The organism is Haloarchaeobius salinus, assembly GCF_024464185.1.
GTDB classification, from domain to species: Archaea; Halobacteriota; Halobacteria; order Halobacteriales; family Natrialbaceae; genus Haloarchaeobius; species Haloarchaeobius salinus.
Map to the genome: position 1 here is coordinate 168,399 of NZ_JANHAU010000005.1, position 104,510 is coordinate 272,908.

General features: G+C 67.6%; 108 protein-coding genes and 1 pseudogene (1 of these 109 only partly in view). 49 read left to right on the plus strand and 60 right to left on the minus strand.

The window, feature by feature from the left end; genetic code table 11:
• From NO345_RS16050 to NO345_RS16070, 5 genes are all read right to left on the minus strand, one after another.
• Positions 1-1,328, minus strand: the 5' portion of a protein-coding gene (locus NO345_RS16050; RefSeq protein ID WP_256300879.1) for a thiamine pyrophosphate-binding protein. Its footprint begins 361 nt before the window's first position; only the first 1,328 of its 1,689 coding nucleotides appear in the window; it begins with the start codon at positions 1,326-1,328; its stop codon lies beyond the left edge, outside the window.
• A gap of 185 nt (positions 1,329-1,513) precedes the next feature.
• Positions 1,514-2,875, minus strand: coding sequence for an NAD-dependent succinate-semialdehyde dehydrogenase (locus tag NO345_RS16055; RefSeq protein ID WP_256300881.1), 1,362 nt, complete (start codon positions 2,873-2,875; stop codon positions 1,514-1,516).
• A gap of 175 nt (positions 2,876-3,050) precedes the next feature.
• Positions 3,051-3,503, minus strand: coding sequence for an SDR family NAD(P)-dependent oxidoreductase (locus tag NO345_RS16060; protein WP_256300883.1), 453 nt, complete (start codon positions 3,501-3,503; stop codon positions 3,051-3,053).
• A gap of 256 nt (positions 3,504-3,759) precedes the next feature.
• Complete coding sequence (locus NO345_RS16065; protein ID WP_256300885.1) at positions 3,760-4,257, minus strand: NUDIX hydrolase; 498 nt, start codon at positions 4,255-4,257, stop codon at positions 3,760-3,762.
• Positions 4,258-4,768: 511 nt separating this feature from the next.
• Positions 4,769-6,205 (minus strand): amidase, encoded by a 1,437-nt coding sequence (locus NO345_RS16070; protein WP_256300887.1) that lies wholly within the window; start codon positions 6,203-6,205, stop codon positions 4,769-4,771.
• 105 nt (positions 6,206-6,310) lie between these two features.
• Here NO345_RS16070 and NO345_RS16075 point away from each other — a divergent pair, with 105 nt between their 5' ends.
• Complete coding sequence (locus NO345_RS16075; protein WP_256300889.1) at positions 6,311-7,033, plus strand: profilin-fold protein; 723 nt, start codon at positions 6,311-6,313, stop codon at positions 7,031-7,033.
• A 66-nt stretch (positions 7,034-7,099) separates the two neighbouring features.
• Positions 7,100-7,702, plus strand: coding sequence for a class I SAM-dependent methyltransferase (locus NO345_RS16080; protein ID WP_256300891.1), 603 nt, complete (start codon positions 7,100-7,102; stop codon positions 7,700-7,702).
• 71 nt (positions 7,703-7,773) lie between these two features.
• On the opposite strand, the gene NO345_RS16085 is transcribed toward NO345_RS16080, so the two are convergent.
• The 11 genes from NO345_RS16085 to NO345_RS16135 all read right to left on the minus strand — a co-directional run bounded on the left by NO345_RS16085 (position 7,774) and on the right by NO345_RS16135 (position 19,486).
• Positions 7,774-9,186 (minus strand): FAD-binding oxidoreductase, encoded by a 1,413-nt coding sequence (locus NO345_RS16085; RefSeq protein WP_256300892.1) that lies wholly within the window; start codon positions 9,184-9,186, stop codon positions 7,774-7,776.
• Between the two features lie 313 nt (positions 9,187-9,499).
• Positions 9,500-10,099: a DUF5789 family protein gene (locus NO345_RS16090; RefSeq protein WP_256300894.1), complete on the minus strand. Its 600-nt coding sequence runs from the start codon at positions 10,097-10,099 to the stop codon at positions 9,500-9,502.
• A 127-nt stretch (positions 10,100-10,226) separates the two neighbouring features.
• Entirely contained in the window at positions 10,227-12,620 is a 2,394-nt protein-coding gene (locus NO345_RS16095) for a DEAD/DEAH box helicase (RefSeq protein WP_256300896.1), read from the minus strand.
• Between the two features lie 6 nt (positions 12,621-12,626).
• Positions 12,627-14,039, minus strand: coding sequence for a ribonuclease H-like domain-containing protein (locus NO345_RS16100; RefSeq protein ID WP_256300898.1), 1,413 nt, complete (start codon positions 14,037-14,039; stop codon positions 12,627-12,629).
• A 140-nt stretch (positions 14,040-14,179) separates the two neighbouring features.
• A complete protein-coding gene (locus NO345_RS16105; RefSeq protein WP_256300900.1) occupies positions 14,180-14,869 on the minus strand; it encodes an urease accessory protein UreF in 690 nt (229 codons plus the stop codon).
• Positions 14,866-15,429 (minus strand): urease accessory protein UreE, encoded by a 564-nt coding sequence (locus NO345_RS16110; protein WP_256300901.1) that lies wholly within the window; start codon positions 15,427-15,429, stop codon positions 14,866-14,868. Before NO345_RS16110 ends, NO345_RS16105 begins: the two co-directional genes overlap by 4 nt.
• Positions 15,429-16,349, minus strand: a complete 921-nt coding sequence (ureD, locus tag NO345_RS16115) for an urease accessory protein UreD (RefSeq protein ID WP_256300903.1) — start codon at positions 16,347-16,349, stop codon at positions 15,429-15,431. The genes NO345_RS16110 and ureD overlap by 1 nt, the downstream gene beginning before the upstream one ends.
• Entirely contained in the window at positions 16,349-16,972 is a 624-nt protein-coding gene (ureG, locus tag NO345_RS16120; RefSeq protein WP_256300905.1) for an urease accessory protein UreG, read from the minus strand. The genes ureD and ureG overlap by 1 nt, the downstream gene beginning before the upstream one ends.
• On the minus strand, positions 16,969-17,349 hold the full coding sequence (locus NO345_RS16125; protein ID WP_256300907.1) for an urease subunit gamma: 381 nt from the start codon (positions 17,347-17,349) through the stop codon (positions 16,969-16,971). The genes ureG and NO345_RS16125 overlap by 4 nt, the downstream gene beginning before the upstream one ends.
• Complete coding sequence (ureC, locus tag NO345_RS16130; protein ID WP_256300908.1) at positions 17,346-19,052, minus strand: urease subunit alpha; 1,707 nt, start codon at positions 19,050-19,052, stop codon at positions 17,346-17,348. Before ureC ends, NO345_RS16125 begins: the two co-directional genes overlap by 4 nt.
• Positions 19,049-19,486, minus strand: a complete 438-nt coding sequence (locus tag NO345_RS16135) for an urease subunit beta (protein ID WP_256300910.1) — start codon at positions 19,484-19,486, stop codon at positions 19,049-19,051. Before NO345_RS16135 ends, ureC begins: the two co-directional genes overlap by 4 nt.
• A gap of 209 nt (positions 19,487-19,695) precedes the next feature.
• On the opposite strand from NO345_RS16135, the gene NO345_RS16140 reads away from it, so the two are divergent.
• On the plus strand, positions 19,696-20,412 hold the full coding sequence (locus tag NO345_RS16140) for a hypothetical protein (RefSeq protein ID WP_256300911.1): 717 nt from the start codon (positions 19,696-19,698) through the stop codon (positions 20,410-20,412).
• Positions 20,413-20,423: 11 nt separating this feature from the next.
• Here the strand turns inward: NO345_RS16140 and NO345_RS16145 are convergent, their stop codons facing one another.
• Positions 20,424-20,744 (minus strand): DUF6788 family protein, encoded by a 321-nt coding sequence (locus tag NO345_RS16145; RefSeq protein ID WP_256300912.1) that lies wholly within the window; start codon positions 20,742-20,744, stop codon positions 20,424-20,426.
• A gap of 131 nt (positions 20,745-20,875) precedes the next feature.
• Here NO345_RS16145 and NO345_RS16150 point away from each other — a divergent pair, with 131 nt between their 5' ends.
• The gene (locus NO345_RS16150) at positions 20,876-21,862 is read left to right on the plus strand and encodes an MBL fold metallo-hydrolase (protein WP_256300914.1); all 987 of its coding nucleotides are present in this window, start codon (positions 20,876-20,878) and stop codon (positions 21,860-21,862) included.
• 173 nt (positions 21,863-22,035) lie between these two features.
• Here NO345_RS16150 and NO345_RS16155 read toward each other — a convergent pair whose 3' ends face one another.
• On the minus strand, positions 22,036-22,839 hold the full coding sequence (locus tag NO345_RS16155) for a DUF4097 family beta strand repeat-containing protein (protein WP_256300916.1): 804 nt from the start codon (positions 22,837-22,839) through the stop codon (positions 22,036-22,038).
• Positions 22,840-23,028: 189 nt separating this feature from the next.
• On the opposite strand from NO345_RS16155, the gene NO345_RS16160 reads away from it, so the two are divergent.
• Positions 23,029-23,403 carry a winged helix-turn-helix transcriptional regulator gene (locus NO345_RS16160; RefSeq protein ID WP_256300918.1) on the plus strand — a complete coding sequence of 125 codons (375 nt, stop codon included), beginning with the start codon at positions 23,029-23,031 and terminating at the stop codon, positions 23,401-23,403.
• Between the two features lie 57 nt (positions 23,404-23,460).
• Here NO345_RS16160 and NO345_RS16165 read toward each other — a convergent pair whose 3' ends face one another.
• Positions 23,461-24,891 (minus strand): FAD-dependent oxidoreductase, encoded by a 1,431-nt coding sequence (locus NO345_RS16165; protein WP_256300920.1) that lies wholly within the window; start codon positions 24,889-24,891, stop codon positions 23,461-23,463.
• A gap of 128 nt (positions 24,892-25,019) precedes the next feature.
• Here NO345_RS16165 and NO345_RS16170 point away from each other — a divergent pair, with 128 nt between their 5' ends.
• Complete coding sequence (locus tag NO345_RS16170) at positions 25,020-25,709, plus strand: haloacid dehalogenase type II (protein ID WP_256300921.1); 690 nt, start codon at positions 25,020-25,022, stop codon at positions 25,707-25,709.
• A 162-nt stretch (positions 25,710-25,871) separates the two neighbouring features.
• Here NO345_RS16170 and NO345_RS16175 read toward each other — a convergent pair whose 3' ends face one another.
• The 4 genes from NO345_RS16175 to NO345_RS19995 form a co-directional block, all read right to left on the minus strand.
• Entirely contained in the window at positions 25,872-26,768 is an 897-nt protein-coding gene (locus tag NO345_RS16175; protein WP_256300923.1) for a universal stress protein, read from the minus strand.
• A gap of 222 nt (positions 26,769-26,990) precedes the next feature.
• Positions 26,991-28,514 carry a Cdc6/Cdc18 family protein gene (locus NO345_RS16180; RefSeq protein WP_256300925.1) on the minus strand — a complete coding sequence of 508 codons (1,524 nt, stop codon included), beginning with the start codon at positions 28,512-28,514 and terminating at the stop codon, positions 26,991-26,993.
• A 1,601-nt stretch (positions 28,515-30,115) separates the two neighbouring features.
• The gene (locus tag NO345_RS16185; protein ID WP_256300927.1) at positions 30,116-30,613 is read right to left on the minus strand and encodes an HTH domain-containing protein; all 498 of its coding nucleotides are present in this window, start codon (positions 30,611-30,613) and stop codon (positions 30,116-30,118) included.
• 348 nt (positions 30,614-30,961) lie between these two features.
• Positions 30,962-31,144: a DUF7837 family putative zinc-binding protein gene (locus NO345_RS19995; protein ID WP_438266776.1), complete on the minus strand. Its 183-nt coding sequence runs from the start codon at positions 31,142-31,144 to the stop codon at positions 30,962-30,964.
• A 198-nt stretch (positions 31,145-31,342) separates the two neighbouring features.
• Between NO345_RS19995 and NO345_RS16190 the strand changes: the two genes are divergently transcribed.
• The gene (locus tag NO345_RS16190) at positions 31,343-31,714 is read left to right on the plus strand and encodes a hypothetical protein (RefSeq protein ID WP_256300929.1); all 372 of its coding nucleotides are present in this window, start codon (positions 31,343-31,345) and stop codon (positions 31,712-31,714) included.
• Between the two features lie 21 nt (positions 31,715-31,735).
• Here the strand turns inward: NO345_RS16190 and NO345_RS16195 are convergent, their stop codons facing one another.
• Together NO345_RS16195 and NO345_RS16200 are read right to left on the minus strand one after the other, a co-directional pair.
• On the minus strand, positions 31,736-32,740 hold the full coding sequence (locus NO345_RS16195; RefSeq protein ID WP_256300931.1) for a lipid II:glycine glycyltransferase FemX: 1,005 nt from the start codon (positions 32,738-32,740) through the stop codon (positions 31,736-31,738).
• Positions 32,737-34,377, minus strand: coding sequence for an alkaline phosphatase family protein (locus NO345_RS16200; protein ID WP_256300933.1), 1,641 nt, complete (start codon positions 34,375-34,377; stop codon positions 32,737-32,739). Before NO345_RS16200 ends, NO345_RS16195 begins: the two co-directional genes overlap by 4 nt.
• Before the next feature lie 549 nt (positions 34,378-34,926).
• Between NO345_RS16200 and NO345_RS16205 the strand changes: the two genes are divergently transcribed.
• The 5 genes from NO345_RS16205 to NO345_RS16225 all read left to right on the plus strand — a co-directional run bounded on the left by NO345_RS16205 (position 34,927) and on the right by NO345_RS16225 (position 39,464).
• On the plus strand, positions 34,927-37,254 hold the full coding sequence (locus NO345_RS16205) for a hypothetical protein (protein ID WP_256300934.1): 2,328 nt from the start codon (positions 34,927-34,929) through the stop codon (positions 37,252-37,254).
• A 1-nt stretch (position 37,255) separates the two neighbouring features.
• Positions 37,256-37,387: a hypothetical protein gene (locus NO345_RS16210; protein ID WP_256300936.1), complete on the plus strand. Its 132-nt coding sequence runs from the start codon at positions 37,256-37,258 to the stop codon at positions 37,385-37,387.
• Positions 37,384-37,593 carry a hypothetical protein gene (locus NO345_RS16215; RefSeq protein ID WP_256300938.1) on the plus strand — a complete coding sequence of 70 codons (210 nt, stop codon included), beginning with the start codon at positions 37,384-37,386 and terminating at the stop codon, positions 37,591-37,593. Before NO345_RS16210 ends, NO345_RS16215 begins: the two co-directional genes overlap by 4 nt.
• A 230-nt stretch (positions 37,594-37,823) precedes the next feature.
• A complete protein-coding gene (locus tag NO345_RS16220; RefSeq protein ID WP_256300940.1) occupies positions 37,824-38,660 on the plus strand; it encodes a beta-keto acid cleavage family enzyme in 837 nt (278 codons plus the stop codon).
• Positions 38,661-38,756: 96 nt separating this feature from the next.
• Positions 38,757-39,464, plus strand: coding sequence for a helix-turn-helix domain-containing protein (locus NO345_RS16225; protein ID WP_256300942.1), 708 nt, complete (start codon positions 38,757-38,759; stop codon positions 39,462-39,464).
• Positions 39,465-39,480: 16 nt separating this feature from the next.
• On the opposite strand, the gene NO345_RS16230 is transcribed toward NO345_RS16225, so the two are convergent.
• A complete protein-coding gene (locus tag NO345_RS16230) occupies positions 39,481-39,702 on the minus strand; it encodes a HalOD1 output domain-containing protein (protein ID WP_256300943.1) in 222 nt (73 codons plus the stop codon).
• A gap of 367 nt (positions 39,703-40,069) precedes the next feature.
• Positions 40,070-41,134 carry a GNAT family N-acetyltransferase gene (locus NO345_RS19875; RefSeq protein ID WP_256300945.1) on the minus strand — a complete coding sequence of 355 codons (1,065 nt, stop codon included), beginning with the start codon at positions 41,132-41,134 and terminating at the stop codon, positions 40,070-40,072.
• 250 nt (positions 41,135-41,384) lie between these two features.
• Between NO345_RS19875 and NO345_RS16240 the strand changes: the two genes are divergently transcribed.
• Positions 41,385-41,633, plus strand: a complete 249-nt coding sequence (locus NO345_RS16240; protein WP_256300947.1) for a hypothetical protein — start codon at positions 41,385-41,387, stop codon at positions 41,631-41,633.
• A complete protein-coding gene (locus tag NO345_RS16245; protein ID WP_256300949.1) occupies positions 41,633-42,751 on the plus strand; it encodes a GNAT family N-acetyltransferase in 1,119 nt (372 codons plus the stop codon). The genes NO345_RS16240 and NO345_RS16245 overlap by 1 nt, the downstream gene beginning before the upstream one ends.
• Here NO345_RS16245 and NO345_RS16250 read toward each other — a convergent pair.
• Entirely contained in the window at positions 42,743-43,711 is a 969-nt protein-coding gene (locus NO345_RS16250; protein ID WP_256300951.1) for a polysaccharide deacetylase family protein, read from the minus strand. The two genes, NO345_RS16245 and NO345_RS16250, sit on opposite strands and share 9 nt — an antisense overlap.
• Positions 43,712-44,071: 360 nt before the next feature.
• Between NO345_RS16250 and NO345_RS16255 the strand changes: the two genes are divergently transcribed.
• Genes NO345_RS16255 through NO345_RS16300 form a run of 10 tightly spaced genes read left to right on the plus strand, consistent with a single transcriptional unit; the run spans position 44,072 to position 54,321 of the window.
• A complete protein-coding gene (locus NO345_RS16255) occupies positions 44,072-44,665 on the plus strand; it encodes an acyltransferase (RefSeq protein ID WP_256300952.1) in 594 nt (197 codons plus the stop codon).
• Positions 44,662-45,738: a DegT/DnrJ/EryC1/StrS family aminotransferase gene (locus tag NO345_RS16260; RefSeq protein WP_256300954.1), complete on the plus strand. Its 1,077-nt coding sequence runs from the start codon at positions 44,662-44,664 to the stop codon at positions 45,736-45,738. Before NO345_RS16255 ends, NO345_RS16260 begins: the two co-directional genes overlap by 4 nt.
• Complete coding sequence (locus NO345_RS16265; protein ID WP_256300956.1) at positions 45,731-46,696, plus strand: Gfo/Idh/MocA family oxidoreductase; 966 nt, start codon at positions 45,731-45,733, stop codon at positions 46,694-46,696. The genes NO345_RS16260 and NO345_RS16265 overlap by 8 nt, the downstream gene beginning before the upstream one ends.
• A complete protein-coding gene (locus NO345_RS16270; protein WP_256300957.1) occupies positions 46,693-48,045 on the plus strand; it encodes a nucleotide sugar dehydrogenase in 1,353 nt (450 codons plus the stop codon). The genes NO345_RS16265 and NO345_RS16270 overlap by 4 nt, the downstream gene beginning before the upstream one ends.
• A 5-nt stretch (positions 48,046-48,050) precedes the next feature.
• Positions 48,051-48,830 (plus strand): polysaccharide deacetylase family protein, encoded by a 780-nt coding sequence (locus tag NO345_RS16275; protein WP_256300959.1) that lies wholly within the window; start codon positions 48,051-48,053, stop codon positions 48,828-48,830.
• The gene (locus NO345_RS16280; protein WP_256300961.1) at positions 48,827-50,395 is read left to right on the plus strand and encodes an alkaline phosphatase family protein; all 1,569 of its coding nucleotides are present in this window, start codon (positions 48,827-48,829) and stop codon (positions 50,393-50,395) included. Before NO345_RS16275 ends, NO345_RS16280 begins: the two co-directional genes overlap by 4 nt.
• 6 nt (positions 50,396-50,401) lie before the next feature.
• Entirely contained in the window at positions 50,402-51,439 is a 1,038-nt protein-coding gene (locus NO345_RS16285; protein ID WP_256300963.1) for a DUF354 domain-containing protein, read from the plus strand.
• Positions 51,436-52,353, plus strand: a complete 918-nt coding sequence (locus NO345_RS16290; RefSeq protein ID WP_256300965.1) for a polysaccharide deacetylase family protein — start codon at positions 51,436-51,438, stop codon at positions 52,351-52,353. Before NO345_RS16285 ends, NO345_RS16290 begins: the two co-directional genes overlap by 4 nt.
• 34 nt (positions 52,354-52,387) lie before the next feature.
• Positions 52,388-53,392 (plus strand): GNAT family N-acetyltransferase, encoded by a 1,005-nt coding sequence (locus tag NO345_RS16295; protein ID WP_256300967.1) that lies wholly within the window; start codon positions 52,388-52,390, stop codon positions 53,390-53,392.
• A complete protein-coding gene (locus NO345_RS16300) occupies positions 53,389-54,321 on the plus strand; it encodes a glycosyltransferase family 4 protein (RefSeq protein ID WP_256300969.1) in 933 nt (310 codons plus the stop codon). Before NO345_RS16295 ends, NO345_RS16300 begins: the two co-directional genes overlap by 4 nt.
• A 24-nt stretch (positions 54,322-54,345) precedes the next feature.
• Here the strand turns inward: NO345_RS16300 and NO345_RS16305 are convergent, their stop codons facing one another.
• A complete protein-coding gene (locus NO345_RS16305) occupies positions 54,346-55,104 on the minus strand; it encodes a sugar phosphate nucleotidyltransferase (protein ID WP_256300971.1) in 759 nt (252 codons plus the stop codon).
• A 143-nt stretch (positions 55,105-55,247) separates the two neighbouring features.
• Between NO345_RS16305 and NO345_RS16310 the strand changes: the two genes are divergently transcribed.
• Positions 55,248-55,724, plus strand: a complete 477-nt coding sequence (locus NO345_RS16310; RefSeq protein ID WP_256300973.1) for an acyltransferase — start codon at positions 55,248-55,250, stop codon at positions 55,722-55,724.
• Positions 55,725-55,772: 48 nt separating this feature from the next.
• On the opposite strand, the gene NO345_RS19880 is transcribed toward NO345_RS16310, so the two are convergent.
• Complete coding sequence (locus tag NO345_RS19880; protein WP_256300975.1) at positions 55,773-56,816, minus strand: Gfo/Idh/MocA family protein; 1,044 nt, start codon at positions 56,814-56,816, stop codon at positions 55,773-55,775.
• On the minus strand, positions 56,813-57,925 hold the full coding sequence (locus tag NO345_RS16320; protein WP_256300977.1) for a DegT/DnrJ/EryC1/StrS family aminotransferase: 1,113 nt from the start codon (positions 57,923-57,925) through the stop codon (positions 56,813-56,815). Before NO345_RS16320 ends, NO345_RS19880 begins: the two co-directional genes overlap by 4 nt.
• A 332-nt stretch (positions 57,926-58,257) precedes the next feature.
• Here NO345_RS16320 and NO345_RS16325 point away from each other — a divergent pair, with 332 nt between their 5' ends.
• Together NO345_RS16325 and NO345_RS16330 are read left to right on the plus strand one after the other, a co-directional pair.
• Positions 58,258-60,165 (plus strand): hypothetical protein, encoded by a 1,908-nt coding sequence (locus tag NO345_RS16325; protein WP_256300979.1) that lies wholly within the window; start codon positions 58,258-58,260, stop codon positions 60,163-60,165.
• Between the two features lies 1 nt (position 60,166).
• Complete coding sequence (locus NO345_RS16330) at positions 60,167-61,642, plus strand: flippase (RefSeq protein ID WP_438266777.1); 1,476 nt, start codon at positions 60,167-60,169, stop codon at positions 61,640-61,642.
• Positions 61,643-61,665: 23 nt separating this feature from the next.
• On the opposite strand, the gene NO345_RS16335 is transcribed toward NO345_RS16330, so the two are convergent.
• Positions 61,666-61,968: a DUF5789 family protein gene (locus tag NO345_RS16335; protein WP_256300983.1), complete on the minus strand. Its 303-nt coding sequence runs from the start codon at positions 61,966-61,968 to the stop codon at positions 61,666-61,668.
• Between the two features lie 149 nt (positions 61,969-62,117).
• Here NO345_RS16335 and NO345_RS16340 point away from each other — a divergent pair, with 149 nt between their 5' ends.
• A complete protein-coding gene (locus NO345_RS16340) occupies positions 62,118-63,095 on the plus strand; it encodes an NAD-dependent epimerase/dehydratase family protein (RefSeq protein ID WP_256300985.1) in 978 nt (325 codons plus the stop codon).
• Positions 63,096-63,107: 12 nt separating this feature from the next.
• On the opposite strand, the gene NO345_RS16345 is transcribed toward NO345_RS16340, so the two are convergent.
• From NO345_RS16345 to NO345_RS16360, 4 genes are all read right to left on the minus strand, one after another.
• The gene (locus NO345_RS16345) at positions 63,108-63,902 is read right to left on the minus strand and encodes a hypothetical protein (protein ID WP_256300987.1); all 795 of its coding nucleotides are present in this window, start codon (positions 63,900-63,902) and stop codon (positions 63,108-63,110) included.
• A 314-nt stretch (positions 63,903-64,216) separates the two neighbouring features.
• Positions 64,217-65,326, minus strand: coding sequence for a Gfo/Idh/MocA family protein (locus NO345_RS16350; RefSeq protein WP_256300989.1), 1,110 nt, complete (start codon positions 65,324-65,326; stop codon positions 64,217-64,219).
• A 98-nt stretch (positions 65,327-65,424) separates the two neighbouring features.
• On the minus strand, positions 65,425-66,015 hold the full coding sequence (locus NO345_RS16355; protein WP_256300991.1) for a metal-dependent hydrolase: 591 nt from the start codon (positions 66,013-66,015) through the stop codon (positions 65,425-65,427).
• 2 nt (positions 66,016-66,017) lie between these two features.
• On the minus strand, positions 66,018-67,085 hold the full coding sequence (locus NO345_RS16360; protein ID WP_256300993.1) for a DUF1616 domain-containing protein: 1,068 nt from the start codon (positions 67,083-67,085) through the stop codon (positions 66,018-66,020).
• A 191-nt stretch (positions 67,086-67,276) separates the two neighbouring features.
• On the opposite strand from NO345_RS16360, the gene NO345_RS16365 reads away from it, so the two are divergent.
• Positions 67,277-67,807: a flavin reductase family protein gene (locus NO345_RS16365; protein ID WP_256300995.1), complete on the plus strand. Its 531-nt coding sequence runs from the start codon at positions 67,277-67,279 to the stop codon at positions 67,805-67,807.
• 51 nt (positions 67,808-67,858) lie between these two features.
• On the opposite strand, the gene NO345_RS16370 is transcribed toward NO345_RS16365, so the two are convergent.
• Together NO345_RS16370 and NO345_RS16375 are read right to left on the minus strand one after the other, a co-directional pair.
• On the minus strand, positions 67,859-69,217 hold the full coding sequence (locus NO345_RS16370) for an MBL fold metallo-hydrolase (RefSeq protein ID WP_256300997.1): 1,359 nt from the start codon (positions 69,215-69,217) through the stop codon (positions 67,859-67,861).
• Positions 69,218-69,316: 99 nt separating this feature from the next.
• Positions 69,317-70,933, minus strand: coding sequence for a CARDB domain-containing protein (locus NO345_RS16375; protein ID WP_256300999.1), 1,617 nt, complete (start codon positions 70,931-70,933; stop codon positions 69,317-69,319).
• 271 nt (positions 70,934-71,204) lie between these two features.
• On the opposite strand from NO345_RS16375, the gene NO345_RS16380 reads away from it, so the two are divergent.
• The 5 genes from NO345_RS16380 to NO345_RS16400 all read left to right on the plus strand — a co-directional run bounded on the left by NO345_RS16380 (position 71,205) and on the right by NO345_RS16400 (position 76,306).
• Complete coding sequence (locus NO345_RS16380) at positions 71,205-72,164, plus strand: glycosyltransferase family 2 protein (RefSeq protein ID WP_256301001.1); 960 nt, start codon at positions 71,205-71,207, stop codon at positions 72,162-72,164.
• 122 nt (positions 72,165-72,286) lie between these two features.
• On the plus strand, positions 72,287-72,574 hold the full coding sequence (locus NO345_RS16385; RefSeq protein WP_256301003.1) for a HalOD1 output domain-containing protein: 288 nt from the start codon (positions 72,287-72,289) through the stop codon (positions 72,572-72,574).
• 384 nt (positions 72,575-72,958) lie between these two features.
• Positions 72,959-73,486, plus strand: coding sequence for a DUF7344 domain-containing protein (locus NO345_RS16390; RefSeq protein WP_256301005.1), 528 nt, complete (start codon positions 72,959-72,961; stop codon positions 73,484-73,486).
• 300 nt (positions 73,487-73,786) lie between these two features.
• Entirely contained in the window at positions 73,787-75,601 is a 1,815-nt protein-coding gene (glmS, locus tag NO345_RS16395; protein WP_256301007.1) for a glutamine--fructose-6-phosphate transaminase (isomerizing), read from the plus strand.
• Between the two features lie 147 nt (positions 75,602-75,748).
• Complete coding sequence (locus NO345_RS16400; RefSeq protein WP_256301008.1) at positions 75,749-76,306, plus strand: DUF7344 domain-containing protein; 558 nt, start codon at positions 75,749-75,751, stop codon at positions 76,304-76,306.
• 33 nt (positions 76,307-76,339) lie between these two features.
• Here NO345_RS16400 and NO345_RS16405 read toward each other — a convergent pair whose 3' ends face one another.
• Positions 76,340-76,519 (minus strand): DUF7563 family protein, encoded by a 180-nt coding sequence (locus NO345_RS16405; RefSeq protein WP_256301009.1) that lies wholly within the window; start codon positions 76,517-76,519, stop codon positions 76,340-76,342.
• On the opposite strand from NO345_RS16405, the gene NO345_RS16410 reads away from it, so the two are divergent.
• Complete coding sequence (locus NO345_RS16410) at positions 76,518-76,859, plus strand: winged helix-turn-helix domain-containing protein (protein ID WP_303647059.1); 342 nt, start codon at positions 76,518-76,520, stop codon at positions 76,857-76,859. The two genes, NO345_RS16405 and NO345_RS16410, sit on opposite strands and share 2 nt — an antisense overlap.
• Position 76,860: 1 nt before the next feature.
• On the opposite strand, the gene NO345_RS16415 is transcribed toward NO345_RS16410, so the two are convergent.
• The gene (locus NO345_RS16415; RefSeq protein WP_256301011.1) at positions 76,861-76,983 is read right to left on the minus strand and encodes a hypothetical protein; all 123 of its coding nucleotides are present in this window, start codon (positions 76,981-76,983) and stop codon (positions 76,861-76,863) included.
• Positions 76,984-77,229: 246 nt separating this feature from the next.
• On the opposite strand from NO345_RS16415, the gene NO345_RS16420 reads away from it, so the two are divergent.
• From NO345_RS16420 to NO345_RS16435, 4 genes are read left to right on the plus strand one after another with little or no spacing between them, the layout of a single operon-like run.
• Entirely contained in the window at positions 77,230-78,108 is an 879-nt protein-coding gene (locus tag NO345_RS16420) for a DUF4129 domain-containing protein (protein ID WP_256301013.1), read from the plus strand.
• Entirely contained in the window at positions 78,105-78,764 is a 660-nt protein-coding gene (locus NO345_RS16425) for a DUF7269 family protein (protein ID WP_256301015.1), read from the plus strand. Before NO345_RS16420 ends, NO345_RS16425 begins: the two co-directional genes overlap by 4 nt.
• The gene (locus NO345_RS16430) at positions 78,761-80,020 is read left to right on the plus strand and encodes a DUF58 domain-containing protein (RefSeq protein ID WP_256301017.1); all 1,260 of its coding nucleotides are present in this window, start codon (positions 78,761-78,763) and stop codon (positions 80,018-80,020) included. The genes NO345_RS16425 and NO345_RS16430 overlap by 4 nt, the downstream gene beginning before the upstream one ends.
• The gene (locus tag NO345_RS16435; RefSeq protein WP_256301019.1) at positions 80,017-80,712 is read left to right on the plus strand and encodes a DUF7519 family protein; all 696 of its coding nucleotides are present in this window, start codon (positions 80,017-80,019) and stop codon (positions 80,710-80,712) included. Before NO345_RS16430 ends, NO345_RS16435 begins: the two co-directional genes overlap by 4 nt.
• A gap of 14 nt (positions 80,713-80,726) precedes the next feature.
• Here NO345_RS16435 and NO345_RS16440 read toward each other — a convergent pair whose 3' ends face one another.
• On the minus strand, positions 80,727-81,704 hold the full coding sequence (locus NO345_RS16440; RefSeq protein WP_256301021.1) for an AAA family ATPase: 978 nt from the start codon (positions 81,702-81,704) through the stop codon (positions 80,727-80,729).
• 200 nt (positions 81,705-81,904) lie between these two features.
• On the opposite strand from NO345_RS16440, the gene NO345_RS16445 reads away from it, so the two are divergent.
• Entirely contained in the window at positions 81,905-82,651 is a 747-nt protein-coding gene (locus NO345_RS16445; protein ID WP_256301023.1) for a hypothetical protein, read from the plus strand.
• Between the two features lie 69 nt (positions 82,652-82,720).
• On the opposite strand, the gene NO345_RS16450 is transcribed toward NO345_RS16445, so the two are convergent.
• On the minus strand, positions 82,721-82,960 hold the full coding sequence (locus NO345_RS16450) for a DUF8593 domain-containing protein (RefSeq protein WP_256301025.1): 240 nt from the start codon (positions 82,958-82,960) through the stop codon (positions 82,721-82,723).
• A gap of 253 nt (positions 82,961-83,213) precedes the next feature.
• Here NO345_RS16450 and NO345_RS16455 point away from each other — a divergent pair, with 253 nt between their 5' ends.
• A complete protein-coding gene (locus NO345_RS16455) occupies positions 83,214-83,564 on the plus strand; it encodes a DUF7344 domain-containing protein (RefSeq protein ID WP_256301027.1) in 351 nt (116 codons plus the stop codon).
• A 15-nt stretch (positions 83,565-83,579) separates the two neighbouring features.
• Here NO345_RS16455 and NO345_RS16460 read toward each other — a convergent pair whose 3' ends face one another.
• The 6 genes from NO345_RS16460 to NO345_RS16485 form a co-directional block, all read right to left on the minus strand.
• Positions 83,580-85,754, minus strand: a complete 2,175-nt coding sequence (locus tag NO345_RS16460) for a CDC48 family AAA ATPase (protein ID WP_256301029.1) — start codon at positions 85,752-85,754, stop codon at positions 83,580-83,582.
• 111 nt (positions 85,755-85,865) lie between these two features.
• Positions 85,866-86,093 (minus strand): universal stress protein, encoded by a 228-nt coding sequence (locus NO345_RS16465; RefSeq protein WP_256301031.1) that lies wholly within the window; start codon positions 86,091-86,093, stop codon positions 85,866-85,868.
• Between the two features lie 49 nt (positions 86,094-86,142).
• The gene (locus tag NO345_RS16470; RefSeq protein WP_256301033.1) at positions 86,143-87,330 is read right to left on the minus strand and encodes a sugar phosphate nucleotidyltransferase; all 1,188 of its coding nucleotides are present in this window, start codon (positions 87,328-87,330) and stop codon (positions 86,143-86,145) included.
• 83 nt (positions 87,331-87,413) lie between these two features.
• A complete protein-coding gene (locus NO345_RS16475; protein ID WP_256301035.1) occupies positions 87,414-87,548 on the minus strand; it encodes a DUF7563 family protein in 135 nt (44 codons plus the stop codon).
• A 2-nt stretch (positions 87,549-87,550) separates the two neighbouring features.
• Entirely contained in the window at positions 87,551-87,796 is a 246-nt protein-coding gene (locus tag NO345_RS16480; RefSeq protein ID WP_256301037.1) for a helix-turn-helix domain-containing protein, read from the minus strand.
• A gap of 204 nt (positions 87,797-88,000) precedes the next feature.
• Positions 88,001-88,315, minus strand: coding sequence for a HalOD1 output domain-containing protein (locus tag NO345_RS16485; protein ID WP_256301039.1), 315 nt, complete (start codon positions 88,313-88,315; stop codon positions 88,001-88,003).
• A 319-nt stretch (positions 88,316-88,634) separates the two neighbouring features.
• Here NO345_RS16485 and NO345_RS16490 point away from each other — a divergent pair, with 319 nt between their 5' ends.
• The gene (locus NO345_RS16490; RefSeq protein WP_256301040.1) at positions 88,635-89,804 is read left to right on the plus strand and encodes a PKD domain-containing protein; all 1,170 of its coding nucleotides are present in this window, start codon (positions 88,635-88,637) and stop codon (positions 89,802-89,804) included.
• 84 nt (positions 89,805-89,888) lie between these two features.
• Here NO345_RS16490 and NO345_RS16495 read toward each other — a convergent pair whose 3' ends face one another.
• A complete protein-coding gene (locus NO345_RS16495) occupies positions 89,889-90,179 on the minus strand; it encodes a HalOD1 output domain-containing protein (RefSeq protein WP_256301041.1) in 291 nt (96 codons plus the stop codon).
• A gap of 268 nt (positions 90,180-90,447) precedes the next feature.
• Positions 90,448-90,894: a universal stress protein gene (locus tag NO345_RS16500; protein WP_256301043.1), complete on the minus strand. Its 447-nt coding sequence runs from the start codon at positions 90,892-90,894 to the stop codon at positions 90,448-90,450.
• A 140-nt stretch (positions 90,895-91,034) separates the two neighbouring features.
• Here NO345_RS16500 and NO345_RS16505 point away from each other — a divergent pair, with 140 nt between their 5' ends.
• A complete protein-coding gene (locus tag NO345_RS16505) occupies positions 91,035-92,105 on the plus strand; it encodes a hemolysin family protein (protein ID WP_256301044.1) in 1,071 nt (356 codons plus the stop codon).
• Positions 92,106-92,109: 4 nt separating this feature from the next.
• Here NO345_RS16505 and NO345_RS16510 read toward each other — a convergent pair whose 3' ends face one another.
• Positions 92,110-93,879, minus strand: a complete 1,770-nt coding sequence (locus tag NO345_RS16510; RefSeq protein ID WP_256301045.1) for an alkaline phosphatase D family protein — start codon at positions 93,877-93,879, stop codon at positions 92,110-92,112.
• Positions 93,880-93,957: 78 nt separating this feature from the next.
• Complete coding sequence (locus NO345_RS16515) at positions 93,958-94,602, minus strand: DUF998 domain-containing protein (protein ID WP_256301047.1); 645 nt, start codon at positions 94,600-94,602, stop codon at positions 93,958-93,960.
• Positions 94,603-95,138: 536 nt separating this feature from the next.
• On the opposite strand from NO345_RS16515, the gene NO345_RS16520 reads away from it, so the two are divergent.
• The 3 genes from NO345_RS16520 to NO345_RS19885 all read left to right on the plus strand — a co-directional run bounded on the left by NO345_RS16520 (position 95,139) and on the right by NO345_RS19885 (position 96,280).
• Positions 95,139-95,543: a Fic/DOC family N-terminal domain-containing protein gene (locus tag NO345_RS16520; RefSeq protein WP_256301049.1), complete on the plus strand. Its 405-nt coding sequence runs from the start codon at positions 95,139-95,141 to the stop codon at positions 95,541-95,543.
• Positions 95,544-95,566: 23 nt separating this feature from the next.
• Entirely contained in the window at positions 95,567-95,839 is a 273-nt protein-coding gene (locus tag NO345_RS16525; protein ID WP_256301071.1) for a Fic family protein, read from the plus strand.
• Between the two features lie 93 nt (positions 95,840-95,932).
• On the plus strand, positions 95,933-96,280 hold the full coding sequence (locus NO345_RS19885; protein ID WP_256301051.1) for a helix-turn-helix domain-containing protein: 348 nt from the start codon (positions 95,933-95,935) through the stop codon (positions 96,278-96,280).
• Positions 96,281-96,316: 36 nt separating this feature from the next.
• On the opposite strand, the gene NO345_RS16535 is transcribed toward NO345_RS19885, so the two are convergent.
• Positions 96,317-97,552 carry a tyrosine-type recombinase/integrase gene (locus NO345_RS16535; protein WP_256301053.1) on the minus strand — a complete coding sequence of 412 codons (1,236 nt, stop codon included), beginning with the start codon at positions 97,550-97,552 and terminating at the stop codon, positions 96,317-96,319.
• Between the two features lie 189 nt (positions 97,553-97,741).
• Here NO345_RS16535 and NO345_RS16540 point away from each other — a divergent pair, with 189 nt between their 5' ends.
• Positions 97,742-98,809 carry a zinc-binding dehydrogenase gene (locus NO345_RS16540; protein WP_256301055.1) on the plus strand — a complete coding sequence of 356 codons (1,068 nt, stop codon included), beginning with the start codon at positions 97,742-97,744 and terminating at the stop codon, positions 98,807-98,809.
• 14 nt (positions 98,810-98,823) lie between these two features.
• Here NO345_RS16540 and NO345_RS16545 read toward each other — a convergent pair whose 3' ends face one another.
• On the minus strand, positions 98,824-99,285 hold the full coding sequence (locus NO345_RS16545; protein ID WP_256301057.1) for a pyridoxamine 5'-phosphate oxidase family protein: 462 nt from the start codon (positions 99,283-99,285) through the stop codon (positions 98,824-98,826).
• 200 nt (positions 99,286-99,485) lie between these two features.
• Here NO345_RS16545 and NO345_RS16550 point away from each other — a divergent pair, with 200 nt between their 5' ends.
• Positions 99,486-99,650, plus strand: coding sequence for a hypothetical protein (locus tag NO345_RS16550; protein WP_256301059.1), 165 nt, complete (start codon positions 99,486-99,488; stop codon positions 99,648-99,650).
• A gap of 189 nt (positions 99,651-99,839) precedes the next feature.
• Here the strand turns inward: NO345_RS16550 and NO345_RS16555 are convergent, their stop codons facing one another.
• From NO345_RS16555 to NO345_RS16570, 4 genes are all read right to left on the minus strand, one after another.
• Positions 99,840-100,607, minus strand: coding sequence for a proteasome assembly chaperone family protein (locus NO345_RS16555; RefSeq protein WP_256301061.1), 768 nt, complete (start codon positions 100,605-100,607; stop codon positions 99,840-99,842).
• Positions 100,608-100,630: 23 nt separating this feature from the next.
• The gene (locus NO345_RS16560) at positions 100,631-100,771 is read right to left on the minus strand and encodes a phage terminase large subunit family protein (protein WP_256301062.1); all 141 of its coding nucleotides are present in this window, start codon (positions 100,769-100,771) and stop codon (positions 100,631-100,633) included.
• 142 nt (positions 100,772-100,913) lie between these two features.
• Positions 100,914-101,834 (minus strand): DUF5995 family protein, encoded by a 921-nt coding sequence (locus NO345_RS16565; protein ID WP_256301063.1) that lies wholly within the window; start codon positions 101,832-101,834, stop codon positions 100,914-100,916.
• Positions 101,835-101,984: 150 nt separating this feature from the next.
• The gene (locus NO345_RS16570; RefSeq protein ID WP_089735669.1) at positions 101,985-102,191 is read right to left on the minus strand and encodes a cold-shock protein; all 207 of its coding nucleotides are present in this window, start codon (positions 102,189-102,191) and stop codon (positions 101,985-101,987) included.
• Between the two features lie 180 nt (positions 102,192-102,371).
• Here NO345_RS16570 and NO345_RS16575 point away from each other — a divergent pair, with 180 nt between their 5' ends.
• Positions 102,372-102,635, plus strand: coding sequence for a DUF7571 family protein (locus tag NO345_RS16575; RefSeq protein ID WP_256301073.1), 264 nt, complete (start codon positions 102,372-102,374; stop codon positions 102,633-102,635).
• 254 nt (positions 102,636-102,889) lie between these two features.
• On the opposite strand, the gene NO345_RS16580 is transcribed toward NO345_RS16575, so the two are convergent.
• Positions 102,890-104,329 (minus strand): AAA family ATPase, encoded by a 1,440-nt coding sequence (locus tag NO345_RS16580; RefSeq protein ID WP_256301065.1) that lies wholly within the window; start codon positions 104,327-104,329, stop codon positions 102,890-102,892.
• Positions 104,330-104,394: 65 nt separating this feature from the next.
• Positions 104,395-104,510: pseudogene (locus tag NO345_RS16585) on the minus strand (IS6 family transposase); the annotation flags it as partial.

Sequence of the window (104,510 nt, forward strand, 5' to 3'; positions counted from 1 at the left end):
ACGTCCTTGTCGGTCGTGATTGCGGCCGAGACCCCGGCGGGCCCTGCCCAGCCCATCCCGCCGACGCCGCCGCTGCCGAAGTACGTCCGGACTGCGGGCGTCTGCAGGTAGTTGAGCAGCCAGAACCGGTTGTTGCCCGAGTCGGCCGTGACGATGGTGTCCTCGTCGACGATCCGGTCGATTGCGGCGACCGCGCGCTGTGGCATGATGGGGGTGTCGTCGGAGTCGCACTCCGGGACCGAGAAGTCCTCGCGCGCCTCGGCGGCGCGCTCTTTCGCCCAGCCGGTGCCGCCGCCGGAGGCGACGGCGAGCGACGCCAGACTCTTGCCGGCGTCCCCGATGAGGCCCACGTCGGCCGGGTACACCCAGCCGGCGTTCCGGGTGTCGATGTCGGCGTGGATGATCGTCTGCTCGTCGGGACGGATGAACGAGGCGGCCTGCCAGTTGGTGTCCATCGGGTTCATCCGACAGCCCACGACCAGCAGCGTATCCGCCTCGCTCACGACCTGGTTCGCGCCCTCGTGGCCGAACGAGCCGATGACGCCCGCTGCGCGCTCGTGTGTCTCCGGGATCGTCGACTTGCCGAGATACGAGGTGACGACGACCGCATCGTAGGCCTCCGCCACGACCTGCAGTTCGTCGTAGCACTGCGAGGCGTGCACGCCGTTGCCCGCGACGATGACGGGACGGTCGGCGTTCGAGAGGGCGTCCGCCGCCTCGCGCACGTCGGCGTCCGTCGGCGCGGACTGCCAGTTCCGCGTCTGCCGCTCGGGCGACCAGACGGGTGGGACGTCGTCCTCGGGGACCTCGCTGGTGACGGCGTCGCCGTCCAGTATGACCGCAGTCGGGCCGGGCCGGCCGGCAGTGGCGTGCTTGAACGAGAGCTGCAGGCTCCGCAGTGTCTCGTTCGGCGTCCGCGGGAACCACCACTCCTTGGTGATGCCGTCGAGGATCTTCGGGAGGGAGAACCCGCCGTAGTCACCGCGGGCCTGCTGGTACGGTGCGAGCGTGGAGTAGTCGCCGCGCTCGCTGGCCTCCGTGATGGCGACCATCGGCGAGGAGCCGAGACTCGCCTCCATCTGTCCGATGGCACCGATGCTCCCGACCCACGGCCCCTGCCCGGTGAAGACGCCGGGTTCCTGGTGGTAGCGGCCGTAGAACTCGGCCATCACGCTCGCCTCGCGTTCGTCGCGTGGCCGGACGACCTCGATGTCCGAGTCGACGAGCGCTTCGAGGAGCTCGATGGCCCGGCCGCCGGGGTAGCCGAAGAGGTACTCTACGTCGAGATCTTCCAGCGTCTGCACGATCTGGTGGCTTACTGTCGTCATGTCGATGGGCTCCGCCCGGACACCCGGTGGAGCCGCTCGACGGGCCCGGCACGACCGCACCGCTGGCTGGACCGCGGACTGTCGACCGGCTCGACCGGATGTTCGGCAGTGACTGCGCTTTCCGGGGCGTCCGTCTTGGTTCTATCGGTGGCGGTCACGTGGTGCCACGGGGACGCCTCGAACCCTCACTGGACCCAGAGCGTCTTCCGGTTGACGAACTCGCGGATGCCCTGCTTCGAGAGTTCGCGCCCGTAGCCGGAGGCCTTGATGCCGCCGAACGGAACGCGCGGGTCGGACTTCACGAGTTCGTTGACGAAGACAGCACCCGTCTCGAGCTGGCGACCGATGCGTTCGCCCCGGTCGCGGTCCTGCGTCCAGACGCTGGCTCCGAGACCGAAGCGAGAGTCGTTCGCGAGTTCGACCGCGCCCTGCTCGTCGTCGACCCGGAAGACGGTCGCGACGGGGCCGAACGTCTCCTCGCACGCCGCAGGCGCACTCCGGGGCACGTCGGTGAGCACGGTGGGCGCGTAGTAGTGGCCCTGTCTCTCGAGCGGTTCGCCCCCGAGTTCGAGCGCCGCACCGGCCTCGACACTCTCCTCGACCTGCTCGTGGAGTTCGTCGACGAACGTCGCCTTCGCCAGCGGACCGATGTCGGTCTCGTCGGCCGACGGGTCCCCGACGGTGAGCTCCGCGGCGGCGCTCGTGAACCGGTCGACGAACTCGTCGTACACCTCGTCGACGACGACGAAGCGCTTCGCCGCGATGCACGACTGGCCGGTGTTCATGAAGCGGGCGGTCACGGCCGTCTCGACGGCGGCATCCAGGTCGGCGTCGTCGAGGACGACGTAGGGCCCGCTCCCGCCGAGTTCGAGGACGGTCTTCTTCAGGTGGTAGCCGGCGGTCTCGGCGACCTTGCGGCCGGCGTACTCGCTGCCGGTGAGCGTGGCGGCCCGGACCCGGTCGTCGGCGAGGACCCGTTCGACGTCCCCCGAGCCGACCAGCAGCGTCGTGAACACCCCCTCCGGATAGCCCGCTGACTCGAATATCTCCTCTATTGCGAGGGCACACCCGGGGACGTTCGACGCGTGCTTGAGTAGACCGACGTTACCGGCGGTGAGGGTCGGCGCGGCGAACCGGAACACCTGCCAGAACGGGTAGTTCCACGGCATCACGGCGAGGACGGCACCGAGCGGCTCGTAGACGACCTTCGTGTTCGCCTCGGGGACCGTCGCGAGCCGGTCGTCGGCGAGGTGCGCGCCGGCGTGTTCGGCGTAGTAGTCACACACCCAGGCGCACTTCTCGACCTCGCTTCTGGACTCAGAGATCGGTTTCCCCATCTCGGTCGTGATGAGCTGGGCGTACTCCTCGACGTTCTCGCGGAGGACGCTCGCCACGTCGGCGAGCATCGTCTGTCGCTCCTCGATGGGGCGGGCACGCCAGTCGTCGTATGCCGTGGTCGCCCGTTCGAGGGCGTCGTCGATCTCTTCGTCAGAGTCCGAGTCGTACTCGCGGACGGGTCGCTCCGTCGCCGGGTTCTGGCTCTGCATGTTCGGCAGGTTTCGGGGACCGCCAGTTAGGTGTTTCTCCAGAGGCAGCCCCCGGGGGACGAGCTGTCGTGGGAAGAGATGGCGTGCACGAACCGTGAGCCGTCGACGGCTCGTTTGCGGAATGGAGACGTGTCTACCACGATGCGGGAGTCCGATGACGACCTCTACCGGGAGCTCAAAGCCAACGAGGAGACCCACGCCATCGGCGACTGCGTCTCGCCCGCCGCATCGCCTCGGCGGCTGCCTTCGACCCGAGGAAGGTACCCATGACGTTGACGTCCATCACCGCGTCGAACTCCCCTTCGGTGAGCTCGGTTATCGGTCCGCTTTCGAGGATACCTGTATTGTTGACCATAATGTCGAATCCACCGAGTTCCTCGGCGCGGTCGATGGCTGCCACGACGTCCCCCCACCGTGTCACGTCACAGCCGAGGAACTCGGATTCGACGCCGTCCTCGGACGCGATCAGTTCGTGGGTCGGAACACCGCCCTCACGCGGGTCCTCGCGGACGTCGGCGACGACGACGACGTTCGCCCCGAACTCCGCAAGTCGGATCGCGATTGCCCGCCCGTTCCCGCTTGCACCGCCCGTTACAACCGCCGTTCTTCCGTCGAGTAGTTCTGCCACGGACCACTGGTCAGGAAACGCGAATATATCACTTTGGCCGCGACAGCAGTGCCGAAGCCGAGCGGGCCGCCCAGGGTATCTCGAGCGAACACCAGGAAATATATTCTCGGTGTCATTGCAGCAGTATTCCCGAATTATGACTGTTTAGGATGACGTCACAGGTCGCTCGTGAGGCTGCGATGACAGGATGTTCGACACGTCTCCAGCCGACCCTCGTCACCCACTCGGTCGCGGAGGGAAGCACGGGGACCTGCCGTCAGCGGGTGAGGCGTGCGATGATGGTCTCGAACGGGTCGATGGTACCGCTCGGGGGGTGTGCAGGGTCGATCCACTCGCAGGCGATGACATCTTCACTACCGTTCGGTGTCGGCTGGTCGGCGAGGGTCGTCTCGAACACGGTGTAGAGCGTCGTCGTATCGGGGCGGGTCGTATGCTGATACTGGCACCGGGCGACGATAGCACCGGGAGTACACCCGCAGGCGATCTCCTCGCGGAGCTCCCGCGCGAGGCACTCTCGGGCCGTCTCGCCATGTTCCAGACCGCCGCCGGGTAGCGTCCAGAACGTCGAGCCGTCGTCTCGTTGCTCGCGGACGAGGAGGACGCGATCCCGCGACGTGACCAGTGCCTTCGCGCCGAATCGCAACGTTCGAGCCGTGGCCGCCGACACCTGACTCGGGGTCGGACGTTGGACCAGCCCGTCGCTCTCCAGGGTGGACTCGTCCAACTCCTCCCAGGGAGGTGGTGCATCGCTCATTCTTGCCGCGAATGCGTGGATTCGGCTTTGCTATTGATTCCTTACGGCGGGAGACCGAGGACTACACAGGCCATACTGCAGACGCCGCGGGGCTAGCTGTTTCGTCGCTGTACGGGAGTACGCACGTGCTAGCACGGGTCGAACGCCACCGGGTCCCCGAAATCACTGCTTTGGCGGGAGTATCTGTGCCACCTTCACCGAGAGTTCTCCACTTCGATTCGGGAGATCGTTGCTTTCGTTCGCTCCAGCTGACCGGAGGGTGAACGACGTCGGGCGACAAGCTTCGGAACCCGTGGGTCCGATGACCCCGGCGGGCTGTGTGGGAGAGAGCGGAACGGGAACACCAACTGGCTCGGTGACAACGCCGCCAACGTCGACGGTGACCGCGACGGCCAGCCGACGTTGGCCGCGATAATCGACAGCAGTAGCCTTGTTCACCGAACGTGTTCAATAGTTGTGTTCACTGATGAACGGTCGTCCTGTCAGGGAGTCAGGCTCCTTCACTGCCCCCTCAGAGCGCTTCGACGGCACCCGCCACACTGAGCGCGGTCGCCTCGTCGTTCCAGTCCGTGACCACCTGGAGCCCCACGGGCTTGCCGCCGACCGCGCCGCAGGGGACCGAGACGGCCGGGGTGCCGCTGCAGTTGAACGGGGCCGTGTTCTCGACCGCCCTGAGGAGGCCGTCCATCCCCTCGAGTTCGCCGAACTGGGGCGCGGGGATCGGCGTCGTCGGCATGACGAGCGCGTCGTACTCCGCGAGCGCATCGGCGACGGTTCGGGTGAACTGCCGTTGCATCCCCTTCGCCGCGACGTACTCGGCCCCATCGCCGTCGGCCACGACACCGTTCGTGACGAGCAGGCCCATGACGTCCTCCCCGAACTCGCCCCGCTCGTTCGCTGCGGCCAACGCCTCCCTGAGAGCCTCCGTCGTGCCGGTGCCCGTCGAGTACGAGGCACCGTTCGCCCCGACGAAGGCCGCGAACTCGAGGCCGGCGATGGCTCCGACGGCCGGTCCCATCGTCGCGTAGCCCGCCAGCGAGGTCTCCTCGGCGGTCGCGCCTGCCTCGGCCAGCTCATCCACCGTCTCCGAGACCCGCGCGGCGACGGCGTCCTCGCTGGTCGCCATCGCCTCCGCCACGACACCGATGTCGAGCCCGTCGACACCCGCGTCGACCGCATCGACGTAGCCGGTCGGCTCGGGCGTCCCGCGCGTCGACGGGTCGGCCACGTCCGGGCCCGCGATTGTCTCGAGGACCCGTGCTGCGGTCCGTACGTCACCGGCGAGTGGCCCGACGTGGTCCAGCGAGTGCGAGAGGTCGACGACGCCGAAGCGGGAGACGCGCTGGTGTGTCGGTTTGACGCCGACGACCCCACAGAACGAGGCCGGGATTCGGACGGACCCGCCGGTGTCGGTCCCCAGCGCGGCATCGACGTACCCGGCCGCGACGGCCGCCCCACTGCCGCTCGAGGAGCCACCGGGGACACAGCCGTCGACGGCCGGGTTGCCCGTCCGACCGTGCGCACACGTCTCGCCGGTGATGTAGAACGCGAACTCGTCCATGTTCGTCGTCCCGAGGAGCGTCGCCCCGTCGTCGACGAGACGGTCCACGACGGTCGCATTGTGCGGGGGTTCGTACTCGAGACCCGGTGAGCCACACGTCGAGGGGACCCCGGCCACGACGACGTTCTCCTTGACTGCGACGTCGAGGTCCGACAGCCGCCCGTCACCGTCGCCGAGTTCGAACCGGTAGCGGAAGGCGTTGTACTCGTCGTCGCCGGGGGTCGGATCGACGTGGTTCTCACTCGCCAAGTGCTCGGCTGCGAGGCCGCCGTACTGTGTGGACAGGTCCTGGGTGGCCTCGAGAAACGCCGCGACGGTCTCGTCGTCGGGGGCGAGGCCGTGCCGCCTGACGACCGCCTCGACGTCGCTTCGATCAATCGATGACATGCATACTGGGACGGCTTGGCACAGAAAATAGCTAGGGTTCGAGGAACCCCGGTCCACGACGACCGACACCAGACCAGTTATCTGCCTCCGAAGACTGGTCGGAGTGTGACAGACTGGCCCCCACGCGAGCCCGCGGACCCGACCGACGCCATCGAACACCGGGACGAACTGGTCGCCGCGGTCCGCGACCACGCCGGCGGCATCGCCTACCAGCTCGCCCGGCTCCAGGGCGGCGACTACGGCCGCGAATCGTTCACCACCGACGCCGGCGAGTGGACCGTGAAGTACGAGGGCGGCGACCTCGAGTTCCTGCTGTTCGAGCCCAAACGCGGCGACGACGTGTACGTCATCTCGACGAAGCAGCCGCCGGAGCCCGGCCCGCTGGCGACCGCGATGGCGGACTACGACGCGTTCGTCGCCGCGTTCGACCGGTACGTCGAGGAACGAAGCGGCGTCCTCGACGGCGTCTCGACCGAGTTCCCCGACGTGGCGAGCACCGACACCGTCGTCGCGGAGCGCGACCGCGTCACCGACCGCATCAGGGAGGTCTGTGACACCATCGCCGCCGAGCTCCGCCGGTACGAGGGCGGCGACTACGGCACGTTCACCGAGCGGGTCGACGGGGACCGATGGGAGCTGAAGTGGGACGAGGACGGCACGTCGTACCTCCGTGTGGGTGGCTCCGGCGGCCTCTACCTGCTCTCGCAGTACGACCAGCCGTCGGCGGCCGACGTGCGGGAGTACGCACCGCGGTTCGCCGGCTTCGTCGACGCCTACAACGAGTTCGTCGCGGACCTGGAGTCGGACCTCGGCACCGTCGAACTGTAGGGGGGTCGAGAGATCGGCTGATGGTCGTGTCGGCAGAGTTTTACGGCCGGCTCGCCGCTACCGAACGTGGATTCCAACGACGTCCGACGCGAGTGGGCGGACCGGTCCGGCGAGTACTCGCCGCGCTACTACGCCCACCGCGGGTCGGACGAGGCGACCGAGTTGCTGGCCGAGACGCTCACAGAGCGCGTCGGCCGTGACGCGAGCGTGCTGGAGCTCGGCTGCAGCTCCGGCCGTCACCTCGCCGCGCTGGCGGATGCAGGCTTCACGGATCTCACGGGCATCGACGTCAACGCGGATGCGCTCGACGTGCTGGCGGAGACGTACGAGGAACTGGCAGCGACCGGGACGTTCCACGTCGCCGCCATCGAGGAGTTCCTCCCCGAACTCGCGGACGACGCGTTCGACGCCGTGTTCACCGTCGAGACGCTCCAGCACGTCCACCCCGACGAGGCATGGGTGTTCGCGGAGGTCGCGCGGGTGACCGGGTCGCTACTCGTGGTCGTCGAGAACGAGGGAGAGGAGCCCGGAACGACCAGGGAGGTAGGGGAGGGAATCCCCCTCTTCTACCGCGACTGGAACGAGACGTTCACCGCCCACGGACTGCGGGAGGTCGACTCCGGAACGACGAAGCGGGACACCGTCCACGTGTTCGAACCCGGGCGGTGACGGGCGACCCGTCCGACCGTGCGAGCGTGTCGTTCGACCCGTAGTAGGGTGGTTTCACTGGACACCACCAGTCACATCGAACGGTCGTCCGTCGCGGGCTCGACGTTGTGGTTCAGCCGGAACCGGTTCTCGGGGTCCCACGTCGTCTTCAGGTCGACCATGCGTTCGTAGTTCTCGCGGTAGGCCGCCTGGGCAGCGCCGTCGGTCTCGGGCAGGAAGTTGACGTAGACACCACCGGTCGCGTGCGGCGTCATGGCCTCGTGGAACTCGCGGGTCCACTCGATGCATTCGTCGTCGCGCTCGCGGTCCTCCCAGCGCGTGTGGAGGTTCATCAGGAACTTCGCGTTCCGGTGGGGGTAGGCGGTCGCCGCCACGTCGACGTCGTTTATCGCCCCACCGAGCTGGGCACAGGCGATCTCGGAGTCCGCCGAGGGGAGCCTCTCCCCGTACTCGACGTAGGTCTCGATTATTTCGTCGGTGAGCGCCTCGAAGTTGTGTGACTTCCAGTAGTTGCGCACCCCTTCGGACCCGAGTGGGTCGAACGCCTGCTGCCACTCGGTGTACCGGTGCGGGCCGACGACGTCGGCGATGGGGTCACCGATGTCGCGCAACGGCTGGAGCACCCGCTCACCGTCGGACATATCGCCGGCGTAGCAGGCGGCGAGGATGAGCACGCGCTCGCCGTGCCACTCCTCGGGGAGGAACTCGAGCGGGGGCGCATCGCGGATCACGAACCAGACCGTCGCCTCGTCGGGTGCGTCGGCGACGAACTCACGGTACGCCGTGAGGACGGACTGCGTGTCCTCGAACGGGTGGACGAGCAGTCCCGCCAGCAGCTCGGGGCCGACCTCGTGGAGCTGGAACTCGAAGGAGGTGACGACACCGAAGTTGCCGCCCCCGCCCCGGAGCCCCCAGAAGAGGTCCTCGTTCTCCTCGGCGCTCGCGTGGACGAGTTCACCAGCAGCGGTCACGACATCGGCCGAGAGCAGGTTGTCGCACGTCAGTCCGTACGTCCTGGAGAGCCATCCGAACCCGCCACCGAGGGCGAGTCCGGCGATGCCGGTGGTGGAGTTGTAGCCGACCGGGACCGCGAGCCCGTGTGCCTGCGTCTCGTGGTCGAGCTCGTTGAGCACGGCACCCGGTTCCACCCGGACCGTCCTCGCATCCGGGTCGACGCGAACCGAGTTCATCCCGGAGAGGTCGAGCATGACGGCGTCTTCGCCCACGGCGGTGCCCGCGATGTTGTGACCCCCGGACTTCACGGACACTAGCTGGTCGGTCTCCCGGGCGTAGTTCACGGCGGCCTGCACGTCGGCTGGCCCCGCACACTGGACGACGAGCGCCGGCCGGCGGTCGATCATCGCGTTCCACACCTGTCGTGCCTCGTGATAGCCATCGTCGTCCGGCAGCAACAGTTGCCCCCGGAGGCTCCGCTCGAGTTCTTCGATTCGTTCCTCGTCGGTCTGTACGTATTCGATTGACATGAGTTCTGGTTGTATCGCCACGTCTCTCGCTCGATTCGATCATCGGAGTACCTCCGTGACTGCCCACACTACCGAAATCGGCCCAAGGCCCACGGTGGGACACTCGGAGCCGTCTCACCGCTCAGGACGAGTTGCTCGGTATCCGCAGGACAGTATCGGTAACTCACGCAGCCGGTTAGTTATGCGTCGTCGAGCAGCGGTACGGCGGCGTTTTCGCCCGGGCAGTGGCGTCGACAGTCGGGGGAGCTCCCGTCGTGTAGCTCGAGACTACCGGTTCGCGAGTACGTTTCGCGACCGAGACCCCGGTTCGGGGTCAGACCCCCAGCCACTCGTCGTTCGCGACGGGGTAGCCGTTCTTGCGGGCGAACTTCGCCGCCTCGCGCCGCACGGAACGCGACCCCGGGAGCTCGCTATCGTGTGATATCTGGTCGAGTATCCAGTCACGGATGTAGGGAATCCCCTCGTCCTCGTCGTCGGGGGCGAGGTCCTCCAGCGACGTGAACGTCTTCTCGTAGGCGTCACGCTGCGAACTGCTCAGTTCGACGTGACGAGCCTGGTCTACCGCCTCCACGACGCGCTTCATCGCCGAGGCGACGGTGGGGCGCTGGAGCCGTCGCCTGACCGCAGTCGGTGAGTCGAACGTCTCCGCGTCGGCGTTCGGCAGCAGTTCGTCGGCCTGCACCGGACCCTCCCGTGCACCGAGCTCGATCCCGCCTATCACCTCGACGACCTGCCGTCCCGTCGCCGGGAAGGAGACGGTTTCGAGCGCGGCCTCGGCCTCCGCGAGGGTTTCGAAGTCGACACTGGGCTCTGATTCGCTCGTGCGCTCCAGCTCCTCGAGGATGGCGCGCTTTCGCTGCCGCATGTCCGCGTCACGGGCCTGTTTCTCCCTGCCGCGTTTGTCGTCTGCCATACCCACACTACGGTATCAGTTCTGATAACACTGTGGCCCGGTGTCGACGCGGATTCCGTGGCGGCACCAGCAACAGCAGGACGTTCGAGACGATGGTGAACTGCCAGACTGCGAGGCAGCCGGCCCGTCAGAGCCGGTCGAGCACCTCGTCCAGCACGGCGACCGTCGACTCGGTGTGGAGGAACTGGTTCTGGTTGCCGCACTGGGAATCCATGATGCACGCCGGACAGCCACCGGTGCCCGAACAGTCACAGCCGGCGACGCGCTCGCGGGTCCGGCGGGCGAGCGACTCCGTCCGCTCGTAGATGCGCCGCGCGAAGCCGAGCCCACCCTCGACCGCGCTGTGGATGAACCACGTCGGGACGCCGGTCTCGGGGTGCAGCGGCGTGCTCAGCCCGCCGAGGTCGCCCGTGTCCAGTCTGAGCTCCAGCGGCGTGAGCTTGATCATGCCGTGCTCCGCACCGTGGAGGCCACCGCCGAACACGTCCATCACCTCGCCCTCGCTCGCCGTGGCGGGGTCCAGCCCCCCGACGTCTGCGAGTATCTCGTCCCGGAGGCCGGGTGGCGTCTCGATCCACACGAGGTCGGTCCTGAGTTCGACCGGCGGGAGACCGGTCGGCTGGAGCGGCGTCGTCGCCTGTCCGGTGCTGATGTTCTTGCGCTGGTAGTGCGTGTAGTGTATCTCGACGGTGCCCGTGCCGTAGGCGACCGCGTAGCCGTCGCCGAGCTCGCGCCGCTCCTCGACCTCCAGCTCGCGGATGGTCTTCTCGGAGGTGGTCTCGGTGTACTCGTCGGTGCGGACGCGCTCGACAGTGATGTACGGCTGGGGGGCGTCCTCGACGAACTCGGTGACGAGGTACTGCGCGCCGGCGTGGAGGAACAGCGCACCCTCGTGGTGGTCGCGGTAGGCCCGGTCGCGGTCGACCGGCTCCATGTCGATGTCGCCGTCGGCGCGACGGACGACGAACTGGGTGTCGGCCGCGCCGTACATCGACACGTCCGCCTGCGGTCTGGGTGGGCCGGTGTAGCGGACTGCCCTTTCGAGGTCGCCGGCGAGCTGGCCGGCGTCGGCCCACATCTCGACGGCGCGGTCGAGGCGCTCGCCGTCGAACCACGCCCGGTCGCCTTCCGTGAGGGGCTTCTCGTGTGCGGCACAGCGGACGTGCTCGGCGTAGACGGGGTTGTTCTCCAGCCCGACGACGCCGTCCTCGATGGCGTCGCCGAGGACGTATTCCGGATGGTCGAGGATGTACTGGTCGATGGCGTCGGCACGGGCGACGAACACCGAGAGGGCGTCGCTGGTCCCCCGACCGGAGCGGCCCACCTGCTGCCAGAACGACTGTCTGGTGCCGGGATAGCCCGTGAGTATCGTCGCGTCCATCGAGCCCACGTCGATGCCGAGTTCGAGCGCGTTCGTCGAGGTGACGCCGTCGAGCTGGCCGGTCTTGAACTCGTACTCGGTGCCCCGTCTGGTCTCCTTGCCCAGACCCGCGTGGTACGGTGCGACGTCGACGTGGCCGTGTCGCGGGTGCTTGCTCGCGGCGTCGCCGGCGTACTTCGCGCCCAGCTCCGCGTTCTTCCGGCTCCGGGCGAACATGAGCGTCTGGAGCCCGTGCAGGCCGAGGTGGGCGAGGATGGACGCCCCCTCCCAGACCGGGCTCGTCGTCGCCGCGCGGAACGCCTCGAAGTCGGCGTCCTCGTCGAGTTCGTCCTCGTCCACGGGTGGCTTCCAGAACGCGACGTCGCGGCTCCCCCGGGGGGAGCCATCCCGGTCGACGACCGCGAAGGGCTTCCCGACGAGGCGTTCCGAGTGCTCGGCGGGGTTCCCGACCGTCGCGGAGGTGCAGACGACCTGCGGGTCGCTGCCGTAGTGGGCGAGGATGCGTCGCAACCGGCGGACGGTCCACGCGACGTGCATCCCGTGGACGCCGGTGTAGGTGTGGGACTCGTCGACCGCGAGCAGCTCGCAGTTCGCGAAGAAGCGCCGCCAGCCGCCGTGGTGGCCGAGGTACGTGTTCACGCCGGCGAAGTTCGTGATGACGACGTCGGCGTTCTCGCGGATGTGTCGCCGACGGTCGCCCGGCGTGTCGCCGTCGTACACCCGTACCGAGAGGTCGAGTCCGAGGCCGGCGAAGAACTCGTTGAGCTCCTGCTCCTGGTCGCGGGAGAGTGCCTTCGTCGGGTAGACCAGCAGCGCCGTCGACTCCGGGTCCGCGAGGTGGTTCCGGGCGATCTGGAGCGCGTAGACGTACGTCTTGCCCGACGAGGTCGAGGTGGCGACGCAGACGTTCTCCCCATCGTCGAGGACGTTCAGCGCCCGCGCCTGGTGGGTGTAAAGATCGCCGACGGCGTCCGAGAACCTACCCGCGAGGTCGGCACGCAGCACCTCGTGTGGGTCCACGGTGTGCGCCGGTCGTTCCGGGATGGTCTCGGCGTGCTGGAGCTGGCCCTCGTATTCCGGATACGACTCCTGCAGCCGGTCTGCGGAGGTCGGTGCGTCGGTGGGTGTGTCCTGACTCATCGTGTCTCACCAGTCCGAGAGCGTGCCCTGCGTGGTGTCGTCCGTCCCGGCATCGGTGCCCGCCGTCGAGACAACACGGTCGCTCCCCCGGAGCGCGGCCCAGATCGTCGCGAGGGCTCGGACGTCGTCCTCGCAGTAGGTGTCGAAGCGCTCCCAGTCGAGTTCGGTCTCCGGTGACGGGTCGTCCATCCAGGCGCGGTAGGCGCGTGCGACGGCGGCCCCGGTCAGCCCGGTGTCGGCTGTCTCGTGGCAGAGCGCCGCCGCGACGTCCTCGAGCTTGTTGGTCCGGCCGGGGAGGACGGCGTTGTCGTCCCGGACGGCCCAGCGGTACGGGTCGAACCGGTCCATCGCGTTCCAGACCGGCTCGAACTCGGGACAGTACTCGGCGACGTGCTCGCCGAGCACCTGGAAGTCGAATCTCCAGCCGTTGTAGGCGACGACGGGACGGTCGGCGGCCTCCGCGTCGTACCACGCGAGGAACTCGCGGATGGCCCCTCCGGGGTCGTCGGGGTCGCGCTGGAGGAACGACCGGTAGGTGCCGTCGTCGGCCGTGCCGTCGAGCACGCCGACGAGCCACGTGATTGTCGGGGTCAGACCGTCTGTCTCGATGTCGACGAACACCGGTTCGCCGGCGGGCAGCGGGGTATCGGAGCGACGGACGACCGCTCCGTCCGCGACGGCCCGGGCGCTCTCCGCGATGCGTCCGGCGGACGACGCACCCAGGCCGTCGAGTCCGGCCAGCGTCTCGACCGACGCCTCGGCGACGGCCGCCCGGCTCCCGAATCCGGCCTCGCGGAGCCGCCGTGCGCGGGTGTCGCCGACGCCGTCGAGCGCCTGTAACCCGAGGTTCGAGCGGTCGAGGGACCGCGTGAGCACCTGCCCGTCGCCGACACAGTCGAGCGCGACCAGCGGTTCGTCGCCCACGCCCGCGTCGGCCCCGGCACCGACGACGGTGAGTCCATCCCACTCGCGGCGGTATTCGGCCGGGAGCCGCACGGAGAGGTGGACCAGCGTGTCCGCAGCCGCGGCTCTCCCGAGTGCCTCGCGATAGGCAGCCAGCCCGTCGAGCGAGGTCGACAGTGCGGCCCGGTCCACGTCCAGCGAGAGCAGCCCGGAGAGGACGAACGCCGGCCCGTCCGGGTCGACGGTGGCGAGGTCGTCAGTCGTCGGTGCCAGCACGAACTGGACACCGGCGACGGTTCGCGGGCCCCGTCTCGGGTCGTGGCCGTTCGGGTCGAAGACGACCGTCTCGTCGCCGGTGACGCGCCGGAGTGCGCTGCTGGCCCGGCGTGCCGGCTCGGTTCCGGCCAGTACCACCACGTCCGGCTCGAAGTACGCGAGCCAGTCCTCGAGTTGCGTCGCCGTCGCTCGCTCGACGAAGGCAGGCGCGACGGCGGCGATGCGGGCCGACGGCTCCATCCGTTACCTCACCCCGAGTGCTGCAGCGCAATAGGCGTGTCCGTCATCGACCCACGACTGAGGTCGTGAGCTTCCTCCTTGCATCTCCGTGAGGGACCTCCGTCGGTGGGCTGGGGGCATCGTCCGGTCACCGGGCCCCCTCAGCTGAGAAAGAGCCGGCGGTCCGCGCGCTCGTGGGTCGCGGAGAGCACGTCAACGAGCGGGGCGAACGGCGTCATCTCGTCCAGCGACCTGTCTTCGCTGTCGTCGATCGCCTGGACGACGACCGGCTGGAGTGCGTCGAGGACGCGCTGGGCGTCGCTGTGCCCGAGCGACATGAGTCGCTGGGCGGCACCGACCTGTCCAGTCAGGAACCCGTGACAGCAGAGGGCACAGGCGGTCCGCTCGTCGATACCGTCGACCGCGGTGACGACGCCGAGCACCACCGGAAAGTTGCCGGGCGAGTCGTCCCGGTCGACGACACGGCCGTACCGGTCGAGTCGGGGGTCGTCACGGAGGTCACGCTGGACGGTGAGGAGTCGGTCGCCAGCCCGCTCGGCACTCTCGCGGAACTCCGCCGGGAGGGTCGTGGCGGTCAGTCGGCGGTCCGCCTCGTAGACATCCTCGATATCCGCCGCCAACGTGGCGGCGTGGGCGGCACGCAACGCCACCAGTTCACACGGCCCGAGCAGCCGCCGCAGATACGTCGCGAGCAACGCCTCGAGGTCCGCGGCGTCCGTGACACGGTCCTCCGCCACGAACTGCTCGAGCGCGTACGAGACGCTGTCCGTCCCGATGGGGAGGAACGAGTCCGCCAGCCGGAACGCAGACAGGGAAGCCACGTCGGTCATCCGTCACCACCGTCCGCGGAGCGGACGTCGAGCCCGACCGTCTCGTCGGGTGGGATGTCATGGACATGTCTGTGTCGCGGCCCCCCGCCGTCGTCGAACGTCGTCGGCGGGACGGACTCGAAGTTGACGGGCACGCCCTCGGGCACGAGACTCCGGACCGTCGCACGCATCCGGTCACGTGTGTCCGGAACCGGGAACAGCGCCTCCGAGCCGCGCATCGCGAGGTCCCAGTGGCGGTTGCCGAGCGCGTGTCCGAGTTCGAGCGCCTCCTCGACAGAGATGTCGGCCACCGCGAGGTCGAGGACGAGTGCGTCGACGGGTTCGAGTTCGACGACGACCAGCTCCCCATCCTCCGTCGCCAGCACGTCGCCGTCGGCGAGGTCCCGAGCAACCAGGACGCCGAGGTCACGACCCGTCGTCGTCGTGGTGCGGACCCGGGAGCGACGCCGGTCAGTCTCCGAGAGCACCACGTCGTGGACGGATGCAGGCGACGTGTCGGCGAGTCGGGTCGCGACGGACCCGTCGTCTCTGTGCCCGAGGTAGCGGTCGGCGACCAGCATCAGTACTTCCTCCCGGCCGGTGCCGGTGCGTCCAGCAGCGTCCGCCGTGCCCGGTCCCAGGCCAGATGGAGAGCCGCCTGGACGGTCTCGCTGCGGCCCGCCAGTGCCCGCACGGAGACGCCCGCACCGTTCGGGAGTTCAGCGGCACCGGCACACGCCTCCCCGTCGTCGACGGCCGCGTGGATGGCGTCGCTCATGGCGGCCGTGTCCCGGTTCGGAGCGAGGACGTACAGGGTGCCGTACACCTCGAACTCGTCGAGGACGCCGGCGACGGTCGGGTCGCGCTCCCCGGGTGCGAGGTGGGTCGTGTCGGTGACCAGCAGGCCGTCCGGTCCGGTCACGGTGAGCCTGGAGAGGTACCGCTCGAACGCGAACCGCTCGCCACGTGCGAGTCTGCCCGGCACCACCACGTCGCCGACGACGGCGGTCGCTCCGTCTTCGAGCGTCAGCGACAGCTCGTTGCAGTACCGGGCGTCGGCGTTGACGATCGTCGGTTCCGGCACGTAGTCAAGATGGCCGCCGGTGCCGACCTCGAGACGCGTCTCGGCGGCGGCGTAGTTGCAGCTCATCGACTGGACCTTGGTCGCGGCCCCGGTGGAGACGTGCGCGACGGCGTCGCCCTCGACCTCGACCGTCACGTCGAGGCGGTCGCCCTGTGCGATGCCCCCGGTGGGCGACTGGACGAACACCGTCTCGGCGTCCGGGTGGGGGTCGTGACCGAGCGTGCCGGAGACGTGGAACGGCACCCGTGCGTAGTCGTGGACGAGCCGGGTGCCCGCCGCTGTCGGCGCGAACCGAAGCTCCAGCACGCCCTCTTTCCCCGGTGCGCCGACGGCCGCCTGCGGTACCGGCTCCGCCGCGTATGACTCGAACGCGGGATGTGGTGGTGCGATGCCGTCGACCGGCCGGTCGGTGGCCATCAGGCGAACAGCACCCCCTCCCTGACGTGGCGCAGCACCTCGTCGATGCCCTCCTTGCGCTTGCAGTCGGTGAAGACGACCGGGCCGTCGCGGACGTCCCGCGCGTCCCGCCGCATCACGTCGAGGTCTGCTCCCACGTGCGGTGCGAGGTCCGTCTTGTTGACGACGAGCAGATCGCAGTCGACGACGCCGGGGCCGCGTTTCCGCGGGATGTCGTCACCCTCGGCGACGCTGATGACGTACAGCGAGTAGTCCGCGAGCTCGGGGTTGAACGTGGCCGCGAGGTTGTCGCCCCCGCTCTCGATGAGCACGACGTCAAGCTCGGGGGACGCCGCGAGGAACGCATCGATCTGCTGGAGGTTCATCGACGGGTCCTCCCTGATTCCGGTGTGCGGGCAGGCACCGGTCTCGACGCCCGCCACGAGGTCCGCGGGCACGATGCCGTCGAACCGTTCACGGAGTCTGTCCGCATCCTCCTGCGTGAGGATGTCGTTCGCGATGACGCCCAGGTCGAGGTCCTGCGCCCTGAGGCGGGGCACGAGTTCGGTCAGCAGCGAGGTCTTGCCGGAGCCAACCGGGCCACCGACTCCGACCGTCGCCACGTCGCGGTGGGTGAGACTCACTCCTCGCTCACCTCGTCGGGTGATTCGGGCCCCTCGCCTCCGTCGTCAGCGGTGTCTGCCGTCCCAACGCTGTCGGACCGGATCGGGTCGTGGACCGTCACGAGCTTCGTGCCGTCGGGGAACACCGGCTCGACCTGTATCATGCCGATCATCTCTGGAACGCCCTCCATCACGTCGTCGCGACCGAGCAACTGCGACGCGCCGGAGCGGATCTCGGCGACGGACTGGCCGTCACGGGCCCGCTCTATGCACCAGTCACTGATGTAGGCGACCGCCTCCGGGTGGTTCAGCACGACGCCCCGTTCCTTGCGACGGCGTGCGACCTCTGCTGCCGTGAACAGCGTGAGCCGTTCCTGTTCTTTGGCTGTGAGTTTCATAGCAGGTAGCGCTGTGCGAGCGGGAGTTCGGACGCCGGTTCGCAGGTGACGTGTTCGTCGTCGACGCGGACCTCGAACGTCTCCGGGTCGACCTCGATGTCGTCGGGACAGTAGTCGTTGTACAGCATGTCGCCCTTGCCGGGGGTGCGGGTCCCCTCGACCGGGACCACCCGCTTGTCGAGGCCGTACGTCTCCCCGATGCCGGCTTCGGCGGCTGCCGGAGAGACGAACGCGAGCGAGAGCGACTGCTTCGCCTTGCCGACCGCCCCGGCGCGCTCGCGCTGCAGGATGGGCTCGCAGGTCATCAGCGAGCCGTTCGCCTCGCCCATCTCCGAGTGGACCGGGAACCCCCCCTTGAACGTCATCGCGGGCTTGATGCCGAAGAACGCGGGGTCCCAGAGCACCACGTCCGCGAGCTTGCCGGGCTCCAGCGTCCCGACGTACCCGTCGATGCCGGCCGCGATGGCGGGGTTGACGGTGTACTTGGCGACGTACCGTTTGATGCGGTGGTTGTCGGCGTCGGTACCGTCGTCCTCCGGGAGTGGGCCACGCTGGGCCTTCATCTTCGAGGCGGTCTGCCAGGTGCGGGACACCACCTCCGCCATGCGGCCCATCGCCTGGGAGTCGGAGGTCATCATCGAGATCGCCCCCAGGTCGTGCAGCACGTCCTCGGCGGCGATGGTCTCGGCCCGGACCCGGGACTCCGCGAACGCCACGTCCTCCGGGACGTCCGGGTTCAGGTGGTGGCAGACCATCACCATGTCCAGATGCTCGTCGAACGTGTTGTCCGTGTACGGCATCGAGGGGTTCGTCGACGACGGGAGCATGTTCGGCTCGCCGACCATCTCCATGATGTCCGGTGCGTGCCCGCCGCCCGCTCCCTCGATGTGGAACAGGTGCATCGTCCGCCCGTCGACGGCGGCGAACGTGTTGTCGACGAACCCCGCCTCGTTCAGCGTGTCGGTGTGCATGCAGACCTGGACGTCCTCGTCCTCGGCGACCGAGAGCGCCGTGTCGATGGCCTCGGGCATCGACCCCCAGTCCTCGTGGAGCTTGAGCGCGCAGGCCCCGGCTTCGACCTGTTCTCGCAGCGGTGCCGGGTCCGAGGCGTTGCCCTTCGCGTAGAAGCCAACGTTCACCGGCCACGCCTCGGCGGCCTGCAGGTGGTACTTGACGTTCTCCGGCCCGGTCGTGCAGGTCGTCGCGCCGCCGCCGTAGCCGCCGCCGAGCATCGTCGTGATACCAGACGAGAGCGCGTGCTCGTGGAGCTGCGCCGAGTTCCAGTGGACGTGGATGTCGAGTGCGCCGGCGGTCGCGATCTTCCCCTCCGCGGGGTAGACGTCCGTCGACGGGCCGACCACCATGTCGACGCCGTCCATCGTGTCCGGGTTGCCGGCCTTCCCGATACCTGCGATCTCGCCGTTCCGGATGCCGATGTCGGCAGCGACGATACCGAGGACCGGGTCGATGACCGTCGCGTTGGTCAGCACCCAGTCCATCGCGCCCTCGGCCTGCGTCACACCTGGAGCCATGCCGAGCCCGTCGCGGAGGGTCTTCCCCCCGCCGAAGACGGCCTCGTCGCCGTGTGTGCGCAGGTCGCGTTCGACCTCGGCGAACAGTTCGGTGTCCCCGAGCCTGACCCGGTCGCCGGTGGTCGGCCCGTAGAGGTCCGCGTACGCCTCGCGGTCCAGTTCCCGGCTCATTCGGCCGACCCTCCACCGTCGGCGTCGATGCCGTTCGATGTCCCGTCCGAAGCTGCGTCTGGGTCCGACAGGAAGCCCGCCTCGCGTGCCCGCTCGAGAACCGGCCCCGGGTCCCCATCGACGCTGCCGTTCACGAGTCCGTTCATGCCGTGCGCCCGCCGCTTTCCACCGAGGGCGACCAGCTCGACGGTCTCGCGGTCGCCGGGTTCGAAACGCACGGCGGTCCCCGCCGGCACGTTCAGGCGCATCCCCAGTGCCGCCTCGCGGTCGAACGAGAGCGCGGCGTTGGCCTCGAAGAAGTGGAAGTGCGAGCCGACCTGCACCGGCCTGTCACCGGTGTTGGCGACCGTCACCTCCGCGGTCTCTCTGCCCTCGTTCAGCGTCACCGTACCCTCCCCGGTCCTGACCTCGCCGGGTATCACGCGGTCGGTCATCCTTCGTAGTGCCCCCGGCCGTCGGGAGCCCGACACCGCCGTGTCATTTGTTCACTCACCATACGGACGCGGTTTCGGTGGGTACGCAATAAGTACACGTCCTTTGGTCAAAATTTGCACAGTCATTAACTTCTTTGCCCCATGTTCGTCTACAGATTTGCCATGGATCGAAACGAAATGGAAACCAGTACCCGGGAGCAGGCGTACGGATGACAACCAGCCTCGTCGCCGCACTGGTGACGGCCGGCGTTCTCGGGTTCACACACGCCCTCGAACCCGACCACGTGGCCGGTATCTCCTCGCTCACCGGGGAGTACGGCGACTCGAAGCTCTCCGCGATCGCTGGTGCCTGCTTCAGCGCCGGGCACGTTGCGCTCGTCGTGCTCTGGGTGATCATCGCCTACGCGCTGGTCGGCAGGACCTCCTTCCCGGCGACGTTCCACGTGGTCGGGACGGTCGGCGTCGGGGTTCTCCTCGGGCTTCTCGGTGGTGCAATGGCCCTGACCGGGCTCCGTGCGGTCATGCGAACGGGCGAGCACTCTCACGGTGACAAAACCCACAGCCATCCGCACGTCCAGCCGCCGCTGCCCGGTCTGGACGGCCACGACCACGGAACGACCACCCGGGCGTATCTCGAGACCGGACTCGTCGGGGCACTGTTCACGCTATCCCCGCCTGTGTCGATGATCGTCTTCACGTCGACCCTCCTCCCCGAACTGGGCGTCGAGACCGTCGGGCTCGCGGTCCTGACCTACGCTGTCGCTATCACCGTCACGATGAGCCTCCTCGGGGCCGGTGCGGGGGTCCTGTTCGCCAGAACGCGAACACGGGGCGAGCGCGTCCACGCCGCCACTCAGGTCCTGGCCGGTGCGCTCGTCTTCCTGCTCGCAACGTCCATGCTGGTCGATGCTGCGGCGACCCTCTGACCCGTAGCCCTTCAGTCCGGCCCGTCGACCGGGGCGTAGTACTTCGATTTCACCCGGTCGCCCTCGCGCCACTGCCAGTAGTAGTACCGGTTGTCGTTGATGGTCTTCGTGGTGAGGCTTGCTTTCGCCGGCACCTCCGCCGGTCTGCTGTCGGGCACCGGCGGCGACTCCGGACTCTCGCCTTCCCCGAGCCGGTCCTCGCGCTCCCGGTGGCTCGCCAGCGCGAAGGCGTAGTTCGCCGCCTCTCGCAGCTGGTCCGGTGAGCAGTCCGCGAGGTCCTCGACGAGGTCGTCAGGGAGTTCCGAAGGTGGGGTGGGTGGTTCGAAAGGCATCTGCTGGCTCCAAGTAATCTAACGGTCGCGGATTCCCTTCGCTCTGGTGGTCCCTCCCGACGTCGCTGCCACGATCAAGTTTCCGGATGTCGACAACCTAAGACCCCTCGTCCCCTTCCACCGCAGTAACCGTGCACAGGATCCAGCTGGACAACAGGGAGTTCGAAGGGGCGAACGCGGTGTACCTGCTCGGCACCGAGACCGACGGGCCGACGACGCTGGTCGACACCGCGACCGCACAGCCGACCGTACGGGCCGAACTCGGTGCCGAACTCGACGCAGTCGGGGTTTCGCTCGCGGACGTCGACCAGGTGCTGCTCACGCACTTCCACGGCGACCACGCCGGCGGTGCAGGGGCGGTGCAGGCGGCCGGCGACGCCGTGGTCCGCGTCCACAATGCGGACGCCGCTCTCGTCGAGCGCGATTCGACCGCGTTGTCCGCCTTCGATGACCGACATTCGGCGCTGTTCGACCACTGGGGGATGCCCGAACCGGCGGCCGCGAAGCTCCACGAGAGCCTCGCCGACGACGCCCTCTGGTCGGACGAGGACGCATCGGTCGAGCCGTTCGACGACGGTGACCGGTTCGCAGTCGGCGACCGAGAGGTCGAGGTCTGGCACCTCCCGGGCCACACAGTCGGGCAGTCCGGGTTCGTGCTGGACGACGGCGACGAGCGAGCCCTGTTCAGCGGTGACGCACTGCTCCCGAAGTACACCCCGAACGTCGGCGGGGCGGACGTCAGGGACGAGGACGCACTGCAGCACTACCTCGACGCACTCGTCCGTATCGTCGACGGTGGGTTCGACGTCGCCTATCCCGGGCATCGCCAGCCCCTCGAGGAGCCGGCGGAACGGGCGCGCCACATCCTTGCCCACCACCGCGAGCGGACCGACCGCGTCGTCGACGTCCTTCGGACCCACGGACCCGCCGACGCGTGGACCGTGAGCGCCCACCTGTTCGGCGACCTCGAGGGCATCCACATCCTCCACGGCCCCGGCGAGGCGTACGCCCACCTCGAGCACCTTCGGACCGCCGGTCACGTCGCGGTCACGGACGGCGCGTACGAACTCCTCGACGAGCGGCCGGACGTTGCGGCACTGTTCCCGACGCTCGAGTGACCCCACCGGGACCGAACGACAGTTCAAGTCGTCGGGGCAGTCGGGCGAGGCAGGAATCATTGCGGGCGATCGACCGAACGGCGACTCGGGATCTATCGCCATGCCGCCGCGGGAGGAGATACGGGCGGTGGCCTCGGTCGATGGTCGACGGTTTGGATTCTTCAGATACCGTCTCAGAGCGTTCGAATCCCCGCCTCCCCGAGGTCCGTCCGGACCCGCAGGCGGTGCCCACCGGCGTTCAAGCGCCCCGTGATGTGGTCGTCCTCGCGGATCTCGTCGCCGAGGACGATGTCGCTCCTCACAGAACTCCCGCGTAGGTCGAGGTCCAGATCCAGGTCGCCAAGGATGCTCACCTCGACTTCACCGATGTCGGCCGTCACGTCGACGTCCCTGCGGAGCCGACGGACCTCGACCCGCACGTCGCCGATGTCGGTGCTCGCGTGGTCGAGCCCGGCGATGTCCGTCACCTCGATGTCTCCGGTCTGGGTCGAGAGGTCGAGGAACCCGTCGACGCGTCGAGCTTCGATGTTGCCGACACCGACGTGGACGACGCTGTCGCCCGTCGTATCACGGAGCGTCACACGACCGACATCCACGTCGACCGCCTCGACGACGAGGTCGCGGGGCATCCTGACGTCGAGGGTGATGCTCCCGCGGTCCTCGAACACGGACCCGGAGCCGCTGTAGCCGCCGGTCAGTTCCCACAGGTCGTCGGACCGGGCCGCCGTGATGGTGAGTCGCTCGAAGTCGTTCTCGCCACCGCGCAGGCGCTTCTCCGCGCGGTACTCGATGTGGTCGATGTCCGCCCCGGTGACGCTCACGTCGCCGACCGCGTTGCTGATACGGATCCGCTCGATGCCGTCCGCTGGAATCGACTCCATCGTCGCCTCGCTGGTTCGCATTTCGAACGTCGTGCAGCCGGCGACCCCCGTCGCGAACGCCAGCGCCCCGGCTCCGAGGAAGCTACGTCTGTTCATGGGGTAGATACGCCTCTCACGGTCAAATACTAGAGAGTAAGCATCGAGATAGCGCACAGCACGCATGTGTCGGTACCACCCAGTCACTCCGGGAGCACGTCGGCTGGAAGTGGCAGGGCAGCATGGTTTCGGTCCGATATCCACTTTCCTCTACTCACCTTTAATATCGAGCACGGAGATGGACCGTCAATGACCGACGAGACAGGTGACTCGACCGCCACCGAGGAACTCGAGGTCTGGTGTGCCGGCGAGGACTGGTGTCCGGTGACCACGACCGCCTCGCTGATCGGACGGAAGTGGCACCCGGTCATCGTCCACCGGCTCCTCGAACACGGGCCGAGCGGGTTCAACGAGCTCCAGGACGATGTCGACGGGATCTCCTCGAAGGTGCTCTCCGACAGCCTCGAGAACCTCGAGGAGAAGGGACTGGTGGACCGGGAGATCGTCAGCGAGAAACCGTTCCGGGTCCAGTACTCGCTGACCGAACACGGCGCGTCGTTGGAGCCGGTGATCGTCTCGATGCGGGACTGGGGACTCGAACACCTGACCGAACCGACGGAGTGACGCCCGCCTGGATGGCGTCCGGAGTGCGACGTCTCCGTCCCATCTCGCAACTGCAGGTCAGTCCTCGAGTGTTCCGTTCAGTACCTTCGCCGCGACGAGCACGGGGTCCCAGACGGGGCTGAACGGTGGTGCGTACGCGAGATCAGTCCGCTCCAGCTCGTCGACGGTCATCCCGTTCTCCAGTGCCGTCGCGACGATGTCGATCCGGATCGCCGCCCGGTCTTTCCCCGCGATGGTCCCGCCGAGGAGCTTGCCGGTCCCCCGGTCGGCCGTCAGGGTGACCGTCGTCTCGGAGCCACCGGGGTAGTAGCCGGAGCGCGAACCCGCAGTCACGGTCTCCGAGACGGGGACGAACCCCGCCTCTCGAGCGCGCTCGTGGGTGACAAGGCCGGTTCGGCCACACTCCATATCGAAGGCCTTCACGACCGCCGTCCCCGCGATCGCCCCGACCGGGGTCGGGTCGCCTGCGACGGTCTGGCCGACCGCCCGCCCCGCCCGGTTCGCCGTCAGCCCGAGCGGCACCCACGCCGGACTGCCCGTGACCGTGTGGCGCATCTCCGCACAGTCACCCGCCGCGTACACCCCATCGACGCTGGTCTCGCCGTACCTGTCGGTCGCGATGGCCCCTGACTCCCCGAGGTCCACCGGCGTGTTGGCTACGAGCTCACTGTTCGGACGGATACCGATGCCGACGACCACCAGGTCGGCGTCGACCGTCCCCGCGGACGAACAGACCGTACCGACAGCCCCATCGCCGTCGGATTCGAGCCGGTCGACCTCCTCGCCGAGATGCAGGTTCACTCCGTTCTCCCGGAGCGTCCCGGCCACCTCGTCCCCGACGGCTTCCCCGAACGGTTCCAGGAGCCTGTCCGGTCGCTGGAACAGGTGGACGTCGAGTTCGTGTGCGGCGAACGCCTCCGCCATCTCCACGCCGACGTAGCCGCCACCGACGATTGCGGCCGTCTCCGGGGGCTCCCTCGACAGGAACCGTTCCACGAGCTCCGTGTCGACGTACGGGACGTCCGGCTCCGCGAACTCGGGGTTCTCGGGGTCGGTGAGGAAGGCCCGGACCGCCGCCGCGCTGTCCATGCCGTGGATGGTGAACGCACCGTCGAGTCGGGCACCCTCGATGGGGTCGGAGACGGCACGCGCACCGGTCGCGACCAGCAGCTCACCGTATGGTTGTTCGAACCGCCCGTCTGGACCATCGACGGTGACGGTGCTCGCGTCGGTGTCCACGCCGACGACCTCGTGTTCCCGCCGGAGGTCGATGCCCCGCTCGGCCGCCTTCTCCGGGGTCAACGACAACATGTCCATCAGCGACTCGACTTCACCCTTCACGTAGTACGGCATGCCGCACTGTGCGTAGGAGACCCAACGCCCCTTCTCGAAGACGATGACCTCCCTGCCGGGGTTCTCTCGCCTGTGTTTGCTGGCCGCACTCAGTCCTGCCGCGTCGCCGCCAACGATCACGAACGGGTCGGACATACCCGAACCCTCGACCCCCTGGCTTGTAACTGTTCGAGTGTCTGGAAGGTAACCACCCCCGGCCGGTCTGGTCGGCTTGTCGCACGATACCCTGGGAACTATGCGACTCTCCCGCCATGCTACCCTGTATGTCGCTCGAAGCATCCCGTGTAACGACGGTCACGTTCGACTCCTACGGTACTCTCGTCGATGTGACGGCGGCAACCGAGGCACTGGCCGACAGAGTTCCGGACCCGGAGCCCGTCTCCCGTCTGTGGCGGTCGCGGTCGCTGGCGTACACGTTCGTCGCGAACCAGATCAACGGCTACGTCCGGTTCTACGACATCCTCCGGGACGCACTCGAGTACGCACTCCTCGCGAACGATGTGGAGCTCGGGACGGCCGAACGGGACGAGATCCTCGCGGTCTACCACGAACTCGACGTGTTCGAGGACGTCCCCGAGAACGTCGAACGGCTGCACGACGCCGGTATCCCGACGTACGTGCTCTCGAACGGCGACCCCGCGATGCTCCAGTCGATGGTCGAGCACGCGGCCATCGACGACCTGGTCGTCGACAGCATCAGTGCCGACGAGGTGTCGACGTTCAAACCGGACGCCACACTGTACCGACACGCCGCCGACCGGACCGGGACACCCGTCGACGAGATCCTGCACGTTACCGCCGGCTGGTTCGACGTCTTCGGGGCCGTTCACGCCGGGATGCAGGCAGCCTGGGTGGACCGGCAGGGAACACCCTGGGAACCGTTCGGACCGTCCCCGGACCTCCGGGTCGAGTCGCTGTCCGCTGTCGCGGACGAGCTCGTCGGGGCTGGGTAGGGGTTACCGGAGTTGGCGCGGACGGAGGGGAGACTGCAGGGAGCCCAGCAGCGGCCGAACACCGTCTTAACCAACATTACGACTCGTTGGTTAATTGGCGGTGACTGGAACGGGGCGTCGAATGTCGCAGTCATGATCCATTTCGGTCACTCACTCGGGGACTCATTCACTCGGGGACTCATGGCTGTTCACCGCCACGACCGGGACATCGGCGTGCCGAATGAGCCGTTCTGTCGTGCTTCCGAGGAGGAACCGACCGATTCCCGATCGCCCGGCGGTTCCCATCGCGACGAGGTCGATGTCGAACTCCGTCGCGTACTCGAGGAGTTCCCTGGCCGGCGAGCCATGGCGCACCGTCGCCGTCGCCTCGAGCCCTGCGTCCCTCGCTCGCTCCGCGATCGCCTCGGTTTCCGATTCGCCGCCGGACTCCAGGTTCTCCAGCACGCTCGTCGGCATGGTGTACTCCGGACTCGCACCGAGGCCGGCGACGTCGACGACGTTCACCACGTGTACTCGAGCGTCGGCCTGCTTCGCGATCGCGAGTCCGTGTTCGACCGCACCGCCGGCCTCCGAGCTGCCGTCGGTCGGAAGCAACACCTCGTCGTACGAGCCCTCGACACGGCTCTCCTCGACCGAACGCACAGTGAGTACCGGTGATCGCGCGTGGCGCACGACCGATTCGGTCACGCTGCCGGTGATGTACCTGTGGACGCCGGTCCGACCGTGCGTCCCCATCGCGAGGAGCTCTATCCCGTGGTCGTCGGCGTACCCGAGGATCGCCTCGGCCGGTGTCCCCCGAAGCACCTCCCGCTGGATATCGACCGACCCGTCCATCAGTCCTACCACGGTATCGATTGCAGCCTCCGCATTGGTTTCGGGTGGGGTCTCGGCTCCCTCATCATCTGCGGCCAGGTCGTACGCCCCGGTAACTTCCGTCTCGTCGACGACCGAGACGACGTGAACCGTCGCGTCGAACAGTTCGGCCAGATATCGGGCGTGCTCCGCTGCGCGCAGAGCGTGGTCGCTACCGTCCGTCGGAACGAGGAGCGTGTCGTACATCGTTCTCGTCTGTCGGTTCCACGTACACCGGGTTAAATACCGATGCCGATTCCCCCTCCATGGAAGTGGCGAGCCTGCAAACCGAGAGTCCAGCAGCGAGAACCCCTACCGTTCCTGGAACCGTGTTGGCTCTCGAATCCGGGGACGCTGGCTCCCCCAATTCTCGAAACGGTGGTGTGTCGCGGCGGACACCTTCGAGTCGACACCAGCTGGGTCGACAGTTCAGGGGAGCGAACGGTCGTCCCCGATGGTCTTGAAGTTGATGTTCGCCACACGCGTCGTGTCCTTCAGCACCTCGACGGCGATCTCCGTATCCACCTGGAGCTGGTACTGCCAGGCGGGACCGCCGATCGAACCGGCGGCGACCTTCTCCCCGTCAGCGATACCCTGCATATCCAGCTCGCGAAGGTGGTCCTTGAACCGGCGCTGCCCGAGCTTGTCGGCGTCGACCTCCGACGCGATGCTCTTGTACACCCCGTAGATGGGTTTCGCACGGACGGGGGCGTCGCCGGAGAGTTCGAGTGCGGTGAGGGCCGCGAGCGCCAGGTGCGCCTGCGTCGTCATCTCCCGCATCGCCTCGACGACTGCCTCCCGCTCGACGAGCGCCTGGGCCTCCCGAGCGTGCTCGGCGGTCACCATCGTCTCGTCGCTCTTGTCGGCCAGCTCGCCCGCCTTCCGGAGGTACTTGATCGCCTGCCGAGCGTCCCCGGTGTCCTGTGCGGACAGCGCGGCGATGAGCGGGATGACGTCGTCGGTGAGTATCTCGCTCCGGAAGATGTACTCCTTCCCCGAGTTGTCGACCTGTACCGGTGTTCCATCCACAGGTGTCCCGTCCACAGGTGTCCCATCCGACGGACCGGTCGGCTGGTCCCCTGCCGGTTCCTCGATCTCCGGACCAACCGGTTCCGTCGTTCCATCGACGGCCGCCTCGTCGTGAGTCCGCTGTTCCTCTGGTTCACTACCTGCCGTCCCGGTCGGTGACGTTGTCGACGAATTCGTCGACCCGCTGTCTCGGTCGGTGTCTCCCGTGCTCGTCGCCCCCTCGACGGGAACGAGTTCCGTATCGCGGAACGCTTTGGCAGCCCGTCGACGGAGGATCTGCTGGAGCTGCGTCGCGTCGTACGGCGAGAACAGCACGGAGTCGTCGTACAGCGAGCTCTTGACCTTCGGACTGAGGTTGTCCCGCCACTGGAGGTCGTTGCTGATACCGATGATGCTCGGGAACACGTGATCGTCGACGTATCCCTGCGCCCGTGCTCTGGGGAGGCTGTAGAGGATTCTGTCGTCGTCACCGAGCGTGTCGATCTCGTCAAGGACGATGATGATCGTGCCGCCGATATCGTTCATCGCCTCGAACATCATGTCCATCACGACGTCCGTGGCGTAGCCAGTCGGTCTCGTCTCACCGGTGAGCTCCTGGTAGATCCGGGACGCGGCCTTGTAGGAGGTCGAGAGGTCGTGCGACTCACACGAGACGTAGGCCGTAGTGAGGTTGAGGTGGTCTGACTCCTCCTCGGCGTGCTGCTGGAGCTCCGAGAGCTTCGCCTGTGCTGCGGCCGTCTTTCCCTGTCCAGCTTTCCCGTGCAAGAAGACGTTGTTCGCTCCGACACCCCGGGCTGCAGGTGCGAGAGACATGTGCAGGTCGTCCATCTCCCCCTTCCGTTCCGGGAGTTCGTCCGGATAGTGCTCCTCTCGGAGGACCTCCTCACGTTTGAAGATCGGCGAGGTCTCGGAGAACTGGGTCATTACGCAGTGAACACACGCGCCGGTTACTTAAAGCCCTGCTTTCAGGAATGTCGAGAACGTCTGGAATTTGGTCGCGGACCCACCACACCCACACCACCGTTTCGGGAATTCGCCGGAGAAGGTGGGGAGGGGGGAGAACCGTCCCTCGAGCCGGGTAGGGCTGGAACTCGGGCGTTTCAATGGGTAAAGATAGCCGTTCTGTCCACGAACGTCGTCCATCCCCTTATATTATTATTTATAACGTTAACGGTTAGTAGTAGTAAGGGTGGAAGTAGAAGCCGTCGAGAAACTGTTTAGCGAGGAGAGGACCCGAGATAATTTTTTGTTTATCACAGTTCCCGTCTCATTCGTGTTGGCTATCCAACTCGACGGTGTCTCTGCAGACCCGACCCCCGGTCTCTGTTGCGACGAATTGCTGAAACGGTGGTGTGGGTGTGCGGTACTGATCGACCAGACACCGAGAGTTGTTCGAAACCGTCCTCTCGCCCGGCGGCCACCGTCTATCCGTCCTTCCACCCGTCCGTTCGTCAGCTTCGCTCCCCGAACTTCCCCATCTGGATCGCGACAGCTGGTCGTTCGACGCCGTGCCCCATCTCGCGTCTCTCTGTACCGACTCGGTTCCTGGGGAGAGTTTCACCGGTGAATTGCCGAAACGGTGGTGTGGGTGTCCCGGGTACGTGGCTGTGTTCGACTACCAGTCTGTGTTCGACCACCAGTCTATGTTCGACCATCAGTCTGTGTTCGACCACCGATCTCTCGTCTAGCTGAATTGCTGAAACAGTGGTGTGTGTCGGTCGTCGATGGACGTGACCGACGCGAACACCCTTCTCCCCGGACCGAGAAACTGCACAGTGGAATCGACCAGTGTCCCCGTCTCGAATTCCTGAAACGGTGGTGGGGGCGTCCCGTCTTACTGGAGGGTCGGTCGATCGATATCGGTATGGGTGGATTACCCGTCCCGACTGCAGGCGCGGCGAGAATTCCTGAAACAGTGGTGGGGTGTCCCGACTATGGGATCGTCCAACTGACACGGGGGGAGAGTCGCTCGACCCAACTGGCAATCGTATCCGATTACTACTCCGAGGGATGGCCGCCCACCGGGACGGGGACTGGCGTGCGAATTCTCGAAACGGTGGTGGGTGTCCCCCACCGGCTGGGTAGTCTCCGATTACTAGTGAAATTCCTGAAACGGTGGTGGGGGTGTGGTGGGAGGGTAGACGGGATCCGTCGGCCTCTGCCTGTGACGTGATTCATTGCCGGTCGATGGGCGAGCGCGGTGCGACGCCCTTGAGCAAAGTTCCTTAACCAACATCTGCTCTGTTGGTTAACGACACTCCCGTACGTCTTCCAGCCACTGCGCTTCCTCACGAGGTGAACGGCCCACCGACTCGCAGGAGTGCTCGAGAAGTATGGACCGCATCGATCCGGACACTGTCCCGGTTCGTGACTGGCCCGACCGGCGTCTGGCACGAACCACTGGTACGGTCGACGCCAGGCTGGTCGAACCGATACCACGACGATAATTGCTGAAACGGTGGTGGGTGTCCGTCGACGGTCCGTGGCCCGGCGACGGTCCGCGGCTACTGTTCGGGCTCGCGTGACTACGGTTCGGGAACGTGTTGAGGCTGGTGGACCGGCTGTTCTGCCAGCCGTTCGAGTTCGGACAGCGAGTCCTCGATGGTGTAGGCCACACCGTCACCGTCGACGGACGGTGAGAGTCGGACCAGTCTGTCGTCCGCGTAGATCGCGATCGAGAGTATCGGGAACTGGATGACTTCGTAGTGCTCTCCGACGAACTCGTTGGTGATCGACCGCCTCGTGAACGCGGGTTCGAGCGTCCGATCGGACAGCTCTGCCCACCTGGTGAACTCCGCGTATTTCTCGCGAGCGAACTCACACCAGGTGTCTTCTGCAGCGGGTGACAGTCGACGTGTCCAGGTGTGCCGTTCGAACTCGTCGACGACGCCCCGGTCGGCGAGTCGCTCGATCCGCTGGATGACGTCGTTCTGTTTCTCGTACGTTCCGTACATCGATGCACAGACGAACAGCTCGACGGTGAGTGAGCTGTTGTCGAGGTGGGTGTCGAATTGGCTTGTCATTGGTGGGTTCGGGTTTGCACGGGTTGGCGGCCGTTCGATGGTCGTGGTGCCACACTGGGTCGACGGCTCCTCACGGGGTGAGTCCCGTCCGGGCGAGAGGCGTCTGTCTCGTCCCCGGCTCCCCGGTGTCGCCGACAGTCGGAGTGACGTGGGGAGCGGGACGGAGAGTCGCGATAGGCCGTCGCTACGGGGTATGGAACCACGACGAGATGTGGACCCGACACGAGCCGCCCCTTGGACTCGGGTCGCCGAAGTTGCCCGCCGGGGACGGTGATCAGTATCGCCCCGGAAGCGCGCCAACGATTCGGCCCGCCGATGGTTCGCCTGCCCCCGTTGCGCGGCTCCGATTCACTCCCGCACTCCCTGTGGGTGGACTATCTCACGACAGTTCGGACAGTCGGCCCAGTGGCGCTGTTGGTCGCCTTCGGTGTAGCTGATTAGCACATCCCCCCGTCCTAGTCGCGTCCCACAGTGTGGACAGTCGCCTAACTCGTGGCGATTCTGACTGTCCGTCCCTGGGCTGCGCGACATACGGTGAGAGTGCACAGTATCAGGGTATTTTGTTACAAACTCGCTACGGAACGGGAAGGGAGCACATATCCGCCGTCAGCGGGGGAGAGCCGCCTGTGGGAGGGCGAATGGTCGGTCGTGGTGCATTCACGCCCGGTAAGTCGATACTATCAGAACGTTCCAGCTAACGAAGGGGTCTGCTCCCATCCGGATGGCCGAATGGAAACTGCACCCTCCACGCCCGAGATACGACGACCGACCGCTGGCCTGGGGATCGCATCGGTGACGGTCGCGAAGTCACTCGACGCCGGAACGACGTTCGTCGGTCTCTCGTTCTTCGAGCGCATCGAGGAGCTGAACCCGGTCGTACGTGCGGGGTTCGAGGCCGTCGGGGTCCTCCCCGCGTTGGTCTGGTTCTCGGTCGCCAGTGTACTGCTGGTGACGGTCGCCACGGAGACCGGCGTACTGCTCTGTCGTCGTCACGATAGGCCAGCCACACTGGTGCGGGTCGTGGGATACGGGTTCCCGACGGTGACAGCGACCGCCGCAGCGACGCACAACGGGCTGCTCATCGTCCGTTGCTGGAGCTGAAAAGGCAACTGCGGTGGGTGTTTAGGAGATGCGCTTGTACGCTCTGGCCGCCGTACGAGTCGGTAATGTGGACCGTTCGAGTCGGTAGTAGCGCTCGAGTTCGGGGGCGAACTTCGCCTTGTAGCCGGTGATCCGTTCGTTGTTCGCGCCGACGAAATCGTACCGTTTCAGGCCCCGTTCGGCGGCATCCTGGATCGCGTGCCAGTCCATCAGGTCGTTCGGGTCGATGGGTGCATCGCGTTCGCTGGTACCGATCCAGACGAGATGGTCCTCGCCGAGTTCCAGCGCCAGCTGGCCACCGACGAACGAGCCCTCTAACTCACAGACGTACGGCTGGAGCACACCGTCGGGAAGTTCGTCGTACAAGGACTCGACGGTCGCGGCCTCAAGGGGATACGTCAGGTCCTGCGCTTCGTGTCGACGACGCATCAGATCGATGATCGGCTCGATGTGCTCCCTGTCGCCCTGCCTGACGACGACGTCGTACTCCTCGGCCTCACGGACGTTCGACCGTGCGTCGGAACTGAAGTCCATGAACAGGTCGTCGAGATCTCGGGTGAGATCCACGACGTAGGTGTGCCTCGGGACGACCTCCCAGTCACGCCAGATGAACGGTCTGGGGTCGTCGAACCGTGCGCCGGTTCTGGCGTGCACGAACCGCGGGTCTATCTCGTCGTCGACCCAGTCGAGGCTGGTCTCGACGAGCCGTGAGAGTCGTTTCTCGCGACGGCGTGGCTTCAACGCCTGCCGCTCGAGGAGCACCGGGCCCAGGTACTCGACCTTCAGATCTGGCGGGGGCGAGAACGCGACCCGGACGGGGCCGACCCGGCGGTCGAAGATGGGGAACAGTCCGATCGGCTCCTGCCCCTTCCGAACCAGCAGTGGGTGGAGCTCCGTCCCGGATTCGCGCGCGAGCACCTCGAGGCTCTCGAACAGGTGGAAGGGGGTCCCCTGTGGTGCTGTTTCGACGAGTTCGTTCCACTGGTCTCGGTCGGTCGGATCGAGTTCCTCGCAGTCGTAGCTCATTCTATCTCCCCTATCGGTTCGGGGTCGGTCCCATCGACTGGTAGCCGTCGTCTCGCCTCGCCGCCGCCACCGTGGGGATACGGCGGGTACTGTTCACGGGCTGGGGTCGGGACGACGGTGAGTGCCTCCCCGTCCATCCGGTTCGGGACGGGGACACCGACGGACGAACAGATGGTCGGGGCGATGTCGAGCACACCGGCATCCCGAACCGACTGTTCCTGGTCGACGTTCGGACCGGCGATGGCGACCGAGCCGGTCGGTTTGTGGTTCCAGGACTCGGTCGGCTCGGCGAACGTGTCGCCCCTGAGGGAGGCTGAGAGGAACTGATCGAACCCGGCGGGAACGACGATCAGATCTGGTGCCTCGTCGACGTAGGGGCCGTGGAAGACCGCTTCGCGTGGAAGTACCCGTTCGAACACCTGGTTCCCGGCTGGCGTCTGTGCCCGCTCCAGTGCATCGACGAGTTCGGTCCGGACCGAATCGTAGTCGTCGGGTGGAACGACACCGTCGGGTTCTCGGCCGATGACGTTCAGGCGGACCCCGAGTTCGATCCGGTCGCGCATGAACGCTATCGATTCGCCGAAGTCGACCCGGCGGGTGCCAGCCCGCACGAACTCCGGATCGAGCCGCTCTGCGACGGGCTCGGCGAGTCCCACCCAGTCGAGATACCGGTAGACGCGGTCGGCTGTGACGCCTGCACGGGCTGCGGTCGCGATCGCCCGCCGGGCCGCCTGCTCGACGGCGTTGGTCACGCTGCCCACATCATCGTCGTCGTGGAACCGCTGACGGGCGATGCTGGACCAGGAGGGCATCCCGGAGCCATCACGCGTCGTCTCGACGTAGCCCCGGTCGGCGAGGTACTCGTTCACGCGGAACTCGTAGCCGGCGTACTCGCCGATGCCGTGGTCACTCGCGACCAGGACGGTCTCGGGGTCGTGGTCGTCGAGGAGACGCCCGAAGGCCTCGTCGACCGCCCCGTACACCGATTCGACGGCGTCCCAGTCCCCTGGATACTGGTGGAAGACGGTGTCGCACACCTGGAACTGGACGAAGCCGAAGTCCGGAGCGAACCGGTCGACGAGGTAGTCGAAGGCCTCGACACGGGACGAGATGCAGTCGCGGTAGTGTCGGAGCTGCTCGTCTCGACTGTCGGCGTCCGGTGGGTAGACCCGGTAGTCCGGGACCTCGTCGCGAAGGTCGTCGAGCAGCCCGTCCGGATGACAGACCGGGTCTTCAGGGGCCACGTACCCCGGTACGAGCGCACCCGGGAACGATCGAGGTGGCCCGGTCACCGGGACGTTGACGACGACGCTCTGTTTCCCCTGTTCTCCGAGCAGTTCCCAGATGGAGAACTCGCGAACGTCCTCGTAGTCGACGACGTCCCACTCGTATCCCCGGAAGCGAAGGAAGCCGAATACGCCGTGCTTACCGGGGTTCACTCCGGTGTAGATCGACGGCCAGGCACTGGGAGTCCAGGGTGGAAGCTGCGAGGCGAGCGGCCCACTCGCGCCCGCATCGAAGAACGCTTCCAGGTTCGGCGTCACGTCCGCTTCGAAGAGCTCGTCGAGGACACGTGGGCAGGCGGCGTCGATGCCGACGAGGAGTGTCTCGACACCAGTATCCGACTCGGGAGCCATGTGAACGCTGAGAGCATACCTCGACCCTTTGTTATACAGCCACATGTCGGGGACGGCCCCGCGGTAGCCGAAACTGGACTGTCGAGGGCGACCGGCTCTTTTCGGGGACCGCCGGGAGAGGGGTCGGACTGGCTCGGTCGCCCCCGCCGCGCGGGAGCGAACGCCGCCCTGCAGTCGAAGACAGCGATGTGCGGTGTCCGGGGACAGTACAATCGGGTTCGCGCTGGCCCGTCCAGAACCTGCTGCGTGGGCGTCACGACGGCTCGGTAGCCAGTACCAAATCGGAGGTAGAAGGCCGCTACACGGCAGTAGGACACCGTTTTTGGCCCCGAGAGAGCCGCCTCGGTGGCCGTACACTGTGGTTACTCGTAGAAACCCCCAATTTCGCGGACCTCGAAATATCCGTGATCGGCGGTCCGCAAGCAACACTGATCCGTCGGTAGCTGGTCGGTAGTTCATCTCCAAACGTCGTATTCCGGTTGCAGTCGGGTACTGTTCGGATGTGAGTTGGTGAAAATTACTAATGGGGTAGTCCCGGGCTACTGGTCCATGGCACCTGACAAGGCCAACGATGACGAACAGACTGGTGGAGTAAGCAGGCGTGAAACGCTCCGTTTCCTGGGGACGGCTGCCGTTTCTGCCGCCACACTCGGGGCGGTCAGCTCGGCTGCTTCGGCGGCTCCTAACGGCGAGTTCGGGACGGTCGTCGACCTCGGTACGGAGGGGCTCTCGTCGGGTGACGAGATCGACCCGTACATCGACGAGCACTTCGTGAGCGGTAACGAGGTCCACATCCCGCCGGGCGAGTACGAGTGGAACGGCACGCTGTCCGGCCCGTCCGATGGTGACGCCGCGCTCGTCGGCGATGGCGAGATCGGCGACGTCGTTTTCAACGTGAACGATACCCTGGGCGGCGAATTCGCACACAGCAGCGGGACGGTCATGTTCCGGAACGTGACCTTCAGCGGCGCGAACCCGGAGCCGAAGGCCGGCATTACCTTCGCCGTCGGCGACGGTGGCACCCTCAGGTTCGAGCACATCCGCGCTCCCGACGGAGCGAGCCAGGAGGAAGACCGCTTCCTCTACGCCGACAGCGAGCACGCCGGCGTGGCGTTCGTCCGGAACTGCTACTGGCAGGGCTTCGGCAACAACGGCGCGTACACCGACAACGGGCGCGTCGTCTACGAGAACTGCGTCTCGCACAACAACAACATCGCCGGCATCCGCATGGGATTCGGCGACGGCGAGGTGTACAACTCGCTGATCATCGTCGACGGCGAGATCCCGACCGACGGAGCGAACTCCGCGAACGCACGTGGTATCCGCCTCCGCGAACCCGGCGACCACGTCCTCGAGAACTGTGACTTCGTCTACCGCAACGTCTCCGGTGCGGGCTCGCCGGTCGAGCTCCGCGCCTCCGAGACGACGGGTGTGTTGCGGAACTGCCGCGTCCTGAACGAGACGGGCCAGCCGGTCGTCCGGAACAAGAGCGACGACGCGAGCTGGACCGCCGAGAACGTCCACATCTCCGGCGGCGGCAACCTCGAGATGGAGGGCGTCGACGAGGCGGACGTGACACGCGGCGACGGCGCGACACCGCCCCGGACCGACTTCGAGGAGTTCCTCGGCGCACCCATCGACGCAGGCGCGAGCGAACCGTCATCCGGCACGGAGGAGCCGACGAGCACGCCCGACGACTACGAGAACAACGTCGTCCTGCACGCCTCCCCCGACAACGACGACGACGTGCCCGAGCTCTCGCTGACGGTCTCCGGGGACGCCGACTACGGTTCGGAAGCCGAGGCCGATACCGACCGGATCACCGCGAACGACGACGGCACGACCACGATGACGAGCGTCGGCCTCGATCCGGACGCGCTCGATTCGTTCCTCTTCGACGGCGACGTCGTCGACTACAGCCTGCCGGACGGGTACGTGGTCGACGTCTCGCTCAACGGGACGGTCACCACGTTCGCGGAGCTCGTCGGCGAGGAGCCGACGAAGGAGGAGGAGGAGACGGACCAGTCGAGCGACACCGACGAGGAGCACGAGCTTCGCGTCCACGCGTCGCCCGACAACCCGAACGACGTCCAGGAGCTCTCCGTCACGGTCTCCGGTGACGCCGAGTACGGGCCCGAGTCCGAGACCGACACGGACCGCATCGTCGAGAACGACGACGGGACGACCACGGTGGTGAGCGTCGGACTCGACCCCGACGCCGTCGACTCGTACATCTTCACCGGGGAGGCCGTCGACTACGAGTTCCCGAGCGAGTACGACGTCTCGGTCGCCATCGACGGTGAGTCGACCACGTTCGAGGCGCTCGTCGGCGGGACCGCCGGCGACGGCGACTCGGACGACTCCTCGTCCGATGGGAGCTCGAACGACGGTAGCACGGACGACGGTTCCAGCGGCGATGGCAGCACGGACGACGGTTCCAGCGACGGTGGCAGCACGGACGACGGCTCCAGCGACGATGGCAGCACGGACGACGGTTCCAGCGACGGTGGCACCACGGACGACGGCTCCAGCGACGATGGCAGCACGGACGACGGTGGGAGCTCGAACGACGATTCGAAGGACGACGGTTCGACCGACGACGGCTCCAGCGACGAGGAGGAACTCCCCAACGAGCTGGTGATCAACAGCACCGACGCGGACAGCGTGACGGCGTACACGGTCACCGTCTCCGGCGACGTCGTCAAGGACAACGCCGACAGTTCCGAGGGCGGGCTGTTCGACCGGTTCGAGGACGTCGCACGCGACGGCAAGGTCATCGGACTGGTCCACGACGGCACGGACGTCTACCGCTACTCCGGGTCTGTCGTCGAGGTGACCATCGACGGCAACGCCGACATCACGCTCCAGGGGGTCTGAGATGCAGGACCGTAGACCGGAACTGCGACCTCCGAACGGCCCGACGGACGAGGGCCAGCACCGGGCGGACCCGGTCACGGAGGATCCGGTCGGGACCCACGTCGACCGCTGCTTCGGGGGTGGGTCGCGATGACCGACCTCGAGCAGCAGTGGGAGGACGCGGCACCGAACCCCAATCCCGAGACCGACCTCGAGTACGAGTACCTCTCCATCAGCGTGGTGAAGGCCGAGCAGTACGAACGGCTGCTGCTGCTGCCCGAAGACGAGGACATGCTCCACGACGACGCCTTCATGGTCGTCGGCGAGGACGACCTCGTCGACCTCGACGAGATGGCCTGACGGCATCGCGGGCCTCGGGCCTGTGCACAGCAGGCCGTCGGCCTCACCTGTGTTCCTCGGCTCCCTGCTGACGCGACCTCCACCGCTGATACCCTCCAGAGCTGATCCACACCCCGATTTGAGTTCCGGGTCCTCACTCGACTCGTACTCGTTCAGGAACCGGCTACCATCGGGGCCGACCGGTACCCGGCACAATACAAAACCGGGCCGTCCCCTCGAAGCCGGTCAGCATGACCTACGAGGAGTATCTGTCCGGGAAGAAACTCGTCCTCACCGTCGCGACCACCGGAGGGGTCCACGGGAAGGACGCGAACCCGAACCTCCCGGAGCAACCAGAGGAGATCGCCCGGCAGGTCGCCGAGTGCGAACGACTCGGTGCGGCCATCGTCCACGTCCACGGTCGCGACGAGCACGGCGAGAACGATGCAAGCCGGCTCCAGGCGGTCAACGACGCCATCCGGGAGCGGTGTGACGACATCGTCATCCAGAACACGACAGGTGGACAGGCGACCCTGCCCGAACGAATCCAGGGCATTCGGACCGACCCACACCCGGAGATGGCGTCGCTCGACCTCGGGCCGTTCAAGCGCGACCAGCACATCATCACCGAGCACACACGCCACAACATCGAGCAGCTCGCCATCGAGATGCAGGACAAGGGCATCAAGCCGGAGCTGGAGTGCTTCAACAGCGGTCAGCTCCAGGAGGCCAAACGGCTCATCGACGAGGGGTTCCTCGACCCGCCGTACTACATCAACATCATCTTCGGCGGGCAGGTGTTCACGCCGCCACACCCCCGTCACGTGCAGGCGCTGGTCGACACGCTCCCGGAGGACTCGGAGTTCAACATCCTCGCGACAGGCCGCCACCAGCTCCCGCTCACGCTGTTCGCGACCATCCTCGGTGGCCACGTCCGCATCGGGATGGAGGACAACCTCTACTACGAGCGCGGGACGCAGGCCGAGAGCAACCAGCAGCTGGTCCGCCGGACCGTCGACATCGTCGACAACATGGGGCGCGACCTCGCGACACCGGACGAGGCACGCGAGATGCTCGGCATGAACTGAGGGGATCGAGGAGCTGGTCGGTGGCGATCTCGCCAGCTGTCGTTCCGGGACCCGCGGAACAGTCAAGTTCCAGTGTCGAGAACAGCTCGTACGGGAATGACAGAGAGTGACTCACATGCCTCGGGGGAATCGGTCGTCGAGGTCGAGTTCTCGATCGAGGACCCGGCGTATCCGTTCGTCTCCGCGACGGCGGGTCAGGACTGCATCATCGAGCTCGCCGACATGGTCCCACGGGGTGAGGATGGGTACGCCGAGTTCTTCAGCATAACCGGGATCGAGTCCGAGCAGGTCCAGGAGATCGCCGGGTCGTACGAGACCCTCGAAGTCCACCTCCTGCGGGAGTACGAACTCGGCGGCCTGTTCGAGTTCCTCGCGTCAGGAGACTGTCCGGCGTTCACCCTCGCAGAGCTGGGTGCACTCCCCCGTCAAGCGATCTCCTTGAACGGGGAGGGTCGCATCGTCGCGGAGATCCCGCCACAGTACGAGGCTTCGTCCGTCATCGATTCGTTCCTCGATGCGAACCCGGACGCGGCGCTCGTTTCGAAACAGCATCGTGACTCCTTCACGCCGATGTTCACTGGCTCGACGCTCGGCCAGGTTCTCGACACCCATCTCACGGAACGACAGCAGGAGGTCCTCCGAACCGCGTACGACGCCGGCTACTACGAGTGGCCCCGCGAGTGCAGCGGAAAGGGGGTTGCCGATGACCTCGAGATCAGTTCCGCGACCTTCTCCGAGCACATTCACGCGGCCGAGCGGAATCTACTCACAGCTCTCTTCGACTCCGAAACGGGACTGAACTGAATGCCGAGTCGTAGCCCTATAGACCGTCCGTCTGGAGCCTCACGGTTACCTGTCCGTCGGCTCTGACGGTGACGTCACAGCTCTCGTGGGAGAACGAGACGGCGATGTTCGAACGTCGGGCGGGGCTCCCGGACCCTGCGCCGAGGATGCGGTCCAGTGCGTCCGGATCGATGGTCTCGTGGAGCGGGTCCAGTTCGGTGGCTGGGGTTCCGGTGACCGCGACGATGGCGTCGATCACACCGCCCGTCGCCGTTCCCGCTTCGCGCCAGTCGTGATGAACGAACTCCCGATTCGAGCTAGTCTCTGACGTCCTGGGTTCTTCGTATATGTCTGTCATGTGTCCAGATGATCGTGGTCGTTACTCCGCCTGCTCCTCCAGATACTTCTCGGCGACGTACATAGTTCGTCTCCCTACAACTCAAGGGAAACCGCCGGGAGGGACACGGCGTTCGACCCCGCTCGACCGATTCGTGTATGTGGGACGCAGCCCCGCCGGACAGCAGTTATGGCGGGGAAAGTCAGAATAGATCCTGTCGACCGGACGGGGCCGCCCTCGTCGCTCGCTCATCACTCACTCGGTCCGACCCAACAGGCCACCCGGGAACTCAGTACGTCGCCTTCTGGTAGACGTTCCGGCCGAGCTTGAACGCCGGCCAGCCGACCCGCGAGTGGCCCTTCCGCCACTGGAGCGTCGGGACGGCCTCGCCGCCGTAGCGGGACTTGTACCGGAACACTGTCTCGTCGAAGTGCGCACCGGTCGCGCCGAAGTCGTAGTAGCGGTAGCCGTGGTCGAGAGCCCACCTGATCCCCCGGCGGTGCAGTACCTCGGAGGGGTGGTGCGAGAAGCAGTCCTCGTCGGGGATTGCGGAGAAGTAGAAGTGGACGGTCTCCTGTTCGTCGTCGAGGATGTCGACGTAGGAGCCGACCGGTTCGCCGTCGTGGACGGCGGTGAACACCCGGACCCGGTCGGAGAACTCGGTCAGCAGCGCCTCGAAGAAGGGTTGTTCGTAGGGGACGCCACCGACCCGTTCGACGTTCGCGACGTAATCGTCGTACAGATCCGTCGCGGTCGACCGGTCGAGCGAGCGTTCGACGACCTCGACGCCGTCCTCGTCGGCCTGCCTGAGTGCTCGACGCCGCCCGCTCTGCATCTCCGCCTTGAGGGTGGGCCAGTCGTCGTCGAGCGGGATACGGAACCGGCAGTTCACCAGGGTGGGCTCGTAGCCTCGTCTCGCGAGCCACTTGCCGTAGCGAACGTAGCCGAGGTCGTTGGTCCTGATCGCGTGGTAGAGGGTTCCGATGCCGGTCTCGTCGGCGAGGGCGTCGAACAGGAGTTCGAGACAGTCCCGCTCGTCCGTCGAGACCACCGGCCCACCGAACCCCGGGTCGATGCTGACGAGCTCCCGGAGCGGGAGCCGGTTCCCGAACCGTGTCGCCGTCGGGAGGTAGATCGGCCCGGCGAAGTTCGGGAGCACACCGACCGGGTTGCCCTTCTTCGAGACGACGACGTGCAGCGGCCGTGACTCGGGGACGTACTCCTCGACCAGGGCGAGCCACCCGTGTCGGTGGAAGACGGAGCCGAGGTCGGACTGCTCGACGAGGTTGTTCCACTGGTTCTCGTTGACGTCGTGGACGCTGTCGACGACCCGGACGTCCAGGTCGTCGGTCACGTCCGGGCACCGCCGCGGGTCGCGGCTCCTCGGTCCTGAACGGTCTGTTTCATCACGACCAGCTTACCGGGAGTACGTTCTCGTTATGTGGTCCGTACGTGGCCCACCACGACCGCATACACCTGCTAACGGGGTCGAACGGCTCGTTTGAGGCCCGAGGGGTCGGTCGATGACGACGCCGTGGTCGAAGCAAACCCTTAGGACCGATAACGGTGCTATTACATTGGGTTCACCTCCGGATGGGGGGAGTATGCCGTGTCCGTACCTCGAGTACCGCCGTGCCGACGAAGATGTCGAGTTCGATCACGAGCGGCCGTACTGCGCCATCCAGGGCTCGTTCGTCTCGCCGATGCGGGCGGACATCTGCAACGACCGGTTCGAGTTCCACCACCCCGAGGACTGTCCGGTGTTCCAGTCACACGCCGAGGTCGAGGCCGATGCGACGGCCGAGAACGTCGCCGGACGGCTCGTCGAGTCTGACGGCCCGGCCACGGACTGATGGGCGACGGTCAGTCCGGGGGCGACGACTACACGATCAGATTCTTCGAGCCGGCGGACAGGGACGGGTTCCTCGAGCTCTACCGCTCGGTGATGGGCCCGGCGACGGAGGCCTGGTTCCGCTGGAAGTACGAGGAGAACCCGTACGTCGCCCACGTTCCGGTCGTGGTGGCTGTGGACGAACGTGACGGCGTCGTCGCGGCGCGCCCGCAGGTGCCGTTCCGGATGCAGGCGGGTGAGAGACGGACGCTGGCGCTGCGCTTCGGTGACACCATCGTCCACGAGGACCACCGTCGCCGCGGCCTGTTCACCCGGACGACGGCCTTCGCGATGGACTACTACGGCGGACAGCCGCCACGGTTCGCGTTCAACTTCCCGAACTCGCTGTCTGAGCCGGGCTACCGCACCGTCGGCGGCGAGTTCGTCCAGGAGCTGGTGACGCACTACCGCGTCCACGACCCCGAGAGCGTGCTCGACGCCGGCTCGATCCCGGGTTCGGATAGCATCGCCCAGGCCGGCAGCCGGCTCATCTCGGCAGCGCGTGCGGCCGAGCGGGCGCTCCGGCGTGTCGACCCCGACGGGTCGGTCGTCCGGTACGAGGAGCCGCCGGCCGAGCGGCTCGCCGAGCTCGCGGCCCGGTCGACCGAGCGCCGGGTCCACGCGGTCCGGGACGAGGCCTTCTTCCGCTGGCGGTTCGCCAACCCGCGCTGGTCGTACGACACCTACATCCTCGAACGGGACGGGGAGGCGCTCGCAGCAGTCATCGCGGGGACCGCCACGACGGAGCGTGGAACAGTGACCAACCTCATGGAGCCAGTCCCGCTGGGCCGGGACGCGAGGCCGACAGACGCCACACGGGCGCTGCTGGCGGCCGTCGTCGAGGACGTGAGTGATTCCGACCTCGTCGCGGTCGCCGGCGGAACCATCGATCCCTCGTTGCTGCGACGGTTCGGCTTCCTGCCCGACGACGGCCGTCCGCTCTCACTCGGTGCCTCGCCGTCCCGCCAGATCACATACGACCTTGCGAACGCCGGCGAACAGGCGTGGCGGGTCGGTGGGCTGGACATCCGCCGACCGGAGAACTGGGCGCTGACGTTCAGCGAACACGACTCACGGTGACTGTGGGTCGGTCGGTTTCGGGTCGTTGCTGGCGGTGTCGGCTCGGGATGCGAGCGTCCGGCTGGCGACCGTTCGCATCGTCTCCACATCGACACCTTCCTCGTCCCGGTACCGGGCGACGAGCTCGCAGACCCGCCTGATTCGTTGGTGGTCGCGTTCGGTGACGAGGTTGTTCGGGTGGAGCCACAGGTGGAGGACGCCGTCGCGTTCGGCCGCCGCCTCGAGTCCGGACCGGACGGCACCCACGACGGGGTCCTCCCGGAGGAGCGACGCCACCCGACGACCAACGCCCTGGAAGCCGTACAGGTAGAGCGACGCGGGGATGTCGACGAGGCCGTACTCGTCGACGGTCGGTTCGACGAGGGGCGGGGCCCCCGGGCCGAGCGCCGCCGCTCTCAGCTTCCCGCCACGGCCGGCGAGTCCACCTCCCTCCCCCTCGGGGCGGACCCCACGATAGCAGCGTATCGGCGAGTCGGCCAGCTCGTCGCGGTGCCCCACGTCGTTCCGGGGGAACACGAACGAGACGGGGTCGAAGCCGGCCTGTCGGGCGACGTCGACCGCGACCTCGATCTCGGTGCGCGCCAGCGAAGCTGTCGTCTCGAGCGCCCCGAACTGCACGTGCGAGAAGGTGTGGATGCCGAGGTCGTGCTCGGCGTCCGCCCGACCGATATCGCCGACGAGTTCGGGCGCACAGAACAGCTCCCGGTCGGCCAGCTCTCCCTCCCGCTCCGCGAGGAACCAGCCCGACGGTGCCGGGATGTCCGGGTGGGAACCGTTGCAGCCGCTCAAGAACAGGTGGCCCACCACGGCCCAGGTCGCCGGGAGGTCGTGTTCGTCGAACGCACGTAGCAGTGCCCGCCAGCCCTCGCGACCCGCCTCAACGCGGTCGATCGGGGGCGATACCTTGTCGTGGAAGCCCCACGCGAGCTCCGCGTCGACCGACAGTACCACAGTACCCATGTGCCGGGTGCTGTGCGGACGTACCGTTAGTATGCAGGTACTATCGGACCTTTCCCGCCTCGGTTCGCTACCGACGCCGAGGCGAGGAGTGCGGTCCGGGTGGATGGGCACCGGTCGGTGTCGGACACGAGCTGCCGAGGCCCCCTGAACAAACCGCCTGACGGAGGTGAGCTCCCTCGGCACACGCCCCGATAACTCCGGTTAGACGGCGGGGACGAAGTCGCAACTACACCATAACAAAGGGTAGCCCAACTGACCAGCGAACCAGTTCCGGCAGAGATGCCGGTGATCGAACACCATGCTACAGAGTATCGTTCACGATGCGGCGGGGAACCGACGACGTGACCGGAGGGGACGGCGATGAGCGACGAGTCGCGAACGCTGTCTGCCGTCGGCGAGGAGGGGCGGGTGGACCCGTCGGCCGTGCTCGGGACGCCACCGGACGGGGAGCCACCGACGCTCGGCCACGCGCCGCGGGTGCGGGCGGGGACGGTCATCTACTCCGACGTGGTCGCAGGCGATGACCTCCAGACCGGTCATCACGCGCTCGTTCGGGAGGGAACGACGCTCGGCGACCACGTGACCGTGGGCACCAGAGCGGTCGTCGACGGGCACACGGCGGTCGGCTCGGGTACGAGCCTCCAGACCGGTGCGTACGTCCCGACCAACTCCCGCCTCGGAAAGCGCGTGTTCCTCGGTCCGAACGCGACGTTGACGAACGACCCGTACCCGACCCGCCGTGATGTGGGACTCGACGGGCCGAAACTCGAGGCCGACGTGAGCATCGGCGCGAACGCGACGGTGCTCCCGGGGCTGACCGTCGGCGAACGCTCGTTCGTCGCAGCCGGGGCCGTCGTCACGCGCGACGTCCCGCCGCGGACGCTCGCGACCGGTGTCCCGGCGACGTTCGAACCGCTTCCGGACGAACTCGACACGAGGAACGCGGAGCCATGATAGAACTCGTCGAACCGGTCGTCGGGGACGCCGAACACGACCGTATCGCGTCGGTGCTGGCGGACGGCCAGCTCGCCGACGGCTCGACGGTTCGCTCGTTCGAGGACCGCTTCGCCGACTACTGCGGCACCGACCACGCCGTCGCCACGTCGAACGGCACGACCGCACTCCACGCGGCGCTGGTCGCCTGTGGCGTCGGTGACGGGGACACCGTCGTCACGTCGCCGTTCACGTTCGTTGCGACGGCGAACGCCATCAGACACGTCGGGGCGGAGCCGGTGTTCGTCGACGTCGACCCGACGACGTTCACCATCGACGTGGACGCGGTCGCCAAGATCGTCCGCCGACAGGACGTGGACGCCCTGGTCCCCGTCCACCTGTTCGGCCTGCCCGCAGACATGCCACGCCTCCGAGAGCTCGCGGCCGAGTACGACTTCGCGCTCGTCGAGGACGCCTGTCAGGCGCACGGGGCGAGCATCGACGGCGAACTCGTCGGCTCACTAGGCGACGCGGGCTGCTTCAGCTTCTACCCGTCGAAGAACATGACGACCGGCGAGGGCGGGATGGTGACGACGGACGACGACGAGGTCGCCGCCCGCATCCGTCGGTTCGTCGACCACGGCCGCGACGGCACCGGCCGGTTCGTCGAGACCGGGCACAACTTCCGGATGACGAGCATCGCGGCGGGCATCGGCCTGGAACAGCTCCGGCGACTCCCCGAGTTCAACAACCGGCGGCGTGCGAACGCGGAGACGCTGACCGAGCGCCTCGCGGGCCTGCCGATACGGACGCCAGGGACGCCGGACGACCGACGCCACGTGTTCAACCAGTACACGGTGTTGACCGAACGGCGCGAGGCGCTCGCCGACCACCTCGAGTGCCGCGGCGTCGACTCCGGCGTCTACTACCCCACACCGGTCCACCGTGAACCGTCGTTCAGCGCGGTCGATGCGGACTGCCGCGTCGCCGACCGTCTCGCCGACGAGGTGCTCTCGCTGCCGGTCCACCCCGCGCTCGACGACCGCGAGGTCCGGGCCGTCGCAGAGGCGGTCAGGGGGTTCTACCGTGAGTGAGACGCTCGCGGCGGGCGTGCTCGGCGTCGGTAACATGGGAGCCAACCACGCCCGGGTGTACGACGAGCTGCCGGAGACGACACTCATCGGCGTGACCGACGCCGACTCGGGGACGGCCGCGGCCGTGGCGGACCGACACGACGTGCCCGCCCTCCCACAGTCCGAGTTGCTCGCGCGCGCCGACATCGTCTCCGTCGCCGTCCCAACACAGTACCACGTCGAGACGGCTCGCGCCTGCATCGACGCCGGCGTCGACGTGCTGGTCGAGAAACCGTTCGTCCACGACGTCGAGGCCGGGCGCGACCTCGCGGCGCGTGCGGCGGCTGCCGGTGTGACCCTGCAGGTCGGACACGTAGAGCGGTTCAACCCCGCGGTGCGCTCGCTTCAGTCGTTCGTCGACGACCTCGACCTGGTGGCGATGTCGGCCCGTCGGCTCGGGCCGCCACCGAGCGGCGGTGGTCGCGACTCGGTGATGCTCGACCTGATGGTCCACGACCTCGACGTCGTGGCCTCCATCGTCGACAGCGAGGTCCGGCAGGTCTCGGCGGTCGGCACGCTCGCCGACCAGCACGTCTCCGCACAGCTCCGGTTCGCGGACGGGACCGTCGCGACGGTGGACGCGAGCCGGGCGACACAGCAGAAGGTCAGGGAGCTGACGCTGACGGCGGGCGAGTGCTACGTCACGCTCGACTACCTGGCGCAGTCGGTCGAGGTGTACCGGCACTCGCTCTCGGAGGTCGTCGCGGGGTCGTCTGGGGTACGGCACCGGACGGCGAGCGTCGTCGAGCGGCCCATCGTCGACAACGGCGAGCCGCTGAAACACGAGCTCCGGTCGTTCGCACGGTCCGCCCGCGCGGGAACCGAGCCGGAGGTGACGGCGGCGGACGGACTCCGTGCAGTGGAACTGGCCCAACGGATCGAGAGCGCCCTCGGGCGGACGGAGGTGGCCGAACCGTGAGCGAGACGGTCCCCCAGACACCCTACCCGCCAGACTCCGACGAGAACACGTTCCCCTGGGCGTTCAGCCTCGGCGAGTACCCCGTCGCGATCTACGGGCTCGGGAAGATGGGGCTCCCGCTGGCGGCTGTCTTCGCCGCGGAGACGGGGAACGTCGTCGGCGTCGACATCGACGAGGGTGTCGTCGCCGCCATCGAGGCGGGCGAGAGTCACGTCGTCGGCGAACCCGGGCTGGCCGAACTGGTCGGGGAGACCGTCGAGCAAGGTGCGCTCACGGCGACCACCGACGCCGAGCAGGCGGCGGCAACAGCCAGCATCCACGTCCTGATGGTCCCGACGCTCGTCACCGACGGCGAGCCCGAACTGGGGGCGCTCGACGCGGTCATCGAGGACGTCGCAGCCGGGCTCGAACCGGGCGACGCGGTGTTCGTCGAGTGTACGGTGCCGCCTAGAACCTGTGTCGACCGCGTCCAGCCCGCGCTCGCGGCCGGGAGCGGCCTCGCTCCCGACGAGTTCGGGCTGGCGTTCTGCCCGGAGCGGACGATGAGCGGCCGGGCCATCGAGGACATCCGCGGGAGCTACCCGAAGGTCGTCGGTGGCGTCGACCCGGCGAGTACGGAGCTCGCCCGCCGCGTCTACCGGGAGATCAACGACGCGGGGGTCCACACGGTCACCGACGCCACGACCGCGGAGGCGGTGAAGGTGTTCGAGGGGCTCTACCGCGACGTGAACATCGCGCTGGCGAACGAACTCGCGCAGTTCGCGGACGCCTTCGGCATCGACGTGACGGAGGCCATCGAGACGGCGAACACGCAGCCGTTCTGTGACATCCACACGCCCGGTGCTGGCGTCGGCGGGCACTGCATCCCGTACTACCCGCACTTCGTCATGGGACAGTTCGAGCCCGAGGCACCGCTGCTGCGGACCGCGCGTGCGGTGAACGACCGGATGCCGGAGTTCGTCGCCGACCGGCTGCTCGACGAACTCCGGGCGGTCGGCACGTCACCGGCGGACGCGACGGTCGCCGTCCTCGGCCTGACCTACCGGCCGGGCGTGGCGGAGGTGCGCGCGACGCCGGCGAAGCCGCTCGCCGACCGCCTCGGGAGTGCGGGCGCGACCGTGCTGGGCGTCGACCCGCTCGTCGACCACGTCCCGGGCTTCGACCACGAGGTGCTCGACCCGTACGAGCTGTACGACCGAGACCTCGACGGGGCGGTCCTCGTCACCGACCACGACGCGTTCGACGACCTCGACTGGACGGCGTTCGACCGCCTCGCGGTCGTCGACGGTCGGCAGGCGCTCGACCTCGCCGACACTGACCACAGCGTCTACACCGTGGGGGGTGGCTGACCGTGGTGCACGACCAGCCGTCCGACTTCACGTTCGACGCGTACCGCCTGCTGCTGGATACGCTCGACGCCAGCGGCTATGAGAGCCTGACGATGCGGGAGTATCTGAAGTGCGACCGCCTGCCGGACTCCTTCGTCGTCCACCGCCACGACGTCGACCGCAAGCCGGCGAACGCGCTCGTCTTCGCGGAGCTGGAGGCGGACCGTGGTATCCAGTCGACGTACTACGTGCGGACCACCGACGAGGTGTTCCGGCCCGACCTGATACGGCGGTTGGAGGCGCTCGGACACGAGGTCGGCCTGCACTACGAGGCGGTCGACCGTGCCGACGGCGACCCGCGGCTCGCGAGGGACATCTTCGGCCGGAACCTGTCGATGCTGCGCAGCCTCGTCTCGGTCGACACGGTCTGCATGCACGGCAACCCGCTGACGCCGCACGACAACCGCGACCTCTGGGCGCACGCCGGCTTCGCCGAGTTCGACCTGCTGGGGGAGGCGTACCTCTCGATGGACTTCGACGACGTGGTCTACTTCTCCGACACCGGCCGGACCTGGCGCGACGGCGCGCTGAAGATCAAGGACCACACCATGGGCGAGGGCGACAAGCGCGTCTCGGCGGACTCCACCCACGAACTGGCCTCGCTGTTCCGGGACCATCGCGTCTCCAGAGGCTGCGTCCTGTCACACCCCAACCGGTGGGCGGGCGACGTGGTCGAACTGCTGGTCGAACGCACGAAAGACACCGCGACGAACATCGTCAAACACGGACTCCATCAACTGCCATGACTACCATCGTGATCGGACTCGACGGCGCGAACTGGCCCATGTTGCGGGAGTGGCTCGACGAGGGCCGGCTCCCCAACCTGCAACGACTCATCGACGACGGCATCGGCGGCACCTCGCGGAGCTGTCTCCCGCCGTTGACCGTTCCGAACTGGAAGTGCTACGCGACCGGGAAGAACCCCGGCAAGCTGGACGTGTTCCGGTTCGACCGGATCGACACCGAGGAACGCGACCACGTGTTCCACGACGCGACGGACTTCCGGAGCGCGGAGCTCTGGGACTACGTCGAGGACGAGGGACTGCGCGCGGGTGTCGTCAACGTTCCATCGACGTACCCGCCCAAGGAGCTCGACGGGTTCATGGTCGCCGGCGGACCGGACGCCTCGGAGTCGGAGTACCGGTCGCTCCGGAGCGGCTTCGCCACGCCAGCGGACGTGGAGCAGTACCTCGGCGAGGAGCTCGACTACCGGGTCCACCCGACGCCGATGATCTCGCCCTCCGACACCGGCGAGGCCGAGATCGACGCCATCCTCGAGCTCATCGACATGCGCTTCGAGGCGGCCGAGCGACTGCTCGACCGGGAACGCCCCGACTTCCTGCACCTCACGGTGTTCTACTCCATGGCACTCCAGCACTACTTCTGGCGGGACGCTCCGGTCGAACGGGCGTGGCGTCGCATCGACGAGAACCTGACCCGGTTCACCGAACAGGACCACGACATCCTCTTGATGTCCGACCACGGGACCCAGCGGGTCGACACGGTGTTCTACATCAACCGCTGGCTGGCCGAGGCGGGCTACCTCTCGGTCGGGACGACAGTCGACCAGCTGTTCCGGCGGGCGGGGGTGACCCGCGAGCGGGCGCTGACCGTCGCGAAGAAGCTCGGGATGGTCGGCACCCTGAGCAAGGTCGTCCCGGAGTCGCTCCAGCGGGTCGTCCCCTGGGAGGAGGGCGTCAAGCGCGAGCGTGTCCTCTCCGCGGTGAACTGGGAGCAGACGAGAGCCGTCGCGAGCAACCAGGGTCCGATCTACCTCACGCTGTCAGCGGACGACCCAGACTACGAGGCGACCCGCGACGAGCTCATCGAGCGGCTCTCGGGACTCACGCACCCCGAGACGGGCGAGCGACTGGTCGAGGCGGTCCACAGGGGCGAGGAGCACTACGAGGGCCCCTACGCCGAGAACGCGCCGGACCTGATCCTCGACCAGGGGCCGAACGTCCACACCAGCGACGCGGTCGGCGCGGGCCCGTGGTACGCCGACGAGGGCGTCTGGCGTGGTGGCAACGAGCCCGAGGGACTGTTCCTGTTCTCCGGGCCGTCGTTCCGCACCGAGGGGTTGAACCTGGATGCGCGGATCGTCGACCTCGCGCCGACGCTGCTGCACACGATGGGGATGACGGTACCGGAGGACATGGACGGGCGGGTGCTCGACGTGTTCGACCCGGAGTCGGTGCCGGGGAAGACACCTGTCCGGACGCGGGAGCCACTCCCCGAGGACCACGTGGGGGGCGGGGGCGACAGCGCCGAAGTCGAGCGGCGGCTGGCCGACCTCGGCTACCTGGAGTGAACTCCGATGCGCGCGCTCTTCGACGTGACCCATCCGGCCCACGTGCATCTGTTCAAACACGCCATCGCGGAACTGGACCGCGACGGCCACGACGTCCGCGTCCTCTCTCGCGAGAAGGAGGTGACCACGGCGCTACTCGACGCGGCGGAAATCGAACACCGTCCGCTCTCCCGGAAGGGCGGGTCGCCGCTGGCACTCGCCCGGGAGTGGCTCGGTCGGGAACTGCGGGTACTCGGTGAGGTACTGCGCTTCGACCCCGACCTCGTCGTGAGTCGGCTCAACCCGGCCGCGGTCCACGCGGCACGGCTGACGGACACGCCCAGCATCGTGTTCCACGACACGGAACCTGCAGACAAGCTCGCGAGCTGGACGCTCCCGTTCGCCGACGTCGTCTGTACGCCGGCGGCGTTCGAGGAACGCTGGTCCGGCCAGCGTCGCTACCAGGGCTACCAGGAGCTCGCGTACCTGCACCCGTCCCGGTTCGACCCGGACCCGGAGGCGCTCCGCGAGGACGGTGTCGCGGTCGACGACCGGTACTCGGTCATCCGCCTGGTCGCGGGAGACGCCCACCACGACTACGGGAACGACTCCCTGCCCACGGACGTGCGGGCACGGGTCGTCGACGCGCTCTCCGAGCTCGGCCCGGTCTACGCGTCGGTCGAGGCCGACGGCGAGGCCCCAGCAGGGACCGAGCCCTTGCCGGTCCCCCCAGAGCGGTTGCACGACCTGCTCGCCTTCGCCGACTGCTACGTCGGTGATTCGAACACGACGGCCGTCGAGGCGGGCCTGCTCGGGACGCCCGCACTGCGCTACGACACGTTCGGTGCCGGCGCACTGCAGAACTTCGTCGAGCTCGAGTCGGAGTACGGGCTGGTCCGGTCGACCGGCGACGGCCACCGGCTGCTGGAACTCGTGAACGGCGTGGCCAGACAGCCCGATGCGGCGGCCGCGCGCTGGCGCGAGGCACGGAACCGACTGCTCGCGGACAAGGTCGACGTGACGGGCTACATGCTCGACCTGCTCGAACTGGAGGTGCGACGATGAGCGCCGTGCCGGACGACCACGAGTTCGCACTGCTGCTCACGCACGACGTCGACCGTCCGTACAAGACCTACCAGTCGCTGTACTACGGCCTCAGGGACCGGGAACCGGCACAGCTCCTCGAGTTGCTGTACGGGGAGAACCCCTTCTGGACGTTCGACTCGCTGCGCGACCTCGAGGACGACCTCGGCGTTCGCTCGGCGTTCTACTTCATGCAGGAGCGCCCCCTGACCGACCTGCCCGTCAGGCGGTGGATCGACCCCGAGAGCTGGCGACTGTTCTGTGGCCGGTACTCCCTCGACGACCCGGATATCGTCGCACTGATCCGCTCTCTGGCGATGGACGAATGGGAGATCGGTCTGCAGGGTTCGTACCACTCGTACCGGGACAGGGACCGGCTCGAACGGGAGAAGCTGCGGCTCGAGTCGATACTCGACAGACCCGTTCTGGGCGGGCGTCAGCACTACCTGAACCTCGACGAGCCGGCGACTTGGCGACACCAGCGGGCGGTCGGGATGCGGTACGACGCGACCCCGGGGTCGTCCGCCACGTTCGGATTCGGCGGCGAGTACGGCATCCGCCGGCCGTTCGACGACGAGTTCGTGGTGTTCCCGCTGACGGTGATGGAGACCGCGCTCCCCGACCCGGGTGACGAGTTCGACCGCGCCTGGGGGGTACTCGACGACCTGCTGGACGAGGCAGTCGCGAACGATGCAGTGATGAACGTGCTCTGGCACCCGCGGTTTTTCACCGAGGCGGACTTCCCGGGGCACACCAGGCTCTACCGGAGACTCGTCGAGGAAGCGCTCGAGAGAGGGGCGTGGGTCGGCCCGCCCGGGAGGCTGTACGAACAGCTCGAGTGGCCCTCGGGCTCCTCGGACGCACGACCCTCAAGACGGGAGGTAGCCGGACGGTAACAATGGACCGTTCACGCGATTCACCGGCACCAGCATGGACATCGAACGAGTCGGTCTCTCGGAGTGGGGGGAGGTACTGCCTGATAGCGGCTTCGAGGTGTTCCACCTGCCCGGGGCGCTCCGGGTGCTCGACGACCACGGCGACGGCGAGCTGCGGCTGTTCGTCGGCTACAACGGTCAGCACCCCGTCGGGTTCTTCCCAGTGATGGTGACCGAACGCCCCGTCGGCCGGGCCGTCACCTCACCGCCACCCTCGATGAACGTCCCCAAGCTCGGCCCGCTCGTCACCCCGCTCAGCCCGAAACGACGCAAACAGGAGCGGACGAACAGGGAGTTCGTCCGCGCTGTGCGCGACGAACTGGCGCTCGACGACTCACGGACCCTCTTCCGGTTCGTCTGCTCGCCAGCCTACGGAGACCCGCGGCCGTACATCTGGGACGACGACGACGTCTCGATGTCGTTCACGTACCGCCTCGACCTGGCCGACCGGACGCCGGACGACGCGCTGGCCGCGGCCAGCAAGAGCTTCAGGCGCTCGGTCCGTGACGGCCGCGACCTCGACGTGTCGGTCTCAGTCGAGGGTGTCGAGGCGGCGCGACGCATCTTCGAGCAAACGAAGGAACGGTACGAGGAGCAGGGTCGGTCGTTCACCCTGAGCTGGCCGTACGTGAAGGACCTCTTGACCTGGCTCGACGAGCGGGCCCGGGTGTACGTCGTGCGCGGCCCCGATGGGGAGCTCCTCAGCGGGATCATCGCGCTCTTCTCGAACGACGACGCGCTGTACTGGCTGGGCGGCACCCGTGCCGACTTCGAGGGGACGAGCGTCAACGCACTCCTGCACTGGCGCATCGTCGAGGACGTCGCGGCCGGGACCCCACGGTCTTCGCTGACGGGGTACGACCTGATGGGTGCCGACACGGAGCGCCTCGCGAGGTACAAGAGCAAGTTCGGGGCCGATCTCGTGCCCTACCACGTCGTCGAGTCCAGCGGGGCACCGACGGCCGTGGCAAAGCGCGTCTACGAGTTCGTGAGACGATGACTATCGAGGTCCTCAACCTCGTGACCACCGAGGAGGCGACGTTCTTCCAGAAGCAGTGCAGCGCACTCGCGGAGCGGGGAATCGAGCTGGAGACCCTCGCGGTTCCGGAGCGACCGGCCGCGGACGAGCATCGCTCGCCGCTCTCGTACGCCAGACTCGTCCCGCGGGCGATCAGCCGGGCACGCGACGGGTTCGACATCGTCCACGCGAACAACGGACTGACCGCGCCCGCTGCGCTCGCACAGTCGCGGCTCCCGGTCGTCATCTCGCTGTGGGGCACCGACCTCTTCGGGCGCTTCGGAGCGGTCTCACGGGCCGCCGCCTGCGGGGCGGACGCCGTCATCGTCATGAGCGACGGGATGGCCGCTTCGCTCGATGTCGACGCCCACGTCATCCCGCACGGGGTCGACCTCGACGTGTTCCGGCCCATGTCCCAGGATGCGGCCCGCGACCGCCTCGGCTGGCGGTCGGACCGCTACTACGTGCTGTTCCCGTACTCGACGGAGCGGGCCGTCAAGAACTACCCACGTGCTCGTCGGGTCGTGGACGAGGCTGCGACGTCTCTCGACCACCCCGTGGAGCTCACGACCGTCAGTGGCGTCGACCACCACGACATGGTCAGGTACTACGCCGCCAGCGACGCGCTCATCCTGACCTCGCGGCACGAGGGGTCGACGAACGCAGTGAAGGAGGCACTCGCCTGCGACACGCCGGTCGTGTCGGTCGACGTTGGTGACGTGGCAGAACGCCTCGCGGGCACCGACCGCTCCCGGGTCTGTCGGTCCGACGAGGAGCTGGTCGCCGGGCTCGTCGAAGTACTGCCGAGCGAGGGTGAGCCGGGCGGTGAGCGCCGCGCGGTCACGGAGCTCGGACTGGAACGGATGGCCGAACGCATCGAGTCGGTGTACCGGTCGGTGCTCGCGGAGTAGTCGCAGGAGTAGATTCCCCAGGGCTCAGTCGAAGGACTCCGACGCCCCCGCCCGCTCGCGGGGTATCGGCGAATCGCCGACGAGTCTGCGGTTCGCCTCGTTCCTGTCCCGTGGGTAGCCGATGTCGACGCGCCAGCCATCGAGCGGTACCGCCTCGACGTCGTGCTCCGTCGCGTACTCGTCGATGGCGTCGCTGATCTCGTACTCGCCGCGGTCGGAGGACTCGATTCGGCGACAGGCGTCGAAGATACCGTCGGTGAAGGCGTAGAGCCCGGTCGCGACGAGCGTCGAGGGCGGGTCGTCGGGCTTCTCCACGATGGAGTCGATCTGCCCGCGTTCGTCGAGCTGGCAGACTCCGTAGCGGCTCGCCGCGGAGGGGGCGACCTCCTCGACCAGCACTGCGCCGTCCGTCCCCTCCGTGCGGAGTGCGCCGACCACGGCACCGATGTTCGCCCTGAACACGTTGTCCCCGAGCATCACGAGGAACTCGTCGTCCGTGACGCACTCCTCGGCGGCGAGGAGCGCCGAGGCGACGCCGTCCCGCTCCGACTGGTGTGCGTAGGTGATGGGTCTCCCGCGGTGCTCCTCGCCGAAGTGATCGATAATCTGGCCGGCCTCGTAGCCGACGACGAGGACGAACCGGTCGACGCCCACGGAGAGCAGCTGGTCGAGGCAGTCGACGAGCAGCGGGCGACCGCCGACCTCAACGAGTCCCTTCGGGCGATCGTCGGTGAGCGGTTCGAGCCGGCTCCCCCGACCCGCCGCGAGCACGATGGCTTCCATAACAGCTCGAATCGAGACCCGTGCTGGCAAAGTAACCGGGCAGGTACGGTGTGGACCACGCCGGTAGGGCCCGCATTCTTAGCAGTCACCGCTCCCGATGTCGGGGCATGTCCCGGCAGGCTTCCCGCGAGCCACGTAGTCACGTGCGAGACAGTCAGATCGGCGACGGTACGAGCGTCGCCCCCTACTCGAGCATCGTCGACGCTCGCATCGGGCTCGACTGCCGGATCTGGCGGTACGTCAACCTCTACGGCTGCGAGCTCGGTGACGAGACGATGGTCGGCTCGTTCGTCGAGGTACAGGACGACGCCGTCGTCGGTGACCGCTGCCGGCTCCAGACGCACGCGTTCGTCTGCTCCAACGTGGAGGTCGGCGACGGCGTGTTCGTGAGTCACGGCGCGAAGTTCATCAACGACCGCTATCCGCCTAGCGGCGACACGGAGGAGTGGGAGTCGACCATCGTCGGGGACGGCGCGGCCATCGGGACGAACGCGACCCTCCTCCCCGTCAGCGTCGGCGAGAATGCGCTCGTCGGTGCCGGTGCGGTCGTCGTGAGGGACGTGCCCGCGAACGCCATCGTCGCCGGCAACCCGGCCGAGATAATCGGCTACCGGGACTGAACCGACCGTCCCGCAGTCGGCGACGTCCCCCACCAGACAGCAGCCGGACTAGTTCCGCGACCGCACCGAGCGCCGGGGTTCGACCATCGCGTCACCCCGCACGTCGACGACGGCGTTTCGTTCGGCCGACCGTTCGGCGTCGGCGAGGAGCTTCACCGCCCAGGTACCGTCGACACCGGTCGTCACGGGCTCGCGCCCGTCGCGGACCGCCTCGACGAAGTCGCGGTCCTCCGTCTTGAGGGGCTCGCCGCCGTCGAGCTCGATCACCTCCGCGGGTGCCTCGCTCTCGACGATGTGACTCTGGCGCGTCCCCGCCGGCTGGCTCGCCGGCGGAACGTCGTAGAGCTCGACGACGGTGTCCTCGAGGTAGTCCACCGCGGCGACGGCCTCGCTCCCGACGACGACGAGCTCGCGGCGCTTTCCGGCGACCGGGATGGACCACGACTCGCTGACGACGCCCGTCACGTCCTCGAAGTCGAGCACGAGCGTGACGGTGTCGTGTGTGTCGGCGGCGACGGTCTGGTCGAGCCTGCAGTAGACGGTGTCGGGGTTGCGCTCCAGCAGGTACCGGTAGATGTCGACCTCGTGGACGGCGAGCGAGTGGAGCGCGCCGACGGGCCGGGCCGGTTGGCACGCGTGCCGGGCCGTCCGGAGGTGCGAGACGGTGCCGAGTGCCCCCTCGCGGACCAGCTCTCGGACGGCGTCCAGCGCCGGGTGGTGGCGGAACACGTGGCCGACACCGAGGATGCGGTCGTGGTCGTCGGCCGTGCGGACGATGCGGTTCGCGGCGTCGACCGACAGCGCGAGGGGCTTCTCGACCATCGCGTGGACGCCGTCGGCGAGGAGGTCTGTCACGACGGGCTCGTGGGTCGGCGACGGCGTGGCGACGATGGCGGCGTCGACGCCCTCGTCGGCCAGCGTCCGGTGGTCGGTGACGTAGTCGAGGCCGTGCTCGGCCGCGACGGTCGCGGCCCGGTCGGGGTCCGCGTCGCAGACGATGGCGTCGTCGACCACCCCTTCGTCCACGAACTCACCGGCGATGCGTACGTGGTTCGATCCCCAGTAGCCGGTGCCGACGACGGCGAGCTTCACGGCCGCTCACCCCGGTAGAAGTCCTCGATGGCGGTACAGACGTGCTCGACCTCCGACTCGGTGAGCCAGGGATGCATCGGCAGCGAGACGATGCGGTCGACGAGCCGTTCGACGACCGGGAGCCGGGGCGTCTCTTTCGCGGCGTCGACGATGGCGGGATGCTGGTGGAGGGCGTGCTCGTAGTGGATTCCCGTCTCGACGCCGCGGTCCGAGAGGAACGACCGGAGCGCGTCACGCTCGTCGGCCTGTACGACGTAGAGATGGTAAACGTGCTCGCGTTCGTCCGCCACCGTCGGTGTCTCGATCTCGGGAACCTCGGCGAGCCGGTCGTCGTAGAGCGCGGCGTTCTCGCGGCGCATCCGGCCCCAGTCCTCGACGTGCGTGAGGTGCTCCCGGCCGAAGGCGGCCTTGAACTCGTCGAGCCGGTAGTTCAGCCCGAGGTCGACGTGGACCCCGGCCGGGTTCCGGCCCTGGTTCCGCAGCCGGCGTGCGGCGTCCGCCAGCTCGGCGTCGTCCGTGACGATCATGCCACCGTCACCGCCGACGGTCATGTTCTTCGACGGGTAGAAGCTGAAGCAGCCGAGGTCGCCGATGGTGCCGGCGTACTCACCGTCGTACCGTGCGGCGTGGGCCTGACAGCTGTCCTCGATGACGGTGAGTCCGTACTCGTCGGCGACCCGACGGACGCCGTCCATGTCCGCGGGCTGACCGTAGATGTGGACCGGGACGACGGCGGCCGGCCGGGACGCGAACGAGGCCTTCGCCTCCAGGTCGTCGACGTCGATGGCGTACGTCTCCGGGTCGACGTCGACGAACACGGGCTCGGCGTCGAGGTTCATCGCCGCGCTCGCGGTCGCGAAGAAGGTGTGTGCCGGCAGCAGGACGGTGTCACCCTCGCCGACACCGGCGGCGCGCAGTGACAGCGACAGCGCGGCCGTGCCGCTGCTGACGCCGACCGCGTGGTCGACGTCGAACGCGTCGGCGAACTCGGCCTCGAAGGCGTCCAGCTGTGGTCCGTCGACGTATCTGCCGCTCCGGACGACGGACGCCGTCCGGTCGACGATGTCGTCGGTGACCTCGATCTCGGTGAACGGGACGTGTTCGACCATGTCCGCGAGTTGCACGAGGGGGGATGATTGTTACCGACCACCCGACGGGGGGTAGGCGGCTGGTACCATCGTGGGTCGGGACTCGCCGGACCGTCCCGTCGCCGAACCAGCGGACCGTCGAGAGCCGGTCCGAGGGCGACACCTGCCCCGGTTACCGGTCACGACGCCGCCGGTCTGTGCCGTATCGGTCGCATAACAAAGTCCGGACTCACCGACGGGCGGGACAGTATGCTACGCTTCGTCGCGCCGAGTGACACGCGACGGTCTCGGCCGGGGTGTCTGCGGGAGAAACGCGGATTGAACGGCCGCAGGACCGGGGTTGGAACGGCACGATGACGCGCCATCGAGCCATCCGGACCGTCCTCCTCGCGGTCGGCTACCTGGCACTCGCCATCGGGGCCGCTGTCGCCCACGGCTCGCCCGCCCGCGGCTACGAGCTCTCGATCTACGGGGCGACGCCCGCCGTCTTCTGGCTCGGCGTCGCGACGGCCCTGCTGACGGCGGCCGCCGCCGGCCTCACTGCCGGTGTCTCACGGAGCCGTCGGCTCGCTGCGACCGGGCTCGTCGTCCTCAGCGGGGTCTCGCTGGCGGGGATACCGCTGCTCCGTGGGTACTACTTCTACGGCTCCGGCGACTCGCTGAGCCACCTCGGCTGGGCGCGCGAGCTGGCCGACGGCTCGCTCTCGCCCACCCGGCTCCTCTACCCCGGAGTCCACGAGCTCACGGTGGTCCTCGGAAGCGTCACCGGTGTCACCCTCAGGCTGACGATGCTCTGGGCGGTTCTCGTCTTCGCGACGCTGTTCCTCCTGTTCGTCTCGCTCTCCGTCCGTCTCCTCTCGGGACGGGACGAGGGACTGCTCGTCGGGGCCTTCCTCGGACTCCTGTTCGTCCCCATCAACGTCATCGCCATGCACATGCTCCCGCACACGTCGAGCCAGGCGGTGCTGTACGCCCCCTTCGTTCTGTTCCTGCTGTTCGTCTACCTCGAACAGGACGGCTGGCGGCCCGTCAGGAACCCGGCGACGGCGGTTGGGGTGTTGCTCGGGCTCGCGTCGCTGTCCGTGATCCTGGTGCATCCCCAGCAGGCGGCGAACCTGCTCGTCGTGTTCGCGACCGTGGCTGGCATCCAGCTGCTCGCCCGGGTGCTGTTCCCGGAGAGCACCGCCGCGGGGCAGCGACCGCTGTACGTCCAGACTGCCATCTTCGTCCTCGCATTCCTCGTCTGGGCACCGCGCTTCCAGCGCGTCGGTGGGAACACCAGCGCCATCGCGTACAACATCGTCTACGGCTCGGGCGGGGGCTCGGAGGTAGTGACACAGAAGTCGACCTCGCTGACTTCGGTCGGCGGCTCCGTCCCGGAGCTGTTCGCGAAACTGTTCCTGCCCGACGTGGTGCTCTCCATCCTCGCCGCCTCGGTCCTCGTGCTTGCGTTCGTCGGCCGGCTGTCCGCAGCGGAGACGGCCCGTCCCCAGTTCGTCCGCTACCTCGGGCTGGCGCTCGTGCCGCTCTCGGGGCTGTTCCTGTTGATGTTCCTCGGGGGTCCCGGTGACATGTACTTCCGCTACCAGGGACTGCTGATGGTCCCGGTCACCTTCCTCGGCGGTGTCGCGCTCGTCCGCTGGGTGGGCGACGACGGAGCCGGCGGCAGTGTCCCCGTCCCGGCGCGGGTGCTCGTGGCGTGCCTGTTGCTCGTGCTGGTGCCACTCGGGGTGCCCGCCCTGTTCGGCTCCCCGTACGTCTACCAGTCGAACTCGCAGGTCGCCGAGCTGGAGTACGAGGGCTACGAACACGCGTTCGACGTGCGGGCGGAGGGGGTCGAGTTCACCGGCATCCGTGGCGGTCCACAGCGCTACGTCGACGCGGTGTACGGGACGGAACAGGCCCGGAACCGGCTCGAATTCCCGGGCTACGAGGACGCAGTCGCCGGGCCGACGTTCGAGCGTGGCCTGGGCTACGAGTTCAACAGGGACCGCTACTTCACCGTCGAGGAGAGCTCCTACGGCCGCGAGGTCGGCCTGTTCGATGGCCTCCGGTACAACGCGACGGGCTACCGTCTGCTGGAGACCGACCCCGGCGTGAACCGGGTGTCGAGCAACGGCGGCCTCGAACTGTACTACCTCTACGGCGACGGTGCGGCGGACGGCGAGACGGGGACAGCGACGGTCGCGTGCCCGGAGCCGAACGACCGTGCGGACTGGAACCGGGGTGCGCGAGCGCCGGACGCCGGCGGGTGTGTCTGACGTGTCGGACGACCCCATCGCGACGATTCGTCGGGGTGCGAGCGCCTCGCTCGCGGCCAGTGTCCTCGACAAGGTCGCGAACGTCGTGCTGGTCGTCGTGCTCGCGCGTGTCCTGCTCACACCCGCGGAGTACGGCCTGCTGAACGTCGCGCTCGCCGCCCTGTCGATCGTCTCCATCGTGGCGACGCTGGGACTGCCGAAGTCGACGGCCCGGTACGTGAACGAGTACCTGGACGGTGAGTCGGGACAGATCCCCCACGTCCTCCGGACCGGTGCGAAGGCCGTCGGTCTGACGACACTCGTCGTGGTCCTCGCGCTCGCCGTCTTCCACCGCCACCTCGCCGACCTGATCGGACAACCGAGCGTCGCGCCGTTCTTGCTCGTGGGCACGCTCTACGTCGCCGTCCGGGCCGGCTTCAAGTTCGTCAACGCCGTGTTCCAGGGGTTGAACCGGGTCGACCTCAGCGCGCTCACCGCCGGGGTCAACGGCGTCGCCCGTGTGACGTTCGCGGTGGGGCTGGTCGTCCTCGGACTGGGTACCTACGGGGCGTTCCTCGGCTACGTCGCGGGCTACACCCTCGCCGCGGCGGTCGGTGCCGTCCTCCTCGTCGGCCGCGTCTACAACCCGACCGATTCCGCGAGCGAGATGGAGCCCGGTCTGAGCCGCCGGCTCGTCGAGTACGCCGTCCCGCTGACGGCGACGCGTGGCGCGAACGTCCTCGACAAGAAGGTCGACGTCGTGCTGGTCGGCTCGCTGGCGAGCCTCGCGGCGGCCGGCTACTACACCGTCGCCAAGCAGCTCTCCGACATCGTGTCGATGCCGGCGGCGTCGTTCGGCTTCGCGCTCTCGCCGGTCCTGGGTGAACAGTCCGGGGCGGGCGACCGCGAGCGTGCGGCCCGGCTCTACGAGCAGTCGCTCACGTACGTCATGCTCTGCTACGTGCCGGCGTGTGTGGGGCTGGTGCTCGTCGCCCGGCCGACCGTCGTCTACGTCTTCGGCGCGGCGTACGCGCCGGCGGTGCCGGTCGTCCAGGTGTTCAGCGGCTTCATCCTCGTCAACGCCGTCAACAAGATCACGAGCGACGCGCTCGACTACATGGGGAGGGCCCGGGCCAGGGCGACCGTCAAGAGCGCGATGGCGGTGTCGAACGCCGGCCTGAACGTCCTGCTCATCCCGGTGTACGGTGCGGTCGGCGCGGCCGTCGCGACCGTCTTCACGTACACCATCTACACGGGGACGAACGTGTACGTCATCCACACCGAGCTCGGGCTCCACCCGCTGCGACTCGCTCGACGTGCGGCGGTCGTCTGTGTCATCGCGGTCGGGATGGGGGTCGTCGTCACGCTCGCACTCCCGCTCGTCGGCGGACTCGCGACGCTGCTCGGGGTCGTCGGCGTCGGTGCCGGCGTCTGGGCCGCCCTCGGCGTCGGTTCCGGCCTGCTCGACGTGGAGCAGCTCCGGTCGTTCGTCCGGTGACCGCCGGCGTCGTGCCGGCGACCTCAGAAGGAGACGTTGTGTTCGTCGCGGGGTCCGTCCGTCGAGGCGGCCTGCCCACCCCGGTCGTCGTAGAACTTCCGCCCGACGTGCCGCTCGTCGAGGTTGCAGACGAGGTGCTCGTACAGGGCCGTCGCGCTGTCGAACGACGCGTCGTCAGCGGGGGCCAGCAGGTCGCCGATGGTCGTCGTCGCGTCGACGCCGGGGGCGGTCACCTCGACCAGTCCCAGCCGTCGGCGGACCTCGTCGCCGGCGACGGGGTAGTCGAGTGCGAAGCCGAGGTAGGGTTCCAGTTCGTTCGGGCGCATGGTGGGTGGGGGTCTGACCGACTCGGTCGGCCGTGTAGAGTCCCACGTCGGTGGGGGGTAAAGGCGCAGGACCGTTCACCGGTGAAGGCCGCCCGTTCCGAGCAGCAGACGGTGCATAACAAACCCCGTCGGCCGTGCCAGTGTGGGGGATGCCAGCCAGTCACGACACCGCCACCGGCGTGGGTCGAAGCCCGGATGAATCGTCGCCAGGTGCGACAGCAGCACTCGCGGACGCCACTGTCCTCGTCACCGGTGGAGCGGGCTTCATCGGCCAGCGGCTCGTCGAGGTGCTCGCGCCAGTCGCCGACACCCGTGTCCTCGACCATCGGGCGAACGGCCACGGGACAGTGCTGCCCGACCAGGTCGCGGTGCTGGACGGGGACGTGACGGAGTCGGCGGACCTCGCGGCGGCGATGGCCGGCGTGGACGTCGTGTTCCACCTCGCGGCGTGCTCGTCGGTACCGGCGACACTCGAGCAGCCGACGCGCTCGCTCGACGTGAACGCCGTCGGGACCGCGGCAGTGCTCGACCGGGCACGCCGGCAGGACGCACGGGTCGTGGTCGCGTCGAGTGCCGCGGTGTACGGCCGGCCGACGGAGACGCCGATCCCCGAGGATGCGCCGCTCCGCCCCCGGAGCCCCTACGGCATCGGCAAGCTCGCGGCCGACCGCTACGCGCGGCGGTACGAGGACTGGTACGACGTCCCGGCGGTCGCGCTGCGGTTCTTCAACGTCTACGGGCCGGGACAACGGAACGGTGTCCTCGCCACGTTCCTCTCTCGTGCCCGGGAGGGCGAACCGCTCGTGATCCACGGTGACGGCACGCAGACGCGGGACTTCGTCCACGTCGACGACGTAGTACGGTCGATGCTCGCCGCGGCGACGACCGACGCCACGGGCGAAGCGTTCAACGTCGGTACCGGCGAGACGACGACGGTTCGGGAGCTCGCACGGCTCGTCCAGGAGACGGTGCCAGGCGGGGTCGACGTGCTCCACGACGACCCGCGTCCGGCCGACATCGAACACAGCTGTGCTGACGTCCGGAAGGCACGCGAGGAGCTGGGGTTCGAGGCGGAGGTGGCTCTCGAAGCGGGCCTGCGGCGACTCGCGGCGCGGTCGGACGCCTGAACCTGTCCGAACTCAGTCGAGCAGCGGTCTGATGTCGGGGTGATCGGCGTGCCGGCCGGGGGCGACACGACCCGCCGCGACGTCGTCGCGGAACGACTGCCAGCCCTCGTGTCTCACCATGATGCGGACCGGTATCGACTCGACGTCCAGCAGTTTCGCGATGGCGAGTCTGTTCCGGCCGTCGCAGAACAGGAACCCGCCGTCGCGGCCGACGTGGACGGCGATATCGTCCTCGATACGGCGCGCGAGCCCGTTCGGGCGGTCCTTCCGGGCGGGCTCCATGCCGTCGGCTCCGAGCAGTTCTGCCTGGGACCTGACACCGTTGCTGGCGATGTTGGCGTACAGCCGGTCGAGGTCGGCACACCGCTGCTCGAGGTCCGCACGACAGGTACAGCCCCACTTTGACGCACCGCCCCCTATCTCCTCGAGTGTCTCCGCGAAGAACGCGGTCTCCTCCCAGGGTACCCCCTCCTGGAAGTGCGCCCGGAACGACCGGTAGAGCGTTCGGTCGGTGAACCGCTCGGGATGCCGGTCCCAGTTCCCGCCGACCACCTGTCCCGCCCGCCGGTACTTCGGTTCGTCGTCGAAGAACTCGGCGGTGCGCTCGACGGCCGACGGTGGGATGCGGTCGACGCGGAACGGGTCGATGGGTGCGTCGTCCGACAGGTACGACCGCAGCTTGACCGCCGTCAGGTAGGTGCCGGCGTAGATCGAGCGAGCGTGGCGGAGCGGACGGCTGGTCCACGGGTACGCGGAAACGGTCCGGCGACCGAGTGCCCTGACGGCTCGTTCAATCGAGACGCTCATGGCCCACCAGTAACACCCTGTTTTCTGTCATGTATTCTGGTCCACAGCTGAAAACAGCTCTATAACAATCCGGGTCGGCCTCCAAGGAGTTTCTGGGGTGGCCGTGAAGCGGCGCTCCGTGGTCGAGAGTCACCAGTCTCTCACCCCCCAGACCCCCTGCGACTGAACGTCGTCACTACCCATCCACCGACTCCGGGGTTCACGTTCCGCCCACGCCCGACGTGGATTCACCATCCGCTTCGCCACCCCCTTTCCTGAAATCGACACGTACCGAGCTGTGCCTGTGCTCGGTGTGCGAACAGCGTGCTCCACGGTCACTCGTCGTCGACGAGGGTGTGCTCGGTGCTGCTCTCCTGCGGCCCGGTCGCGGCGTCACGGATGGCCTGCTGGAGCCGGACGGTCCACTGGCCTTCCGAGAGCGGTACGGGCATCGGCTCGCCCGCCTCGATGGCCCTGGCGGTCTCGTCGTACTGGTAGAAGTGGCCGTTGAGCTGCTTCTCGGACTCCCAGCTGCCGTCACGTGCGCGACGGGCGACCGCCCCGAGGTTCTCGAGCGTCGAGCGCCCCCGGGCGAGGACCTCGTCGGCGTTCTTCATCGCACGGGCCTTCGAGGAGGCCTTGTAGTCGCGTTCCAGCGGCACGAGCGACTGCGAGACGAGGTCGACGACGAGCGAGCCCTCCTCGCCGTGAACGTACAGCGAGCGGTGCGGGACCGTCCCCGAGAGCATCGTCGCCGAGCAGAGCCGGCCGTCGCCGGTCGGGTACTGGATCGTCGCGCCATCGTAGCCGAACTCCATCTCGTACTCGCCGCCGAGGGTCGTCGTCGCCTGCACGGCGTCCTCGTCCCGGGGGTAGCCGCCGACGTTCAGCAGGATGTACAGCGGGTGGGGGAGTCCCTCCTCGAACTCGCCCCCGACCAGCTCGAAGCTCCACTCGCCACGGTTCGGCACGTCGGGCCGGGTCGACCCGGTGTACAGCAGGTCGACTCCCCGGATGGTCCCCAGCTCGCCGGCTTCGATGCGTTCGCGGGCCTCCCGTATCGCCGGGCCGAACAGGTGGTTGTGGACGACCGACGCCGGCACGTCGTTGGCCTGGGCGGCGTCCGCGATGTCCTCGACGGCCCGCACGGTCTCCGTCACGGGTTTCTCGATGAGCACCGGGATGCCGCGCTCGATGGCGGTGACGGCGATGTCGCGGTGGGTCCTGACCGGCGTGCAGACGTGGAGCCAGTCGAGGGACTCGCTGTCGAGCATGTGGTCCAGGTCGGTGTAGGGCGTGATGGCGTGCCGGCGGGCCGCCGCCCGGGCCGCCTCGCCGTCGAGATCCGCGATGGCAACGAGTTCGGTCCGTGGGCAGGCCGAGAGGCCGGAGAGGTGGGTCTCCGAGACGGTCCCGGCACCGACGACTGCTGTCGTGAGTGTCATGCTACCTGCCATGGACCGTGGCACGGGTTTCGTTATGCGGCGGGAGTCCGACGGTAGCACCCGGCTACGATGTCCGCGGATGGACGGCCGTGCCTCGACTACGACCCGTGGACGAGCCTGCGGAGCCCGCCGGCCCGACGCCGCAGCCAGCCGATCCCCGGGAGCCCGTCGCGCCACCAGAGCATCGTCGTGGTGGCCAGCAGGAGCAGTTCGAACGCGAGGTACCGTCGACCGACCGGCCCGGTGAGGAACGCGAGGAACTCGCGGTGCTGCTCGAGCAGGTGGGCCAGCGCCGGGCTGTCGGGCTGTCCCGTCGCCGTCGGCGTCAGCGGCCAGAGCAGGAAACTGGTGTCGAATCCGCCGCCGAAGACGCCCGACGCCACCACGTCGAGCGGCAGGTGGCTGAGGTAGCCGACGCCGAACGCGACGCCCACCGCCCTGGCTCGACGCCCTCGGGCGAACAGGCCGACGACGAGGACGACGGGGACCGCGACGAGCAGCGAGTGCGCGAGCGAACGGCCGCCGGGCAGCACACCGACTCCCCACGACAGCGGCTTGTCGACGAGATCCGGGAACAGGGCACCGACGGCCACTGCAACTGCGGCGGCGTCGGTCGGTCGACCCCCTCCCACCCGGCTTCCGAGACTGTACGCGAGGTACGCGACCGCGACGTGCTCCCAGGGCCACACGGTCAGCGGCCCCCCGGGCTGGACCCGGTCCCGGCGACACTGGGTAGCCGACCGGCGATACGTTCCCCCTCGTCGTCCTCCCCATCGTCCGCACCGTCACCGGCCTCTTCGACCGACAGCCAGAGGTAGAGCTGGTGGGCTGCGGTATCCGGGCTCGGGTTCGTGGCGACCTCGTCATCGTAGACGTAGTAGCTCAGCCGCAGGGACTCGCCGAGCAGGTCGGGAGTGACGGAGAGCTCGCGGACCACGCGCTCGCCCGCCGGCACGGTCACGGTCTCGCGTTCGAGCTGGCTCCGCTGGACGACCTGGTCGGACGGACCGATCCGCTCCACCACCGCGACGACGGTGTACGTGGTGCGAGCCCCCTCGTCGTTCTCGAAGAGCAACGAGGCGTCCACGGACTCGTCGACGGTCACCGACCGCGGGTAGTCGGCGGCGACGTACTCGCCCGAGTCGTTCTCGGTGACGAGCGTGACGGTGGTGTGTGCGGCGTCCGGACCGGGTGCGGCGAGCCCGTGGCCGACCGACGCGACCGCGACCAGCATCGCCAGCAGGAGGACGACGTCGAGGCGGTCGAACCGACCCCCGGTGACGAGGGTGCGTGGATCGACGATCCCGTCGCGTCGTTCCGGCGGGTAGCTTCGTCGCCGGATGTAGCCAAGACCTGCACCGACCAGCGTCCACGCCACGAGCAGCTCGAGGAACGGCACGGTGGCGAGCCCGGCCGGGAACAGAGACGAGAGCACCAGGGTACCGAGGACGACGAGCGCGACGCTCGCACCGACGGCGACGGCCAGCCGTTCGACGCGGTCGAGACTCCCTGGGTCCGTCGCGTCGGCCGCACGGACCGGCAGCAACGCGGCGACCAGTGCGTAGCCCGGGGCGAAGGTGACGACCGGGACGCCGACGATGGTCCGCCAGATCACGCTCTCGAGCACGGCGAGCAGCACGGCCGCTGCGAGGACGTAGCCGACGAGCAGCGCGAGGTCGTACGAGTACCGGGGCGCGGACTCGCCCCGGGCCGTCTCCCTCGCGGTCGGGTTCTCCTCACCGACGTGGGCGTCGCTCATCGTCGGGGTCGGTCGCGGGTCGTCGGGACGCTCGATGGGGGGCTGGCGCTGTCGATTCGGGTCACTATCTCGCTCTCTGGGGCGACCGTCGCATTGTAATGAGACGCCTACTCGCCACTGCCGTCGGGGTGAGGCGGAGGAATCGACGAAACGGCGCGAATAACAATCCGTCCAGTGAGTGATGTCGCTGCATGGCAGGGACACCCGTCCAACCGGAGACGTTCAAAGCCACGCTCTCGAACAGCCCGTCCGCGGTCACGGTCGTCACCGTGTCGGGCGACGAGGGTACCGACCCGCACGGGATCACCGTCAGTTCCTTCGCCAGCGGCTCGCTCGAACCGCCGCTCGTCGTGGTCGGCATCGACCGCGAGAGCGAGACCCACGAACGACTGACCGGCGACGAGACCGGGTTCTGTGTCAACCTGCTCGCGGCCGACCAGCGCGATCTCGCCGAGCACTTCGCCGGCATCACCGACGTTGGCGACCCGTTCCGGCGGTCCCACACGGCGAGTCGGTCGGGCGCACCGGTGTTCGACGACGCCGTCGCCTTCCTCGACTGCGAGCACGTCGAGACCGTCGGGCTCGGCGATCACGTGCTCCACGTGGGACGGGTCGTCGATGCGGCCGTGCTCGACGCCTCCGCGCCGCCGCTCACCTACTGTCGCGGCGAGTGGGGGACGGTGACCGAGGACCTGCCGACGTGGCGACGGGTCGGCTCCTGAGCTGTCCGCTCCCCCGAAGACGAGGTCGTACGGACCCCCTGCACCCAACGCTCAGGCGTGGAAGTAGTTCATGCAGTAGTACACCGGTCGCTCGTAGACGTCGGGCTCCTTCGCGAAGTGGACGTGGGAGCCGATCTGGGCGTTGTTGTAGTGAGCGTGGGCCGGTCCCTGCAGGATGCGCTGCAGGAGACGGGGGTCGATACGCATCCGGACGTACTCGTCGACCTCGGCCGCCTCGTCGGACGAGAGGTACTCGATGCCGTCACCATGGAGCGACAGGGCGGCCGTCGTGTCCTCGACGAGGTCGAGCAGGACGGTCGTGTCGCTCTCGAAGCCGATCCCCCGGCGCTTCTCCTCCATGTGGTCGTACGCCACCGGGAGCAGTTCCTGCATGTCCTCCAGGGTGGGCATCTCGTCGTCGTGGTAGTCGAACGACCGGTCCGCGAGCTCCTGGTCGACGTACGCCCGCTTCCGCTCGGGGTCGACCGGCGTGTACGGTGCCGACTGGGTCCCGGTCTCGAGGTCGAACGCCTCCTCGCTGTTGAGCAAGATGCAGGTGGAATCCTCGGGGACGTTCTCGCTCCCCTCGAAGTACTCCTTCGCGTCCGCCCGACGCATCACGCCGACGTACTCGTTCAGGTCCGAGAGCGGCCCGGCGAGCGTGTAGCTGCCCGCAAAGGGCATGTAGTAGTCCGGTTCGAACACCTGGACGAACGACTCGGCGTCCTGGCACATCTCGACGGCGACCTCCTCGGCGGCCTCGAGGCGTTCCTCGTGGGTGTAGTCGAGCATGCACTGCGGGTAGAAGTTCGCCGCACCGTACTGCATCAGCAGCATGTCGACCTCGCCGTAGCGGTCGAGCACGCGCTGTGAGGCGGCGGCGGTCATCGGCCACCGGCAGTCGTTGGCGTTCACGAGGACGTGCTCGCCGTCGTCGAACACGCCCATGGAGTCGATCTGGGTCGACCCGTCGGTGCCGCCGGTCACGTCGTCCATGAACCAGCCGCAGCCGAAGTACTTCCCACAGACCTCCGGGTCGCAGTCGTCCGAGGCCAGCACGTTCAGGTGGAGGTCGTCGCCGAGGTGCATCCGCTCGTCGTGGGGCAGTTCGATGACGTCGAACCCCCATCGACGCAGGTTGTCGGCGAGGAAGTCCCACTGGTAGTCGTGGACGATGACCGGCGTGTCGGTGTCGAGGCGCTGGAGCGTCTCCGGATGGCAGTGGTCCGGGTGGATGTGCGAGACGTAGATGTAGTCCACGTCCGCGTAGTCCTCCGGTTCGAACGACAGCGGCGGGTAGTGGGCCCACGAGCCGTAGAACGCCCCGTCGACGAGCCAGGGGTCACAGAGGACGCGGGTGTCGCCCTCCTCGACGACGACGCTCGACGACTTCAGGTGTCTGAGTCGCATACGCAGGCGTACCGATGCTCCTCGCATTGTTACAGAGTAGCTGACCGGGGTAACAGCCTGCTATCCGGTATCGCAGGGGGGTCTTTCTCGCTTCGGGGCTCATCCGCTCGCCCGATGGAGCAGGTGGACCAGCACGGCAGCGAGGGCGAAGATGCCTGCCAGGAGACCGTATCCCGGCGTCGAGCCGGTTCCGGCCCCGCCGGGTGTCGTGGTCGGCGACGCCGTGGCTTCACCACTGTCGCGCACGTCGAACTCGGCAGTGCGGTCGCCGACGCGCGCGGTGTAGGACCCCGGTGCGCTGACCGTCACGTCGAACTCGACAGCGCGGCGCTCACCGTCGTCCAGGGCGACCTCCCGGCTCTCGACGACCTCCCCGAACAGCTGGAGGCGCACGTCGAACTCAGCCGCCGCGTTGCCGACGTTCTCGACGCTCGCCGTGATGGTGAACGGCTCGTCCACGGGAACCGGGTCGTCGACCGCAACGTCCGAAACCGCGAGCTCCGGCTGGGCCTCCGCAACCGAAACCTCGGTTCGAGCACTGCCGACCTCGACGGTGTACTCGCCTTCCTCGGGGAACGTCGCGTTCACCGTCACGCTCTCGTTCGAGAGCGCGGAGACGGACACCTCCCGGGAGCCGACGCGGTCGTCGTCCGCGACGACGTCGACCTGGATGCTGCCCTCGCCACCGCCGTCGTTGACGAGGTCGACCCGGACCGGCGTCGGCTCGCCGGCGACGGCAGACTCTACCGACACGTCGCGGACGCCGATGGCCGGCTCGTCGGACTGGCCGACACGGACGGTCACCGACGCGGGATCGCTCGTGCCGACGGCGCTGGCCGCGACGACACTCGCCGTGTACGTTCCGGCGCTCGCGTAGCTGACCTCGGTGGTGGCAGTCTCCGTGACCCTGTCGACGGTGCCGTCGCCGTCGAGGTCCCAGCGATAGCTGGTGGCGGGAACAACGCCGTCGGCGGTCGCGCTCAGTGTCACCGGCCGGTTACGGGGCACATCGTCGGGTGTCGCCCCGACCGACGGTGCCGGCAGCGAGAAATCCGCACAGCTCCCCGGGGCGACGAGTATCGGCTCGGTCATGTCGAGGGTCACGGTCTGCCCACCGTCGTCGACCAGCCGCCACCGCTGGACGCGGTGGTCGGCTGTCCCCGAGTGCTCCCACTCTCCCCAGGCGGTCGCTCGCTCGTTGAACGCGGGACGCACGACGATGGGCTCGGTGGCCGACGCGATGCCGCGGAACGCGCCGCCGTCGGTCCGCTCCGGTCCCCACATCCAGTCGACGGTCGTCTCCGTCGTCCCGACCGTCCAGTCGTCGTCGCGGTCGGGGTAGTCGTCGTCCTGGACCGCCCAGGAGCCGCTCTGCGGGAGGTTCTGGAACTCGAAGGTTGCAGTGCTACCGCCCTCATCGGCGTTGTCGAGTTCGCCGTTGAGCGTGACCAGGCTGTCGCCCTGCGGGCCGCTGTAGAACAGCATGGTCGTGGTCCGGCTGGCCTGGTACTGCCGGAAGCCGTGTGCGCTGTAGTCGCTCGCCGATGGGTTCCCGGTCTGGTTGGGGAACGGTGTCCGGTAGTCGTACGCCGACTCGACGGACTGGCCGCCCGTGACGGGCGCGACGGCGACACACCGGTCCCCCTGGACGACGGCGTAGGTGTCCGGTGGCGGGGTGGTCGCGCCGCCGACCACCGCCGCAGCGAGGAGGACCATCAGGGCGATCGCGAGACAGGCGAGGACGGACCTGGTCAGGTGGGGGGTCACAACGTGACCGGTCCCGCTGTCCCCGTCTGGCTCGCTCGTGTCCGGTTGATACATCGCAGTGGTCTGCGGGCAGTCGGCCCATTGTTATGCTCCGTGTGTGCCATCAACGGATGCCCCTACTGCCCATCTGCCCACCGTCTCGATGCGACCCGGTTCGACAACCGCCGGCTAACAATGCCCGCGGACTGACTCCAGTTCCACGCGCCCCCGGACAACCACTATGTACGAAGGCCAAACAATCGGTGTCGTCGTCCCCGCGTACGACGAGGAGGGATTCGTCGGCGACGTGATCGAATCGGTTCCGCCCTGTGTCGACAGGGTGTACGCCATCGACGACTGTTCCACCGACGGGACGTTCCGTGAGATGCAGGCGGCGGCAGCGACCTGGAACGAACGACCGGACGGCCCGACCGTGGACACGATACGGCACGAGCGGAACCGTGGTGTCGGCGGAGCGATCAGGACGGGCTACCTGCGAGCACGACAGGACCGCACCGACGTCACGGTCGTGATGGCGGGGGACGGGCAGATGGAGGTGGAGATATTCGACAGTCTGCTGGACCCCGTTGTCGCGGGGGACGCGGCGTACGTGAAGGCGAACCGGTTCGTCTCGGGTGACGATATCCGCCGGATGCCACGACTCAGGCGGTTCGGGAACCGCGTACTCGAGTTTCTCACCCGGATCGCGAGCGGCTACTGGTCGACGGGCGACCCCCAGAGCGGCTACACGGCGATCTCGCTCGAGGCACTCGACACAGTCGACATCGAGGAGCTCTACGAGTACTACGGCTACTGCAACGAACTGCTCGTCCGCCTGAACGCTCACGAGTTCAGGGTCGTCGACGTGCCGCGGCCGGTCACCTACGGGGAGGAACAGAGCGGCATCTCACTCGGCTCGTACGTGCCCCGGGTGTCGGGGATGCTGTTCAGGAGCTTCCTCTGGCGGCTCAGGGTCCGGTATCTCGACCAGCGCGTGCGGGACGTTCCCGGCCTCTACGCCCTGGGTTGCTTCGGCGTCCTTCTCGCCGCCCTCGCCGGCGTTCTGGGCCGGTCCGAGCGGACGGGCAGACTGGCCGGCCTGTCGGTCGCCGCGCTGTTCGTCGCCATGCTCCTCGACCGCGCTCATAACAGTCATCTCGACGATATAAACTCTGAACCTGCAGAGAGAGATTCCGGGTGATTTATTTAGAATGCCCTTTCTATAGCAGGTATCCGAGGATTCGCCACCGGGCATAACACAGTAGAGATTGTTGACAGTAAGAGCGAACGGTAGTTGGTATCGGCGACACTCGGGCACCAGCTATGAACCAGGGAAGCACCACAAACGGTGACGCGGGCACCATCGATGAGTACGACACGGAGTTCGAACAGCACGGCGACGAGTCGGTCGCGACGACGATCGCGGTCGCTGTCGCAGAAGCGACGGGACAGGACGTAACGGAGCTGGACCCACTCGGTTCGACGATCGATTGCGAATCGCTGGACTCGCTCGTCAGATCTGCGGGGTCCCCACTCTCGGTCTCCTTCCTCTACGAGGGGTGCCGTATCTTCGTCTCCGGCGACGGAACCATCGAGATAACCCTACTCTGACACGACCACCGCAAATAGTGGATTATTGCCAACACGATTACAACGGTGATTGAAGGCGGGCGTCGTAACGGGACCGGACCGCTCTCTCCTCTATTAATCCGCAACTGACAGTCCCAGTTGGCCTGGGTTATGGTAAGATTCGTGGAATTAATTTTATAATCGGGCTTGTCATTAGTACTCATGGTTGGGACGTTGGCGAACGGCGGCAGAATCGCCTCGTACCCTTTGCAGTAGGCGACCGTCTGGTGCTGATTTGGTGCTGATTGACAGGGAGTTCGAACGATACGCGACCAGGATACAACGGAAATGAGTGCCCAGAACGATGCGGTTCCGACAGACAGTGGAGAACCGACCGGAGAGACCAAAACGGGGGGAGAGACGAGTGTGGACGACCAGGAGTCGTCGACAGCCACGGGCCGCGAGCTACCGCTCGACATCGTCTTCGAGATTATACGAAACGAACGTCGACGGCTGGTGTTGCAGTACCTCGACGAGACCGAGGAGGAGACGGTCGCGCTGGGCGATCTCGCGGAGCACATCGCGGCCATCGAGAACGACACGACGAAACAGGCCCTGTCGGCGCAACAGCGCAAACGCGTCTACGTCGGCCTCTACCAGTGCCACCTGCCGAAGATGGCGGACTCCGGTATCGTCGCGTTCGACAAGAACCGGGGGACCATCTCGCAGGGACCGAACGTCGACCAGCTCGAGCCGTATCTCAACGTGGACACGGACCGCGACGACGGCTCGCGGCAGGCGGTCATGCTCGGAAGCGTGGCCGTCATCGGGTACGCTCTCGCGGCGTTCGGCGGCTTCCCGGGGGTCGTCGCGGGTGGTCTCGTCGTCTTCACCTCCCTGCTGGTGCTGGCGCTGAGCGGCGACGGCCAGTTCCCGACGGGATGGAGCGAGTGACCGAGGTCTGTTACGTGTCTTCGAGGGTGCGGCCGACCGGGCGACGGCCCACGCTCTCTGCCCCCTGCGCTTCGTGACCACCGATCAGCTGGTCGGCTAGCCAGCCGGCCGCCTGTAGGAACGTGCTACCGGACATCGCTAGTTTCCGGGCCGGCCCAACTGACGTATAACTATACGGATACTGACGGACGCTTCGGTATCGTATTCCCCGCGAGACCGCGGGGGAGAACTCACAATGTACACACTCACATTCCTACAGCACGGACCGACCGACCGTCACACAGGCAGCGAGGGCGACTGATGTGTGGCATCATCGGGTACGTCGGAACGGACGGTGCCGTCGACACGTTGCTCGACGGTCTCGCCAATCTGGAGTATCGGGGATACGACTCCGCTGGTGTCGCCGTCCGCGACAGCGACATCACCGTCTGCAAACGTGAGGGTGAGCTCTCGGCGCTGGAGACTGCGCTGGACGGTCGCTCGATCGCGGGCTCAGTCGGCATCGGCCACACACGGTGGAGCACCCACGGCGAGCCGAGCGACCGCAACGCACACCCCCACACCGACTGCCGCGGGCGGGTGGCGGTCGTCCACAACGGCATCGTCGAGAACCACGACGAGCTCCGCAGCGAACTCGAGGCCGCGGGACACGAGTTCGAGAGCGACACCGACACCGAGGTGATCCCCCACCTCATCGAGTCGGCGAGGCGCGAGGGACTCGACCCCGAGGCCGCGTTCAGGCGGGCCGTCGACCGGCTGGAGGGGAGCTTCGCCGTCGTCGTCGTGTTCGCGGACGACGACCGGCTGTTCGCAACCCGCGAGGGCTCGCCGCTCGTCCTCGGGCTTGACGGGAACGAGTTCTACCTCGCGAGCGACGTGCCGGCGTTCCTCGAACACACCAACGACGTGGTGTACATCGAGGACGGTGACGTGGTCGTACTGTCCCGCGACGGTCCGACGGTCAGCAGTCCGTTCGGCGAGGACGTGTCGCCGGACCGCGAGACCGTCGACTGGAGCCCGGAGGACGCGACCAAGCGCGGCTACGACCACTTCATGCTGAAGGAGATCCACGAGCAACCCCACGCGGTCAGACAGAGCATCCAGGGCCGCATTCCCGACGGTCGGGAGTACCTCGCGCTCGACGAGTTCGAGCCGGGGGAGTTCGCGGACGTCCGCGACGTGCAGTTCGTCGCCTGCGGGACCTCGTACCACGCCGCCCTCTACGCGCGGCAGTTCCTCCTCGACCGCGGCATCCCGTCGAACGTCCACAGTGCTGGCGAGTACGCGACGAACCCGCCACCACTGGAGGAAGACACCCTCGTGGTGGGTGTCACACAGAGCGGCGAGACCGCCGACACGCTCGCGTCGCTCCGGCACGCGCAGGACGCCGGGGCACGCACGCTCGCGGTGACGAACGTGGTCGGGTCGACCGCGGCCCGTGAGTTCGACGACGCCCTGTTCATCCGGGCCGGCCCGGAGATCGGTGTCGCCGCGACCAAGACGTTCTCGTCGCAGGTGGTGACGCTCGCGCTGCTCGCTGAGGTGCTCACCCGGGACCGCACCGGCTCCTACAGCGACTCGCTCGACACGCTGCTCTCGGGGCTCGAGTCGCTCCCGGACCAGCTCGAGTCGCTCCTCGGGACCAACGAGGTCTCGCACCTGATCGAGAGCTACCGCGGACAGGACGCGTACTTCTTCATCGGGCGCGCGGAGGGCTACCCCGTCGCGCTGGAGGGTGCACTGAAGTTCAAGGAGATCACCTACGAGCACGCGGAGGGGTTCGCAGCGGGCGAGCTGAAACACGGCCCGCTCGCGCTCGTCGGGCCTAAGACACCGGTGTTCGCCGTCTTCACCGGTCGCAACGTCGAGAAGACCCTCGGCAACGTCCAGGAGGTCAAAGCCCGGGGGGCACCGGTCATCGGGATCACCCACCAGGATCACGACAAGGTGACGGCCGTCGTCGACGACGTACTCACGATTCCGGAGACCGTCCCGTGTCTGCGCGGGCTCCTCGCGAACGTACAGCTCCAGCTCGTCTCGTATCACGTCGCCGACGCCCTCGGGCGCGACATCGACAAACCACGGAATCTCGCCAAGAGCGTCACGGTGGAGTGAACAGATGAGTAACGAACCGTTTTCGGTCCCGGCGCTCGGAGATGAGTATCATCGTCATACGGTCGCTAACTGCTCGATAACTAAGCGGTCATCGAACGTACACCGTTCTATCCGGCCACATTGCACGTGGCGGCGCAATCCCCAGTAATGTCAGAAACAGAGGGAGAGGGGCTGACCCAGGACGTCGTGTTCGACATCCTCAGCAACTCGCGTCGCCGGTTCATCCTCTCACGACTGCAGAAGCGGGACGAACCGATAGAGCTGATGGACCTCGCCAACCAGATCGCCGCGTGGGAGAACGATACGACCGTGGATGAACTCACCGACAAACAGAGTAAGCGGGTGTACGTCTCGGTCTACCAGACACACGTCCCGAAGCTGGAGTCGGTCGGGCTCATCACCTACGACCCCGACACCGGTCTCATCGAACTCGCCGACCAGGCCCGCGAGATCGACCGCTACATGCCGGACCAGGAGGAGGAGGAGGTACCGTGGCACCGATACTACGTCGCGCTCGCGGGGCTGTCGGCCGCCTTCTTCCTGCTCGTCATCGCCAACGTCCCAGTTCTGGGCGCGTTGAGCACTCCGGTGGCGGGTGTCGTCATCGTCGTCGCGTTCGCCATGTTGTCCACAGTACACTTCATCACGAACCGCCGCCGTAACAGCGAGATGGACAGCATCCCGGTCCAGCGGGGTGGGCGCTGATGTCGCGACCCACCCACCGGTACCGGTCGGGCGTCACTGTCGGGGACCGCTCCCCAGCCCGTCCATCAGCTCGCTCACCGTGGTACACTCCGAGCAGCGGTGGAGCGTCCCCTCGTTGTCTCCGAAGACCCGGACGAAGCTGGCGGAGACGTGCGTCCCGCAGTTCTCGCAGGTCGTCTGGTCGGTGCCTTCGTCGGGATGGACGTGTTCCATGGCTCGAGTACTCCGAGACGGGCTCCGCGCTTTGTTATCCGAGCACTACGAGGTGGTCGGCGTGAGCGACGAGTGGAACGACATCGGTTTCGTCATCAGCTCGAACTACCGCGTGACGGTGCTTCGACGGCTCGACGAGGGGCCCGCGACGCCCTCGCAGATCGCGGGAGAGTGGGACGTCGCCATCACGCACGTCTCGCGGGCGTTGAACGAGCTGCGTGACCGCGACCTCGTGGAGCTGCTGGTGCCGGAGAACCGGCGCAAGGGCCGGGTCTACGGTATCACCGAGAAAGGGGAGCGTATCTGGGAGCAGATCGAGGCACAGAACCTCGTCGAGTGACTCAGTCGGCCTCGACTTCCTCGTCGGCCTCTGGCAGTAACTGTTCGGGTTGGCGCTCGTATGCCGGGGTTTTCGCGAAGCGTTCGATCCGCCGCCAGTCGTCCTCGGACAGTTGTCCGGACATACTCGATGGGACCGCGGACCGGGGAATAGTAATGGTGCACGTACGAGACCGTGTGATACGACAGCACTGCACTACCCGGCCGAAGGCACTGAACTACTGTTACACAGAGAGTGCCGACTCGACTGGAAGCAGTTGCTTAGGATACCGGCAGCACGGTCGCTGCGGGGGCAGAGACCGCTTACACGGACTATGCGCCGTATAGTTATCAGTGCCACATCCGAGTAGCCAGACGAGTCACGCACCAGCATGGAGCGAGGGAACGCACTGAGCGTCGGGCTCGCCGTCTGTCTGCTGTTCGCACTCGGCGCGAGTTCGAACGCGCTCGGCGACGCCGTGACGACGGAACCGGACGAGGTGATCGACGTCGACTACTCCTCGCTGCCGTTCAGCGAGGACGACGCGGGCGAGCTGCGCGACGCGGTGACTGGCGAGAACGAGGGCGGCCCGAGCACCGATGAGGGGACCACCGGACAGCGGGTCGTCCCCGACGACGAAGGCGAGCAGGGCTCGGTCGACCCGGAGAGCGGGGAGACGGGCGACGCCCAGCAGCTGGTTGACGGCGATGGCGACGAGCGTCGCGACGTCCCCCGTGATATGGGCGGTGACCCGCAGGACGAAGCCGGTGCCGACCCGGACGTCGACGGCGAGCAGGAGGCACCCGGTGAACAACAGGGACAGGGGTCGACACCGAGCGCGCCGGAGCAGTCGCTGCTCGACCGGCTCCTCGCGCTGCTCGGCCGGCTGTTGCCGCTCGTGTTGCTCCTCGGCGCGCTCGCGCTCCTGTACCTGGTCCGTCACCGGCTCATCGGCCTGTTCGACGGTCGGGACACCGAACGCACCGCACAGTCCGAGTCGGTCACCTACGTGGCCGATCCGGAGGACGAGGTGAGCGCGGCCTGGTACGAGATGATCCGCACGCTCGGTCTCGACCAGAACGTCTCGAAGACGCCCCGCGAGTGCGAGCAGGCCGCGCGAGCCGCCGGGGCGGACCCGTCGCTCGCCCGGACGCTCACGGACCTCTACGAGCAGGTCCGGTACGCGGGCCAGCCCGTCACGCCGGAGCGGTCCCGCCGGGCCCGTGAGACTGTCGATGAGTTCAAGCGCCAGTACGGGGGTGCCACGTGAAGCTCCGACGGGCGGGCCTCGGACTGGTCGGCATCGCCGCAATCGCGGGCTTCCTGCTGACGCAGGGCGACATCGCGAACCTGCTCCCGGTCGATGTGGCCGTCGACATGCTCGGCAACGACTACCTCGTCGTCGCCGTGGTCGCGGCCACGGGCTTCGGGCTCGCGCTCCTGCTCGTCGCCTCCGGCCGTCCCGGGAACGTCGACGAGGTGACCACGCCCGACCCGGAGCGGGCCATCTCGCTGCCGGTCCCCGGGGACGACTTCGACGCCGCGATGGGGAGCCGCCTCGCCCTGCTCCCCCTCGTCGGTGGAACGGACCGGGCAGCGATACGCGAGCGGCTCCACAGCGACCTCGTGCACTGGCTGATGCGGTCGGAGAACTGCAGCCGGTCCGAGGCGGAGCTGCGCGTCGCGACCGGGGACTGGACGGACGACCACTACGCGGCGCTGTTCCTGGCGGACGGCACGCGACGGCGGGACAGGGTGAGCGCGGTACTCCGGTCGTGGCTCAGGCTCCGGCCGTGGGTACAGGTCGGTGCCCACCGGACCGCCCGCGCGCTGGTCGACGCCAGCGAGGCGGTCGGGTCGACCGCCGAGCAGCGGGCTGGTTCCGACACCGCTGGCCGCCAGCAGTCCGGGGTGGGTCGTTCGTGAGCCAGTTCGAGGATACGAACCGCTGGCGTGGCGTGCTCGTGTTCTCCGCGCTGGCGCTCGTCGTCGGTCTGGCGGCACAGCGGGCGTCCCTCCTCGTCCTCGCGGCGGTCGGCGTCGTCTACGCGGTCTACCCGGCGGTGAGTCCCGCGTGGGAGCCCGTGCTGTCCGTCGAACGCCGGCTGAGCGAGACCACACCGAAGAACGGCGAGTACGTCGAGGTGGAGACGACGGTCCGGAACGACGGCGACCGGCCGCTGTTCGACCTCCGGTTCGTCGACGGCGTCCCGCCGGCGCTCTCCGTCGTCGCGGACTCGCCCCGGCGCGGTGCGGTGTTACGTCCCGGGGCCGAGGCGACGTTCTCCTACACCGTCGAGGCCAAGCGGGGCAAGCACCGGTTCCAGCCGGCGACGGCCGTCGTCAGGGACCTCAGCGGCGAGCACGAGCTGGAGACGACGGTGGTCGGCGAGACCGAGATCGACTGCACCGCGGACCTCGAATCGTCGCCGCTGCGCCCCCAGACACTCGACTACGTCGGGCGCGTGCTCTCGGCACAGGTCGGACAGGGGATCGAGTTCGACCGGACCCGCGAGTACAAACACGGCGACGCGAAGAACCGGGTGGACTGGAAGCGCTACGCGCGGACGAACGAGCTGGCCACCATCGAGTTCAGGACCGAGCGCTCGGTGAACGTCGTCGTGCTCGTCGACGCCCGTTCGAGTGCGTACCACGCCACGAACGACGACATCCACGCCGTCGGGCTCTGTGTCTCCGCCGCCGAGCAGCTGCTCGTCCAGCTGCTCGGCGACCGCAACCAGGCCGGCGTCGCGGCGTTCGGCAGGGAGTTCTGCTGGGTCCCGACCGGCAACGGCCGGGAGCACCTCGTCCGGACCCAGCAGGCGCTCGCGACGCACCCGGCGTTCCACCCGGTGCCGCCGTCGAACGACGACGACCAGGACCGACAGTTCCAGACGCTGCGCGAGCGGTTGCCCGACGGCGCACAGCTCATCCTGCTCTCGCCGCTCTGTGACGACTGGATCGTCACGACCGTACGCCGGCTGGACGCCTACGGCTATCCGGTGAGCGTCGTCAGCCCGGACGTGGTGCAGACCGACTCGCTCGGCCGGCAGCTCGCGGCCATCGAGCGGTCGAACCGCGTCACGATGCTGCGAGCCGGCGACATACCGGTCGTCGAGTGGGACCCCGAGGTGCCCCTCGGTCGCTCGGTGGCCGCGACCCAGACGAGGTGGCTGTCGTGAACAACGCCGTGACCGTCTCGAAGCGCCCCGCGTGGGTGAGCAGTCTGCTCGCCGTGCTGGTCGTGGCCTACGCGGTGTCGCTGGTCGGCCACGAATCCGTCGTCGGTACCGGGCTCGCCGTCGAGATAGCCGGGCTCGTCGTCGTGGCGCTCGGGGCGTCGCTCGCGCGACGTGGCTGGCGGGTCTTCGGGTTCGTCGTCGCTGCCGCCGGGCTCGTCGTGGCCGTCGGGGGCATCGGCTACGCGCTCGCCTCGCTCGGACGTCCGCCGGCCTTCCTCGACGTCCTCCCCGGTCTCGTCGGCGTCGTCCTGGTCGGACTGGCGCTCGCACCCATCCGTGGGACGGGCTCGCGGTGGTCGCTCCGCATCGGGGTCGGGCTGGCGTTCGTCGCCGTGCTCGCGAGCTCGGTCCTCCAGGAGACGACCGGGACGGAGCAGGTGCTCGCTGGCACGCTCTGCATCGTCGCGTGGGACCTCGGCGAGAACGCGATCTCGGTCGGGACGCAGCTCGGCCGTCGGGCGCGGACCTGGAGCATCGAGGCGATGCACGGGGTCGCGACGCTCGTGGTCGCGTGGGTCGCCATCCGACTCAGCAGGGAGGTCGCCGGGATCCAGGCTCCCGAGGCCACGCTCCCGTCGCTCGTCCTGCTGGTCCTCGCCGTCCTCGTGCTGACGGCTGCGCTCCACGACTGAAACAGAACGGGGCGCTACTGCTGCTGTGTCTTCACGGTCCGGTTGACGGTCGGGACGCCGACCTCCTCGAACACGTCCTCGACCACGTCGTACTTCTTCACGTTGTCGACCATGGCGTCGGGGGTGAGCATGATCCGGTGGGCGAGCACCGCCTGCCCGAGGGTCTTCACGTCGTCGGGAACGACGTACCCCCGTCCGTCGAGGACCGCGTACGCCCTGACCGCCTCGAAGAGCCGTTGGCAGCCACGCGGCGACACGCCGACCTCGACCCGCCTGTCGTCCCGCGTCGCGTGCACGATGTCGACGATGTACTCCTTGAGGTCGGGGTCGATGCGGACCGTCTCGGGCACCTCCCGGAGCGCCGGCACGTCTGCGGCGTCGACCACGCAGTCGACCTCCGGGAGGGGCGTCGACCGTGCTTCGCGGCGGTTCAGCAGCTCCAGTTCGCCCTCCCTGCCGGGGTAGCCGAGGCTCTGCTTGACGAGGAAGCGGTCCTTCTGGGCCTCCGGCAGCGAGAACGTCCCCTGGCCCTGTTCGACGGGGTTCTGCGTCGCGATGACGAAGAAGGGCGTCGGCAGCTCGTGGGTCTCGCCGTCGACGGTGACCTGCTTCTCGTCCATCGCCTCCAGCAGCGCGGCCTGGGTCTTCGGCGAGGCACGGTTGATCTCGTCGGCGAGCACGACGTTGGCGAAGATGGGTCCCTCGCTGAACTCGAAGTCACGCGCCTGCTCGTTGAAGATGGAGGTCCCCGTCACGTCGGAGGGGAGCAGGTCGGGGGTGAACTGGATGCGGTTGAACGAGAGCCCCAGCGCGTTCGCGAAGCTGCGCGCGGTGAGGGTCTTCCCCGTCCCCGGCACGTCCTCCAGCAGCACGTGTCCCCGCGCGAACAGCCCGGTGAGGGTGGTTCGGAGCACCTGGCGGTCCGCGATGACCGCCGCGGTCACCTCGTCGAGCACGTCCTCGGCGATGCCGTGTGCGTCTCGGATGTCCATACGCCGGGGTCACGGAGGATCGGTTTTAGTATACGACCCTTAGGCGCGGTAGGCCGTTGTTTTCGCCGGACACCCTCGCGGACCTGACACCCTGACAACATTGCACATGGGCACCGCCTGCCACGACACATTGATACGTAGCCATCCCATATCCGTGATAGACCGAGGTAGTACGGAACTACCCCACTCCCCCGATGTCCGTGCCCGACCCGACAACCTCGCTGCCGTCCCCCGAGACCGACCCCCGATTCCACGACCGTTGGCTCAGACACATCCCCGCCAGCGACGGCGACGGCTGGGTGCTGCTCGTCGGTGTCGTCCACGACCACCCGTCGAGCCTGTATCGGGCCGCCGAGACCGTGCGTCGCCTGAAGCCGTCCGTGCTCGCCCTCGAACTACCCCAGCTCGGGATGCCGCTGTTCGAGCGCCACGCCGACCGGGCCGACTCACCGCCGCGCTACGGCGGCGAGATGGCCGCCGCACTGAGCGAGCGGGGGGAGAGCCGCGCCGTCGGCATCGACGCACCCAACCGTCGGTTCGTGCGCGAACTCGCCGGATACGTCGGGTCGGAGCGCCCACCGTTGGAGACCGTCGCAGGTGTGCTCGCCGGCGCGACGCCCATCCTCCGGCACGCGCTCCGGTACCGCGTGGCGGCGATGCTCGACGCTCGGACCCACCTCAGACTGGTGCCCGACGTGCCGCGAGAGTTCGACGTCTCCGCGGACGACCCGCCCGAGGCACAGGCGGAGGACGAGTACAGACAGCTCTCACGGAGTCGTTCGCTGCTCGGGGCGGTCGAACTTCCGCCCGACGTGCTCGACCTCGACCGTCTCCGCGAGGCGACGATGGCCGCCCGGCTCCGGTCGCTTCGCTCGTCCGGGTCGGTCGTCGCCATCGTCGGACAGGACCACCTCGAAGCGGTCGAAAAACGGGTCCACGGACCGTGATTCCGGAACGCCCGTCGGACAGGTTCGTCGCTGTCGCCCCCCAGTGACGTGGTCGCCGCTGTCGTCCCCCTAGATGTTCCTCTTCAGGTGTATCTCGTCGCCCGAGATCTTGTCGACTGCGTCGTGTCGGAGCTCGTACTCCTCCTCGTCCCCCTCCCAGCCGAGCATCTGACGGATGTTGCTCGCCAGACCGGTGTCCGGCTCGACATGGAGACGGTTGCCTTTCACAGCGGTGACTGTACCGATCATCTCACCGTCTGCGGAGTGTACCTCGCTTCCCCGATCGCCGGATTCGAAGTTTCGAACCATGGGTGTTTCGCGGACTCCCGGTCACATGACCGGCGTTCGTCCGCGAACGGTGCCAATGCCTGAACTCGATATAAACCCCGAGAACGGTTCATCGTGGTACGGCCGGTGTTACCCCGGTAGGAGCGTTATACGTGCAGGAGGACGGCGGCTCCAAACTGGCTCGCGTCCCCGACTGTTCAGGTCCTGTGGGTCCTCACAACGCCAGCGACAGGAGCATCCTAACCTTGACCGAGGATGACATCCGTCCCGGTGTATGGACGACACGGACCCGCAAGTGAGCGTCGGGAAGGACCGACTGCTCGCTCTCCTCTCGAACTGTCGACGCCGACAGGCGCTCGCCACACTCGCGACAGAGGACGAACCACTCACCGTCGAAGAACTCACCGAACGGCTGCCCGCCATCGACGAGAGCGAGGCCGACCGCGTGCAGCTCGAACTCCACCACAACCACCTGCCGAAGCTCGCACGAGCGGGGCTCGTGGAGTACGAAACGGGGTCACAGTCGGCTACGCTGGCCCGCTCTCCCGCCGAGGTCGCCACGGACATCGAGCTCGCTGCCGCGACCCTTCACGAACTCGTGGTCGTGACGAGAGACGCCGACTGAGCGGTCCAGAACGGCTCACTCGAACCCACTCGGCCCCTCCTGTGCGGCGGGCTCCTGCTGGTTTCGGGACTCGTACTGGTCCACGGTAGCGGACTGGACACTCGGGTCGACAGCCTCGAGTGCCCGCTCGAAGTGCCCGTACTCCACCACGAGCGAGTCCCGCTCGCAGTGCAGGTACTCCCGGGTCGCGGCCGTCGCGGCTCGTCGGCAGACGGCCGCGATGTCGGCTCCGACGTAGCCGGCGGTCCGTCCCGCGAGACGGCCGAAGTCGACGGCGGGGTCGACCGGCGAGTTCGCCGCGTGGACCGCGAAGATCTCCCGCCGAGCCGACTGGTCGGGGAGCGGGACGTGTACCTCCCGGTCCAGCCGCCCCGGTCTGAGCAGGGCATCGTCGACGAGGTCCGGTCGGTTCGTGGTCGCGAGGACCAGCACGTCCGAGAGCGGTTCGACGCCGTCGAGCTCGGTCAGCAACTGCCCGACGACCCGTTCGCCGACGCCGGAGCCCGTCGACCGTCCTCGCTGGGCCGCGATGGCATCGATCTCGTCGAAGAGGACGATGGACGGTGCGTTGTCCCGGGCGCGCTCGAACAGCTCCCTGACGCGCTGTTCGGACTCGCCGACCCACTTCGACAGGAGCTCGGGACCGCGGACCGACAGCAGATTGCAGTCCGACTCGCTCGCAACCGCACGGGCAAGCAGTGTCTTCCCGGTGCCGGGTGCGCCGTACAGCAGGATGCCCTGCCCGCCGTCGAGACCGGCCCGGTCGAGCACGTCGGGATGCTGCAGGGGCCACTCGACGGCCTCGCGCAGGTCGCGCTTCACCGGGTCGAGCCCGCCCACGTCGGACCAGCTGACGTCCGGGACCTCCACCGAGAGCTCGCGCAGCGCGGACGGGTCCACCGAGGCCAGCGCGACGTCGAGGTCCTCGTCGGTCACCTCCAGGGTCCCGAGGATGGTCGCGCCGAGGGCGCTCCCCGGCCCCCCGTCGACGCGTTCCAGTGCGTGCATCGCGGCTTCACGGGTGAGGGCCGCGATATCCGCGCCGACGAAGCCGTGTGTGCGCTCCGCGTAGCGCTCGAGGTCCACGTCGTCGGCGAGTGGCATCCCACGGGCGTGGATCTCCAGGATGTCGAGTCGCTCGTCGGCCGAGGGGACGGACACCTCGACCTCGCGGTCGAACCGGCCGCCCCGCCGGAGCGCCGGGTCGACCGCGTCAAGCCGGTTGGTCGCGCCCAGCACGACCACATCGTCGGCAGCGTCCGTGCCATCCATCAGCGTGAGCAGTTGGGCGACGATGCGACGCTCGACGTCGCCGCTGGCCTCGCCGCGCTTCGGGGCGATGGCGTCGATCTCGTCGATGAACACCACGCCGGGGGCGTTCTCGGCGGCGTGCTCGAACACCTCGCGGAGCTGCTCCTCGCTCTCGCCGTAGTACCGGGAGACGATCTCCGGGCCGGAGAGGGAGACGAAGCTCGCGTCGGTCTCGTTGGCGACGGCCTCGGCGATGAGCGTCTTCCCGGTCCCGGGTGGGCCGTACAGGAGGACGCCGGTCGGTGGGTCGACACCCAGCTCGTCGAACGGCGACGGGTTGCGGAGGGGGAGCTCGACGAGCTCTCGGACCCGGTGGAGCGCCTCGTCGAGTCCACCGACGTCGGTGTACGTCGGCCCGTCCTCACCGGCCTCCGCCCGATCGCAGTACGTCTGGAGCTTCATGCCGGTCGATTCGACGACCGCGACGGGGCTCTCGGGGCGCGTCCCGGCGACACGGACGGGAACCCGGTCCTGTGAGATCTCCCCGTTGGTCGGTGTGGCGACCGTATCGCCCGTCTCGACGACACAGCCGACGAGGTGGTCCTTGATCGTCCGTGCGAGCGGTTCAGTCAGATCACAGCTCTCGGGCACCCCGAGCAGCAGCGCCTCGGCCTCGTCGACATCGGTCGGGTGGAGCTCGACGGTGTCCTCGACGGAGACGCCGACCGCGTGGCGGTGTGTCGACCCCAGGCGGATCACCTTCGCCCCCTCGTCCTCGACGTGGGCGGGCCACACCCGGGGGTGTACCACGCCGTCCGGCCCACGGACCTCGACGTGCTCTCCGCTCATCAGGCCGAGCCGGGACATCGCGGCGAGGTCGACCGTCGCTCGGCCCTTCCTGGCGGTGTCGTCTCGAAGTTCTTTGACGGTTAGCTGCATGTGTCTGCCCGGTCTCCCCGGTTCGGTCCGGGGGTCGTGACGCGAGCATCTGGGCGAGTGTCGGGCTTTGTTATGGAGAACGTGCGGCCACTAGGCTCGGATGAACTCCCCTCAGACGAGCAGTATCGGCCTGTCGGAGTGCATCACGACGCGTTCGGAGCCGTGACCGATGTTGTCGGTCCGGGTGTGGCTGGCCCCGCAGTAGCCGAGGACGAGGAGGTCGACGTCGTACTCGTCGACCCGCCGTGGCAGTTCGAGTGTCCGGCCGGTACTCCGATGTCGCCGCTTCTGGACGATGTCGCGGTCGCCACGTTCGTCGATAAGTTCGCGATGGTCCATCGAGAGCAGAGGTGTACCATCCAGCGACGACTGCCGACCACGCGGCCGCTCATCGGTCGGTCAGGACGCACTCGTCGGGCTCCGTGTGGCTCCCGGTCGACAGCGTGACGCCCGCGTCGATGCTCGTGTCGATGCCGGTGCTGACGCGGGGACCGACGACCGCACCGAACGTGGTGCGTCCGGTGGGCACGCGCTCCTGGCCCGCGCGTCCCACGACCGTCCCGCCGTCGTGGCGACGGTTCGCGACGGTCGTGCCGGGTGCCAGACTCGCGTTCGCCCCGACGATGCTGTCCGCGACGAAGGCGGCGTGGCCGACGGTCGCCCCGCGCTGGACGACGCTGCGGGTCACCTCGGCTGCGTGTCCGATCTCGGCGTCGGGACCGATGTAGCTGGGCCCACGGACGATGGCGTTCGGTGCGACGGTCGCGCCGGCGGATACGATCACGGGACCCTCGACGACGACGCCGTCGCCGACCCGGGCGTCCGTGGCGACCCTGACCGCCCCACTCAGTCGCGCTCGCTCGCTGACGGTGCCTTCGTGCGAAGGCCCTCTGGTCTCTGCAGCCCACGCCCCGAGGCTGACCTCGGCCGCCGCCAGGAGGTCCCAGGGTCTGTCGACGTCGACGACGTAGCCGTGCTCGACGGGCTCCACGTCGACCTCGCCGAGCAGCCGCGACAGCACGTCCGCGAACTCGCGTTCGCCGGTCTCGCAGATGCCGACCTCGAGCAGGTCGTGTGCCGACGCGGGCAGCGCACACGCACCGGTGGGTCGCCCGGGCAGATTCCACTCGCGACTGCGGTACATCCCGTCGGGCTTCCCACCGTCGCCAACCGCCTGGGTCGCGTGCTCGCTCTCCGGGTCGATGCCGACCGCTGGAGTCCGCTCGAACAGTGCTCGGACCGACCCCCGGTCGAGCAGGGCGTCACCCGGGAGCACCGCGAACGGGCCGTCGAAGTACTGGGTGGCCCGCTGGACCGCGTCGGCCGTCCCGACCGGTCTGGGCTGCACCGCGAACGTCACGGGAACCCCGTCGATGCTGTCGCCCAGCTCCTCGTGGAAGCGTCTGTAGTCCGGTGGCACGGCGATGTAGAGGGCCGAAGCGCCGGCCTCGACCGCGGTCCGAGCGGTCTCGGCGAGGAGCGAGCCCGACCCCACCGGCAGCAAGGGCTTCGGCGTCGCGTCGGTCAACGGGTGGAGACGGTTCCCGTCACCGGCGGCGAGGATGACGGTCTGCATGCACTCCGGGGTGGCACTGTCGTCTCATTGCTATTGACCACCTACCGGCGGTCCGATTCGAAGCGCGCTCGTGCGGCTCCGGTTCAGCGGGCGGCCGCCCCGGCGTGGAGGTCGGCGTTCCTCGCGCAGTCGATGCAGTGTTCGACCTCGCCCCCCTGTCCGAAGACGCGGACGAAGTCGTGGGAGACGTACTTGCCGCAGTTGTTGCAGGCCGGCATCGTCAGGGCTCCTCCAGCGTGTAGCACTCCCCACGCTGGACCACGAGGCCCTCGTCGCGCAGCACGCGCAGCACGGGATAGATCTCGCTCGCGCCGAGCTGCAGCCGGTTCGACAGCTGGCGGACCGTGTGGTCCCCCTCCTGCGCGAGTGCGAGGTACACGAGTTTCGACTGAGCCGTCGTCAGCTCGTTGGGCAGTCGCAATCTTTTCGTCTGTCCCTCTGATTGGGGCTGCTGGCTCGGAAGCATCAGCATCTGGATTCCCGCTGATGACCATAAAGTCGCGAGTCCGTTTCGAGCGGCGAACGGTCGTCTAGGAGGTTCCTAATGGGGTATCCGGGGTATACGGGAAACCGAGACCGTCCTCCGGGTCGTACTCCAGGACTCCCGGGAGAAGGGCCGGACGGACCGTCGGGGCTGGCCAGTTCTGTGGCAGTAAGCCCACCGAACCAGTCACCGTTCGGAGTCCATCGGCACGAGTACGAGCGTTCCGTCGGCGTGGACGGACACCTCGTGGCCGGTCATCCTGAAGGAAACGACTGTCCCCGCGTCGGGCCGGTCTTCGTCCGCGATGAGTGCGTTCAGCGCGTCCGGGTCCAGGTGGTCGACCAGGGGGTCGACACCGAGTATCTCCGTGTCGGTGGCGACGGCCAGGGTCTCGACCACCGCCATCGCCGGCGGCGTCTCCGCCCAGTCGAACGTCGTCCGTATCACCCCGGTATCGTCCTCACCGCCATCCCTATCCGTCGGCGCTCCCGGTCTCCGCATGAGTGAAATATTCACACCACGGAGATAAAATCCTGTTGGTACACTCGAACCCCCCGATGGAATCGGCCCTCTACTCATATATGTAATAAAAACAATCTTATATATTGCCCTGTTCCGCTCCCGACCCCGGGAGATTCGCACCGACAAAAGGTAGTCCCTCTCTATGTCCCGACGCTGCTGGTCGCGGGACGAGTAGGAACCTCGGTATTCCCGGTAACCTCATGGTTACAAACCCTCCGTTCCGGAAAGAGCGAGGCGAATGTCCCCGAACGACTCATCGAAACGGCGAATCGTCGTAACCGTCGCACTCACGTGTGCGATGGTACTGACGAGCCTGTCAGTCGCTGCTGTCGCAACGGCCCCACCAGATGGGACCGTCGCGGTCGCGCAGGGCGACCAGTGCTGGGAGGTGTCGCCCCACGGCGACGGCAGCTCCACCGTGTCCGAGTTCTACGACTACCGCACCCCGAACACGACCCCGCCCGGCGACGAGTGGGGTTCGTACGGCACCCAGGAACTGCAGACGAACCAGGGCTCTGTCCTCGGGTTCTACGACGGGAGCCAGGGCACGAGCATGTTCATGGTCCACGACAAGATCCGTGCTGAACACGGCGGTACCATCACCTTCGACATCTACGGGCTGCCCCAGAGCGGCGAGTGGGCGGTCGAGGACGACGGGTACAATGGTAGCGAGGACAACTTCGACTACTTCGCCAACGGCACCGAGGCCAGCATCGACTGGAAGTGGTCCGGCGAGCGCAACGACGGCGCTGCCTTCCGCGGAATCGAGGCAACGAACGGCTCCTGGATAACCATCGACCCTGGGTTCAACGAGGCGTCGGACAAGTGGGAGAGCTGGAGCTGGGCGCAGGGCGAGAACCGGACCGAGGGCTGGTACCTGCGCTCCGCCGACGGCGGGGTGCAGGAGCTCAGCATGAACAACGACGTCCGCGTCCGTGCCGGTAGCTGTCCGGACGGTGTCTCACCGATGGCCACGATGGACGAGCGGATCGTCGAGAACGGCGGCGCGATGGAGTTCCAGGTCGACGCGAGCCACGCGAACAGCTCCATCACCGCCTACGAGTGGGACTGGAACGGCGACGGGCAGGAGGACGAGCGGACCATGTCCGGCACCGTCGTCCACGAGTTCGAACAGACCGGTCTCCGGAGCGTAACGGTCACCGCGTTCGCCGAGGACGGCTCGACCACGTCCGTCAGCGAACTGATCGTCGTGAACGAGAGCATGGTGGCGGGGTCCAGTCCGAACACCGCGACGCCGACATCGACGCCGACCCCGACCTCCACACCGACACCCACCCCGACGCAGACCACGGTCGCGGGGACGGAGGACCCCGCTTCGACCACCGACGCATCCACGGATACCCCGACTGACGGGAGCGGAGGCTCCCCGGGCTTCGGTGCGGTCGTCGGCGTGGTCGCGGTGCTCGCCGTCGCACTGGTCGCCGCTGCACGACGGTCCACCCGCTGATCGGGGCGTTACTCGGGGGGACCGACCCGGAGTGACCGGAGTACGGCGCTCCCGGCGGCCCCGCACGTGACCTGTGCGCCGCTCTCAGTCCGCCTCTGTCACGACGACGAATCCGTCGCATCCGACGTTCACGTGCTGGCCATCGACGGTGAACGAGACAGTCGTGACCTGGTCGTGGTCGGAGCGATTGCTCGAGAGGAGAAGCGTGTTCAGGGCGTCCGGATCGATGTGGCCGAACAGCGACTCCAGTTCGGTCGGGTCCTCTCCGGTCGCGTTCGCGAGCGACTGGATGACCGCCACCGTCGGATCTGTCCCCTCGAAATCGTACTGCTGGCGTTCGGTCTCTCCCGTACCTGTCTGACTATCGTGTTGCATTAGTTGACACCTGTTTCCCCATGCTTCCCCGTGTCGTACGAGCGTTCGTGGGACGAATCCACCATCTGGTGCCCCTCATATCCCCAGCAACGGACCGTGCCCGGGTCGTTACCGGAGTGAACAGCTGATACGAACGTGCCCAGGGGTCGAGTCTACATTCGGGGCAACTCGTTATAATCGTTTTGTAACAGAACCCGATGCCTGTAGAAAATCGAGGCCCAAAACGTTCGGCCTCCGACTGCCGAGACCCCCGAGCGGGCGACGTGTTTCAATCGGTTTGGGTCTTGACGACGGTCACCGGCACGTCTGTGAGTCGGACCACACGGTCGGTCACGCTGCCGAGCAACTGCCGGTACTCGCCGGAGCGGGATTTCGTCCCCATCACCACGAGGTCGGTGCCGCTCTCGGCGACGAAGTCCAGGATCTCCTCGTGTGGGCGGCCGTAGCGCATCGTCGTCTCGACTGCCACGTCGGCGTCCTCGCCCCGCTCGCGGACAGCGTCGAGTTCGGCCTGGCCGGCCTCCTCGAGCCCGGACTCCGCTCCCTCGTGGTCGTGGACGTACTCGTCGCCCGGATATGCACCGTAGATGTCCTCGTCGACGACGTACAGCACCGAGAGCGTCGCTCCGGTGGCCGAAGCGAGGTCGATGGCATGACGGGTGGCGTTCGTCGTGCTGGTATCACCGTCCGTCGGAAGGAGGATTCTGTCGTACATCGTGTCGACGTAGGCCCCAGGGATGTAAGATACTTCGCCCGGTTCCCGACTGCTGGGAGCCTGTCCACGTGTCACACCGGTGGCCCCAGAACGTGGGAACCGTCAGCAGAGACTTGACGTCCCCACGATAAGCACCACGTATGAACGAGTTCGAGGTGGTGGCTCGCCTCGTCGCCGGCGTGCTCCTCATCCTGGCGAACGGCTTCTTCGTCGCCATCGAGTTCGCGCTCACCCGGGTCCGCCAGTACCCCGAATCGGAGTTCGACAGCCCCGGACTCCGCCGTGCGTGGGAGATGACCAACGACCTGGAGATCTACCTGACGAGCTGTCAGGTCGGCATCACGGCGTCGAGCATCGCGGTCGGCATCGTCGCCGAGCCCGCACTCGCCGCACTGTTCGAACCGTTCCTCGAGAACACCGCGCTGGCGTCCATCGGTGCTGGGGCCGCACTCGCGTTCCTCCTCATCAACCTGCTCCACCTGACCCACGGCGAGCAGACCCCGACCTACCTCGGCGTCGAGCGGACGAAGTTCGTGGCGCGGTACGGAGCGACGCCACTGCACTGGTTCGCCACGCTCGTCTCGCCCGCCATCTACGTCGGCGACGGGGTCGCGAAGTGGACGCTCGGTCTGTTCGACATCGAGATGACGGGCGCATGGCTGGAGACGGAGTCCGAGCGCGTCGAGTCGCGCGCCGAGCTCCGGAACCGTCTCGGCTCGCTGCTGGACCGTGGCGAGCTCAGCGAGGAGCGCAAGCAGGAGATACTCAACGCCTTCACCGTCGGTGGTCGGTCGGTCCGGGAGGTGATGACCGACGTGGACGAGGTGGTCTTCCTCTCCCGGGCCGCGGACGTCGAGGAGAACCTCGACCGTATCGGGTCGAGCCCCCACACCCGGTTCCCGCTCGTGGGCGACGACCTCGACGAGTTCCTCGGCATCGTCTACGTCCCCGCGGTCGTCGACCGCATCGACGACCTCAGGGCCGGCACCGCGAACTGGGAGGACGTGGCCGCGGACCCCCTGACCATCGACGACGAGACGAAGATCAGCGACGCCGTCGACGTCTTCCAGCGCGAACAGCAGGAGCTGGCGCTCGTGGTCGAGGACGGCACGACGATCGGTCTCATCACGGCCACGGACGCGCTGGAGGCGGTGATGGGGGAGATCGAGGACCCGCTCGACGTCGAGCTCGGGACGAGGGCCGGTGCCTGAGCCACTACCGTGACGGGTAGCGCCGCCGGTAGGTCCCCGTCACGTCGTTCAACTGGACCTTCCCCTCGGGGACCCGGTAGGCGGCGACCACGTCGCGGTCGGCGAACTCCGAGTCGGTGGTCTTGTCCACGGCGAAGCCGACGTAGGTGCAGTCCTCCCTGGTGAACTCGACGGTCGAGTAGCCCCAGTTGTGGCTGTCGAAGAACTCGATATGTGGGTTCATCGCGGTGACGAGTCTCGTCAGGAGCGGCTCCGTTATCTTCCCCCGCCAGCCGCGCGTGATGTGGAGGGCCTCGGCGGCGTTCAGCGACGTGATGGCCGGCGTCATGAACTCGACGCCGATGGGCTCGCCCTGTGCGACGCCCTCGCCGCCGGTGACGCGGCCGGGGTAGGAGGTCTGCTGGTACGCCGCGACGTAGCAGTGCATGTCGCCGGTGAGCGTGACGAAGTTCTCCACGTCGGCGGCCCCGATGGACTCGGTGATCCGGTGGCGTTCGCGGGTGTAGCCGTCCCACCCGCCCTGTACGGGGTACACCGAGAGCGGGCCGGACCCGATGCGGAACGGCACCGTCAGCACCTCGTCGGCCCAGACCGTCCACCGCGTCTCCGACCCGGTGATGGTGTCGATGAGCCACTCGCGCTGCTCCTCGCCGAGCATGGTCCGTCCCGGAGGTTCGTACTGCGGCCCGACGTTGTCGACCGTCGGGATGGCCTCCCGCGGCGGGTCGCGGAACAGCCGCTCGTCGGTCATCGCGAGCGTGACCAGGTCGCCGAACTGGAGCTCGCGCCACAGGCGGAAACGGTCCTGGAGGGACTCGCCGTTTGGGTCGTACTCGACGCGGGCGGGCATGAACTCCCACCAGGCGTGCATCCCGTCTGCGACGAGCTCGGTCATGAACTCGGGGTCGTCGCCCCGGGGGTGGTCGCCGGCGGGGGCGTCCGTCTCGCTGTCCCAGTAGACGTCGTTGACGAGCTCGTGGTCGTCCCAGCCGACGATGAGCGTGTGGGACTCCAGTGCCTCCTGGAAGAAGCGGTCGGAGCGGTACGTCCGGTAGAGGTACCGGTAGTCCTCGAGGTTCCAGACGCGGCCGTTGCCGCTCGGCAGGTCCTTCTCCCGGCCGGGGTAGTCGTACGAGCCGAACCCCTTGAAATCGCCAGCGTCGGACTCGTAGATCGCGTCGCCGACGTGGACGATGAAGTCTACGTCCTCGTTGGCGATGTAGTGGAAGGCGGGGTAGTAGCCGTTCAGGTAGTTCTGGCAGGCGACGACGGCGAACGAGACGGACTCCGGCGAGTCGTTCGGGTGCGGGAGCGTGCGGCATCGCCCGGTGCGCGAGGCGACGCCGTCGTAGACGAACCGGTAGTAGTAGCGGCTATCGGGGTCGAGCTGCCCGTCGAGGTCGACCTTCACGGTGATGTCGTGCGACCGGATGCTGTCGGAGTCGGTCACGACCCCGTCGTACACCGTCGTCTCGAACGACTCGTCCTCTGCTACCTCGACGGCCAGCGGGGTCTCGGGGTCGAAGACCCCCGGCGCGATGCGCGTCCAGAGGATGACCCCGGAGGGCGTCGGCCCGCCGCTCGCGACGGACTGCGGGAACACCTCGTCTGGGTCGCCCTCGTCGTCGGGTTTGAACACGTCCGTGTCGTCCGTATCGACGACTTTGAGTGAGAGCGCGAGGTCGTGGGAGTCCAGCTCGGAGAGCAGTTCCGAGTGGTCCTCGCCGTTCCGTGCCGGTTCGTCGCGTCCATCGAGACCGACTGGGTCCGTCATCTGGTGCCGCCCTACGCAGCCATCCCGTTTGCCGATTTCGGTCGCCCCACCGACAGTTCACAGGCGAGTAGGACGCAACTACTTGTCGGTCGGCGTGGGAGTGTCCCCGAGCAGGTAGCCGCCGAAGGCGACCAGCCAGAGCATCACCGGGTAGACGATCATGCGTTCGGTGCCGCCGTGGCCGATTGGACCGAAGGCGGCCGTGTTCCCGCCGTCTCCGATTGCCATGAGGACGAGGAAGACGATGCCGAGGACGCCAGCGAGAACGGAGATGGCGCGCATCGCGCCGCGGAGCAACGTCGCGGTCCCGATGGCTTCCAGGTTGAAGAACAGGAAGGCCAGGAGCGCGAACAGCGAGTGTACGTCACCGGTGTCGAGCGGGAACAGCCCGGTTCCGACGGCTCCGACACTCGCGAGGGCGTAGATGGCGAGCAGCCACGGCTTGCGGTGGCGGCGGTAGAGCAGGTAGCCGCCGGCGAGGTTCAGGACGCCGACGACGAGGAGGCTGCCGTTGAACAGCAGTGCGGACTCGCTGGACACGCCAAGGTCGCTGATTGCGCCGCCCCGGAAGTCGTAGCCCGGCACGAGGGCCGCCGCGAGCATCATGGCGGTCATGAACCCGGCACCGAGCACGAACAGCAGCAGGCCCGCGACCGTGCGGTCGTCGTACTTCGTGAGCGAGAGGGTCTCCGTGGGTTCGGTGTAGGTGGTCGCTCTGGTCATCGATATTCACCGTCATCTAGTACGTGCCCAACGGAGATATAGCGGGACTGCGATTCCCAGTCGGAGGGAGCCACTCCTCGGTAGTCTCGTCGAACCCGTCCCACGGTGTGAACGTCTCCCGTCGGATGAGCACCTCACCCGAGACCGGGCGGCCGAGTTCGCTCAGGTCGCCCGCAATCTGCGTGTCGAATCCCGTCGACTCGCCGCCCACGCGAGAGGTGGCGATTGCGCAGCCAGATCCGGGACTGCTTCCGAATCACGATGACTGCCTTTCTCGAACCGGTGGTGTGTCATCGAGCACGGGTCCGCTTACGACCCGTCCCGGTTGACACAGCCGGCACTCTCTCCTATCAAAATCAACCTTTCTCTGTCTAGTAGACTTAGGGCCACGCAGCTGACAGTCTGTGTCAAGAGAAGTCCTGGCCCATCTCCGGAGAGCCGTCCTCGCTGACACAGACGGGGTCAATCTCCTATCTAAATCAGCTTAAACCCTATTTAGTAGATTTATCACCGTTCGGTGTGCAGTCTACGGCAAGATGGACCCAGCGGAGTTCGCGGACGGGCCTGGGACCATAGACCGCTACGACGGCCTGCCGTGTTACCGGCCGGCGAGCCTTCCGCCGGAGATCGAGTACACCGACGACCTGCTCCGGGTGTACGGCGACGCGCAGTACGCGCTCGGGCGACTGGCGACCCTCCACCGGAACGTGGACAACGATAACCTGCTCATCGCTCCGTTCGTCGTCCGCGAGGCCGCGATGAGTTCGCAGATAGAGGGGACGAACGTCACCGACTCGGACATCATCCTGCACGAGATCGACAGCGCTCCGGAGCGGTCGGCGGCCGACTCGCGCGACGTGCGGGAGGCGTACAACTACGTCGACGCGGTCAGGCAGGGGTTCGAGCGCCTCGGCGACGGCGAGCAGCTGAGCGTCGCCTGATTTGGGAGCTCCACGGGATTCTGCTGCACGACACCCGCGGGGTCGACGAGCACCCGGGCCAACTCCAAGAGGTACCGGTGTACATCGGTTCGCCGGACGGGTCGGCCGAGAGCGCCCGGTTCGTCCCGGCGAGCCCGGACACGGTCGACCTCCTCCTGGACCAACTCGTCGCCTACGTGACCCGTGGGTCGTACCCACCGCTCGTCGACGTGGCCATCACCCACTACCAGTTCGAGACCATCCACCCGTTCCGCGACGGGAACGGCCGGCTGGGCCGGCTGCTGATGATGCTCTAGCTGTACGACGCGGGACTGCTCCCCGAGCCGTACCTCTACCTGAGCGAGTACTTCAACCGATGTCGGCAGCGGTACCTCGACCTCCTGCTGGCGGTGAGCCGGGACGGGGCGTGGGAGGAGTGGATCACGTTCGTCCTGAACGCGGTCGCGGAACAGGCCATCGACGCGTACGACTGTGGGGTCGGACTCCAGGCGCTCCAGACCGAGTACCACGACCTGTTCCCGAACCGTCCGGCGGTCCGCGACGTGGTCGACTATGTCTTCGAGGAGCCCTACCTGACTGCGAGCAGGGCCATCGAGGCGACCGGCCGGTCGCGACAGGCGGTGTACGACGCCATCGAGGCTCTGGAGGCGGAGGGCATCGTCGAGGAAATCTCGGGGTCGGAACGGTACCGCGTGTACGAGGCCCCGCAGATCATCGACGTTGTCGGGTCCCCCTGAGTCCGGAGCGAGGCGGCGGGGGCGATCCCGTCCCGGTCAGCGGTCCACTTCGTCCAGCGCCTCCGTCGCCACGTCGCCGAGTTCGCCGGCCTCGATGTGGGAGTAGCGGTCGCGGACCATCTCCTCGGAGTTGTCGAGGTAGCGGGCGGCGACGGTGTAGCCGAACGCCCGCACGAGCACCTCGCCCATGCCGCGACGGCCGCCGTGGGGAGCGAGGTAGTCGTGCTTCGGGTGGTCGACGTCGACGTCACTCGCCGTCGTCACACGACGCAGCACGCTCCGGCCGCCGTCGGTCGTGAGCGAGGGTGGCCGCAGGTCGGCGTCGAGCGCGAGGAGCAGGTCGCGGGCGTGTTCGTCGCGTCGGGCGTCGATCTCTGCAGGGCGGACTCCCCGGTCCGCCAGCCCCTCCTGCACCAGTTCGCCGAGGGTCCGCTGGTCGAAGGTTGGGAACACCGGCCAGCGGTCGCTCGGCGGGTCGAGCAACCGACGGTAGCGTCGGAGCGGCCCGAGCACCGGGTCGGGCAGGCTGGCGGCGTCCCACTGCTGTTTCTTCCGGTAAACCTCCATGCTGCCGGCGTCCAGGTCGACCTCGCCCCAGCGGACGCCACGTCGACGCGGGTCGTCGGGGTCGCGGAGCAGTTCGCCGATACGGACGGCGGTGTAGGCGACGACGAAGACGAGCGCGCGGTCCCGGGCGGCTCGAAGCGCGTGGTAGCGGGCGCGCTCCCTGTCGAGCCGGTCGGTGTCCGGGTCCAGGGTGCTGTACGTCTCGATGGCCTCACGGGCCTGCTCGTCGACGTGACGGGTCAGCGCGTGACGCTGTTCCGGGGTCCACGCCTGCTGGTCGCCGGGCTTGCGGCCGTCGTCGGTGGGCAACGGGGCCGTCGCACTCGCGCGCTGGGCGTAGTGTGCGGTCAGGTAGCCCTCGTTGACGCACCAGCCGCACCAGGCGGAGACGTACGCGTAGTACGTCTGGACGGTGTTCGGCTTCAGCCCCCGGTCGCCGGCGAGGTGACGGGCGTACTCGCGGAAGACGCGCTCGTCGAGGTCCGCGAAGGTGGGTTCACGGTCGGCGTCGTGGACGATCCCGGACCAGTCTGCAGGCCCGCGCTCGCCCCGCGCCCACGCCGCGAACCGGTCCAGCTCGCGGGCGGCGTTCCGCCGATAGTTCCCGCCCTCGCCGCCGCGACCCTTGCCCTTGTCCTGGAGGTACCGGTCGAAGGTCGCGGCGAACGGGCGGTCCCGCCGGTCACCGGACGTCCGTCCGTTCATCGTCTCACCCACGTTCGAACGAACGCCAGTGCACGCTCCTCGCCCCGGAGCGGATCGCTGAACGGGTTCGACGTCCCGATGGCCACCGACATCCTGTCGGGAACTGCGTGACAGCAGCCCTTAGCTCTTGTCGGTCCCGTGTCCGCCGGCAGGCCCAGAGCTAAGGTGGTTCCCCTGCTCGGTCCCGGTATGCACGCAGCAGTCCTCGAGGCCTACGGCGAACCGCTGAGCATCGAGTCCGTTCCGGAACCGGACCCCGAACCCCACGGGGCGGTGGTCGAGGTAGAAGCCTGCGGTATCTGTCGGAGCGACTGGCACGCCTGGCAGGGCCACGGTGAGTGGGCCGACGACCAGGTTCCGCTCGGCCAGGTGCTCGGGCACGAGCCCGCGGGCCGGGTCGTCGCTGTCGGCGAGGACGTGACGCGACTCTCCGTCGGCGACCAGGTGGCGGTGCCGTTCAACCTCGGCGACGGGGCCTGCCCGCACTGTCTCAACGGCCACGGCAACGTCTGCGACGACGGCTACGCACTCGGGTTCGAGATGGATGCGCCAGGCGCGTTCGCGGAGGCGGTCCACGTCCCGAACGCCGACTACAACGCCGTCTCGCTCCCGTCGAACGTGGAGCCGGAGGAGATGGCCGCGCTCGGCTGTCGCTACGTGACGGCGTTCCACGCGCTCTCGCACCGCGTCGACCTCGACGCCGGCGACTGGGTGGCCGTCCACGGCTGTGGCGGGCTCGGCCTCGCGGCGGTCCAGCTCGCGGCCGCACTCGGGGCCGGCGTCGTCGCCGTGGACGTGCGCGAGGAACCGCTCGAACTCGCCAGCGATCTCGGTGCGACGGCGACGGTCGACGCGTCAGGCGTCGACGACGTGCCGGGCGAGATAGAGTCGCTGACCGGCGACGGGGCTCACGTCTCGGTCGACGCGCTCGGGCGTGCAGAGACCTGCCGCAACAGCGTCGACTGCCTGCGGACGCGGGGCACCCACGTCCAGCTCGGGCTGACGACCGAGGCGGAGCGTGGGGAGGTCGCGCTGCCAATCGACACGATGGCGCGCTGGGATATCTCCTTCCTCGGGTCCCGCGGGATGCCACCGACGCGGTTCGACGAGTTGCTCAGGATGATCGAGACAGACCGCATCGACCCCGGGGCGCTCGTGACCCGTCGGGTCTCGCTCTCGGAGGTGTCGGACCGGCTGGCCGCGATGACCGACTACGGGACCCAGGGCGTGGAGGTCGTCACCGAGTTCGGGGGCTGAGGGTGCCGGACCGGTCAGTCGAACGACGTCCTCCGTCCCGTCACCGAGTCGGCATCGAGGCGGACGATGACGATCTCGATCTCCTCGATGTCCTCGTCGAACACGCGTATCGGTGAGAAATGTCGGTTGATCTCCGCGGTGTCGAAGCGTTCGTGGTCCGACTCCGGGATACGGGTCAGCGTCCCCTCCGCGAGGATGCTCCACGAGTCGATGCCACGCGGGTCATCGGTCTCGTCGGTCCCGTAGACGGCGTACGAGACGGTGCCGCCACGCTCGAGCAGGTCGCGCTTCTGACTGTCCTCGGTCATCCCGAGTCTGAAGTAGATGTCCTCGCCGTCGTAGTAGTGCGCGAGCGGGACTCCGTAGGCGTCGCCGTCGTCGGCGAGCGAGAGTACACCTGTCCCCTCGGTGTGCAATCGCTCTGCGATCTCCTCGTCGTTCATCCCGTGGGTGTAGGCGTACTCGATGTGTTCCATGGTGGCCTCCGGTTCGTCTGTACAGATGCTCGGCGAGGGTTTAGGTCGTCCGGTGAGGGCCACTGCTGAGCGACTGCCGCTGCACTCGTCGGTCGAGCTAGTCGGGTGAGTCCTGACACGGTACCAGACGCGGTCTACGGGCCGGTGCAGGCGGACGGGACAGCACAAAGGTTAGGAGGGATTGCGTGGAATGGTAGCATATGCCAGACACCCGGAAAGGGCGTGACAAGAAGGCACTCGACGAGGAGCGCAGACAGCGGGAGCGCGAGATGGAGGAGGCCCTCGAGGAGATACGGGGGTCGGAACTGGAGTACGAGGAGTTGCTGGAGGACCTGGTAGAGCGGGAACTCACGACCGACGAGTGACCACCAGCCGGCTTCGAGATGCACGCAACCGCGGACGGGAGCGCACGGTGTGGAACAGGCGACGGACGGTCGGACCCGCGCGGACGACGAGGGTTTCCCAGTCGACCTGGAGGGCCACGGCGAAGCGTTCGTCGTTCGGCGGACCTGCCGGGTCTGCGGACCCGGCCAACCCAGCGCTCGCGCCACCCGCTACTGGAACATCGTCGGCCCGGTGGGCTCATCGGGTGGCTCCTGACCCTCTGAGGCCATCATCTGCTGGTAGTGTCTCGATACCTCCTCCATCTGCGTGCGGATCTCGTCGGCCTGCTCCGCCAGCTCCGTGGTGTCGATGTCGAAGTCGACGAGCGGTTCGAGCGCGTTCTCGATGACCGACTCCGCCGCAGCCGGGTCCGGCAGGTAGGGGTTCGCCTTCACGACGAGTACTGACGCGGGGACGTCGGCACGATGGCACGCCGAGACGAGTGCGCCCGTGATGCCTCCGATGAGGCCGAAGCCGTCCGCGATGGGGATGTCCGCCTCGCGGAGCTCGGCCTCGACCTCGTCCGTGGTCGCGACGCCGAACACCTCGCCGATGTTCTCCTCGTTCTCGGCCGGAGCGCCGGTCAGGAAGATGGCGCGGTCGAACTCGACGGCCAGGTCCTCGAGGACACAGTCCGCGAGCGGGCCGAACGCGCGACCCGGTAGTGCCACGGCGCTCTGGAGCGTCATCACGGGTGGGTCGGCCCCTGCGTACACACGGACGAGGTCCTGTACGCGCCCCTCCGTGAACGGGGCGACGGACGGGAACTCGTCAGAGACGATGCTCCCGTGGTGTTCGAGTTCGAGCTGTCTGGTGACGAGGTCGGTCGCGATGGCGGCGACGAGCCCGTGACCAGGCAACCCCTCGATGAGATAGGGTTCGTCGGTCGCGACGTCGGTGAACTGCTGGAAGGTCGCGGTCGGTGTGTGCTGGGGCATGTGTAGTATCTTGCGGACGGTGGTCAGTCCATCCACTCCGAGACGCTGAGGATGGTGTCACAGACGGGACAGACCCAGACTGTTGCAACGCCGGAGTGTTCGCCTGGTTCGCCGCCGTTCCGGGGTGTCACTTCCTCCTCGCAGTGGGGACAGCGTCCTGCCATGTGTTCACGCGTCGCGAGGAACGGTAAAAGTTCGTCGTCGATTACCGCGCACCAGTGGCCCCGAAGCGCCTGCTCACCGACCCGGTCCGCCGAGTTCGAGGACGAGGTCGTCTCCCACGGGGAGGATGCCACCTCTGTACTCTCACCTGTGTCTGGCATCGAGCTGTTCGTCGAGACGGGTCAGGAGCCCGTCTAGGGACGTGTCGTCCCGTTCAACCGCTCTGAGTTGGGCGAGAACTGCCGGGTCGAGCTGTGGACTCAGGACGAACAGTGCGCCGCCGGTCGCTGTCGTCCGAAGGACCCACTTCGCGAACCCTGGGACGGGTGGGGTGTCGAAGTCGGTACGCACGACCGCGACGCGCCACGCCTGCGCCCGGCCCTCGATCATCGAGCGGAGTGTGAGCGACTCGTCGAGTCGACCGAATAGCGCGTCGACGTCGTGCACACCCGGGGCGTACAATCGCGCGAGTGCCGTCTGCTGGGCGTCGACCAGTCCCGCCAGGATGTCGTCGATTGCGAGGTGGTCCGTCCGCTTGGCCGCCCGATCCGGGTCGAGGCCGACGTCAGCCAGCGCGAGCGCGAGGTCGTAGTTGATGTGTGCGTTCACGCCGAGGAACGCATCCTGGACTACGAGTGTCTCGTCGTGCATCGAGGCCCCGAAGGCGACCCGCCACGGGTCCGGGACGGCTGCGACGTCGCCTGTTTCGAAGGCCAGGAACGCCCGACGGTAGTAGTTCGCGAAGGTGACGAGGTACCGCCGCATCCACTCCGGGTCCGTGAACCGGCCCGACGCGATGCCGTCGTGCACCTCGCGCGTCATCCGGACGTAGATGGTCAGGAAAACTGCCCTGCGGTCCCCGCGTTCTCGCAGCCGAGACTCCAACGTCTCGAGACGTCGCGTCGCTCCCTCGACCGTCTCGAAGGCCCCGTCCACGGGATCGACCAGTCGCGGGTCGGATGATTCGGGCGGCTCGAACCGCTCCGGCTCACCACGGACCGCGTGCATGAACGCCCGGAGTTCCGTCCCCCCGACCAGTCGGACCGCCTCACTGTATCCCCCCATCGGTAGTACTGGTCCCGTTCTCGTCCCCGGGGTAAAAAGGTCGACCAGGAGGAAGGGTCGCTACTCGTTGGCCGGGGACGTGACTGGTACGGTACCAGTCTGAAAGAACGGATGCCGACTGTCGTTACCGACGACAGGCGGACGGAATCGTTACTTGCGGGTGAGGTTCGACGCGCGGGGTCCCTTCGGGGATGATTCGATGTCGAACTCGACCTCCTGACCCTCCTCGAGGTCCGGACCGCCGACGTCTTCCATGTGGAAGAACACGTCCTCGTCGTCGTCAACAGCGTCGTCGTCGGTCGAAATGAAGCCGTAGCCGCCTGTGTCGTTGAAGAAGTCAACTTTACCGGTTGCCATTACGAACAGATGTACACCGGGACGGGGTATAGTCCTTCCGAGGGTAACGTTACCACGCTTTTCGCCCGGGACGCGACCCCGTCGATCGCCCAGGGTAGACGCACATCTCGAACGGACCCGGTATCTTGCACTGGCAGACAAGTATATATCTGGGCGTCACAAGAGATAGCACGCATCGCTATGAAACCGTGCCACAGCTGCCAGACCGTCATCGACGAGTATCTCCTGGACAAAAAGCTCGAACCCCTGCGCGAGCTCACGGCTGACGACTTCAACATCTGTGCGGATTGCGTCACAATCGACGTGGACGCGTGCGTGAAGTGTGGCGGCGCGGTGTACGTCCCCGAGACTGTCTCCCCCGACTACTGCCCGGCGTGTCGGTCCGACATCATCGACCTCACCGGGAACGACCCCGGTTGGACGCGGGACCACGTGTCGACCTGACCGGTCGTCGAACCCCGACGCTTTTTCGTCGAGCGCTCCTGCGCAGGAGATTGCTGTTCCACAGCTCGAACCATTATTTGTCATCATGACTGAAATAACTAGTCTCCCGATTCCGGCACCAGGCGACGGGTCAGCGCCGCTCTGCAGACATCTCGACTCACCTCTAGGGGTGCACCCAGACGAAGCAACCCATCGCCCAGCGGAACCCCGTCCCCGGCTTGTGCCCGCAGTTCAAAGGACGCGACTACGCGGCCTCAGCGTTGTTCTTGTCGGGCCTGTTCCTCGGCGTTGATCGACTGTACGGCCCCGACGAGATCGATCTGGGTCACGGACTTGCGGCCCTCCCGGATGGCCGTGTATCCAGCTTCGGTGCAGGTCGCTTCGATGTCAGCCCCGGTGAACCCATCGGTGACATTGGCCAACTCCTCGTAGTCGATGTCACTTGCAGTCTCAACACCCCGAAGGTGCACCTGAAAGATCTGTTCCCGAGCCGCCGTGTCTGGCTTGGGGACCTCTACGAGCCGGTCGAAGCGACCCGGACGCAAGATGGCTTGATCAAGCACGTCGAACCGGTTCGTGGCAGCGACAACCCGAACGTTGCCATAGTTGTCGAAGCCGTCCATCACGGACAGCAACTGCATCAGCGTCCGCTGGACTTCCTCGTTCCCGGAGCTCCCACCCGCACTCCGTTGTCGTGCGATGGCGTCAATCTCGTCGATGAACACGATCGCCGGACTCCGCCGGTCAGCGACATCGAACACCTCCCGGACCATCTGAGCGCCCTCACCGACGTACTTCCGGACGAGTTCGGACCCGGCCATCCGTATAAACGACGCATCCGTGCTGGCGGCGACCGCCTTCGCGAGCATCGTCTTCCCCGTCCCCGGCGGGCCGTGCAACAGGACGCCATTCGGCGGCTCGATGCCGATCTCTGTGAACCGGTCGGGATTCGACAACGGCTCCTCGATGACCTCACGAACACGTCGGATCACGTCCTCGAGACCACCGATGTCCTCGAAGCCAACCGACGGTCGGCTCTCGATCTCCATCGACCGAACACGAGTATCGACCTTCTCAGTCAGCACCTTCGCAATGACGCCGTCATCGAGCGCGACCCGCGACCCTGGCTCCAGGTCCGCGGAGAGGTGTGATGGGGCGGCGACGAGCGTGCCATGGTCCCCTACTCCCTGATCGATAATGACGCCATCCCGCGTGACCGTCTCCACTACCGCGATATCGTAGGGTCCGTCGAAGTCGGTAACCTCCATATCTCCCTCGACGAAATCCTTCGGGTGCGTGCGGAGGAACTCTATCTGTCTGGGCGAGAGCTCGAACGTGAACCGTTCGCCCTTGTAATCGTGCCGTATCTCGAGTGGTGCCATCTCCGCATCAAGCTGGTCGATGTCGGTGACACACCGGGACGTCCAGTATCGAGGGATCTTGGGGCTCGTCCACCAATCCGAGGGCAGGTGACCCGCATCTCCCGTCTCGCCAGAGACCGCATCGCCGAGATCGTGCTCGGTGCCGTCGGCGTCAACCAACACCATCTCGTCATACCGCCAGACGTGTTCCTCGTCGCCGTGGTTCTCGGCCTCGAAGACCAGCAACGAAACCTCGACGTGGCCGATGGTCCGGTCGAGGATTCCTGCAAACGTTACTTCCAGGTTCTCGCTCTTCGCGACGGGATACTCCATCTGTCAACCTATCTGAGTCTATCGGGGGTGGTAATTAAAACATGTGTCCGACGAACGGGTCGCGTTCAGATTAGCTGATTCCATGCGAAGGCGAATGATCTGAGCCACTCGTCAGCAGTTTCTGCTTCGGCGTGGCTGAAACAGTTTGAGAAAGAGGTAGTTCTGCGTTTTACCTCTCGAA

Coding starts and splice junctions, on each gene's coding strand:
- NO345_RS16055 (WP_256300881.1), bottom strand. CDS start 2,875: ATGCAGAGCCAGAACCCGGCGACGGAGCGACCCGTCCGCGAGTACGAC.
- NO345_RS16065 (WP_256300885.1), bottom strand. CDS start 4,257: ATGAGCGATGCACCACCTCCCTGGGAGGAGTTGGACGAGTCCACCCTG.
- NO345_RS16070 (WP_256300887.1), bottom strand. CDS start 6,205: ATGTCATCGATTGATCGAAGCGACGTCGAGGCGGTCGTCAGGCGGCAC.
- NO345_RS16085 (WP_256300892.1), bottom strand. CDS start 9,186: ATGTCAATCGAATACGTACAGACCGACGAGGAACGAATCGAAGAACTC.
- NO345_RS16090 (WP_256300894.1), bottom strand. CDS start 10,099: ATGGCAGACGACAAACGCGGCAGGGAGAAACAGGCCCGTGACGCGGAC.
- NO345_RS16095 (WP_256300896.1), bottom strand. CDS start 12,620: ATGAGTCAGGACACACCCACCGACGCACCGACCTCCGCAGACCGGCTG.
- NO345_RS16100 (WP_256300898.1), bottom strand. CDS start 14,039: ATGGAGCCGTCGGCCCGCATCGCCGCCGTCGCGCCTGCCTTCGTCGAG.
- NO345_RS16105 (WP_256300900.1), bottom strand. CDS start 14,869: ATGACCGACGTGGCTTCCCTGTCTGCGTTCCGGCTGGCGGACTCGTTC.
- NO345_RS16110 (WP_256300901.1), bottom strand. CDS start 15,429: ATGCTGGTCGCCGACCGCTACCTCGGGCACAGAGACGACGGGTCCGTC.
- ureD (WP_256300903.1), bottom strand. CDS start 16,349: ATGGCCACCGACCGGCCGGTCGACGGCATCGCACCACCACATCCCGCG.
- NO345_RS16125 (WP_256300907.1), bottom strand. CDS start 17,349: ATGAAACTCACAGCCAAAGAACAGGAACGGCTCACGCTGTTCACGGCA.
- ureC (WP_256300908.1), bottom strand. CDS start 19,052: ATGAGCCGGGAACTGGACCGCGAGGCGTACGCGGACCTCTACGGGCCG.
- NO345_RS16135 (WP_256300910.1), bottom strand. CDS start 19,486: ATGACCGACCGCGTGATACCCGGCGAGGTCAGGACCGGGGAGGGTACG.
- NO345_RS16140 (WP_256300911.1), top strand. CDS start 19,696: ATGACAACCAGCCTCGTCGCCGCACTGGTGACGGCCGGCGTTCTCGGG.
- NO345_RS16145 (WP_256300912.1), bottom strand. CDS start 20,744: ATGCCTTTCGAACCACCCACCCCACCTTCGGAACTCCCTGACGACCTC.
- NO345_RS16155 (WP_256300916.1), bottom strand. CDS start 22,839: ATGAACAGACGTAGCTTCCTCGGAGCCGGGGCGCTGGCGTTCGCGACG.
- NO345_RS16160 (WP_256300918.1), top strand. CDS start 23,029: ATGACCGACGAGACAGGTGACTCGACCGCCACCGAGGAACTCGAGGTC.
- NO345_RS16165 (WP_256300920.1), bottom strand. CDS start 24,891: ATGTCCGACCCGTTCGTGATCGTTGGCGGCGACGCGGCAGGACTGAGT.
- NO345_RS16170 (WP_256300921.1), top strand. CDS start 25,020: ATGTCGCTCGAAGCATCCCGTGTAACGACGGTCACGTTCGACTCCTAC.
- NO345_RS16175 (WP_256300923.1), bottom strand. CDS start 26,768: ATGTACGACACGCTCCTCGTTCCGACGGACGGTAGCGACCACGCTCTG.
- NO345_RS16180 (WP_256300925.1), bottom strand. CDS start 28,514: ATGACCCAGTTCTCCGAGACCTCGCCGATCTTCAAACGTGAGGAGGTC.
- NO345_RS16185 (WP_256300927.1), bottom strand. CDS start 30,613: ATGACAAGCCAATTCGACACCCACCTCGACAACAGCTCACTCACCGTC.
- NO345_RS19995 (WP_438266776.1), bottom strand. CDS start 31,144: ATGTCGCGCAGCCCAGGGACGGACAGTCAGAATCGCCACGAGTTAGGC.
- NO345_RS16190 (WP_256300929.1), top strand. CDS start 31,343: ATGGAAACTGCACCCTCCACGCCCGAGATACGACGACCGACCGCTGGC.
- NO345_RS16195 (WP_256300931.1), bottom strand. CDS start 32,740: ATGAGCTACGACTGCGAGGAACTCGATCCGACCGACCGAGACCAGTGG.
- NO345_RS16200 (WP_256300933.1), bottom strand. CDS start 34,377: ATGGCTCCCGAGTCGGATACTGGTGTCGAGACACTCCTCGTCGGCATC.
- NO345_RS16205 (WP_256300934.1), top strand. CDS start 34,927: ATGGCACCTGACAAGGCCAACGATGACGAACAGACTGGTGGAGTAAGC.
- NO345_RS16210 (WP_256300936.1), top strand. CDS start 37,256: ATGCAGGACCGTAGACCGGAACTGCGACCTCCGAACGGCCCGACGGAC.
- NO345_RS16215 (WP_256300938.1), top strand. CDS start 37,384: ATGACCGACCTCGAGCAGCAGTGGGAGGACGCGGCACCGAACCCCAAT.
- NO345_RS16220 (WP_256300940.1), top strand. CDS start 37,824: ATGACCTACGAGGAGTATCTGTCCGGGAAGAAACTCGTCCTCACCGTC.
- NO345_RS16225 (WP_256300942.1), top strand. CDS start 38,757: ATGACAGAGAGTGACTCACATGCCTCGGGGGAATCGGTCGTCGAGGTC.
- NO345_RS16240 (WP_256300947.1), top strand. CDS start 41,385: ATGCCGTGTCCGTACCTCGAGTACCGCCGTGCCGACGAAGATGTCGAG.
- NO345_RS16245 (WP_256300949.1), top strand. CDS start 41,633: ATGGGCGACGGTCAGTCCGGGGGCGACGACTACACGATCAGATTCTTC.
- NO345_RS16250 (WP_256300951.1), bottom strand. CDS start 43,711: ATGGGTACTGTGGTACTGTCGGTCGACGCGGAGCTCGCGTGGGGCTTC.
- NO345_RS16255 (WP_256300952.1), top strand. CDS start 44,072: ATGAGCGACGAGTCGCGAACGCTGTCTGCCGTCGGCGAGGAGGGGCGG.
- NO345_RS16260 (WP_256300954.1), top strand. CDS start 44,662: ATGATAGAACTCGTCGAACCGGTCGTCGGGGACGCCGAACACGACCGT.
- NO345_RS16280 (WP_256300961.1), top strand. CDS start 48,827: ATGACTACCATCGTGATCGGACTCGACGGCGCGAACTGGCCCATGTTG.
- NO345_RS16285 (WP_256300963.1), top strand. CDS start 50,402: ATGCGCGCGCTCTTCGACGTGACCCATCCGGCCCACGTGCATCTGTTC.
- NO345_RS16290 (WP_256300965.1), top strand. CDS start 51,436: ATGAGCGCCGTGCCGGACGACCACGAGTTCGCACTGCTGCTCACGCAC.
- NO345_RS16295 (WP_256300967.1), top strand. CDS start 52,388: ATGGACATCGAACGAGTCGGTCTCTCGGAGTGGGGGGAGGTACTGCCT.
- NO345_RS16300 (WP_256300969.1), top strand. CDS start 53,389: ATGACTATCGAGGTCCTCAACCTCGTGACCACCGAGGAGGCGACGTTC.
- NO345_RS16305 (WP_256300971.1), bottom strand. CDS start 55,104: ATGGAAGCCATCGTGCTCGCGGCGGGTCGGGGGAGCCGGCTCGAACCG.
- NO345_RS16320 (WP_256300977.1), bottom strand. CDS start 57,925: ATGGTCGAACACGTCCCGTTCACCGAGATCGAGGTCACCGACGACATC.
- NO345_RS16325 (WP_256300979.1), top strand. CDS start 58,258: ATGACGCGCCATCGAGCCATCCGGACCGTCCTCCTCGCGGTCGGCTAC.
- NO345_RS16335 (WP_256300983.1), bottom strand. CDS start 61,968: ATGCGCCCGAACGAACTGGAACCCTACCTCGGCTTCGCACTCGACTAC.
- NO345_RS16340 (WP_256300985.1), top strand. CDS start 62,118: ATGCCAGCCAGTCACGACACCGCCACCGGCGTGGGTCGAAGCCCGGAT.
- NO345_RS16345 (WP_256300987.1), bottom strand. CDS start 63,902: ATGAGCGTCTCGATTGAACGAGCCGTCAGGGCACTCGGTCGCCGGACC.
- NO345_RS16350 (WP_256300989.1), bottom strand. CDS start 65,326: ATGACACTCACGACAGCAGTCGTCGGTGCCGGGACCGTCTCGGAGACC.
- NO345_RS16360 (WP_256300993.1), bottom strand. CDS start 67,085: ATGAGCGACGCCCACGTCGGTGAGGAGAACCCGACCGCGAGGGAGACG.
- NO345_RS16365 (WP_256300995.1), top strand. CDS start 67,277: ATGGCAGGGACACCCGTCCAACCGGAGACGTTCAAAGCCACGCTCTCG.
- NO345_RS16370 (WP_256300997.1), bottom strand. CDS start 69,217: ATGCGACTCAGACACCTGAAGTCGTCGAGCGTCGTCGTCGAGGAGGGC.
- NO345_RS16375 (WP_256300999.1), bottom strand. CDS start 70,933: ATGGTCCTCCTCGCTGCGGCGGTGGTCGGCGGCGCGACCACCCCGCCA.
- NO345_RS16380 (WP_256301001.1), top strand. CDS start 71,205: ATGTACGAAGGCCAAACAATCGGTGTCGTCGTCCCCGCGTACGACGAG.
- NO345_RS16385 (WP_256301003.1), top strand. CDS start 72,287: ATGAACCAGGGAAGCACCACAAACGGTGACGCGGGCACCATCGATGAG.
- glmS (WP_256301007.1), top strand. CDS start 73,787: ATGTGTGGCATCATCGGGTACGTCGGAACGGACGGTGCCGTCGACACG.
- NO345_RS16400 (WP_256301008.1), top strand. CDS start 75,749: ATGTCAGAAACAGAGGGAGAGGGGCTGACCCAGGACGTCGTGTTCGAC.
- NO345_RS16410 (WP_303647059.1), top strand. CDS start 76,518: ATGGCTCGAGTACTCCGAGACGGGCTCCGCGCTTTGTTATCCGAGCAC.
- NO345_RS16405 (WP_256301009.1), bottom strand. CDS start 76,519: ATGGAACACGTCCATCCCGACGAAGGCACCGACCAGACGACCTGCGAG.
- NO345_RS16415 (WP_256301011.1), bottom strand. CDS start 76,983: ATGTCCGGACAACTGTCCGAGGACGACTGGCGGCGGATCGAACGCTTC.
- NO345_RS16420 (WP_256301013.1), top strand. CDS start 77,230: ATGGAGCGAGGGAACGCACTGAGCGTCGGGCTCGCCGTCTGTCTGCTG.
- NO345_RS16440 (WP_256301021.1), bottom strand. CDS start 81,704: ATGGACATCCGAGACGCACACGGCATCGCCGAGGACGTGCTCGACGAG.
- NO345_RS16450 (WP_256301025.1), bottom strand. CDS start 82,960: ATGGTTCGAAACTTCGAATCCGGCGATCGGGGAAGCGAGGTACACTCC.
- NO345_RS16455 (WP_256301027.1), top strand. CDS start 83,214: ATGGACGACACGGACCCGCAAGTGAGCGTCGGGAAGGACCGACTGCTC.
- NO345_RS16460 (WP_256301029.1), bottom strand. CDS start 85,754: ATGCAGCTAACCGTCAAAGAACTTCGAGACGACACCGCCAGGAAGGGC.
- NO345_RS16465 (WP_256301031.1), bottom strand. CDS start 86,093: ATGGACCATCGCGAACTTATCGACGAACGTGGCGACCGCGACATCGTC.
- NO345_RS16470 (WP_256301033.1), bottom strand. CDS start 87,330: ATGCAGACCGTCATCCTCGCCGCCGGTGACGGGAACCGTCTCCACCCG.
- NO345_RS16475 (WP_256301035.1), bottom strand. CDS start 87,548: ATGCCGGCCTGCAACAACTGCGGCAAGTACGTCTCCCACGACTTCGTC.
- NO345_RS16480 (WP_256301037.1), bottom strand. CDS start 87,796: ATGCTTCCGAGCCAGCAGCCCCAATCAGAGGGACAGACGAAAAGATTG.
- NO345_RS16485 (WP_256301039.1), bottom strand. CDS start 88,315: ATGCGGAGACCGGGAGCGCCGACGGATAGGGATGGCGGTGAGGACGAT.
- NO345_RS16490 (WP_256301040.1), top strand. CDS start 88,635: ATGGTACTGACGAGCCTGTCAGTCGCTGCTGTCGCAACGGCCCCACCA.
- NO345_RS16495 (WP_256301041.1), bottom strand. CDS start 90,179: ATGCAACACGATAGTCAGACAGGTACGGGAGAGACCGAACGCCAGCAG.
- NO345_RS16500 (WP_256301043.1), bottom strand. CDS start 90,894: ATGTACGACAGAATCCTCCTTCCGACGGACGGTGATACCAGCACGACG.
- NO345_RS16505 (WP_256301044.1), top strand. CDS start 91,035: ATGAACGAGTTCGAGGTGGTGGCTCGCCTCGTCGCCGGCGTGCTCCTC.
- NO345_RS16510 (WP_256301045.1), bottom strand. CDS start 93,879: ATGACGGACCCAGTCGGTCTCGATGGACGCGACGAACCGGCACGGAAC.
- NO345_RS16515 (WP_256301047.1), bottom strand. CDS start 94,602: ATGACCAGAGCGACCACCTACACCGAACCCACGGAGACCCTCTCGCTC.
- NO345_RS16520 (WP_256301049.1), top strand. CDS start 95,139: ATGGACCCAGCGGAGTTCGCGGACGGGCCTGGGACCATAGACCGCTAC.
- NO345_RS16535 (WP_256301053.1), bottom strand. CDS start 97,552: ATGAACGGACGGACGTCCGGTGACCGGCGGGACCGCCCGTTCGCCGCG.
- NO345_RS16540 (WP_256301055.1), top strand. CDS start 97,742: ATGCACGCAGCAGTCCTCGAGGCCTACGGCGAACCGCTGAGCATCGAG.
- NO345_RS16545 (WP_256301057.1), bottom strand. CDS start 99,285: ATGGAACACATCGAGTACGCCTACACCCACGGGATGAACGACGAGGAG.
- NO345_RS16550 (WP_256301059.1), top strand. CDS start 99,486: ATGCCAGACACCCGGAAAGGGCGTGACAAGAAGGCACTCGACGAGGAG.
- NO345_RS16555 (WP_256301061.1), bottom strand. CDS start 100,607: ATGCCCCAGCACACACCGACCGCGACCTTCCAGCAGTTCACCGACGTC.
- NO345_RS16560 (WP_256301062.1), bottom strand. CDS start 100,771: ATGGCAGGACGCTGTCCCCACTGCGAGGAGGAAGTGACACCCCGGAAC.
- NO345_RS16565 (WP_256301063.1), bottom strand. CDS start 101,834: ATGGGGGGATACAGTGAGGCGGTCCGACTGGTCGGGGGGACGGAACTC.
- NO345_RS16570 (WP_089735669.1), bottom strand. CDS start 102,191: ATGGCAACCGGTAAAGTTGACTTCTTCAACGACACAGGCGGCTACGGC.
- NO345_RS16575 (WP_256301073.1), top strand. CDS start 102,372: ATGAAACCGTGCCACAGCTGCCAGACCGTCATCGACGAGTATCTCCTG.
- NO345_RS16580 (WP_256301065.1), bottom strand. CDS start 104,329: ATGGAGTATCCCGTCGCGAAGAGCGAGAACCTGGAAGTAACGTTTGCA.